94 protein-coding genes (2 of these 94 running past the window's edge) are annotated in these 115,343 nt (G+C 69.3%); 56 read left to right on the top strand and 38 right to left on the bottom strand.

Translation table 11 applies throughout. The annotated features are described in order from the left end of the window. A protein-coding gene (locus ACWDR4_RS15880) for an Orn/Lys/Arg family decarboxylase (RefSeq protein WP_450408853.1) crosses the window boundary here: on the bottom strand, nucleotides 1-378 show its 5' portion. The gene continues 2,034 nt to the left of window position 1, outside the view; the window shows 378 of its 2,412 coding nt (coding positions 1-378); its start codon is at nucleotides 376-378; its stop codon lies beyond the left edge, outside the window. Nucleotides 379-826: 448 nt separating this feature from the next. Between ACWDR4_RS15880 and ACWDR4_RS15875 the strand changes: the two genes are divergently transcribed. Both ACWDR4_RS15875 and ACWDR4_RS15870 read left to right on the top strand, forming a co-directional pair. Continuing rightward, nucleotides 827-1,495 (top strand): hypothetical protein, encoded by a 669-nt coding sequence (locus ACWDR4_RS15875; RefSeq protein ID WP_450408851.1) that lies wholly within the window; start codon nucleotides 827-829, stop codon nucleotides 1,493-1,495. Nucleotides 1,496-2,034: 539 nt separating this feature from the next. Beyond that, on the top strand, nucleotides 2,035-7,233 hold the full coding sequence (locus ACWDR4_RS15870) for an NACHT domain-containing protein (protein ID WP_450408850.1): 5,199 nt from the start codon (nucleotides 2,035-2,037) through the stop codon (nucleotides 7,231-7,233). Between the two features lie 148 nt (nucleotides 7,234-7,381). Here ACWDR4_RS15870 and ACWDR4_RS15865 read toward each other — a convergent pair whose 3' ends face one another. The 3 genes from ACWDR4_RS15865 to ACWDR4_RS15855 all read right to left on the bottom strand — a co-directional run bounded on the left by ACWDR4_RS15865 (nucleotide 7,382) and on the right by ACWDR4_RS15855 (nucleotide 10,524). Further along, a complete protein-coding gene (locus tag ACWDR4_RS15865) occupies nucleotides 7,382-8,596 on the bottom strand; it encodes an MFS transporter (RefSeq protein WP_450408848.1) in 1,215 nt (404 codons plus the stop codon). 7 nt (nucleotides 8,597-8,603) lie between these two features. Continuing rightward, a complete protein-coding gene (locus tag ACWDR4_RS15860) occupies nucleotides 8,604-9,068 on the bottom strand; it encodes an ArsI/CadI family heavy metal resistance metalloenzyme (protein WP_450408846.1) in 465 nt (154 codons plus the stop codon). A gap of 70 nt (nucleotides 9,069-9,138) precedes the next feature. Beyond that, nucleotides 9,139-10,524 (bottom strand): NAD(P)-binding domain-containing protein, encoded by a 1,386-nt coding sequence (locus tag ACWDR4_RS15855; protein WP_450408844.1) that lies wholly within the window; start codon nucleotides 10,522-10,524, stop codon nucleotides 9,139-9,141. A 166-nt stretch (nucleotides 10,525-10,690) separates the two neighbouring features. Here ACWDR4_RS15855 and ACWDR4_RS15850 point away from each other — a divergent pair, with 166 nt between their 5' ends. Both ACWDR4_RS15850 and ACWDR4_RS15845 read left to right on the top strand, forming a co-directional pair. Then, the gene (locus tag ACWDR4_RS15850; protein WP_450408842.1) at nucleotides 10,691-11,053 is read left to right on the top strand and encodes an ArsR/SmtB family transcription factor; all 363 of its coding nucleotides are present in this window, start codon (nucleotides 10,691-10,693) and stop codon (nucleotides 11,051-11,053) included. A gap of 121 nt (nucleotides 11,054-11,174) precedes the next feature. Continuing rightward, complete coding sequence (locus ACWDR4_RS15845; RefSeq protein WP_450408840.1) at nucleotides 11,175-11,567, top strand: ArsR/SmtB family transcription factor; 393 nt, start codon at nucleotides 11,175-11,177, stop codon at nucleotides 11,565-11,567. A 120-nt stretch (nucleotides 11,568-11,687) separates the two neighbouring features. Here the strand turns inward: ACWDR4_RS15845 and ACWDR4_RS15840 are convergent, their stop codons facing one another. The 9 genes from ACWDR4_RS15840 to ACWDR4_RS15800 form a co-directional block, all read right to left on the bottom strand. Then, nucleotides 11,688-12,377 (bottom strand): phosphate ABC transporter ATP-binding protein, encoded by a 690-nt coding sequence (locus ACWDR4_RS15840; protein ID WP_450408838.1) that lies wholly within the window; start codon nucleotides 12,375-12,377, stop codon nucleotides 11,688-11,690. Continuing rightward, complete coding sequence (gene pstC / locus ACWDR4_RS15835; RefSeq protein WP_450408837.1) at nucleotides 12,365-14,173, bottom strand: phosphate ABC transporter permease subunit PstC; 1,809 nt, start codon at nucleotides 14,171-14,173, stop codon at nucleotides 12,365-12,367. The genes ACWDR4_RS15840 and pstC overlap by 13 nt, the downstream gene beginning before the upstream one ends. Before the next feature lie 3 nt (nucleotides 14,174-14,176). Then, nucleotides 14,177-15,004, bottom strand: coding sequence for a phosphate ABC transporter substrate-binding protein (locus ACWDR4_RS15830; protein ID WP_450408866.1), 828 nt, complete (start codon nucleotides 15,002-15,004; stop codon nucleotides 14,177-14,179). Between the two features lie 133 nt (nucleotides 15,005-15,137). Next, nucleotides 15,138-15,347: a hypothetical protein gene (locus ACWDR4_RS15825; protein ID WP_450408835.1), complete on the bottom strand. Its 210-nt coding sequence runs from the start codon at nucleotides 15,345-15,347 to the stop codon at nucleotides 15,138-15,140. Nucleotides 15,348-15,538: 191 nt separating this feature from the next. Continuing rightward, complete coding sequence (locus tag ACWDR4_RS15820; protein WP_450408833.1) at nucleotides 15,539-15,943, bottom strand: hypothetical protein; 405 nt, start codon at nucleotides 15,941-15,943, stop codon at nucleotides 15,539-15,541. Beyond that, nucleotides 15,940-17,472, bottom strand: coding sequence for a 2,3-bisphosphoglycerate-independent phosphoglycerate mutase (gene gpmI, locus ACWDR4_RS15815; RefSeq protein ID WP_450408832.1), 1,533 nt, complete (start codon nucleotides 17,470-17,472; stop codon nucleotides 15,940-15,942). Before gpmI ends, ACWDR4_RS15820 begins: the two co-directional genes overlap by 4 nt. Further along, nucleotides 17,469-18,791 carry a 3-phosphoshikimate 1-carboxyvinyltransferase gene (aroA, locus tag ACWDR4_RS15810; RefSeq protein ID WP_450408831.1) on the bottom strand — a complete coding sequence of 441 codons (1,323 nt, stop codon included), beginning with the start codon at nucleotides 18,789-18,791 and terminating at the stop codon, nucleotides 17,469-17,471. Before aroA ends, gpmI begins: the two co-directional genes overlap by 4 nt. A gap of 44 nt (nucleotides 18,792-18,835) precedes the next feature. After that, nucleotides 18,836-21,346 (bottom strand): molybdopterin-containing oxidoreductase family protein, encoded by a 2,511-nt coding sequence (locus ACWDR4_RS15805; protein WP_450408829.1) that lies wholly within the window; start codon nucleotides 21,344-21,346, stop codon nucleotides 18,836-18,838. Between the two features lie 116 nt (nucleotides 21,347-21,462). Further along, nucleotides 21,463-22,182: a glutamine amidotransferase-related protein gene (locus ACWDR4_RS15800; RefSeq protein ID WP_450408827.1), complete on the bottom strand. Its 720-nt coding sequence runs from the start codon at nucleotides 22,180-22,182 to the stop codon at nucleotides 21,463-21,465. Nucleotides 22,183-22,980: 798 nt separating this feature from the next. Between ACWDR4_RS15800 and ACWDR4_RS15795 the strand changes: the two genes are divergently transcribed. Together ACWDR4_RS15795 and ACWDR4_RS15790 are read left to right on the top strand one after the other, a co-directional pair. After that, nucleotides 22,981-24,543, top strand: coding sequence for an MFS transporter (locus tag ACWDR4_RS15795; RefSeq protein ID WP_450408825.1), 1,563 nt, complete (start codon nucleotides 22,981-22,983; stop codon nucleotides 24,541-24,543). 6 nt (nucleotides 24,544-24,549) lie between these two features. Beyond that, nucleotides 24,550-25,053, top strand: a complete 504-nt coding sequence (locus ACWDR4_RS15790; protein ID WP_450408824.1) for an ArsR/SmtB family transcription factor — start codon at nucleotides 24,550-24,552, stop codon at nucleotides 25,051-25,053. A 69-nt stretch (nucleotides 25,054-25,122) separates the two neighbouring features. Here ACWDR4_RS15790 and aepY read toward each other — a convergent pair whose 3' ends face one another. The 4 genes from aepY to ACWDR4_RS15770 all read right to left on the bottom strand — a co-directional run bounded on the left by aepY (nucleotide 25,123) and on the right by ACWDR4_RS15770 (nucleotide 35,088). After that, a complete protein-coding gene (gene aepY / locus ACWDR4_RS15785; RefSeq protein ID WP_450408822.1) occupies nucleotides 25,123-26,229 on the bottom strand; it encodes a phosphonopyruvate decarboxylase in 1,107 nt (368 codons plus the stop codon). Then, the gene (locus ACWDR4_RS15780) at nucleotides 26,226-26,915 is read right to left on the bottom strand and encodes a DedA family protein (protein WP_450408821.1); all 690 of its coding nucleotides are present in this window, start codon (nucleotides 26,913-26,915) and stop codon (nucleotides 26,226-26,228) included. Before ACWDR4_RS15780 ends, aepY begins: the two co-directional genes overlap by 4 nt. An 80-nt stretch (nucleotides 26,916-26,995) precedes the next feature. Beyond that, nucleotides 26,996-28,033, bottom strand: coding sequence for a ketoacyl-ACP synthase III family protein (locus ACWDR4_RS15775; RefSeq protein ID WP_398407660.1), 1,038 nt, complete (start codon nucleotides 28,031-28,033; stop codon nucleotides 26,996-26,998). Between the two features lie 29 nt (nucleotides 28,034-28,062). Further along, complete coding sequence (locus ACWDR4_RS15770) at nucleotides 28,063-35,088, bottom strand: SDR family NAD(P)-dependent oxidoreductase (RefSeq protein ID WP_450408820.1); 7,026 nt, start codon at nucleotides 35,086-35,088, stop codon at nucleotides 28,063-28,065. Nucleotides 35,089-35,609: 521 nt separating this feature from the next. Here ACWDR4_RS15770 and ACWDR4_RS15765 point away from each other — a divergent pair. Beyond that, entirely contained in the window at nucleotides 35,610-35,795 is a 186-nt protein-coding gene (locus ACWDR4_RS15765; protein ID WP_450408818.1) for a hypothetical protein, read from the top strand. Nucleotides 35,796-35,840: 45 nt separating this feature from the next. After that, complete coding sequence (locus ACWDR4_RS15760; protein WP_450408817.1) at nucleotides 35,841-37,322, top strand: FAD-dependent oxidoreductase; 1,482 nt, start codon at nucleotides 35,841-35,843, stop codon at nucleotides 37,320-37,322. A gap of 62 nt (nucleotides 37,323-37,384) precedes the next feature. Here the strand turns inward: ACWDR4_RS15760 and ACWDR4_RS15755 are convergent, their stop codons facing one another. Next, complete coding sequence (locus ACWDR4_RS15755) at nucleotides 37,385-38,152, bottom strand: SDR family oxidoreductase (protein WP_450408815.1); 768 nt, start codon at nucleotides 38,150-38,152, stop codon at nucleotides 37,385-37,387. 85 nt (nucleotides 38,153-38,237) lie between these two features. Between ACWDR4_RS15755 and ACWDR4_RS15750 the strand changes: the two genes are divergently transcribed. Next, the gene (locus tag ACWDR4_RS15750) at nucleotides 38,238-38,609 is read left to right on the top strand and encodes an ArsR/SmtB family transcription factor (RefSeq protein ID WP_450408813.1); all 372 of its coding nucleotides are present in this window, start codon (nucleotides 38,238-38,240) and stop codon (nucleotides 38,607-38,609) included. A gap of 106 nt (nucleotides 38,610-38,715) precedes the next feature. Next, nucleotides 38,716-38,865: a hypothetical protein gene (locus ACWDR4_RS15745; RefSeq protein ID WP_450408811.1), complete on the top strand. Its 150-nt coding sequence runs from the start codon at nucleotides 38,716-38,718 to the stop codon at nucleotides 38,863-38,865. Between the two features lie 30 nt (nucleotides 38,866-38,895). Here the strand turns inward: ACWDR4_RS15745 and ACWDR4_RS15740 are convergent, their stop codons facing one another. From ACWDR4_RS15740 to ACWDR4_RS15720, 5 genes are all read right to left on the bottom strand, one after another. After that, complete coding sequence (locus ACWDR4_RS15740; RefSeq protein ID WP_450408809.1) at nucleotides 38,896-39,789, bottom strand: hypothetical protein; 894 nt, start codon at nucleotides 39,787-39,789, stop codon at nucleotides 38,896-38,898. Between the two features lie 477 nt (nucleotides 39,790-40,266). Continuing rightward, nucleotides 40,267-41,328: an ArsO family NAD(P)H-dependent flavin-containing monooxygenase gene (locus ACWDR4_RS15735; RefSeq protein WP_450408807.1), complete on the bottom strand. Its 1,062-nt coding sequence runs from the start codon at nucleotides 41,326-41,328 to the stop codon at nucleotides 40,267-40,269. Further along, nucleotides 41,328-41,579 carry a DUF2180 family protein gene (locus ACWDR4_RS15730; protein WP_450408806.1) on the bottom strand — a complete coding sequence of 84 codons (252 nt, stop codon included), beginning with the start codon at nucleotides 41,577-41,579 and terminating at the stop codon, nucleotides 41,328-41,330. The genes ACWDR4_RS15735 and ACWDR4_RS15730 overlap by 1 nt, the downstream gene beginning before the upstream one ends. After that, a complete protein-coding gene (gene arsB, locus ACWDR4_RS15725; RefSeq protein WP_450408804.1) occupies nucleotides 41,579-42,691 on the bottom strand; it encodes an ACR3 family arsenite efflux transporter in 1,113 nt (370 codons plus the stop codon). Before arsB ends, ACWDR4_RS15730 begins: the two co-directional genes overlap by 1 nt. After that, entirely contained in the window at nucleotides 42,688-42,996 is a 309-nt protein-coding gene (locus tag ACWDR4_RS15720; protein ID WP_450408803.1) for an ArsR/SmtB family transcription factor, read from the bottom strand. Before ACWDR4_RS15720 ends, arsB begins: the two co-directional genes overlap by 4 nt. Nucleotides 42,997-43,100: 104 nt before the next feature. On the opposite strand from ACWDR4_RS15720, the gene ACWDR4_RS15715 reads away from it, so the two are divergent. The 4 genes from ACWDR4_RS15715 to trxA are packed head-to-tail and all read left to right on the top strand — an operon-like array spanning nucleotide 43,101 to nucleotide 45,563. Then, the gene (locus ACWDR4_RS15715; protein ID WP_450408801.1) at nucleotides 43,101-43,736 is read left to right on the top strand and encodes an arsenate reductase ArsC; all 636 of its coding nucleotides are present in this window, start codon (nucleotides 43,101-43,103) and stop codon (nucleotides 43,734-43,736) included. Nucleotides 43,737-43,792: 56 nt separating this feature from the next. Beyond that, a complete protein-coding gene (locus ACWDR4_RS15710) occupies nucleotides 43,793-44,212 on the top strand; it encodes an arsenate reductase ArsC (protein ID WP_450408799.1) in 420 nt (139 codons plus the stop codon). 2 nt (nucleotides 44,213-44,214) lie between these two features. Next, entirely contained in the window at nucleotides 44,215-45,213 is a 999-nt protein-coding gene (gene trxB / locus ACWDR4_RS15705; RefSeq protein ID WP_450408797.1) for a thioredoxin-disulfide reductase, read from the top strand. 26 nt (nucleotides 45,214-45,239) lie between these two features. Beyond that, nucleotides 45,240-45,563 (top strand): thioredoxin, encoded by a 324-nt coding sequence (gene trxA / locus ACWDR4_RS15700; RefSeq protein ID WP_450408795.1) that lies wholly within the window; start codon nucleotides 45,240-45,242, stop codon nucleotides 45,561-45,563. Nucleotides 45,564-45,661: 98 nt separating this feature from the next. On the opposite strand, the gene ACWDR4_RS15695 is transcribed toward trxA, so the two are convergent. Next, nucleotides 45,662-46,204 (bottom strand): TetR/AcrR family transcriptional regulator, encoded by a 543-nt coding sequence (locus tag ACWDR4_RS15695; RefSeq protein WP_450408794.1) that lies wholly within the window; start codon nucleotides 46,202-46,204, stop codon nucleotides 45,662-45,664. 777 nt (nucleotides 46,205-46,981) lie between these two features. On the opposite strand from ACWDR4_RS15695, the gene ACWDR4_RS15690 reads away from it, so the two are divergent. From ACWDR4_RS15690 to ACWDR4_RS15680, 3 genes are read left to right on the top strand one after another with little or no spacing between them, the layout of a single operon-like run. After that, complete coding sequence (locus ACWDR4_RS15690; protein WP_450408793.1) at nucleotides 46,982-48,046, top strand: Rieske 2Fe-2S domain-containing protein; 1,065 nt, start codon at nucleotides 46,982-46,984, stop codon at nucleotides 48,044-48,046. Further along, nucleotides 48,043-48,213, top strand: coding sequence for a hypothetical protein (locus ACWDR4_RS15685; protein ID WP_450408792.1), 171 nt, complete (start codon nucleotides 48,043-48,045; stop codon nucleotides 48,211-48,213). Before ACWDR4_RS15690 ends, ACWDR4_RS15685 begins: the two co-directional genes overlap by 4 nt. After that, the gene (locus ACWDR4_RS15680) at nucleotides 48,210-49,145 is read left to right on the top strand and encodes a PDR/VanB family oxidoreductase (RefSeq protein WP_450408790.1); all 936 of its coding nucleotides are present in this window, start codon (nucleotides 48,210-48,212) and stop codon (nucleotides 49,143-49,145) included. The genes ACWDR4_RS15685 and ACWDR4_RS15680 overlap by 4 nt, the downstream gene beginning before the upstream one ends. Here the strand turns inward: ACWDR4_RS15680 and ACWDR4_RS15675 are convergent. Then, nucleotides 49,096-49,914 (bottom strand): IclR family transcriptional regulator domain-containing protein, encoded by an 819-nt coding sequence (locus ACWDR4_RS15675; RefSeq protein ID WP_450408788.1) that lies wholly within the window; start codon nucleotides 49,912-49,914, stop codon nucleotides 49,096-49,098. The two genes, ACWDR4_RS15680 and ACWDR4_RS15675, sit on opposite strands and share 50 nt — an antisense overlap. A 234-nt stretch (nucleotides 49,915-50,148) precedes the next feature. Between ACWDR4_RS15675 and ACWDR4_RS15670 the strand changes: the two genes are divergently transcribed. Genes ACWDR4_RS15670 through ACWDR4_RS15655 form a run of 4 tightly spaced genes read left to right on the top strand, consistent with a single transcriptional unit; the run spans nucleotide 50,149 to nucleotide 53,538 of the window. Continuing rightward, a complete protein-coding gene (locus tag ACWDR4_RS15670; RefSeq protein WP_450408786.1) occupies nucleotides 50,149-51,120 on the top strand; it encodes an ABC transporter substrate-binding protein in 972 nt (323 codons plus the stop codon). Continuing rightward, a complete protein-coding gene (locus ACWDR4_RS15665) occupies nucleotides 51,117-51,890 on the top strand; it encodes an ABC transporter permease (RefSeq protein WP_450408784.1) in 774 nt (257 codons plus the stop codon). Before ACWDR4_RS15670 ends, ACWDR4_RS15665 begins: the two co-directional genes overlap by 4 nt. Next, nucleotides 51,887-52,666 carry an ABC transporter permease gene (locus tag ACWDR4_RS15660; protein ID WP_450408782.1) on the top strand — a complete coding sequence of 260 codons (780 nt, stop codon included), beginning with the start codon at nucleotides 51,887-51,889 and terminating at the stop codon, nucleotides 52,664-52,666. The genes ACWDR4_RS15665 and ACWDR4_RS15660 overlap by 4 nt, the downstream gene beginning before the upstream one ends. A 41-nt stretch (nucleotides 52,667-52,707) precedes the next feature. Next, entirely contained in the window at nucleotides 52,708-53,538 is an 831-nt protein-coding gene (locus ACWDR4_RS15655; protein WP_450408780.1) for an ABC transporter ATP-binding protein, read from the top strand. A gap of 88 nt (nucleotides 53,539-53,626) precedes the next feature. On the opposite strand, the gene ACWDR4_RS15650 is transcribed toward ACWDR4_RS15655, so the two are convergent. After that, nucleotides 53,627-54,298, bottom strand: coding sequence for an MmyB family transcriptional regulator (locus ACWDR4_RS15650; RefSeq protein ID WP_450408778.1), 672 nt, complete (start codon nucleotides 54,296-54,298; stop codon nucleotides 53,627-53,629). Nucleotides 54,299-54,517: 219 nt separating this feature from the next. Here ACWDR4_RS15650 and ACWDR4_RS15645 point away from each other — a divergent pair, with 219 nt between their 5' ends. From ACWDR4_RS15645 to ACWDR4_RS15635, 3 genes are read left to right on the top strand one after another with little or no spacing between them, the layout of a single operon-like run. After that, nucleotides 54,518-55,174 carry a helix-turn-helix domain-containing protein gene (locus tag ACWDR4_RS15645; protein WP_450408776.1) on the top strand — a complete coding sequence of 219 codons (657 nt, stop codon included), beginning with the start codon at nucleotides 54,518-54,520 and terminating at the stop codon, nucleotides 55,172-55,174. A 32-nt stretch (nucleotides 55,175-55,206) separates the two neighbouring features. Continuing rightward, nucleotides 55,207-55,737, top strand: coding sequence for a toxin-antitoxin system, toxin component (locus tag ACWDR4_RS15640; protein WP_450408864.1), 531 nt, complete (start codon nucleotides 55,207-55,209; stop codon nucleotides 55,735-55,737). Between the two features lie 13 nt (nucleotides 55,738-55,750). After that, nucleotides 55,751-56,935: an MAB_1171c family putative transporter gene (locus ACWDR4_RS15635; protein ID WP_450408774.1), complete on the top strand. Its 1,185-nt coding sequence runs from the start codon at nucleotides 55,751-55,753 to the stop codon at nucleotides 56,933-56,935. Nucleotides 56,936-57,004: 69 nt separating this feature from the next. On the opposite strand, the gene ACWDR4_RS15630 is transcribed toward ACWDR4_RS15635, so the two are convergent. After that, on the bottom strand, nucleotides 57,005-58,015 hold the full coding sequence (locus ACWDR4_RS15630) for an alpha/beta fold hydrolase (protein ID WP_450408772.1): 1,011 nt from the start codon (nucleotides 58,013-58,015) through the stop codon (nucleotides 57,005-57,007). A 205-nt stretch (nucleotides 58,016-58,220) separates the two neighbouring features. Between ACWDR4_RS15630 and ACWDR4_RS15625 the strand changes: the two genes are divergently transcribed. After that, nucleotides 58,221-58,448: a hypothetical protein gene (locus ACWDR4_RS15625; RefSeq protein ID WP_450408770.1), complete on the top strand. Its 228-nt coding sequence runs from the start codon at nucleotides 58,221-58,223 to the stop codon at nucleotides 58,446-58,448. On the opposite strand, the gene ACWDR4_RS15620 is transcribed toward ACWDR4_RS15625, so the two are convergent. Continuing rightward, nucleotides 58,423-59,196: a 4'-phosphopantetheinyl transferase family protein gene (locus tag ACWDR4_RS15620; RefSeq protein WP_450408768.1), complete on the bottom strand. Its 774-nt coding sequence runs from the start codon at nucleotides 59,194-59,196 to the stop codon at nucleotides 58,423-58,425. The two genes, ACWDR4_RS15625 and ACWDR4_RS15620, sit on opposite strands and share 26 nt — an antisense overlap. After that, nucleotides 59,144-60,052: a metallophosphoesterase family protein gene (locus ACWDR4_RS15615; RefSeq protein ID WP_450408766.1), complete on the bottom strand. Its 909-nt coding sequence runs from the start codon at nucleotides 60,050-60,052 to the stop codon at nucleotides 59,144-59,146. Before ACWDR4_RS15615 ends, ACWDR4_RS15620 begins: the two co-directional genes overlap by 53 nt. 365 nt (nucleotides 60,053-60,417) lie before the next feature. On the opposite strand from ACWDR4_RS15615, the gene ACWDR4_RS15610 reads away from it, so the two are divergent. Both ACWDR4_RS15610 and ACWDR4_RS15605 read left to right on the top strand, forming a co-directional pair. Next, complete coding sequence (locus tag ACWDR4_RS15610; RefSeq protein ID WP_450408764.1) at nucleotides 60,418-61,581, top strand: ATP-grasp domain-containing protein; 1,164 nt, start codon at nucleotides 60,418-60,420, stop codon at nucleotides 61,579-61,581. Nucleotides 61,582-61,739: 158 nt separating this feature from the next. Continuing rightward, complete coding sequence (locus ACWDR4_RS15605) at nucleotides 61,740-63,440, top strand: carbohydrate binding domain-containing protein (protein ID WP_450408762.1); 1,701 nt, start codon at nucleotides 61,740-61,742, stop codon at nucleotides 63,438-63,440. Between the two features lie 211 nt (nucleotides 63,441-63,651). Here the strand turns inward: ACWDR4_RS15605 and ACWDR4_RS15600 are convergent, their stop codons facing one another. From ACWDR4_RS15600 to ACWDR4_RS15590, 3 genes are all read right to left on the bottom strand, one after another. After that, nucleotides 63,652-66,705 (bottom strand): alpha-mannosidase, encoded by a 3,054-nt coding sequence (locus ACWDR4_RS15600; RefSeq protein ID WP_450408760.1) that lies wholly within the window; start codon nucleotides 66,703-66,705, stop codon nucleotides 63,652-63,654. An 82-nt stretch (nucleotides 66,706-66,787) separates the two neighbouring features. Further along, nucleotides 66,788-68,125: a 6-phospho-beta-glucosidase gene (locus ACWDR4_RS15595; RefSeq protein ID WP_450408758.1), complete on the bottom strand. Its 1,338-nt coding sequence runs from the start codon at nucleotides 68,123-68,125 to the stop codon at nucleotides 66,788-66,790. After that, on the bottom strand, nucleotides 68,122-68,886 hold the full coding sequence (locus ACWDR4_RS15590) for a DeoR/GlpR family DNA-binding transcription regulator (protein WP_450408757.1): 765 nt from the start codon (nucleotides 68,884-68,886) through the stop codon (nucleotides 68,122-68,124). The genes ACWDR4_RS15595 and ACWDR4_RS15590 overlap by 4 nt, the downstream gene beginning before the upstream one ends. A 136-nt stretch (nucleotides 68,887-69,022) precedes the next feature. Here ACWDR4_RS15590 and ACWDR4_RS15585 point away from each other — a divergent pair, with 136 nt between their 5' ends. The 9 genes from ACWDR4_RS15585 to ACWDR4_RS15545 all read left to right on the top strand — a co-directional run bounded on the left by ACWDR4_RS15585 (nucleotide 69,023) and on the right by ACWDR4_RS15545 (nucleotide 81,616). Next, a complete protein-coding gene (locus ACWDR4_RS15585; RefSeq protein WP_450408755.1) occupies nucleotides 69,023-70,027 on the top strand; it encodes a carbohydrate kinase family protein in 1,005 nt (334 codons plus the stop codon). Between the two features lie 114 nt (nucleotides 70,028-70,141). Then, nucleotides 70,142-71,428, top strand: a complete 1,287-nt coding sequence (locus ACWDR4_RS15580) for an ABC transporter substrate-binding protein (protein WP_450408753.1) — start codon at nucleotides 70,142-70,144, stop codon at nucleotides 71,426-71,428. Beyond that, nucleotides 71,428-72,381, top strand: coding sequence for a carbohydrate ABC transporter permease (locus ACWDR4_RS15575; protein ID WP_450408751.1), 954 nt, complete (start codon nucleotides 71,428-71,430; stop codon nucleotides 72,379-72,381). The genes ACWDR4_RS15580 and ACWDR4_RS15575 overlap by 1 nt, the downstream gene beginning before the upstream one ends. A gap of 14 nt (nucleotides 72,382-72,395) precedes the next feature. Next, the gene (locus ACWDR4_RS15570) at nucleotides 72,396-73,235 is read left to right on the top strand and encodes a carbohydrate ABC transporter permease (RefSeq protein ID WP_450408749.1); all 840 of its coding nucleotides are present in this window, start codon (nucleotides 72,396-72,398) and stop codon (nucleotides 73,233-73,235) included. After that, nucleotides 73,232-76,156 carry a glycoside hydrolase family 2 TIM barrel-domain containing protein gene (locus tag ACWDR4_RS15565; protein ID WP_450408747.1) on the top strand — a complete coding sequence of 975 codons (2,925 nt, stop codon included), beginning with the start codon at nucleotides 73,232-73,234 and terminating at the stop codon, nucleotides 76,154-76,156. The genes ACWDR4_RS15570 and ACWDR4_RS15565 overlap by 4 nt, the downstream gene beginning before the upstream one ends. 49 nt (nucleotides 76,157-76,205) lie before the next feature. After that, nucleotides 76,206-78,068 carry a LamG-like jellyroll fold domain-containing protein gene (locus ACWDR4_RS15560; RefSeq protein ID WP_450408746.1) on the top strand — a complete coding sequence of 621 codons (1,863 nt, stop codon included), beginning with the start codon at nucleotides 76,206-76,208 and terminating at the stop codon, nucleotides 78,066-78,068. Between the two features lie 104 nt (nucleotides 78,069-78,172). Beyond that, nucleotides 78,173-79,846, top strand: coding sequence for a PHP domain-containing protein (locus ACWDR4_RS15555; RefSeq protein WP_450408744.1), 1,674 nt, complete (start codon nucleotides 78,173-78,175; stop codon nucleotides 79,844-79,846). A 4-nt stretch (nucleotides 79,847-79,850) separates the two neighbouring features. Beyond that, nucleotides 79,851-80,711 carry a hypothetical protein gene (locus ACWDR4_RS15550; protein ID WP_450408743.1) on the top strand — a complete coding sequence of 287 codons (861 nt, stop codon included), beginning with the start codon at nucleotides 79,851-79,853 and terminating at the stop codon, nucleotides 80,709-80,711. A 32-nt stretch (nucleotides 80,712-80,743) separates the two neighbouring features. Beyond that, nucleotides 80,744-81,616 (top strand): PaaX family transcriptional regulator, encoded by an 873-nt coding sequence (locus tag ACWDR4_RS15545; RefSeq protein WP_450408741.1) that lies wholly within the window; start codon nucleotides 80,744-80,746, stop codon nucleotides 81,614-81,616. Here ACWDR4_RS15545 and ACWDR4_RS15540 read toward each other — a convergent pair. From ACWDR4_RS15540 to ACWDR4_RS15525, 4 genes are all read right to left on the bottom strand, one after another. Next, nucleotides 81,607-82,062: a MaoC family dehydratase gene (locus ACWDR4_RS15540; protein WP_450408740.1), complete on the bottom strand. Its 456-nt coding sequence runs from the start codon at nucleotides 82,060-82,062 to the stop codon at nucleotides 81,607-81,609. The two genes, ACWDR4_RS15545 and ACWDR4_RS15540, sit on opposite strands and share 10 nt — an antisense overlap. A 115-nt stretch (nucleotides 82,063-82,177) precedes the next feature. Further along, complete coding sequence (gene menE, locus ACWDR4_RS15535; protein ID WP_450408738.1) at nucleotides 82,178-83,683, bottom strand: o-succinylbenzoate--CoA ligase; 1,506 nt, start codon at nucleotides 83,681-83,683, stop codon at nucleotides 82,178-82,180. 55 nt (nucleotides 83,684-83,738) lie between these two features. Further along, a complete protein-coding gene (locus ACWDR4_RS15530; protein ID WP_235473674.1) occupies nucleotides 83,739-84,623 on the bottom strand; it encodes an amidohydrolase family protein in 885 nt (294 codons plus the stop codon). Nucleotides 84,624-84,625: 2 nt separating this feature from the next. Beyond that, a complete protein-coding gene (locus tag ACWDR4_RS15525) occupies nucleotides 84,626-85,543 on the bottom strand; it encodes an SDR family NAD(P)-dependent oxidoreductase (RefSeq protein WP_450408737.1) in 918 nt (305 codons plus the stop codon). 206 nt (nucleotides 85,544-85,749) lie between these two features. Here ACWDR4_RS15525 and ACWDR4_RS15520 point away from each other — a divergent pair, with 206 nt between their 5' ends. The 12 genes from ACWDR4_RS15520 to ACWDR4_RS15465 all read left to right on the top strand — a co-directional run bounded on the left by ACWDR4_RS15520 (nucleotide 85,750) and on the right by ACWDR4_RS15465 (nucleotide 103,309). Next, nucleotides 85,750-86,175: a MarR family winged helix-turn-helix transcriptional regulator gene (locus ACWDR4_RS15520; protein ID WP_450408735.1), complete on the top strand. Its 426-nt coding sequence runs from the start codon at nucleotides 85,750-85,752 to the stop codon at nucleotides 86,173-86,175. A 125-nt stretch (nucleotides 86,176-86,300) separates the two neighbouring features. After that, on the top strand, nucleotides 86,301-87,668 hold the full coding sequence (locus tag ACWDR4_RS15515) for an MFS transporter (protein ID WP_450408733.1): 1,368 nt from the start codon (nucleotides 86,301-86,303) through the stop codon (nucleotides 87,666-87,668). Continuing rightward, nucleotides 87,665-89,059 (top strand): alpha/beta hydrolase family protein, encoded by a 1,395-nt coding sequence (locus tag ACWDR4_RS15510; protein ID WP_450408731.1) that lies wholly within the window; start codon nucleotides 87,665-87,667, stop codon nucleotides 89,057-89,059. Before ACWDR4_RS15515 ends, ACWDR4_RS15510 begins: the two co-directional genes overlap by 4 nt. Further along, nucleotides 89,056-89,808 (top strand): IclR family transcriptional regulator, encoded by a 753-nt coding sequence (locus tag ACWDR4_RS15505; protein ID WP_450408729.1) that lies wholly within the window; start codon nucleotides 89,056-89,058, stop codon nucleotides 89,806-89,808. The genes ACWDR4_RS15510 and ACWDR4_RS15505 overlap by 4 nt, the downstream gene beginning before the upstream one ends. Nucleotides 89,809-89,986: 178 nt before the next feature. After that, nucleotides 89,987-91,210, top strand: a complete 1,224-nt coding sequence (locus ACWDR4_RS15500; protein WP_450408728.1) for a sensor histidine kinase — start codon at nucleotides 89,987-89,989, stop codon at nucleotides 91,208-91,210. 4 nt (nucleotides 91,211-91,214) lie between these two features. Continuing rightward, nucleotides 91,215-91,883: a response regulator gene (locus ACWDR4_RS15495; protein ID WP_450408726.1), complete on the top strand. Its 669-nt coding sequence runs from the start codon at nucleotides 91,215-91,217 to the stop codon at nucleotides 91,881-91,883. A 63-nt stretch (nucleotides 91,884-91,946) separates the two neighbouring features. Beyond that, complete coding sequence (locus tag ACWDR4_RS15490; RefSeq protein WP_450408724.1) at nucleotides 91,947-97,040, top strand: wHTH domain-containing protein; 5,094 nt, start codon at nucleotides 91,947-91,949, stop codon at nucleotides 97,038-97,040. After that, nucleotides 97,037-97,372: a hypothetical protein gene (locus tag ACWDR4_RS15485; protein WP_450408722.1), complete on the top strand. Its 336-nt coding sequence runs from the start codon at nucleotides 97,037-97,039 to the stop codon at nucleotides 97,370-97,372. Before ACWDR4_RS15490 ends, ACWDR4_RS15485 begins: the two co-directional genes overlap by 4 nt. Beyond that, the gene (locus ACWDR4_RS15480; protein ID WP_450408720.1) at nucleotides 97,369-97,971 is read left to right on the top strand and encodes a hypothetical protein; all 603 of its coding nucleotides are present in this window, start codon (nucleotides 97,369-97,371) and stop codon (nucleotides 97,969-97,971) included. Before ACWDR4_RS15485 ends, ACWDR4_RS15480 begins: the two co-directional genes overlap by 4 nt. Before the next feature lie 252 nt (nucleotides 97,972-98,223). After that, nucleotides 98,224-100,326 (top strand): MMPL family transporter, encoded by a 2,103-nt coding sequence (locus ACWDR4_RS15475; RefSeq protein WP_450408719.1) that lies wholly within the window; start codon nucleotides 98,224-98,226, stop codon nucleotides 100,324-100,326. Between the two features lie 175 nt (nucleotides 100,327-100,501). Continuing rightward, nucleotides 100,502-101,749 carry a L,D-transpeptidase gene (locus ACWDR4_RS15470; protein WP_450408717.1) on the top strand — a complete coding sequence of 416 codons (1,248 nt, stop codon included), beginning with the start codon at nucleotides 100,502-100,504 and terminating at the stop codon, nucleotides 101,747-101,749. A gap of 168 nt (nucleotides 101,750-101,917) precedes the next feature. Next, nucleotides 101,918-103,309: a glycoside hydrolase family 16 protein gene (locus tag ACWDR4_RS15465; protein WP_450408715.1), complete on the top strand. Its 1,392-nt coding sequence runs from the start codon at nucleotides 101,918-101,920 to the stop codon at nucleotides 103,307-103,309. 60 nt (nucleotides 103,310-103,369) lie between these two features. On the opposite strand, the gene ACWDR4_RS15460 is transcribed toward ACWDR4_RS15465, so the two are convergent. Continuing rightward, nucleotides 103,370-104,272: a helix-turn-helix domain-containing protein gene (locus ACWDR4_RS15460; protein ID WP_450408714.1), complete on the bottom strand. Its 903-nt coding sequence runs from the start codon at nucleotides 104,270-104,272 to the stop codon at nucleotides 103,370-103,372. 156 nt (nucleotides 104,273-104,428) lie between these two features. Here ACWDR4_RS15460 and tkt point away from each other — a divergent pair, with 156 nt between their 5' ends. The 8 genes from tkt (at nucleotide 104,429) to ACWDR4_RS15420 (ending at nucleotide 114,952) form a co-directional block, all read left to right on the top strand. Next, on the top strand, nucleotides 104,429-106,522 hold the full coding sequence (gene tkt / locus ACWDR4_RS15455) for a transketolase (RefSeq protein WP_450408712.1): 2,094 nt from the start codon (nucleotides 104,429-104,431) through the stop codon (nucleotides 106,520-106,522). A gap of 19 nt (nucleotides 106,523-106,541) precedes the next feature. Continuing rightward, nucleotides 106,542-107,690, top strand: a complete 1,149-nt coding sequence (gene tal / locus ACWDR4_RS15450) for a transaldolase (protein WP_450408710.1) — start codon at nucleotides 106,542-106,544, stop codon at nucleotides 107,688-107,690. Next, the gene (gene zwf, locus ACWDR4_RS15445) at nucleotides 107,687-109,315 is read left to right on the top strand and encodes a glucose-6-phosphate dehydrogenase (protein WP_450408709.1); all 1,629 of its coding nucleotides are present in this window, start codon (nucleotides 107,687-107,689) and stop codon (nucleotides 109,313-109,315) included. The genes tal and zwf overlap by 4 nt, the downstream gene beginning before the upstream one ends. Next, nucleotides 109,312-110,247, top strand: a complete 936-nt coding sequence (gene opcA / locus ACWDR4_RS15440; RefSeq protein ID WP_450408707.1) for a glucose-6-phosphate dehydrogenase assembly protein OpcA — start codon at nucleotides 109,312-109,314, stop codon at nucleotides 110,245-110,247. Before zwf ends, opcA begins: the two co-directional genes overlap by 4 nt. Next, on the top strand, nucleotides 110,240-111,901 hold the full coding sequence (gene pgi, locus ACWDR4_RS15435) for a glucose-6-phosphate isomerase (RefSeq protein ID WP_450408705.1): 1,662 nt from the start codon (nucleotides 110,240-110,242) through the stop codon (nucleotides 111,899-111,901). The genes opcA and pgi overlap by 8 nt, the downstream gene beginning before the upstream one ends. Before the next feature lies 1 nt (nucleotide 111,902). Beyond that, nucleotides 111,903-112,781, top strand: a complete 879-nt coding sequence (gene gnd, locus ACWDR4_RS15430; protein WP_450408703.1) for a phosphogluconate dehydrogenase (NAD(+)-dependent, decarboxylating) — start codon at nucleotides 111,903-111,905, stop codon at nucleotides 112,779-112,781. Between the two features lie 6 nt (nucleotides 112,782-112,787). Next, a complete protein-coding gene (locus ACWDR4_RS15425) occupies nucleotides 112,788-113,387 on the top strand; it encodes a histidine phosphatase family protein (protein WP_450408701.1) in 600 nt (199 codons plus the stop codon). A 101-nt stretch (nucleotides 113,388-113,488) separates the two neighbouring features. Beyond that, a complete protein-coding gene (locus ACWDR4_RS15420) occupies nucleotides 113,489-114,952 on the top strand; it encodes a membrane-associated oxidoreductase (protein WP_450408700.1) in 1,464 nt (487 codons plus the stop codon). Nucleotides 114,953-114,971: 19 nt separating this feature from the next. Here ACWDR4_RS15420 and ACWDR4_RS15415 read toward each other — a convergent pair whose 3' ends face one another. Continuing rightward, a protein-coding gene (locus ACWDR4_RS15415) for a bifunctional sugar phosphate isomerase/epimerase/4-hydroxyphenylpyruvate dioxygenase family protein (protein ID WP_450408699.1) crosses the window boundary here: on the bottom strand, nucleotides 114,972-115,343 show its 3' portion. Its footprint extends 1,419 nt past the window's final position; 372 of the gene's 1,791 nt are visible here — the last part of the coding sequence; its start codon lies off the right edge, out of view; the stop codon is at nucleotides 114,972-114,974.

Raw genomic sequence — 115,343 nt, 5'->3', positions numbered from 1 at the left:
CAGGTACCGTACGCCCTCGTCGGCCATCACCAGGAAGACCGGCAGATCCCCGAAACGGCGGCCGATCCGGCGCAGTACAGCGCCACCGCCCGGGGTCCCGTCGAGGGTGCTGCCCGGCCGGACGAGTGTGCCTCCCGGGGCGGCGAGCGCGGCGCCCGGCCCGTCCCCGGCGGCCCTGGGAAGGTCCCAGGCCACCAGCGCCGCCGCGAGACCGGCCTCGGTGCGCAGCACCGCGTCCGCGTCCTCCGCCGTGACCGCCCACCGGACTTCGAAGCCGCCCGCCTCGATCGCGTCCCGGATCTTCCGTAACTGCTGGCGCACGGCACCCTCGCCCCGAGGGTGTTCCGGTACCGCGACCAGGATCCTGCTGTCGGCCATGCGTTTCCAGCCTCCACACTCCACGGCGGCGCCCCCGGCCGCCCGGCCAGTGTCCTGGCAGCGCACCGGGCAGAGCGGCGGCCGGGACGCAAACCACCGCTAGGGCGGAAACCACCGTCTTGAGGTTGACTTTCACCGCAACAGACCCTAATTGATCTTGATGCGCTCACCAGGCTCGCCGTGTGACTGCGACGTCCTTGCCCAGGCACTGAGGCTGGGGCGTTAAAGCGAGTGTCGCAGGCTCGAACCCCACCAGGACACAAGAAAAATGCCCCGCGCCGATCATGGTTCAGGGCCTTTTGCGGCGGCACAGGCGCCAGTATTATTCCCTCAGCAGCAGATGTTCTCTACCGTCAGATAAAGCGCCAATTATCCTGCAAGGCGAGCCCGGGGGGGCGTTATGGGGTCTGCCTTTCAATCAGTCCGGTTTTGGTGGCACGACACTCCTGTGCCGGTTCGCTGGGTTGTCTATGTCTGCCTTCCTCTCGGAACGCTTGTTGCTTGTGTAGGGGTATACGGCGACAGTCAGCAGTGGTGGGAGCACCGTAACTTCCTTACTAACCTGGTCTCCAGTGTCACTGGCCTACTCTTTGGCGCCCCTACGGCGCTGATCGTCCTCAGTAATCTTGGTGATGCTCAAACACAGGCGCGCGAGGAGAGGAAGTTCCGTGCTGTTGTCGGCCCTGAGGTGCTTCAGCTCGAAGCGCTGCTGGTCGGTCGATTTGATATGGGTTTGACTGAACTGAAGCATCAAGCCATCAGCATTCGGCGGGCACTCGACGAGGACCGGAATGCGGACTTTCAGCGGTACAACACGTTAATGGGATATGACGGCGGTGGCCAAGTATCGACCATTGGCCCGGATATCAATCTACGTCATCGGAAGTGGAAAGAAGAGATGGTGGCGCAATGGGAAGTTATTGATGGCGGCCTGCGAACACGGGCAGTAGCTATCGGGGTCGAGTGGCTGCCGTCTTTGTGGTCGATACGCGTCCGGGAGCATGTGAGGCGAATGCTGACCGGAGCATCGAGGGTGAGCGGGGTGCGAGCAGAACTCGAAGGACTGGAGTGGCTATGTGTTGTCACTCTTCGCCTGAAAGAGCTTCACGTAGTTTAAACTCGATCGTTCATGAGTCCCCATCAGCAAGCTGATGGGGACTCATGAACGATCGAGTTTAAGGGATTCCGTTCCTTTGCTTATTTCCCTTCTGGCAAAGGGTTGAAAGAGCGCCGCCTTTAATCGGACTGATTATCGAACCCTGGTGATCACTCGGGCAGACACTGCGAGTTCAACCTGAGTAGTGCCAGTACCCCTGTGACACCGTGCTCCTTCCCGTTCTGTCAAGGCGCTGAAGGACCAGGGTCGCGGCGTGTGTTTCCCTTTGGCGCTCCGAAATCGTGCCCGCCACGGAGGCCATGTGGATGGGCTCGTTGATCAAGTGGCGAGCCACCGGTAGCTCAGCGGGGAGGTAGGCCAACGGTTCCTATAGCGTTTGGCCCCGGGCCAGTTTCCGCGTCAGTTCAGGTGGTCGCCGGTCACTCTGCGGGCTCCGAAGTCCAGTGGATCATGGGCTTCGGGCAGTGTCCGCACCAGATCCGCGAGATCATAATCTGGCAACGGGAACCGAGGCCTGTAGCAGCGAGGGACGGACAGCGATGGCGACCAACGAGGCAGGTGTCGGAGACCGTACCGAAGCGCTTCTGTGGTCTGCCCCCACGGGTCCGCTGCCGGCGCCGCCTATCGACACCAGGGCGCAGGTGCTGCCCATCGGCGATCTGCACTGGCCCGACGCCGAGCGTCTGTTCCTCAGGCTGCTTCACACTGTGCGGCCGGTCCAGTACGCCAAGCTCTTCGGTGTCCCGGGCCAAGCCCAAGCCGGGATCGATGCCTACGCTCGGCTTCCGCTCGACCTGACTGAGGGCGAATCCGGTGGCCGGGACTACATCACCCTGCAATCCCGGCGCGTCAGGACGCTCACCGCGGCCAAGATTGAGAAGGCCGTCGACGACCTCCTGACAGGCGAATGGGCGGACAAGACGGCGATGTTCCACTTCGCCACCTCATTCGACCTGCAGGACACCAAGCTGGACACTGCGATCCGCAAGCAGTGCAAACGACTGGCCAAGCTCAAAATCACCTTCGTTCCGTGGGGTGTCCAGGAGGTCTCCAGTCTGCTCAAGGACCAGCCTCGCATTGTCGATGACTTCTTCGGCCGCCCCTGGGTGGAGCGCTTCTGCGGATCGGACGCAGCCCAACGCCTTGCGCACAACCTGCCTCACCAGGACATCAGAGAACTTCGCGCAGAGTTGCGCGACCTCTACCACGCCGTCTTCTCCGCCCAAGGCGGAGTCCACCCAGTCGAAAACGCGGAGCGAGACAGCGCCTTCGTCATCCTGGACGTCGATCCCAGCCGTCAACGGCCCGACCTCATCGACGCCGAGCAGCCCGAGCCGACCGTCGAAGAGCAACGTGTGGCAGCGAACCCCGCCAACGGCCATACCCACCTTTCCTCGCGGCTCAGCACCCATCGGCAATCGTTCAGATCCGCCCACCAATTGCTCAGACACAGCGACCAGACAGGACCAGCTACCGTCGGCACCGTGGCTGCCGACGAGTGGCTGGCCAGCGGCAAGTACCGGCTGCTCATCGGCCGTCCGGGAGCGGGCAAGTCCAGCCTGCTGCGATTCGTCGCAGCAGACCTTCTCTCGGCCCAGCCGCAGTCCCTCGCGCTGCAGAGACGACACGGCACCGACCTGCCCATCTGGCTGCCGTTCGGGTTCCTGTGCTGCCACCTCGAAGAATCGACGGAAAACTCGCTCGTCTCGGCCGCCGAAGCCTGGCTGAAATCGCAGAGCGCCGCCCATCTCTGGCCGCTGGTCGAGCGGGCGCTGCGGGACGATCGCCTGCTACTGCTCGTCGACGGCATCGACGAGTGGAGCGACGTCAGCACAGCCGAGCACGCCCTCGGAATCCTCGAAGCGTTCCTCGGCCGAACGACGGCCTCAGCCATCCTCTCCACACGCCCGTACGCGGTCGACCGGCTCAACTGGCGGCGTCCGTGGGCACGAGCTGAGATCACACCTCTGACAAACCAGCAGCGCCAGACGATCGCAGCCGGGGTCCTCGGGCCAGCCGCACAACCGGAAGACGCAGCAGCCTTCTCTCCCGTGTGGAGAGCTGGAGTCGAGGCGTTCCTCGACCAACTTGAGGTCATCCCGGAACTCGCCGAACTCTCCAGATCCCCCCTCTTCCTCACGCTGCTGGCCACGACGTGGCAGGGCGAGCCTCTCCCACGCCAACGGTTCAAGATCTACGCCCGGCTCGTCGAACTTCTCATCGAAAAGCATCCCCAGATGCGACAGCGCGCTTCACACGCGCGGGGAGCTGCGCTGCCGAGCACCGAGGTGACCACGCTGTTCGCCGCCGTGGCCTATCGCCTCCGTATCAAGGACCCCGCCGGCACTGTCACGAAGAATGAGATGCGCAGGCTCATCGTCGAGTCGATGACCGACGACGAAGTCCTCGGCTATCAGCTGCCCGACGCCCGCAGAATCGCCGATGCAGTCCTTGCCATGGCGGAAGACGAGTTCGGACTGATCGTTTCGCACGGCGCCGGCTCCTTCGGCTTCCTGCACCGCGTGGTACTCGACCACCTGGCCGGCCAATACCTGGCCACGCGCCCCGCCGAAGAGCAGATCGCGGTCGTACAGCGGTCCGTACAAGATCCTGCCTGGCGCGACGTCCTCCTGGCGCTGCTGACCGCGCAGGTCAGCTCTCACACAACGGAACCACTGCTGGCTGCGGCCCTCAACACGAGCGACCAACGATGGACGGACATCGACGGGTACGAGATGCTCGCCGAGGCGCTCGCCGCCGGCGTCAAACTCACCCCGAAAGCGCAGACCAGTTACATCAAACAGCTCGTCGAACGGGTAGAGGTCCATCCCTCTCTACGTCATCGCGCGAACCTCATCACCGCGCTCGCCGGCGCGCTCGCGAACCATGGGACACGCACGCGCCTGCTTCCGGTCATGAAGCGGTGGCTCACAGCGCCCCGTCCCGATCCTTCGCCGACCATGTGGGCGCTGCGTGATCTCGGCATCGACGACGCCAGTGCGGCCGAATACCTCCTCTGGGGCATTCGACACCCGGACGACCACGTGAAGGTCAACGCGGCAGCAGCCATCGCACACCGATTCAGCGGCCAGCGTCACGTGTTGGACCAGCTGCTGGCGTTCACCGAAACCGGACCGTCCTCGGCGACCCAGGCCGCTGCCCTCCTCGCCCTCGGCGACGGCTGGCCCGACGCGCCCGAGACCACACGGCTGGTCGACTGGGCGCGGCATCAGCCGTCCAAGCCGCTCCGGCTGGTGGCTCTGCACGCCCTGCAGCGCGGCACCACGTCAGGCGACGCCGCGCTGTACCGGCCAGAAGAGCGAGACTGGCTGCTGTCCCTGCTGTACAGAGAAGACCTTCGCTCGGGTCCGTGGCCTGCGGCGGACCTCGTCAAGATCGCAGCGACCGGGGATGCACAGGCCGCCGAGTTCGCGCTGACAACCTTGAAGACGAACGGACGCGATGGCGGCAACCGTGGCCTTGCGTGGTTTTTGGCTTGCAGCGCCTTCGCCGATGACAGCCGCTTCAAGGCCTGGGTGGCCGCACAGTTTTCCGCCCCGGAAGAGCGCGGGCTGATCTTGTACGACGTCGGAATGATTCCCCAGCAGTGGCGCGACGACCCGGGATTCGCTGAAGCTCTCCGCCCATACGTGGACACCGAATTGGGGAGTGTGACGCCTTACCGTGTAGCCAGTCTGGCTACTGCGCTTCCACCCGCCGACGCTCAGACCGTGCTGTTGCGTGGTCTGGACGCCCACCGGCCCTACTCCGCGGCCAGCACACTGGTCGAGCGCTACGGAGACGACGAGCAGGTTCGCACTGCCCTCACCACCAGGCTCCGGGGCGAATTCGATCAAGCGGCACCCATGGCCGGCGTAGCCATTGACGTGCTCGGTCCTCTGGAGGGCTTCGCCGTCCTGGTGTCCCTGCTGCGCCAGCCGGCCACAGATGACTGGTCCGAGGAGCACGTTGTCGTAGCCGAGGCAGTAGCCAAGGCCTGGAAGAAGTTCGAACACTCCGTCCAAGAGGAAGATGCGGAAGCTGAAGCCGCACGGGCGGTGCTTGCGAGCTACGATCCAGCCGAACTGGCAGCCGCGTGCACGGCAGTGAGCCCTCACCCCTTGATGTGGCACGTCCCTGCGGTCATCAATGCCTGGCCTGATCAGCCAGCCGTCCAGGAGTTCGCCGACAAGCTCATCCACGACACAAGACCCATCAGTTTGGGAATCGCGGACACCATTCCTGTCGCCATTCTCAGGGCCTACTGCAACAGGAGCGACACCCCGTCCCTCCAAATCCTCGACAAGACGCTCTTCTTGCTCAAGCACATCGATGCAGAACTGCGCGAAGTCCTGGTGTTCGAACTTGCGCGCAGCTCACTGTCCGCGGCCGAACTCATCGACGTCATGGCGGAATGGAAGAACGAGCCGGACAGCGAGGTTCGCCGCACGGCGTTCATCGGGCTCGTCCAAGTGATCAAGCGTCATCAGCAGGCTCACCATGACCTGGCGGGCTCCGACACGCTGACGTCCGAGATGGAATGGCTACGTGGTGAGATCAGGGACGAGCTGTGTGCCTACGGCCCCGAACTCGAAGAGCACCGCCAACTGGCATGGATCGGCATGCTGATGCTCGGTGACCCCTCGCTGATTGACGGCATCAGGGAAACCATTGGGCACCCAGGTGCACCCGGCGTCACCCTCGATCTTCTCTATGGCGGTGACGTGGATCAGATTCTCGTGGACCTCGTCGCCGAGAACTGGGAACAGTTGTGCACCCTCTTCGGCGAAAAAGTCTACGAACGGCTGAACGGAAAGTCCGAGAGCCGTCAGCGAACGGCATGTGAGCAACGGCGCCACGTCATGTCAATACTGGCAACCGTCGCTGCTCGCTACCCTGCCATCGCCGAGATGCTCCGCCACGAGGCGGACAACGACGGCACGCTACGCCGAGATGAGCGTTTCCTCCTCTGGGCCAAGGAGGAGAACAGGGGGGACGAAGGAGTCCTGCGCGCGGTCGTGAAGAATCTCGGCCGAACGGAGCACCAGCTACAGGGCCAAGTCCTCGACTCTCTACTGGACCGTGACAGCTGGAACGTGTCCGACGAGGTGTTCAAGGCCGCCCTTGCAGAAGAGGCGATCGTGACCCGTTCAGGACTCATTAATGCGGGTGATGAGCTAGCCGCCTACACCCAGCTGTTTCCGTCTGACAGCTTGTCCATCGCCGCCCTCCGAGACCTTGAAATGTGGTTCACAACAGATCCGGAGAGTCGCGACCCCCGTGAATGGGGCAGCAGCTTGGCCATCGCCTTCGGTGCAGCCCCGCCGCAGGACCTTCCAGTCCTTGCGATTCGCTCTCATACTCGATTTCGTTTGGGTATCTCTGACCTGTATCTACCCATGTTCACCAGACCACTGATGCGGCGGCTCCGTGTGGACGCGGACGCCATCGAGGCGTTCAAAGGCGCTCTCAGCAATCCTGCGGATATTCGTGAGGAGAGTCCCATAATGGCGGCTCCCTGGGATCGCATTGCTCACGCGCACCCGGAAGTACAACCGTTGCAGCGCAGATATCTTTTTTCCGTGATATTGCACCAGGCGGGCGCTTTGCCGCAGATAGACAGGGCAGCAACCACCCGTATCCTCGCATCCGCATCACCTGACACCGTGGTGCACAACCCGTTCACCAACCACGAGGGTCCACTTTGCCTCGCCGTGCTCGACCTCGCAGCGCGCTGATGACCGACTCCCGAGGGTGTTCCGCCGGTAAGTGGCTCTGCCTGGGAAAGTGAACGTCGACGGCTTCAAGGCTTGCGGACTCCCGGCCCGGTACCGGACAGGTCCGTGACTGTCACATACAGCGCCACAAAGCATCAGACCGTCACGCCTATGCGCTGGATGTAGCCCGCCCCGATGCGAGTGCCAGGACGGAGGCCAGTGCGGATCCGACGGCGAGAGTGAGGAACAGTACGCCGTACCCGCCCAGTTGTCCCGCCAGGGCTGCGCCGGCCCAGGGTGCGAGGGCTGCCGCGACAGTGGCCGGGGCGATGAGGAGTCCGGACAGGCGGCCGTAGTTGGTGGTTCCCCAGCGGTCGCTGACGGCGGTGGCCTGGAGCAGGGTGAGGTTGCCGCGTACGACTCCGGCGAGCACGGCGAGCAGGATCAGCAGCGGGATGGGGCCGGGTACGAGGGCGAGGGCCGTCGTGGTGGCTCCGCCTGCTGTGAACAGGACGGCGGTGCGGGTGGTGACGCTGGTGGTGCGGGTGAGGGTGGCGTAGAGGGTGCGGCCCAGGGTCTGGCCGGCTCCGCCGAGTCCCAGTGCCCAGGCGGCCGTTGAGGGTGTGGCACCGCGCTCGATCATCAGGGGGACCATGCCGAAGACGACGGCGTACATGGCGAAGCCGGAGCAGGTGAAGGCCAGTACGAGGAGCAGGAAGGGGCGGCTGCGGGCGATCGGGGTGCGGTTGGGGCCCGCTGTGGCCGGTGGCGCGGGCGGCCAGGGGGCGCGCAGGGCCAGGGCGTGCGCGGGGATGGTGACGGCGGCGAGGATGATCGCGAGCACGATGTAGGTGGTGCGCCAGCTGAGGTGGTCTGCGAGCAGGGCGGTGAAGGGGGCGAAGACGGTGCTGGCGAGTCCTCCGGCGAGGGTCACGATTGTCAGGGCGCGGACGCGGTCCGGCCCCCACCAGCGAGTGAGAGCCGCGAAGGCGGGCTGGTAGAACGTGGCGGCCATGGCGACACCGGCCAGGAGCCAGGCGGCGGCGAACACGTAGAAGTTCGGAGCTGTGGCGATGGCCAGCAGGGCGGTGACCGCGAGCAGCGAGCCGGTGGTCATGACGGTGCGGGGGCCTCGGCGGTCGAGGATGCGGCCGACGGGAATGCCGGCGAGGGCCGAGATCAGCAGGGCGGCGGAGAACGCTGCGGTCGTGGCGCCCGTTGACCATCCGGTGTCCGCGGTCAGGTGCGGGAGCAGGACGGGGAAGGCGTAGTAGACGATTCCCCAGCTGGTGATCTGGGTGGCGCAGAGGGCGGGCAGAGCGGCGCGGGGCCGCGAACGGTTTTCTGTGCCGCTCGCGGCCTCGTTGGTGTGGAGGTGGGTCATCGCCGGATCAGCAGCAGCCGCCGGCGGCTGCGATGGGTTCGCCTGCCTTGGTGTCGGCGGCGTCCGTGGCGCAGCAGCTGCTGCCTTGCTGCTTGGCGAGGGTGTCGGCGTCGGCCTTGACGACGTAGACCTCCCAGGGTTCCTGGCCGGGGCCGTGGACCCAGACCTTGTCCTGGAGGGCGTAGCAACAGGTGGTGTCGTTCTCCACGTCGGTGGCCAGGCCGGACTCGCCCAGGCGGGTGGTGGCGGCGTGGACGGCCTCGGTGGTCTCGACTTCGACGCCGAGGTGGTCCATGCGGGTGTCCTCGCCTGCGGTGCCTTCGATGAGGACGAGCTTGAGCGGGGGTTCGGTGATGGCGAAGTTGGCGTAGCCGTCGCGGAGTTTGGCGGGCTCGGTGCCGAAGAGCTTGCTGTAAAAGGCGATCGAGGCCTCAAGGTCGGGGACGCGCAGGGCGAGCTGGATGCGTGACACGGTGGTTCCTCCTGCCGCAGGAAGGGTGCGTGCCTGGCCGGGTTTGGTCGGGCACGGTGGTTCGTGCTGTTCAGCAGCCACCGGACGTCTCGGGCTTGCCGATCTGGAGGGTGGCTCCGGCGGACCCGATCTGGACCAGGGCGGGCGCGGGTGTGCAGCATCCGCCGCCGCTTTCCGCGGTGGTCGAGTCGTCGAAGAGTCCGGCGCCGCCGCACACGCCGGTCTCGGGCAGGGTCAGCTCCACCCGTCCGGCTGCCTCGTGGTCGCCAGCGAGGGCTGCGGTGATGGAGCGGACCTGCTCGTAGCCGGTCATGGCCAGGAAGGTGGGGGCGCGGCCGTAGGACTTCATGCCGACGAGGTAGACGTCCTGCTCCGGGTGGGAGAGCTCGTTCACGCCGTGCGGGTAGACCGTGCCGCAGGAGTGGACGTTGGGGTCGATGAGCGAGGCCAGCTCGCTCGGGGCCTGGAGGCGCTCGTCGAGGCCGAGACGGAGTTCGGAGAGGAAGGACAGGTCGGGGCGCAGGCCGGTCAGGACGATGACCTCGTCGACCGCGTCGAGGCGTCGTCCGTCTTCGCCGATCAGGACCAGGCGGTCGTCTCCATCCCGCTCGACTGCCTCGGTGCGGAAGCCCGTGACAGCGTCGGCGTGACCGTTGTCGACGGCGGCCTTCGCGGCCAGGCCGAGGGCGCCGCGGGCGGGGAGCTGGTCGGCTTCGCCGCCGCCGAAGGTGGAGCCGCTGATGCCCCGGCGCAGGATCCAGACCGCGTGCGTGCCCGGTTCCTCCTTGGTCAGGTCGGCCAGGGTCGCAAGGGCGGTGAAGGCGGAGGCTCCGGAGCCGATGACCGCGGTGCGCTTGCCGGCGTAACGGGCGCGTACGGCAGGGTCCTTGAGGTCGGGGACGCGGTAGGTGATGTGGTCGGATGCGGCCCTCTCCCCCAGTGCCGGCAGGCCGCTGGCGCCGGCCGGGCTCGGGGTGCTCCAGGTGCCCGAGGCGTCGATCACCGCGCGGGCGAAGAGGCGTTCCTCGCGGCCGTCGGCGGTGGTGAGGTGGACGACGAAGGGCTGGCTTTCGCGGTCGGCGTCGACGAGGCGGTCCCGGCCCGCACGGGAGACGCCGGTGACGGTGGCTCCGTAGCAAACACGGTCGCCGAGGGCGTCGGCGAGCGGCTGCAGGTAGACCTCGGCCCAGTCTGCACCGGTGGGGTACGCGGCGCCGTCGGGGCGGGTCCAGCCGGTCGGGGCGAGGAGTTTTTCGGCGGCGGGGTCGGTGACTTCGGCCCAGGTGGAGAACAGCCGGACGTGGGACCAGTCCCGCACTGCGCTGGCTGCGGCCGGGCCCGATTCGAGGACCAGGGGTGTCAGTTGCCGCTCGATCAGGTGGGCGGCTGCGGCCAGGCCGGTGGGGCCGGCTCCGATGACGACGACAGGCAGATCGCTGGTGGCGGGCGCGGTCACGGGACTCTCCTCGGTTTCGATGTCTATCGATGTGCTGTGGTCTCAGCATGCATCCGGATTCGACATGCGTCAACATAGAAGTTCATCGAATTAAAGACGCCCACCCGGGCACAGTCACCCCTCGTTCACCCTTGGCAAGTGATTAGATGAGTGTCAACATAGAAGCATGTCGAAGTTGGTTTCGGTCCCTGGCGTCCAGGACGCCACCACGTCACTGGCCTGCTGCCAGCCACTGGGACAGGAGGAGCTCTCCGCCACCGACGCGGAGAAGATCGCCGCCATGTTCAAGGCCCTGTCGGACCCCGTCCGCCTGCGGCTGTTCTCCCGGATCGCCGCCCAGCCCGGCGGTGAGGCCTGCGTCTGCGACATCCAGGACGTCGGCGTCTCGCAGCCCACGGTGAGTCATCACCTGCGCAAGCTCCGCGAAGCGGGTCTTCTGGTCTCCGACCGGCGGGCCAGCTGGGTGTACTACCGGGTGGCACCTGGAGTGCTGGCCGGCATGGCAGGCCTGTTGTCAGCAGCAGCATGAGCCGAGCCTGCCGCTGAGCGGACGGCGCACGCCGGTGAGCCGAGGGCTGAGCCGCCCCTGACCGTGCCGTGCCCGTTGCCCCGGGATTCCCAGCCGGACGACGCTGGGGTGAGGAGAAGAGATGCCCCATGAGGCCGCGGATCCAGCCGACGACGGCGAGTGTTTCCAGCTGAGCGCGGCGGATGCGGTGTGGTGGGCCAGCGTCTTCAAGACACTGGGCGATCCGGTGCGCCTGCAGCTACTCGTCCATCTGGCGGCGCTGCGGGGAGCCGAAGTCGCGGCGCACGACATCTGCGATGCCGGTGTGGCCCAGTCCACCGTGAGTCACCATCTCAAGCGGCTGCGGAGCATGGGCCTGGTGGAGAACCGACGGGAAGGGCGCATCGTCTACTACCGCATGGGAGCCGGGGTCCGTTCGGCTCTGATGCAGATTCTTCACCAGGGCGGCCAGGCAGATGCGCCCATGATCAGTCCGGTTCCGGGAGCGCAGGGCTCCGGCCCCCTGTCGCCGTGATGAGGCAACAGCGGTTCCGGGCCGGGCAGAGGCCGCGGGCCCTGAGCGCTGCCTGCTCAGGGCCCGCTGGTCAGCCCGGTGCGACCGCCCGCACGAAGGTGTGCTGTTGAGCTCTGGCGATCAGGAGACCGCGGCTGCCGGGGACACGGCCGCTGGTTGGTCCAGGTGGACCGTCGTGTCGCAGAGGCGCTCGACCTGCGCAGGGTCGTGGGAGACGAGAAGGACTGTCCGGCGACCGCGCAGCGCCGCGATCGACTGCTCGACCTTGTCCCGGCTCTGTTCGTCGAGAGCGCTGGTGGGCTCGTCCAGGAGCAGGCCCGCCGGTTCCAGGGCCAGCGCCCGCGCCAGGCACAGCCGCTGTCGCTGCCCCGCGGACAGGGTCTGAGCCGGTGAATCGAGCCTGTCGGAGACTTCCTTCCACAGCCCGGCCTCATGCAGAGCCTGTTCCGCCCGTTCCCGCAGGACGTCCTGCGAGGCGCGCAGGACGTGCCGCAGGCCGAAGAGGGCGTTGTCGAGGATGCTCCCTCCGAAGACGACCGGTGTCTGCGGTACGAGCACGATCTTGGCCCTGAGGTCGGCGTCTCCCCTGCCGGGCTCGATGGGCCGACCCAGGACGTGCAGGTGGCCGTCCCGCGTGAGCCCGGTCGGGAGCAGATCGACCAGGGCGCGCAGGACGGTCGACTTGCCGGCCCCTGACGGCCCGCACAGACCGGTGGTGGATCCGTGCTCAAGGCTGAAGGAGACCGGGCCGACCAAGGTCCTCTCGCGGCTGAGCACGCGCAGCTGCCGCACGGTGATTACGTTGTCCATCGCTCTCCTTCGAAGCGGTTGCGCAGCCAGACCGCCGCGCTGAGGAGTACTGCAGTGATCAGGACAAGGACCATGGCGCTTCCCCAGGCCTGGGTGACCGCCTGGGGGTCACCTGAGTCCTGGGAGAGCGTGAAGATGTGGGTCGGCAGCGCCTGCACCGGGGAATCCACGATGCCGCTCGGCAAAGTGGGAGCTCCGAAGAAGACAGTCGCGGTGAACAACAGAGGGGCTGTTTCGCCTGCCGCACGGGCCAGGCCCAGGAGCAGGCCGGTAAGGGTGGCGGGCCAGGCGTAGGGAACGACGACCGACCTGATGAGCTGTGCGCGCGTCAGCCCCAGGGACAGCGCGCTTTCCGTCAGTTCCGGCGGCATGCTCCTGACGCGGGCCGAGGTGGCCAGAGCGATCACGGGGATGACCACCGGAACGAGCACGATGGCTCCGGCCAGCCAGGATCTGCCCCATCCCATGGTGCTGGACAGGATGACGAATCCGGCCAGTCCCAGCAGGATGGTCGGCGCTCCGCCGAGAACGACCGTCAGGGTCTGGAGCAGACGCGCGGTGCGCTCGGAGACATGGACGCCGATCAGGATGCCTGCGCCGAAGCCGAGCGGCAGCGCGATGAGACCCGTTGTAACGATGAGCAGTGCGGTGCCGACGATCTGGTCGCGTACGCCCCCGCCCGCCGCGCCGGTGGCCGAGGTGAACCAGAAGGACGGGTTGAACGCGGTGCTTCCTCGCGTCACCAGGAGGCTGAGCATGCCGATGAGGAGAGCGCTGGGCAGCAGCAGGGCTCCCACGCGCAGTGCCATGGCGAGCCGGTCGCGCTGCACACGCATCCGGGGCGTGGCATGGTACCGGCGGGTTCGTTTGGCTTCCGTGCCGTGCCTCTGTCCCCGTGTGCCCCAGATCGTTGCCACAGCCACGAGTGCCAGGAGGGTGATGCCGAGTCCGCACAGAGCGGCGAAGTAGGGACCGGAGGTGCCGGCCAGGACGGGCTCGGGGCCGGCCAGCTTCGTCGTCAGCGTCTGGCCGGGGTGTACCAACGAGTCGAGGAATCCGCCGAAACTGGTGGGCAGTCGTCCGTCGGCTCTGCCCACAACCAGGAACACGGCAATGGCTTCGCCGAGCGCGCGGGCCAGGCCGAGCAGAACGGCTGACCTCATGCCGGACCGTGCGAGCGGCAGCACCGCAGAGCGGATGACTTCGCGGCGGGTCAGGCCGAGCGAGAAGGCGGCCTCGCGGTAGCGGTCGGGCACCGCGGACAGTGAATCGACACTCACCGCCACGATCGTGGGAGTGATCATGACTGCGAGGACGATCCCGGCGGCGAGAAGGCTGTCTCCGCCGGGTACGTCTGCGATCTGGGCGATGAAGGGGCGGACAACGATGATGCCGATGAGGCCGTAGACGATGGAGGGTACGGCGGCCAGCAGCTCCACGCACATGCGCAGTGGCCGGGCCACGCGCGTAGGGAGATACTCCGACAGCGCCAGAGCAGCTGCCCAGCTGACGGGTACGGCGAGGGCCAGGGCGAGGGCGCAGACGACGACCGTGCCGTAGATCATGGCCAAGCCGCCGTACACGGAGTTGACCGGACTCCAGGAGGCTTCGGTCAGCAGTGCCAGCCAGTCGACTGTGCCGCTGCTGACTCCCACGGCGAGATACCCGACGAGGACCAGGAGCAGGGCTGCCACGGAGAACACTCCGCCGTACACCCAGCTCCAGACCCACTTCGACGCGCGTGGCCGTATCTCTGCGTCAGGTGTCACAGGATCTCGCGCCAGTGTGGTGGTCATCGGCTACTTCCCGATTTCCTTGAGCGTCAGATAGCCGTGCTTGGTCATCAGCTCCTGGCCCTTGGCGGACAGGACGTAGTCGATGAACGTCTTGGCCGTTCCCACCGGCTTGCCGTCGGTGATGAGGAAAAGCGGCCGGGACATGGGGTACGTGCCGGAGGCGATGTTGTCGGGCGTCGGTGCGATGCCGTCCAGCGTCACCGCTGCCAGACCGTCGCGTCCTTCGATGAAGCTGGTGGACAGCGGGGCCACGGAACCGGCTGTCGACTCCAGCTTGTTGCGAGTTTCGAGGTTGCCGCCCACGATGGCGAAGTTGTCCGACTCCGGCGGCAGCGGGGCCTTCTTGTCTCCGTAGATGTACTTGTCGAGTACTTCACGGGTTCCGCGCCCGGGTTCCTTGTCGTAGACGAAGACTTCGAGGTCCGGGCCGCCGACTTCGGACCAGTTGGTGATCTTCCCTTCGAACAGGTCCCGTACCTGGGCTGCGGTGAGGTTCTTGACACCGGCGTCGGCGACTTCCTTGGTGATGATGATGCCGACGGCGTCTGCCCCGATCTGAGTGGGGAGGAAGTCGGTGTTGGGGCTGGCGGCTTTGTCCTCGTCCGCGAGGGGCTTCGAGCTCATCGCGATTTTGATCTGGCCTGCCGCGAGCTGGGAGATGCCGCCGGCAGAGCCGCCCTGGGTGGCGACGGTGATGTCGAGTCCGTCGGCCTTGAGGGCCTGGGCTGCGTCCGCGGCCACGGGGGCTACCGTGGTCGAACCGCTGACCTGCAGTGCACCTGAGGATCCGGCTCCGCCGTCGGCGCAGGCCGTGGCAAGGGACGTGAACATCAGGGCTGTTGAGGTGAGGTAGGCGAGGCGACGCTTCGTTCTGAACACCGATGGGGCCTTTCTGTCTTCGTGCGATACCGCGGCGTGGGTGAGGGCATGGGTGTGCGACATTCCGAGGTCCGTCCTCGGGCGGTCACTGAGGTGACGGCTGGAGGGGAACCAGGCTGACGAAGGTCTGCGGCGACAGGTGCACACCTTTGCCGTCCGCGCCGTTGCTGGTGTTCAGCTCGCTCGTGAAGAGGGAGAGGAGGCGGCCGGCCAGGCGGGGCAGGAGCGGGGGCAAGGACAGCGAAACGCTGGCAGCGGCGAAGGCCGGCACCAGGATGAGCGCGCGTATGTACATGTCAGATCCTTAGGGAATGGCGGTGCCCTGAAGGGAGTACGCGGGCAGCACAACCCCCGGGAGGGCGGCTGCCTGCGCAGGCTGCAGACGGATCTGGAGCGGTACAGAAGGGACGGCGCCGGACGCCGTCGATGGCTGCGGGGCCGTCGGCTCAAGGCCGTCCGGCGTCCGTGATGGCGGGGTGCTCCTCCTTAGCGGGTGAAGGTGATCCAGGCGTGGCCGAACGCGGCCAGGTGGACGTGCAGTCCGTCGCTCTCCTGCGTGGTGTGCAGGGAGCCCCGGAGAAAGTGGGGCTGCTGGCCCGCGGATTCGGGCAGCAGAGTGTCCAGGCTGGCCGAGACCGGGTCGTGGGAAGGGTTGTGCAGGCACAGCACCTGGCAGGAACGGTCGGACGATTCCCGAAGGAGGGCCCATACGCCGCCCGCGGGGATCGGCCGAACCGTCGAGTCGTCTGCGAAAGCGGACGCGATGGAGGCCGGCAGCGGACAGCCTGGCTGCTCGGCGGGGCCCTGCAGGGTGGCCTGCAGCGACGCGAGCAGTGCGGGGACCGCGTCATCGGTGCGGGCGCCGGCTGCGGTCGGGGCGAGGGGACTCACAGAAGTGGCCTTCCTGTCATGGCGGATCCGGGCTTGTGCCCCAGCAGGTGCAGGACCGTGGGGGCGACGTCGGCGAGCGTGGCCCGTTCGGGCAGTGCGGCCGCAGCATCCTCGTGTGCCGGCACCACGACGAGGGGCACGGGATGGGTGGTGTGCCCTCCGTAGGGGCGGGTGGTGCCGTCGGGCGCCAGCTTGGTCATCTTCTCGGCGTTGCCGTGGTCTCCCACGAGCAGTAGCCACCGGCCTGAGCGGGTGGCGGCGGTCATGATGCGTGCCACGGCAGCGTCGGTGTACTCGCACGCTTTCACTGTCGCCGTGTAGTCGCCGGTGTGGCCGACGACATCGATGTTGGCCAGGTTGGCGATGACGAGGTCGACGTCGGGGCGTGCCGCGGCCTCCAAGATGGCGTCCGTGACCTGATCGAGGTTCATCTCCGGGCGAGCCCTGTAGTCGGGGGCGACGGGGCCGGTGATGCGGATGTGTTCCTCGACGCTGCGCACCGTGCTGTCGCGTCCGTTGACGTAGTAGGTGACGTGCTCGAACTTCTCGGCCTCGGCGATGCGCACGCTACGCACACCTGCCGCGGTGAGTTCGTCCGCCAGGCCGCCCGAGGCGTCCGCGCGCTGGACCAGGGCGGGGATGTCGGTGCGGGTGTCGTACTGCGCCAGACTGAGGACCTGCACCGTGCGGCTGGTGGCGGCCAGATGCTCCGCCAGTCCGTCGGCGAACTGCTGGATGCGGTCGCTGCGGAAGTTGAACCACAGCAGGCCGTCGCCGTCGGCGATGCGCGCTTCTGGTGCGTCGCGCAGGATGCTCGGGGCCACCCACTCGTCGCCGCGGCCGGAGGCGGCCACGGCCTCGGCCGCGTCGTCCACCTCGGCGCCCACCGCGTCGGCCACCAGGCGGACAGCCTGGTCGGTCAGGTCGAGGTTGCCGGCCTTGTCCATGGCGTAGCCGCGACCGATGACGCTGGCGATCCGTCCGGTCCCGGCTGTCGCGGCCAGTGCGGTGACCTGCGTCAGGTAGGTTTCGGCGGTGCCGTCGGCCACGTCCCGGCCGTCGGTGATCGCGTGGATCCACACGCGGGGCACCCGGCGGGCGGCGGCTGCGGCGAGCAGCTCGCTCAGATGCCCGACGTGCGCGTGGATCTGCCCGTCGGAGATCAACCCGACCAGGTGCAGGGCGCCTCCACCGGCCGCGAGAGTGTCCAGGAGAGCGACGAGGCGGGTGTTCTCCCGCAGCTCGCCGGAGTCGATGTGCTGCTGGACGAGGAGACTGTCGTAGGGCAGAGGACGTCCCGCTCCGATGACCATGTGCCCGATCTCGGAGTTGCCGACGGTGCCCGGCAGCAGGCCGACAGCCTCGCCGGACGCGTCGGCCAGGGTGGAGAGGTGCCGGCTGGTCAGGTCGGCCAGGACGGGCGTTCGTGCAGCGGCGACGGCGTTGTCGGCGCCGGGCGGGGCGTGGCCCCAGCCGTCCAGCACCAACAGGATGCCCGGTCCGCCGGGCGCGGTGTCCGGCGTGCTCACTTGGTGCTCGCCAGGGTGGGGTGGAGGCTGTCGAGGGTCTGCCAGAAGGTGGGGAAGGACTTGGCGACGCAGCCGGGGTCCTTGATGACGACGCCTTCGGTGCGCAGGCCGCCGATGGCGAAGGTCATGGCGATGCGGTGGTCGTCGTAGGTGTCGATGGTCGCGCCGTGCGGGGTGCCGCCGGTGATGTACATGGCGTCGGGGAGCTCCTCGACGTCGATGCCCATCTTGCGCAGTTCGGTGGTGACGGCGGCGATGCGGTCGCACTCCTTGACGCGCAGCGAGGCGATGTTGGTGATGCGGGTGGTGCCTTCGGCGTAGGCGGCGGCGATGGCCAGGGAGGGGACGACGTCGGGCATGGCTTCCATGTCGATGTCGATGCCGCGCAGGGGGCCGCCGGTCAGGGTGATCTCGTCGTCGGTGATCTGGGTGTGACAGCCCATCCGTTCCAGGGCTTCGACGAGGTGGACGTCGCCCTGGTGGGATCCGGAGCCGATGCCGGGGATGACGACGCGGCTGCCCAGGATGGCGGCGGCGGCCAGGAAGTAGGACATGCCGGAGGCGTCGGGTTCGACGGTGACGTCGCCGCCGCGGGCCTGCTGGCCGGCCGGGACGGTGAAGCGGCGGTAGCCGTCGCGTTCGACGCTCACGCCCATTTCCTTCAGGGCGGCGAGCGTCATCTCGACGTACGGCTTGGAGATCAGCTCGTCGGCGATGGTGATCTCGGTGTCGGTGGCGGCGCGCAGCGCGTTGATGATCAGGCTGGAGGTGAACTGGCTGGAGACGGTGCCGTTGATGGTGGTGGCGCCGCCCTTGAAGGAGCCGCCCACGACGCGGATGGGCGGGCTGCCGTTGCCGCGCACGGCGGTGGCGTCCACGCCCAGCGGCGGCAGTGCCGCGAGCAGGTCGCCCATGGGGCGTTCCTGCATGCGGGTGTTGCCGGTGATGATCGTGGTGCCCTGGGCGTGGCCGGCCATGGAGATCAGAAAGCGCAGCGGGGTGCCGGCGCCGCCGACGAAGATGTCCTCCTTCGGGGCGCGCATGGGCTGTCCGGTGGGGGTGACGTGGATGCTGGCCGCTTCGTGGTCGATGGCGCAGGTGACGTGGCCGAACGTCTCGATGGCGCGGGCGAAGTAGAGGGTGTCGTCGGACAGCAGTGCGCCGTTGATGACGGTTTCGCGGCCCGACAGGGAGGCGATGGCCAGGTAGCGGTTGGTGTAGCTCTTGGAGCCCAGGACGCTGACGGTCTCGTCGAAGGCCGCCAGCGGCAGCACGGTGACCTCTTCAGCCTTCAGGCGCGGGTCGGGTGTTGCGTTCATACGGTCCTCCGTGGTGTCGAGCGGCTGGGGGGCCTTGGGGCTGGTCAGGCTTTGACGACGCGGCAGGCGAAGCACTTATAGGCCTGCTGGCCGGAGAGGTTGTCGTAGTACTGGTCGTCGGGCAGCGTGTTGGCCGGCTCGTAGCGCGGGTCGTCGAAGAGGTCGCCGACCTTCTGCGCGGGACCGAAGGTGTTGGGGACGAACACGGTGTCGGGCCGGATGCCGTCCCACAGCAGAGCAGTCCCTGTTACCGCGCCCCGCGGGCTCTCCACCCGGACGTCGTCGCCGTCGGCGATGCCCGCGCTGTGCGCCGTTGCCGGGTGAATCTGGATGAAGCGGATGCCGTTGAGCTGCTTGCCGGTGGGCGTCCAGTGGGTGATCTCGGCGAAGTGCACCACGCTGGGCCGGCCGGTCATGCCCATCAGCGGGAAGCGTCGGTGGACGTCACCGTTCCCGGCCACACCCAGGCGCACCGGGTGGGTGAGCGCCTGCGGGTTGATCGGGTTGGTGACGAGCTTCTTGCTGTAGGCCACGGTCGGGTGGGCGCCGGTGACCTCAGGGTGGGTGTAGAAGATCGGCAGCGCGGCATGTCCGGTCGCCGACAGGCTCTTCTCCAGCGCGGCGGTGGTGATTTCCACCTTCCCGCTGGGCGTCAGGAAGCGTTTGCCGCGATGCGCCGTGTCCAGGGACTCCGCGGCCTCGTACCAGCTGGGGTGGTCGAGGTAGAGGGTGCTGACCCCGGGATGCTCCGGGGTGGGGCACGGCCAGCGCAGCGGCTCGGTGCGCTCGCGCATGCGCTCGCGGGTCATGCCGCCCGCACCGGGGGTGTGCGTGACGAAGTCGTCCCACAGGTTCTTGTAGTCCATCCACCGCTCGGGGAAAGCGTCACGCCATTCCTTCGCGGGGCGGCGGGTGTCGAGTTCGGCGAGTGCGTGGGCGAGGCCGATCCAGATCTCCCAGTCCGGGCGGGACTGGCCGACGCGGTCGACGACTTGGTCCTGCCAGCGGATGGCGCGGTCGTCGCGGCGCATGTAGACGCCTTCCATCTCCAGTCCGCTGCAGACGGGCAGGATGATGTCGGCGTAGGCGGCCGGCTCCTCCATGAACAGGCCGGTGTAGACGTAGAAGTCGAGCTGTTCGAAGGCCTTGCGGACTTTGTTGGTGTTGGCGGAGGACACCAGCGGGTTGCCTTGGGTGATGACGGCGCGCAGCCGGTAGGGCTGGCCGGTGAGGATGGACTCGGCGAAGTAGTCCGGGCCGACCGGCAGGGCCTCGCGGCGTTCCGGTACGTCTGCCGCAAGCGGCGGCAGGTGCAGGTCGCCGGGCCAGGTGTTGTGCATGAAGTTGCAGCCGCCGCCGGGCCGGCCGATGTTGCCGGTGACCGCGGCGAGGAAGGTGGCCACCCGGTAGGTGTCGAACGCGCCGAGCTGGTGCGAGATGCCGGCGTTGCAGAAGATCGCGGCGGGTGTGGCGCCCGCGTACTCCTCGGCCATGGCCGTGATGGTGGCGGCCGGTACGCCGGTGACGTTCGCGGCCCAGGCGGGCGTGTACTGGTGCTTGGCCAGGTGGGCGCGCAGCTCGTCGAAGCCGGTCACCCAGCGGTCAATGAACGCCTGGTCGTACAGGCCCTCTTCGACGATGTGATGCAGCATGCCCAGCAGCAGGGCGAAGTCGGTGTGGGGTTTGGGCGACACCCACCGGTCCGCGGCGGCTCCGGTCGGGGTCAGTCGGGGGTCGACGACGGTGAGCGTGGCCTTGGTCTTCTTGCGTCCGCGCAGCAGGTAGTCGAAGGTCACCGGGTGGGTCTCGGCCTGGTTGGTGCCCAGGAACAGGTAGTGCCGGGCGGAGCCGAGGTCGTCCTTGCCGGTGGCGCCGTCGGTGCCGTAGCCGTTGGTGAAGTTGCCCAGGCCGAAGGTGGCCGCCAGGGCGTTGGCGCCGGCGTCGTTGCAGACCGGCCCGACGTCGGTGTTGTTGGGGCTGCCCAGCATGGCGAACAGGCGGGCCACCAGGGATCCGGTGCCGCGGGGCATGCGGCCGGTGGTGCGGTTGGCGATGGTGTGCACCTGGCCGGTGTCGCGCAGGTGCAGCAGCTTCCGGGCGATGGTCCGGTAGGCCTCGTCCCAGCTGATCGCCTCGAACCGGGAGTGCGCGGAGCCCTTCTTCCCGCCGACGCGACGCAGCGGCGTGGTGAGGCGGTCTTTGTTGTAGACCAGCTGCGGCATCATCTCGGCCTTGACGCACAGCTGGCCGGCCTGGACGGGGTCGCCGTCCTCGCCGCGGACGGCGAGGATCCGGTCGGCCTTGAGGTCGACGTTGAGGCGGCAGTTGGAGTTGCAGAACTGGCAGGCCGTCGCCACCGTCCGGTCCGGGGTCAGGGCCGCCGACTGGTCGGTGAAATCCGCCCCCGGCACGCTGCCGACGGCGTCGGGGCCGGCTGATTCCGCGGCGCTGGCTGCCACCAACGGCAGCAGGACCGGGGCGCCGAGGCCGGCGCTGCCGACGACGCTGCCCCGGACGAATCCTCTTCGGGAGATCCCGTGCTGGTCGTGCTTCATGCGCGTGAGCGGTCCTTCCACCTGGTGTGGGGACGAGGCAGGCATGGCGGTGCCCTCGGCCGTGCGCGCCGGGCGCACGGCCGTTGTCGCAGATGCAGTGTGTGAGCGGGGCTGCGTCAGCCGGCGTGGTGGGCCGACAGGCTGCTCGCCGAGGTCCGCACCGCCGTCAGGAACGTCTTCAGGATCAGGTGCTCCGCACCCGGGGCGGAGGACAGCTCAGGCTGGAAGAGACTGCCCATGAAGAACGGATGGCCGGTGATCTCCAGCGCCCGCGGCGCGCCGTCGCTGTCCCAGGCGCTGATCTGCAGGGCGCCCTGGCTGGCGGCGCCCATGAAGTCGTCGGTCAGTCCGTAGTCGCAGTGGAAGATCTCATCGACCTGGGTGGTGCCGTAGATCGAGGCGAGCAGCGAGTCCTCTTTGACCCTCAGGGGAGCCTTCTCCCCGCGGAAGGAACACGTCAGGGGGGTGACCAGCGGCATGAGCTTCTCCGGGTCCTCATCCACGCCCTCCGCTTCGGGAAGGTGCAGCACGTTCTGGGCGTGCTCGATGAGGGCGCTGAAGAATCCGCCGCAGGTGCCCAGGAACGGCAGGGCGTTCTCACGGGCATGACGGACAGCGATGTGCACCCCCTTCTGGTTGAAGTAGGGCGCGCCGGGGACCACCCATATACCGTCGAACCCGTCCAGCCGGGAGACGTCGTGGATGTCGACGGTCGGGACCCATTCCGTCGTCACGTCCCACTGCTCACGCATGGCGTCGATCTTGGGATGGGACGGCTCGTCGTGGTTGCCGCGGTCGCCCACCAGGGCAAGGCGAGGCTGAGCAGAGACTGACATCGTTTCCCCTTCAAGGATTACAGGTCAGGCGTGGACACCGTCGCCGCCAAGGACGGTTCCAGCCCCGTAATGCCGCAGCAGACAGTGCGCCGACCGCTCGGCCGCTGCGTTCTGGTGGGTGTGATGCAGTGTCAGGAACCGCGCGCCACACGCGGTCTGAGGGTTGGACGGGGCGTGCGCTGACGCCTACGGCAAGACGGGGCGCGTCGATGAGCCAACCGTCTGCCTGTCGGATCCATACACGTCTTCCAGCCCCCCTGGCACCAAGACGGGACCCTACTCAGCAGGCCCCCGTGCTGCTTCTCGCTCAATTTATCGATATCGGTCGAAGTATTCGAGACCCGCACTTCGGCCGACAGGCATTTTTCGCCAACTACGCCGCCCCCGCCCGCAGACCACTGCCATCGAACCCATTTCCGCAGGTCAAGCGTTCCCTGTGAGCCGCGACGCCCACAACCGGCCGCGTCCGCAGCCTGCGGCGCGCCGCCTCGACATACGAGACGAGCACAGGTCATCGCCGGTCTCGGCAGGTCACGACAGAAGGGGAAACCCGCAGGTAAAGGGTGAAGATCTTGAGGAGATGGCCGGATCGAGCATCCAATGTCGGCCGTTATCAACAGCGTTGACTGTTGATAACAGCCTCTGCTGGTTAGTGTGTGGGCGGCCGGGGACCGGATTTCCCCCTCCGCGGCGGGCAACAGGCCTTCGGCCAGCGTTATTGAGCGGCACTTGGGCGCGCGCGGTCCGCGCCGCCGCCTGCCGCCACACTCCATCTTGTGCGTCGTTGAGGAGATTCTCGTGAACCGCCCTGCCGGACACCCCCGCAGATGGCAGATCCTGGCCATTCTGTGCCTGAGCCTGGTCCTCATCGGGCTTGACACCCTCATCCTCAATCTGGCACTGCCCAGCATCCAGAAGGACCTGGATGCCACAAGCAGCCAGCTGCAGTGGACGGTCGACTCCTACGCGCTGGCCTTCGGCGGGCTGCTGCTGATGGCGGGAGGGCTGTCGGACCGCTTCGGCCGCAAGCGACTGCTGGCCATCGGGCTGGCCGCCTTCGCGGTGACCAGTCTCGGTGCCGCATTCGCCTCCAGCCCCGAACTGCTCATCACCTTCCGTGCCACGATGGGTATTTCGGCGGCGCTGATGATGCCCGCCACCCTGGCCATCATCAAGGACGTCTTCCCGCCCGAGGAGCAGGGCAAGGCGATCGGCATCTGGTCGGGCGCGGCAGCGGTCGGCGTACCGCTCGGCCCTGTCGTCAGCGGCCTGCTGCTGGAGCACTTCTGGTGGGGATCGATGTTCCTCATCAACGTGCCACTGGCGGCAATCGCCCTCATCGGCGGATTCAAGCTCATTCCCGAGTCCAAGGCCGAGGGCCACCCCGGGCTGGATCTCGTCGGCGCCCTGCTGTCGGTGGCCGGCCTGGTCGCCATCGTCTACGGCCTCGTGGAAGCCCCGCACAACGGGTGGGGCGACATCGTGACCCTCGGCTCGCTGTTCGCCGGCGTCGCGCTCATGGTCGGCTTCATCCTGTGGGAGCGGCACACCGAACACCCCATGCTGGAAGTCGGCCTCTTCCTCAACGCCCGCTACGGCGGCGGCACGCTGGCCATCGCCTGCACCTCCTTCGGCCTCTACAGCGGCCTGTACCTGCTCACCCAGTACCTGCAGTCGGTCCTCGAACTGGACCCGCTGGGCGCCGGTCTGCGGATGCTGGCGATCGGCACCATGATGGTCGGCGCTCCTCTGTCACCCAAGCTCGTCGAACGCACCGGCCTCAAGGCCACCGTGGTCATCGGCCTGGTCCTGTGCGCGGCCGGACTCGGCGTGCTCGCCGGGCTCCAGGTCGACGACGAGGCGCAGGCACTGTGGGGCCTTGCCGTGTTCGGCCTGGGCATGGGCATCGCGCTTCCCGCAGCCGTCGACGCCATCCTGGCCGTGTCCAACGCCCGCCAGGCCGGTGCGGGCTCCGCGGTCGCGGATGTGGGTATGCAGGTCGGTGGTGCGCTGGGCATCGCGGTCAGCGGCAGCGTCATCGCCACCCTCTACCGCAACGACCTTCCCCAGGTCGCGCAGGTACCCGGCGAGGCCGGGGATGCTGTGCGCGAGTCGCTGGCGGGCGCTTCCGCGGTTGCCCAACAGATGGGCGGGGCAGCCGGCGAGCGAGTGCTGTCCGCCGCGCAGGCCTCCTTCGTCCACGGCTTCAGCGGCACCCTGATGGTTGCTGTCGCCGTCGCGGTCGTCGGCGCGGTTGCCTCCGCATTCATCCTGCCCCGCGGGCAGACGGTGGAAAAGGACGGCGCCGTCGCCGCCGATCTGCCCACGCAGCCTGAGGCCGGCGCCCGGACCGGCTCGTAGTCGGGCATGGCCGCCATGCGTAGGATCGAACGCGCAGTGCACCCCGCCCCGATCGCCACCCACGTGGCGAGGACCGACCCGGGCGACGGGCATGAAGGTGACAAGGCGGTAGTGATGGCCCGGCCGACAAAGCTGAGGGTCGCGGTCAGCGATCCCGGCCAGTGGCTCAGTGAGCGGGAGCGGGCGCAGGTACTTGCTCCGAAACTGCGTGCGCTGGCCGATGAGACCCGCCTGACGCTGATCCTGTTGATCGCGCAACGCCCGCGCACCGTGAAGGAGTTGCAGGAAGCCACCGGACTGAGCCAGACCCTGGTCAGCCATCACCTGGCACCGCTGCGTGAACAGGAGCTGGTGGAGGCCGTCCCACAGGGCCGCAGCAACCAGTACGTGATGTGCTGTGCGGCGCTGGCCGAACCGCTGCGCATGTTCGCCAGTCTGGCGGCCATGGACCCGGAGACCGTGGCGGCCTGCCTGCAGCCCTCCGCCTCTGTGGCCGCTGCCGACGGCTGACGGCCCGTGCACATTCTGAGGCAGCCTGCCTCCGCCGATGGGCGGAGGCAGGCTGTTTTTTCATGCAGGTCAGCTGCCCTGCAGGTTCTGCTGGAACCGGTCACGGATGCCCTCGGGAGTGAGTGCGTTGGTGGCGCGCGGCGGGATGGCCCCGGTACGCGGCAGGGTGCGCACGCTGATCAGGTGCGGTCCCGAGGCCGCCTTGGCCGCCAACACCGCGTCGCGCAGGCCCTCTTCGCTGTCGCAGTCCACCGCGCTTCGGTAGCCGGCCGCGAGTGCCGCTGCGGGGAATGAGGTGCTGGCGGAGGTGGTGGACTGGCCGCCGGTGGACTCGTGGATCTGGTTGTCGAGCACCACGTGGATGAAGTTGGCGGGCGCCTCGTGTCCGATCATCGACAGGGCGCCGAGGTGCATCAGCGCGGCACCGTCACCGTCCAGGACGACGACGGTCCGCTCCGGGTGGGACAGGGCGACGCCCAGGCCGAGGGAGGAGGCGTGTCCCATGGAGCCCTGCATGTAGAAGTTGCCGGGCCGGTCGGCGACGGCGAAGACGTCACGGCCGGTGTAGCCGGTGGTGGCGATGACGGACGCGTCGGGGCAGATGTCGGTCACCACGCGGATAGCGGTGCTGCTGGACAGGCCCGTGGGTACGGCGGCCTCCTGCGCGGCCGCCTTGCCGATGGCACCGCGCTCCACCAGGACGAAGGGGGCCCGCAGGTCGGCCAGGTCTTTGTCCGCGGTGTCGAGTATCTCGGTGAACCGTTCGGTACCGTCCTGGGCGTGCAGCGTGTAGTGCGGGGTGTTGACGCTGTCGAGGAGGCGGTGGGTGGCCGGTCCCATGACGGCGTGCTGGGGTTCGTCGGTGGCCGGGTCGGGCCAGCCGCGGAGGCTGGCGAAGGTGAGGATGGGCAGCTGATAGGTCATCACCAGCGAGGTCAGCGGGTTGATGAGGTTGCCCAGGCCGGAGTTTTGCAGCATGACGTAGGCGCGCTGCCCGCCCAGGGCGGCTCCGGCCGCGACCGCCAGGGCGTTGCCCTCGTTGGGTGCGGGTACGTAGCGGCCCGGCTGGGTGCTGAGGTAGGCGATGGGCCCGCCGAAGTGGGAGCAGGGCACACCGCTGGCGGTGGTGAACCCGCGGTCGGCGAGGATGTCGCAGAACTCTTTGGCGGAGATCATGAACGGGGCAGCTCCGTTTCCGTGGCGGGTGTCGTGGAGGCAGGGGCTGTGGTGGTCGGGGTCTGGCGGCTGCGGCGGCGCATCTTGATGCCCTCGATGATGATCGGGATACCGGACACCAGGACGATGCCGATGACCATGCCTTCGATGTTGTCGCGGACGAAGGCGATCTGGCCGAGGTAGTAGCCGACCAGGGTGAGGCTGACGGACCACAGGACGGCACCGATGACGTTGAACAGGAAGAACGTCCGGTAGGTCATGCGGCCCACGCCGGCGGTGATGGGGATGAAGGTGCGGAACACGGGGATGAAGCGGGCCATTACGAGGGCCTTGGGGCCGTGCTTGAGCATGAAGCCCTGCGCGCGTTCGGCGTTTTCCTGCTTGAAGAAGCGGGAGTTGGGCCGCCTGAACAGTGCCGGGCCTACCTTGCGGCCGAAGGCGTAGCCGAACTGGTCGCCCAGGACGGCGGCGACGGCGATGGCGAGCATGAGCAGCCACAGCGGCTGGTGCAGGATCTGGTCGTTGGCGACCAGCAGGCCTGCGGTGAACAGCAGGGAGTCGCCGGGCAGGAAGAAGCAGACGATCAGGCCCGACTCCGCGAAGACGGTGGCCATGATGCCCAGCAGGCCGAAGGTGGAGATGAGTTGTTCGGCGTCGAGTAAGGGTGATGAGGCGAGGTTCAGCATGGCCGGGTGTCCCTGGATGGTGAGGCGGGAAAGGGAAGGGCCGGGAGCCGGTCCGTAGGGGACCGGCTCCCGGGTGCGGGCTACTGGGCCCAGTGGGGGCGGTGGTCGATGCGTACGACGGCGCAGGTGATGGAGACTCCGCCGCCATGGGCGACGATGAGGACGTGGTCGCCGGGCCCGACCTGGCTGGTGGCGACGAGGTGGTCGAGGCCGACGATCTGGTCGTTGACGGTCAGGTGGCCGAGGTTGCGGCCGAAGTCGAGCAGCCCCTGGTCGGGCGAGAGGCCCATGGGGTCGAGGATGACCTTCAGGTAGCTTTCCTGGCCGGTGAACACGTGGGCGACGCGCGTGACGTCGGCCGGTTCGAGTCCGGCTTCGGCCAGGGTGCGCAGGGCTATCTCGGTACGCAACTCGCCCTGGCGGCGCACGACTTCGGCGACGGTTTCTTCCAGTCCGCCGGTGGCGGCCAGGCGTTCCTTGAAGTCCATGCTGCGGCCCACCGTCAGGGACGGCGGGAAGAGCGGCTCGGCGCCCCTGTACTGGGCTTCGACCTCGGCGGTGGAGCCGGTGTTGATGGACAGCAGGCTGGCGAAGCCGTCGGTCTTGGACAGCAGGACGGCGCTGCCGGCGTCGCCGAGCACGCCGTTTTGGATGCCGAAGGCCCACCGGTTGAAGTTCGGGGTGCCGACGTTGTCGGCACCGGTGAGCAGGGCGGTGGTGCGCTCGGGGACGGCCTGGAGGTAGCAGGCGGCCAGTTCCAGCGAGCCGATCAGACCGCTGCAGGCCTGCCAGACGCGGAAGGAGGGCACGTCGCGGTCGGTGATGTGGCGCAGGATGTAGTGCTGCGGCGACCAGCCCTCGGGGCCCTGTTCGTGGCCGCAGGCGTGGATGTGCAGGTCGATGTCGTGCGGGTGCGCCTGGGAGCGTTCCATGGCCTGGCGGGCGGCGGCGACAGCCATGTCGGGTGCGGGCATGTCGTCGGCGACGGCGGCGCCGGTCCAGCCGTACCACTCGTAGTCGTCGGCGTCGTACAGGCCGAGTGCGACGGCTTTTTGTGCGTCGACGATGTCGGGGATGTAGGTGCCAAGGCCGGCGATGCGGATGTCGGTGGTCTTCACGGGTAGCTCGATCCTCGTTGGTCGCTCGGTCAGGCCGGGGCGTTGGCGGAGTTGAGTTCGGCGGTCAGGGCCTGCACGACCGTGGTGACCGTGCCGTCCTTCAGCAGCTGCACCATCGGCAACTTCACCCGGTACTCCCGCTCGATCCGGTTGCGCAGCTCCACCGCCATCAGCGAATCCATACCGAGCCGGTTCAACGGCCGACTCACATTGACCCGCTCCGGACGCAGCCCCATCACGACAGCCACCTGCTCCTTCACGAACGCCAGCACCTCTTCGCCGGCTGCGTTCGGCGGTGTGCCGTCGGCATCCGGCTGCTCGGGCTGGAGTTCGGGGTCTTGCGGTTCGACGGTCTTTCGCGCTCGGGGCTGAGCCACGGCAGGAGCGGGTGTGGCGGGAGCTGCTGGCGCGGGCGTGACATCGGGCTGCGCATTCGGGGTGCTGGTGGAGGTGAGTTCGGCGGTCAGGGCCTGCACGACCGTGGTGACCGTGCCGTCCTTCAGCAGCTGCACCATCGGCAACTTCACCCGGTACTCCCGCTCGATCCGGTTGCGCAGCTCCACCGCCATCAGCGAATCCATACCGAGCCGGTTCAACGGCCGACTCACATTGACCCGCTCCGGACGCAGCCCCATCACCACGGCCACCTGCTCCTTCACGAACGCCAGCACCTCGGTGCTCGGCGCACCGGACGCAGCCGACGGCGCGGGTGCGGCCGGCGGTGCGACCGGTGCCGGGGCGGCGGCTCGTGGTGTGGCCGTCGGGGCCGTGAGGGTGGGCGGCTCCTGGCTCAGGTCCGGTTCTTCGGCTGCGGCGGGAGCGGGTGCCACGCTGGCCGGGGCCAGGGTGGGCTGGGCCGGATGGCCGGGCGCGGTGAGGTGCTGCAGCAGGGGCGCGGTGGCGGCGGCCGGGTAGGCCTGCGCCCAGGCGGGCCAGTCGGCGCGCAGGACCGCGGTGTGCAGGCGGCCTTCGCTCAGGATGTCTCCGAGCACGGCGAGTCCTGCTTCGGGACTGAAGGAGGACATGCCCTGGGGCAACAGGGTCCGTTCTTCTTGCTGTTCCTTGCGGGCGACCATGCCGACGCTGTCCCAGAAGCCCCAGTTGATGACGGTCGCCGGTCGGCCCTGGGCGTGCCGGTGGTGGGCCAGGGCGTCGAGGAAGGCATTGCCGGCTGCGTAGCCGCCGAGCATGGGCGAGCTGAGGAGAGCTGATCCGGAGGAGAAGAGGACGAACGCGTCCACCTCTTGGTCGTGCAGGAGGCGGTGCAGATTCCAGGCTCCGGAGACCTTGGCGGCCAGGACCGTGTCGAGGTCGCCAGGGCTCATGTCGCTGAGCGGGGTGTAGTCGATGACGCCAGCCGCGTGGAAGACACCGCGCAGGGGCGGCAGACCCTGTCGGCGGCGGCCGGTCAGCAGTTGCCGCATGGCCTGGTGGTCGGCGACATCGACGGCCGCGTACTGGACACTGACGCCGCGTTCGGCGAGTTCCTCAAGGACGGCGAGGGCCGCAGCCTGAGGATGGTCGTCGGGCAGCCGCGTCCCGGCGGCGGCCAGCGGGCTGCGGCCGGTGAGCAGGAGGTGGCGTGCTCCTTGGTCGGCCAGCCACAGGGACAGCCGGCCGCCGATGCCGCCTGCTCCCCCGGTCACCAGATAGGTGCCCTCCCCCTGAATGGCGACGGCCGGGGTACGGGCCGGCTCCGGTTCTCCTGGGGCGGTGCTGTGGCTGAACGACAGGACGATCTTGCCGGTGTGGCGGGACTGAGCCATGAGCCGGAAAGCCTCGGCTGCGTTCTCGGCCGGGAACTCCGTGTGCGGCAGCGGCTGCAGATCGCCTCGGTCGACCAGCGAGGCCGCGGCTCGCAGGATGCGTCCGGCTCGCTCGGGCGCGTTCTGGATCATATGGACGACGTCGACGGCGTGGAAGGACAGGTTGCGGGCGAAGGGGCCCAGGGCCAGGGGGTTGTCGTCGAGGATGTCCCGCTTGCTCAGTTCGAGGTAGTGCCCGTAGGGCGCCATCAGGGAGAGATTGGCCGGGATGGCTTCTCCCGCCAGCGTGTTGAGGACGACGTCGAATCCGTCCTCTCCCCGGGCGGGACGGAAGGTGTCGGCGAAGTCCAGACTGCGGGAGTCGGCGACGCGGTCCACGCCGAGCCTGGCCAGCAGTTCCCGCTTGGCGTCGCTTCCGGCGGTGGCGTAGATCCGGGCGCCCTTCCAGCGGGCGACGTTCAGCGCGGCCAGCCCGGTGCCGCCCGTGGCGGAGTGGATGAGGATCTTGTCGCCGCGGTCGATTCGGGCGAGGTCGTGCAGTGCGTGGTACGCGGTGAGATAGGACGCGGGCAGGGTCGCGGCCTCGGCCGAGGTCAGTCGGGCCGGCTTGGGTGCGGTCAGGCAGGCACGCGTGATGGCTTCGTTGGCGAGGGCGCCTTCGGCGAAGGCGATGACCTCGTCGCCGACGGCGACGTCACTGACCTGGCTGCCGGTCTCGGTGACGGTGCCGGCGCACTCCCAGCCGAGCGTCGGCGGCTGGTCGTCCTGCCCCGGGTACATGCCCAGGCTCAGCAGCACATCGCGGTAGTTGACCCCGGCGTGGGCGACCTGGATACGGACGTCGTCGGGTCCGAGGTGGCGGTGCGGGGCGGCCTGGAGCTGGAGGTCGTCCAAAACGCCGGGGGCGGGCAGGGACAGGTTCTGCGGTGTGCCGGAGGCGGCTGGTGCGGGCCGCAGCCGGGCGGCAAAGCGCTGGCCGTCACGCAGCGCCGTCTGGTCTTCCGCGTCGGGCTGGAGCAGGAGGTTGGCCAGGGCGGGGATGCTGGCCGGGGAGCGGTCGAGGTCGACCAGCCGGGGGGTGAGGGCGGGTGATTCCGCGGCGAGGGTGCGGCCCAGGCCCCACAGCGGTGCCTGGAAGGGGTTGCGTACCGCGTCTCGGGGGCTGGTGGCCTGCGCGAGCTGGGTGATCAGCCAGAGCGGCGGGTGGCCGAGGGGATGCTTGTCCAGCGCCCGTATCAGGTGCAGGACGCTGTGCCCGGCCAGGAGTTGGGTGCGGCCCATCTCGGTGGCGGTGGCGTCGAGTCCAGCTTGGGCGTCCAGCGCCCACAGGTGGATGACGCCGCGGCAGGTGCCTTCGCGGGCGATGTCGGCCAGGGTGTCGTTGTAGTGGCCGGGGTTGGCGGGGTCGATGCGGTAGCGCTCCCCTGCGCCGGCCATGCGGCCCGCTGCGGCGGTGACGGCGACCACGCGCTCGCCGCGGCCGGTCAGTTCACGGATGAGGGCGCGGCCGGTGGGGCCGCTGTCGGTCAGGACGAGCCAGAAGCCGTTCAGCTGCTCGTCGCCGGCCGGGGCGCGGTGCGGGGCGGCTTCCCAGGTGAGGGAGTGCAGCCAGGATTCCTGCCCGCCGGTGGTTGCCGGCGCGCGCGGTGCGGTGGCGGTCACGGTGGTGTCCTCGCGGTGCGGTGTCAGCGGGGCGGGTGCGTGGCCGGCCAGGTACTGCAGGCGCAGGCCGCGCATCTGGGCCAGCAGCCGGCCGTCGTCGCCGCGGATGTCGATGTCGGCGCTGAAGGAGTCCTCGCGGGTGGCGGGCAGGAGGCGGGCGTGGCTGTACATGGAGGTGGTCGGCTTCTCGAAGAAGCGGACTTCGTCGATGCCGCCGAGGACGAAGACTCCTTCCTCACCGGGCACGGTCAACGGGCGGGCAGCGGCCATGGAGTGGCCGCTGGCGTCCAGCAGGGCCGGATGGAAATGGTGCTGCACCAGGGTGTCGAGGAGGGCGGTCGGGCAGGACAGGTGGGCGAGGACCTCGCCGTCGGTGCGCCACAGTTCGTCGACGCCCTGGAAGGCGCCGTTCCACTGGTTGCCGCGCTCGGCGTTCCAGGAGTAGAAGTCGGCGGCGTCCTGATGCTCGACGCACCGGGAGCGGATGGCCTCCAGCGAGACGGCGGGGGCTGCCGCCTCGGCGGCGAGGGGTCGGGCGGTGGCTTCGGTGTGCAGCAGCCACTCCGCAGCGTCGGTGTCGGCGTCCTGGCTGTAGATGGAGCAGTGCAGGCTGCCGTCGGCGTGCGTGGCGGTGACGCGTACCTGGGGCGGGGGTGCGGAATCGTCCAGGAACAGTGCCCGGTGGTAGCGGACGTCGGCCACCGACAGAGCGTCGTCGCCCAGCATGTTCCGGGCCGCTGCGGCGACGAGCTCCAGGTGGGCGGTGCCCGGCAGGATGATCGAGTCCTGGATACGGTGATCTTGCAGGTAGGCGTTGCGCTGAAGGTCCAGGGGGCCCTGCCAGATCCGGGTCGTTCCCTCGGTGGCGATCTCCGTGCCCAGCAGCGGGTGTGCCGGGGCAGGGGTGGCGGTTGCTGCGGGTACGGGAGTGGCGGTGGCCTCGGGGGCGGGACTGATCCAGTGCCGGGTGCGCTGCCACGGGTAGGACGGCAGGGGTACGAAACGGCCGGGTCCGGTCACGGCGTCGAAGTCGAGGGGCACGCCCGTGGTGTGCAGGGCTGCGGCGAAGGTGAGCAGGCAGGCGCGTTCGTCGTCCTGGCGGCGGAAACTTCCGACGGCCGTGACCTCCTGGCCGTCCGCGCGTCCGGTCTCACGGATGCCGTTGACCAGCAGGGGGTGGGGGCTGACTTCGATGAACACGGTGTCGCCGAGGGCGAGTTGGCCTCGGACGGCGCCGACGAAGTCGACGGGCTGGCGGATGTTGCGCACCCAGTAGTCGGCGTCCATGGCCGAGCCGTCGATGACGTCGTTGAGCAAGGTGGAGTGCAGCGGGATGCTGCCGGCCTTCGGGGTCAGGTGTGCCAGTTCCGCCAGCAGGTCCTCGCGCAGGGCGTCCATCTGCGGGCAGTGGGAGGCGAAGTCGACGTTGACCGGCCGGTTGGTGATCTCGCGGGCGTCCAGGTCGGCCAGCACCTTGGCGAGGGCGTCTCCGTCGCCGGACAGCAGGGTGGAGGTGGGGCTGTTGATCGCGGCCACCGCGACCTGGTCCTCGTATCCGGCCAGCGCGCGGGCGGCTTCCTCGGCGGGCAGCGCGACCCACGCCATGGTGCCGCGTCCGGCGAGCCGCTTGGCGAGACGGCTGCGGCGGCAGATGACGGAGGCGGCGTCCGCCAGGCTGAGGGATCCGGCGATGTAGGCGGCGGCGGACTCGCCCATGCTGTGGCCGATGACGACGTCGGGTTCCACGCCCCAGGAGCGCCACAGCTGGGCCAGCGCGATCTCCATGGCCCACAGGGTGGGCTGGATGACGTCCAGTTCCTTGAACCGCTCCTCATCGCCGGTGCGCAGCAGGTCGATGACCGACCATCCGGTCTCGGTCTGGATGGCCGTGTCGCACTCGCGCATGGCCTCGGCGAACACCGGCTCGGTGTCGAGGAGTTGGCGGCCCATGCCGACCCACTGGGAACCCTGCCCGGGAAAGACGAACGCGATCCTGGGAGGCGTGCTGGGGTCGGTGTAGTCGCTGAAGGACAGGCCTGGTTCGTCTTCTCCTTCGGCGAAGGCGCGCAGGACGGCCGCGGCTTCGGCGTGGTCGTCGACGGGGACGGCCAGGCGGGCATCGTGAAGAGTGCGGCGCAAGGCCGCGGAGTGGCAGATGTCGCGCAGGCTGTCGGTGGCCCCGGCACCGGTGAGGTGGTCGGCCATGCGGCGGGCGGTGTCGATGAGGGCTTCGGGGCTCAAGCCGGACAGGGTCAGCAGCTCGGTGCGTGCCGTCGGCGCCTCAGGCTGGGCTTCGGCCTGGGGGGCGGGGGCGGCTTCGAGGACCAGGTGAGCGTTGGTGCCGGAGAAGCCGAAGCTGCTGACGCCGGCCACGTTCGGCCGGCCGCGGTCGGGCAGCGCGGTGGCCTGGGTGGGGATGTGCAGGGGCAGTTCGTCCCAGGCCACGGCCGGGTTGGGGTTTTTCAGGTGCAGGTTGGGCGGCACCTGACCCTGTTCGAGGCACAGCACGGCCTTGATGAGTCCGGCGATGCCGGCTGCGGCCTCGGCGTGACCGATGTTGGTCTTGATGGAGCCGACCAGGCAGCGGTCGTCCTTCGCGCGGGGACCGATCACCTCGGCGAGGGCCTGCAGTTCCACGGGGTCGCCGACGCTGGTGCCGGTGCCGTGGGCCTCGATGTAGTCGACGTCGGCGGGGTCGATGCCGGCGTTGGCGTAGGCGCGTTCGAGGACGTCGCGCTGGCCCTCGACGGCGGGGGTGACAAGGTAGCCGCTGCTCTGGCCGTCGTTGCCGATGGCGGAGCCGCGCAGGACAGCGCGGATGCGGTCGCCGTCGGCGAGGGCCGCCTTCAGCGGCTTGAGGATGACGGCGCCGATTCCGTCGCTGCGCACGAAGCCGTCGCCCGAGGCGTCGCCGAATTTGCAGCGGCCGTCGCTCGCGAGCATGCCCGCGCCGGAGTAGACGACGCCCTCTTCCGGCAGCAGGACGATGTTCACGCCACCGGCGATGGCCAGCTGGCACTCCCCCAGGCGCAGCGCCTGGACGGCATTGTGTACGGCGACCAGGGCGGAGGAGCAGGCGGTGTCGACGGTGAAGCTGGGCCCGCGCAGGTCGAAGGCGTAGGAGAGACGGCCGGAGGTGATGGCGCGGGAGGCCGCACCCGTCATGGCGTACAGGTCGAGCCGGTCGCGCTGGTCGTACTGCAGGTGCCAGTAATCGCCGCCGAGTTGGCCGATGAACACGCCGGCGCCGGTGCCGGCCAGGCGGGCGGCGGGCTGGCCGGCGTCTTCCAGTGCCTCGTAGGCGGTTTCCAGCAGCAGCCGCTGCTGGGGGTCCATGCGGTCGGCCTCGCGGGGCGATATCCCGAAGAACTCGGTGTCGAAGGCGTCGATGTCGCGCAGCAGGCCGCCCCACCGGCTGACGGTGCGTCCGGGCGTGCGGGGCGCGGGGTCGTAGACGGCGTCGATGTCGTAGCGCTCGGGCGGGATTTCGGTGATGGCGTCGCGGCCCTCGATCAGCATGGTCCACAGCTCTTGCGGGCTGGTGGCGTCGGCGAACCTGCCGGCCATGCCGATGATGGCGATCGGTTCGCTCGCAACGGCTGCGGGAGGTGTGGGGTCGTGGGGCATGGGTGTCCTTCCGGGCATGGCGAAGCCGTTCACTGGTACGCAGCACGTGGGGACCCATTGCGTGCACGCGGCGAGCGGGCAGCAGTGCCGGCTCGGTGGCGGGCATGCACGCGGGTGGTGTTTCGAGGGTGAAGGGAGGATCGGCCCCGTCTCGAAGGACGGCGGCACGACGCATGGCGAGTGCGTCGTGCGGTTCACGGGCCGTGGCAGCTTGTCGGCAAAGCCGCCGTTCCCCCAACGTCGTCGCGGCACAGGGCTATTGCCCTCTGCCTAACGCCCCCGCTGTTTCGACATGTGTCGAGATTGGCTTGTGGAGGGGTACTTCGCAACGCGCATCAAAGTGACGCTCGTCACACAGCGTAGATCCCTGGCTTTAGGTTGACATTCATCGAATCAGGAAAGATCCTGGAGACTTGATTCGTCACTTGTCTATATAGGCGGTCGTGAAGTGTCCGCCGCCGCGGCGGCTGCGGCGAGCCACCGACCTGCCGCGCAGAGACCCCCGACAGGAGTCGATCCCTTTGAGTGAACAGACCACGCCGGCGGACATAGTCCGCCCCGAGATGGACAGCGCACCCAGCGCCTGCTGCGCCGCCATCGCCGACCTGCGCCTCAGAGCCGCACAGGCCGCAGCCCTGCGGGACCAGCAGACCACCCCCAGCACAGAGGGCATCGCACCCTCGTCCGCTCCCGTCGGCGGCGCCTGATGCCGCCGACCTTCTTACCCCCACCGTCTGAAAGGACACGACACCGTGGTTGACCACAGCCCCGAGCAGCTTCCTGTCGCCGTGATCGGAGCCGGCCCGATCGGCCTGGCAGCCGCCGCACACCTGGCCGAACGCGGCGTCCCCTTCACCGTCCTGGAAGCCGGCGATACACCGGCAGCGGCGGTACGGGCCTGGTCCCACGTGCATCTGTTCAGCCCCTGGGAGTACAACACCGATCCCGCCGCACGCCGGCTGCTGGCCGAAGCCGGGTGGCAGGAACCGGAAGCCTCGGAACTGCCCACCGGCGGAGACCTCGTCAAGCAGTACCTGCAGCCGCTGGCCGAACTGCCCGCTCTGGCCCCGCACATCCGCTACGGCGCCGCCGTCACCGCCCTCAGCCGCCTGGGCATCGACCGGCTGCGCACCGCCGGCCGCGAGGACGCCCCCTTCGTCGTCCGCTTCGGCGACGGCGAGGAACTGCTGGCCCGCGCCGTCATCGACGCCTCCGGCACCTGGCTCCAGCCCAACTACGTGGGCGCCAACGGACTGCCCGCGCACGGTGAGCGCGAAGCAGCCGCCTGGATCACCCACGGGCTGCCCGACGTGTTCGGCGCGGACCGCGATCAGCACGCCGGACGCCACACCGTCGTCGTCGGCGCCGGGCACTCGGCCGCCAACACGCTGCTGGCCCTGGCCGAGCTGGCCGACAGTGCACCCGGCACCACCATCACCTGGGCCATCCGCGGCGCCGACCCGGCCGCCTCGTTCGGCGGCGGCAGCGACGACGAGCTGCCCGCGCGCGGAGCCCTCGGCTCGGGACTGAAGATGCTGGTGGACACCGGCCGCGTCACCCTCGCGGCGAACTTCCGCACCCACAGCGTCCGCCACCTGGGCGACGACCCCGCCCACGACCAGGTCGAGCTGATCTCGCGCGGCCCGGACGGCAGCGAGCAGACCGTCACGGCCGACCGGATCGTCGCCGCCACCGGCTTCCGCCCGGACTTCAGCATCAGCGACGAACTGCGCCTGGAACTGGACCCGATCATGTCCGCGCCCCGGGCGCTGGCCTCGCTGATCGACCCCAACCAGCACTCCTGCGGCACCGTCACCCCGCACGGCTACCGCGAACTGGCCCATCCCGAGCCCGGCTACTTCGCCGTCGGCATGAAGAGCTACGGCCGCGCGCCCACCTTCCTCATGCTCACCGGCTACGAGCAGGTGCGTTCCATCGCCGCGGCCCTGGCAGGCGACCTTGAGGCCGCCCAGTCGGTGGAGTTGCAGCTGCCGGAGACGGGGGTGTGCTCGGTGACGGCCGGCGGCGAGAACCTCGCGCTGCGCCTGGGACTGAGCAAGGAGCAGCACGAGCAGCTGCTGCACGTCACCGCCAAGCACCTGGGAACCTCCTCCAGCGCCGCGGAGGCGGTCCTGTCGGCGGCCACCGAACTCGGCATCGACCACACCGCGGCACTGCAACTGGCGGCCTACGCCGCCGACCAGTTCGACGCGCCCGGCGCCACCGGCTGCTGACCACACACAAAGGGGCCGCCTCCTTACCTCGCGCGAGGTAAGGAGGCGGCCCCCTTGTTCCGTCAGGAGACGCGGTGCACCTTGTGCTGGGCGGCCTGAGCCCGCGGGCGCACTACCAGCAGGTCGACGTTGACGTGCGGCGGCCGGGTCACCGCCCAACTCACCACGTCGGCGATGTCGTCGGCGACCAGCGGGCCGGGAACGCCCGCATAGACGGCGTCGGCCTTCTCACTGCTGCCTCGGTAGCGGTTGAGGGAGAACTCCTCGGTCTGCACCATGCCCGGTGCGATCTCGATGACCCGCAGCGGCTGTCCGCTCGCCTCCAGACGAAGCGTCTGCGCCAGCACATGAGCCCCGTGCTTGGCCGCGCTGTACCCGCCCCCACCCTCGTAGCAGGTAAAGGAAGCGGTGGACGACAGCACGACGACCACACCGTCGCCGCTCGCCACCAGCAGCGGCATGAGCGACTGGGTCATGTGCAGCGCGCCGATCACGTTCACCTCGTACATGCGCTGCCAGTCGGCCGGATCGGCCTGGGCGATCTCTTCGGTCCCGTACGCGCCGCCCGCGATGTTGACCAGTACGTCGCAGGCCCCGAGTTGCCGGGCGAAGGCGGTCACGGCCTCGCGGTCGGTCACGTCCAGCGGGTACACCCGCGCCGTCCCGCCATCGGCGTTGACCTGCTTGGCGACCGCCTCCAGACGATCGGCCCGCCGCGCCGTGAGCACCACCGTGTAGCCCTGACGGGCGAGTTCCCTCGCGGTGGCCGCACCGATGCCGCTGCTCGCTCCGGTGATCACCGCTGTACGCGACTGAGTGGGTATTGCCATCAACCGGTCCCCCACAACCCCTACTTAGATGATTATCTAAACAGTCGATCTTGGCATCTCGGTAAACGAGTGTCAACATAGACACATGTCGAAGCTTCAGGAGACGGTGGCCGTGCTCCCGGCCCAGCCGTGCTGCCCTGCCCTCACTGAGCGCGAGCTGACGGTGGAAGAGGCCGAGCTCACTGCCGCCATGTTCAAGGCCCTGGGTGACCCGGTCCGGCTGCGCCTGTTCTCCAAGGTGGCCTCCCATCCGGACAACGAGGCGTGCGTGTGCGATATCGCCGATGTGGGCGTCTCGCAGCCGACGGTCTCCCACCACCTGAAGAAGCTCAAAGAAGCCGGACTGCTCACCTCCGAGCGGCGCGGGACGTGGGTCTACTACCGCGTCGAGCCGTCCGTGCTCGCCGCCATGGGCCACCTGCTGACACCCACACCCCACTCCGCCAAGGTGGCCTGACCCGTCACACCCCGCCACTCAGGCAAGACAGCCTGACCTTCGGCCACCATGAATGGTCCGCGAGATACCCGGTCGGGGAGGACCAGGCGGGGCCGTCGTCGGCGACATGCTCGCCGTCGCGCTACGGCGCCGCGACGCCAACGAGTCCGTCACCTCGATCGCACGGCTCCTCGGCGTCGGCCGCTCCACCCGTTACCGGACGCTGACCGCGTACGACGAAGCCTCCGCCACCACCGACACCCTCAGCACTCGATGACGCTCCGTCGAACGTCGCAGGGATAGATCATCAGGGACCCAACTCGGCCTGCGTCAGCTCCCACAGCCGGCTCGCGCTGACCAGGGCTGCATCAAACGTCTCCGTCCACCCACCAGTCGGCATCTGTTCGGCCTGGAGGAAGGATGACAGCCCCTCACTTCGAAGAACACCGATCACCGCCTGCTCGATCTTGTAGGCGGCTTCCCCAGTCTCGAAAGGCAGGGTGTCCACGACTGTCCAGCCCATGCCACAGAACCGGGCTACCCGGTCTTCGCGGGTTTTCAATCCAGTGATGCCAATCTTCACCGCGCCGTGCGAAAGGTGTTTCAGCACGTAGAGCCTTGCTGGAGCCCCCGGGTTCAGGCCGTACCTCGCGCAGTGCGAGCAGCACGCTCCACGGGTGCGCACGTTGTTGAGGTTGGGCCGAGAAATCTTTCCGCAGCGGTCACACAACGATTCCCACCGGGATCGAATGTTGGTGAACGGTTCCAGGGGCTTGAAGCCGGCCGCCTCCATGTCGCGCACGGCTTCTTCCGGATCCCCAGGTCCATAGCGCTTGCAAAACCGGCAGCCGCCGTCCCGACCGGTCACGTTGTCATAGCGCGGAGAAACCAGGTGATCAGCGGCCGTACACAGTGACAGCCAGGGCTTCCCCGTGCCAGGAAAGTCCAGCAGAGCGCGGAAGCCGTGTTCGAACATCACTGCTGCGGCTGCGGCGGGGTCGACCGGCGTGTTCGGCGCGCAGTGCCGGCAGGCACCCTGCCCGCTCTTCACGTTGTTGCGGTTCGGGTAGATGATCTTCTTGCACCTGTTGCACTGGCACTTCCAACGCGCACGGGCGTGGCCCGGATATGGCTCCTGAGGTTCTGCATCACCGTCCCGTCTCATGTCCGCTACTGCCACGTCGTTCGGGATGGACGCCATGCCCGGTCTCCCCTTCGCATGCATGGAAGTGTCCCGGGATGCTTGCATCCGCCTCTGACAATGAGTCGATGAAGGCAGGGAGACGGCACTCAAGCCACTGTCACATCGGGTGTCGTCAACCCTGGCACTCTGATTTTCGCCCGACAACAGTGCCGGCGCAGAGTTCCTGTCAGTAGCTGCTGGCGGCCGGGCAGCATCCGCAGGCTATGGAACACGTTGTCGTTGAAGCGGTCGATGATCGACGTGGACACGGCCGCGGCGATCGGCAAGCAAGGCGCCCGGCCAGCCGCCGCGATCGACGGCGGCATGCTCGCCGTCGCCCTCCGCTGCCCCGACACGAAGGAAGTCAGCCACCGACCGTCGCCCGGCACCTCGGCGTCGGCCGCTCCGCCCCCCCTACCGCCCCCTCGCCGCGCACATCGAAGCCAACGTCCGGTGGTCTCCGTGGAGGGCAGGCGACCTTGGTCCCATCGACTCTCAGCCGCGTAGGAGTTCGGCGATTTCTCTGGCAGCATCGCGAGCCGGGCGGCCGACGCCGATGAGGGTGGCGGAGGCGGGGCCGGTCCAGTCGCCGTAGCCGAGGAGGTGCAGGCGTGGTTCGGCGGTGGCGCGGGTGCCGGTGGTGGAGATGTGGCCGCGCACGCCTCGGAGTTGGAGCGGTGCCAGGTGGGAGAGCGCCGGGCGGAAGCCGGTGCACCAGATGACCGTGTCGGCCTCGGCACGGGAGCCGTCGGCCCATTCCACACCGCCGGGGACGAGCCGGGTGAACATCGGCGCGGTTTTCAGCAGCCCGCTGTCCCGGGCCGCTCGTACGGGTTTGACCGCGACAATGTCACCGAGTGAGGCGACACCACCGGTGTCCGAGTGCCCCTGGTCGAGGGCACGTCGGCGGGCGGTGGCCGCGTCGAACAGCGCCCGTCCGTCGATGTCGTCGGCCAGGTAGCGCGGCCGGCGTTGGGTGACCCAGGTCAGCTCGGTGTCGTACGCGAGGTCCGCCGCGATCTGGGCTCCGGAGTTGCCGCCCCCGACCACGATGACGCGCTGGCCTGCGAAGTCCTGCGGTGTGCGGTACTCGACGGTGTGCAGTTGCTCGCCGCCGAAGTCTCCCCGTCCGGGGACGGCGGGCAGGAAGGGCCGCCACCAGGTGCCGGTCGCGCTGATCACCGCCCGGGTCCGCCACGTTCCGGAGTCGGTCTCCACGCGCAGGAGTTCGCCGTCCCCGTACACGCCGGTGACCCGAACCGGTCGCTGGACGGGCAGGTCGTAGCGTTTCTCGTAGTCGCGCAGGTACGACACCACGTGCCCGGCATCCGGATACTCCTCGCCCTGCTGGGCGGGCATGAGCCGGCCCGGGAGAGAAGAAAAGCCCGCTGGGGAGAAGAGGTGGAGGGAGTCCCAGGTGTGCTGCCAGGCTCCGCCCGGCGTGGACTGGGCGTCGAGGATGACGAAGTCCAGGCCGAGGCGGCGCAGGTGGTAGGCAGCGGCGAGTCCGGACTGGCCGCCGCCGACGATCACCACCTGGGTGTGCTGGTCGCTCATCACGAGGTGGGGACGGCGTGGGCGGTCTGTGGGAAGCACGCCGCGTGGGCGCGGTGGGCTGTGGCGTGGGTGCTGCACAGCAGCCGGCGCACCGGTGGTTCGGTGGCCACCGGGCGGGAGATCGGCTTCGTGCAGGTCAGTAACTGTTCGGAGAGCTCGCGGTGGGCGGGGCAGACGGCGGCTCCGCACTGGGCGCAGACGCCGATGGCGGTGACCTGCGGCCCGATGCCGGAGCAGTTCAGACAGTGCATCAGTTCTCCTGCGACGCGGCCGTCAGCTGTCGGTCGGCGCCGAACTTCCGCCGCCAGGCCAGGGAGACGTAGACCAGTGCGACCAGGACCGGGACTTCGATGAGCGGGCCGACGACACCGGACAGTGCCTGGCCGGAAGTGACGCCGAAGGTGGCGATGGCGACCGCGATGGCCAGCTCGAAGTTGTTGCCGGCCGCGGTGAAAGCGAGGGTCGCCGTGCGGTCGTAGGCCAGGCCGATGGCCTTGCCGAGGGCGAAGGTGCCGAACCACATGACCGCGAAGTACACGAGCAGTGGCAGCGCGATGCGGGCGACGTCGAGTGGCTGGGAGGTGATCGTCTTGCCCTGCAGGGCGAAGAGGATGACGATCGTGAAGAGTAGGCCGTATAGGGCCCAGGGGCCGATCTTCGGGAGGAAGTTGGACTCGTACCTCTCCTGTCCCATCTTCTTCTCGCCGATGCGCCGGGTCAGGAACCCGGCCAGCAGCGGGACACCGAGGAAGATGACCACGTTCAGGGCGATCTTCCACATCGAGATGTCGAGGTGCTCACCGTCACCCAGGCCGAGCCAGCCGGGCAGCAGGTCGAGGTAGAACCAGCCGAGCAGGCCGAACGCCAGCACCTGGAAGACGGAGTTGAGGGCCACGAGTACGGCGGCGGCTTCGCGGTCGCCGCAGGCGAGGTCGTTCCAGATGATGACCATGGCGATGCAGCGGGCGAGGCCGACGATGATCAGGCCGGTGCGGTACTCGGGCAGGTCCGGCAGGAAGATCCAGGCCAGCGCGAACATGATCGCGGGGCCGAGGATCCAGTTGATGACCAGCGACGACACCATGAGCTTTTTGTCGCCGGTGACTGCGTCGAGTTTGTCGTAGCGGACCTTGGCCAGGACCGGATACATCATGATCAGCAGGCCGATGGCGATGGGCAGAGAGATGCCGCCGATCTCGACCTTGGCCAGGGTGTCGTTCAGGCCGGGGATGAGCCTGCCGAGGCCCAGGCCGACGGCCATGGCGGCGAGGATCCATACGGCGAGGAAGCGGTCGAGCGTCGACAGTTTCGCGACGACCGAGGAATCCTCGGTGGTGGTCGCGGGTGCTTCGATGGGGGTCACGGGCAGGCCCTCTTGTTGTCGGCGGCGGTGCGTGCGGACTCGGCCAGGTCGGCGAACCGGCCGGCGAGTTGGGCGATGACGTCGGGGCGCAGCTTGTAGTAGGTGTACCGGCCGCACGGCTCCGTCTCTACGACCCCGGCCTCGCGCAGGACTCTCAAATGGTTGGAGAGGTTGGTCTGCTTCGCACCGGTCTCCTCGATCAGGTGCGTGGAGCAGAGCGTCTCCCGGGCGAGCAGGGTGACGATCTGGAGGCGGAGCGGGTCGGAGAGAACCCGCATCAGATCAGTGTCGACTGACGTCAGCATGGACTGATACTCTCACATCACTCCGAGCTGATACCAGCCCGGCCTGATCCTTGGGGCCCGCATTCCCCGCACCTGTGTGGGCCCATACCCCGAAGGGGGTTCCTGTGACTGCTTCCCCATCGCCCGTCCTGCCCGACGACCGCCTTGCGTCCGGCATCGTCCGCCTCGCCCTGCGCTACCGGGGGCGCTTCTCGCCCGAGACTATCCAGCGTCTGGTCACCGACTCCTACGAGCGGCTCGCCGAGCATGCTCGCGTGCGCACCCACCTCATCGTCCTGGCGGAACACCTGGCCACCGAGCGGCTGGACGCTCTCGCCCATATCGAGGGTGCCCCGGGCAGCGGCGTCGCCCGTGTGCTGTTCGTGTGCAGCCACAACGCGGGACGCTCCCAGATGGCCGCCGCGCTCCTTGTCCAGCGTGCCGCAGGTCGCGTGGCCGTCTCCTCCGCGGGCACTCATCCGGCCTCCGAGGTCGAACCGACCGTCGCCCAGGTGCTGACCGAGGCCGGCCTGGACCTGGCCGAGGCGTTCCCCAAGCCGCTCACCGAGGAAGTGGTCCAGGCGGCCGACATCGTCATCACCATGGGCTGCGGGGACGCCTGCCCGGTCGTACCCGGCCGCCGCTACCTCGACTGGCCCATCACGGACCCCGAGGGCGCGCCGATCGCCGTCGTCCGCGGCATCCGCGACGAGATCGACGCCCACATCGCCGAACTGCTCGACTCCCTGCCGCGTACCTGACCGGCCAGGCCCCACACCCCAGTGCTCGCTTGATCCGCTTCGTGAAGGAAGAACCGATGTCCTCGACTCCGCTTGCCTCCGTGCTGTTCGTCTGTGTCCACAACGCAGGGCGTTCGCAGATGGCGGCCGGGTTCCTGAACCACCTCGCGGGCGACCGCATCGAGGTCCGTTCCGCGGGCTCGATCCCAGGCGACCAGGTCAACCCGGCCGCAGTCGAGGCCATGAAGGAACTCGGCGTCGACATCTCCGACGCCCAGCCGAAGATCCTCACCACCGAGGCCGTCCAGGCGTCCGACTACGTCATCACCATGGGCTGCGGCGACGCCTGCCCGATCTTCCCCGGCAAGAAGTACCTCGACTGGGCCCTCGAAGACCCGGCCGGCCAGGGCGTCGAGGCGGTCCGGCCCATCCGTGACGAGATCAAGACCCTCATCGAGGCCCTGATCGCCGAGATCGACGCGAAGCAGGAGGTCTGACGGTGACCGCCACCGACGCCATACGCGAGGTCATCGTCATCGGCTCCGGCCCCGCCGGATACACCGCCGCCCTCTACACCGCCCGCGCCGAACTCAAGCCGCTCGTCTTCGGCGGCGCCATCTTCGTCGGTGGCGCGCTGACCACGACCACCGAGGTCGAGAACTTCCCCGGCTTCCCCGAGGGCATCGACGGCCCGGTCCTCATGGAGAACATGCGGGCCCAAGCGGTCCGCTTCGGCGCCGAGATGATCGACGACGACATCATCGCGGTCGACCTCAGCGGGAATGTCAAGACCGTCACCGACACCGCGGGCACCGTCCACCGCGCCAAGGCCGTGATCGTCGCCACCGGCTCCGGCTACCGCAAACTCAGCCTGCCGCGCGAGGACGACCTCTCCGGCCGGGGCGTGTCCTGGTGCGCGACGTGCGACGGCTTCTTCTTCCGCGACCGCGACATCGTGGTCGTCGGAGGCGGTGACACCGCGATGGAAGAAGCCACCTTCCTCACCCGCTTCGCCCGCTCGGTGACCGTCGTGCACCGCCGCTCCGCCCTACGCGCCTCCCAGGTCATGCAGAACCGCGCCTTCTCCGACGACAAGATCTCCTTCGCCTTCGACAGCGAGATCGCGGAGATCAAGGAAGCGGACGGCAAGCTGGCAGGAGTCGTGCTGCGCGACGTCTTCACCGGCAAGACCCGCGACCTCGACGTGACCGGCCTGTTCATCGCGATCGGCCACGACCCGCGTACCGAACTCTTCAAGGGCCAGCTGGAATTGGACGACACCGGCTACCTGAAGGTGCAGTCCCCATCGACGCGTACGAACATCGGCGGTGTCTTCGGTGCGGGCGACGTCGTCGACCACACCTATCGCCAGGCCATCACCGCCGCCGCCTCCGGCTGCGCAGCCGCCCTGGACGCCGAGCGCTACCTCGCCGCCCTGGGCGACACCGACATCAGCGAAACCCACGCAGAGGGCGAGCCGGTCGCGGCCGCCGTCTGACTCCGCATCCTCAGGAGAAGCACCCCATGGCACTCAAGAACGTCACCGAGGACTCCTTCACCCAGGACGTCCTCCAGAGCGACAAGCCAGTCCTGGTCGACTTCTGGGCCGCCTGGTGCGGCCCATGCCGCCAGCTCGCTCCCTCGCTGGAGGCGATCGCCGCCGAGCACGGCGACAAGATCGAGATCGTCAAGCTCAACATCGACGAGAACCCGGCCATCGCGGCCAAGTACGGCGTGATGTCCATCCCGACGATGAACATCTACAACGACGGCGAGGTCGTCCAGACCATCGTTGGCGCCAGGCCAAAGGCCGCTCTGGAACGCGAACTCGCTGACCACCTCACCTGACCAGGTCGGAGGAAGCGGCTTCGACGAAGAGGTGCTGCCCGGACCTGCCAGAGGAGCCCAGACGGTGAAGAAGAACGGTTCGCCGCTGGGCAGCGCCGTCAGACCGGATCCGAGGCAATCAGACCGTCCAGGTACAGCTGGACGACACGCGGGGTCAATCGGTCGGTGGCCGACCAACTGACGCCCGGCAGCGGACGACTGAGCTGGGCGACGACCATGATGATCTCCTCCAGAGACACGTCCGCGCGCACCTGTCCCGCCTGCTGAGCACGGGTCAGCAACAGCTGCGCGGCACGCACCAGTCGATCCTTCTCCCGGGCCAGTTCCGGGCGCACCTGGGCGAGTCCGTCTGACAAGCAGCACAGGGCAGCAAGTCTCTCGCGGGCTACGGCCTGCACGAAATGGCTGAGCGCGACGAACGGATCGTCTTCCTGCACGGCGGCGTGCTCGGCCGCATCAGCGCCGTCCATGGCGATCCGCTGGATTACTTCTGCCAGGAGAGCCTCTCGCCCCGGGAAGTGTCGGTAGAGGGTGGCGTTGCCGATCCCTGCGCGGCGCGCGATTTCGTCCAAGGACGCCTCCGGTCCCTGCTCAACGAACATCTCCTGAGCCGCGGCGAGGATCCTGGCCCGGTTGCGCACGGCATCTGTCCGCGGCCCCCTGCAGCGTTGCGTTCCGCTGCCCCAACTGCCGGCCCGCATACCGTCTCCCCTCAGCATCCCGTGCTCCGAGCCTTAAATTGCTGTCCTCCCGTGCCCACGTAACCCGCTGCTCGGGAGAAGCCAAAAAAGCCATCTCACCCCACCCGAGACAGCGCCGCAGCCGTTCACCGGCTGGTGCGCCTTGGAGACAGCTCGTCGAGCCAGACCCATCGATCGTCCACTCGCCGTCGCAGCTCTGTTCGGTCCCGGTTCCCCAACGTCCAGCCCGAAACAAGTCGACATAGACGCACATCTAAACATCTCAGCACTCGCGGCCCCGGCCACACGGCAACCAGCGACCTGGTCCCACGAATGCGCCATCACCCTCCCAACCAGCAATAACAAGCGGGGTGACGTGCAGATTGGCGAATTCGACCCGGATTCGACCCGGAGGCTCCTTCTTACGGAAGCGGCCATATTCGACCTGCGCTGATGCCGCGTTCCGCCGATGTACTGACAGAGCCAAGCAACAAGACTTCACAAAGGCAAGAAAACGGCCATTCGAGCATAAATTTCCGACACTCAAACGACCAGCCCACCCTGGAGGTCATCACCTCAATCCGCCACCCCGTCGACTCCCGACGCACCGCCCACTCGCGAAATGCCGCCCTGAGCAGGCGATTTACCGCACCCCTTCCGTGAGACGGAAGATGCGTTGCGGCGCCGCAACGCCCTTGCGGATGATGTCGCCACCACGAGAGACGGGAAATCAACCTCATGCCCCACATGACCGCTTTCGCCAGGAACCAGTGGTACGTCGCCGCCTACAGCCACGAGGTGGGGCGGGAGTTGCTCGGACGGACGATTCTCGGGGAGCCGCTCGTCTTCTATCGCACCGAGGGCGAGGGGACGCCGATAGCCCTGCACGACCGCTGTGTGCACCGCCGGTACCCGCTCTCCGAGAGCGGACTCGACGGCGACCGGATCGTGTGCGGTTACCACGGCTTCACCTACGACACCACGGGTACGTGCGTGTACGTGCCGGGGCAGAAACGCGTGCCGCGCACCGCCCGCGTCGCCTCCTACCCGGTGGTCGAGCAGGACTCGCTGATCTGGGTGTGGATCGGCGACCCGGTGCTCGCGGACCCGGGGACCATCCCGCGGGCCCGGCACCTCGGCTCCCCCGGCTGGACCACCATCCAGGGCATGGAGCCGATCGACGCCGACTACGGGCTCCTGGTCGACAACCTCCTCGATCTCTCCCACGAGACCTATCTGCACGGCGGCTACATCGGCACCCCCGAGGTCGCCGAGACGCCGATCACCACCGAGGTCGACGAGGGGGCCGGCATCGTACGAGTGAGCCGGCACATGGCCGACGCCGAGTGCCCGCCGTTCTACGCCCGGTCGACCGGGATCGAGGGGCGGATCACGCGCTGGCAGGACATCGAGTACCACGCGCCGTGCCTGTATCTGCTGCACAGCCGGATCGCGCCGGTGGGCGTGGTGCCCGAGGCGGACGGCAGTGACCCGAACGGCTTCCACACCGAGATCACGTACGCGATCACGCCGTCGTCCGACGGCAAGGTGTACGACTTCTGGATGGTCTCGCGGGACTGGGCCACGGACGACGACGAGGTCACCGAGTTCCTGCGGAGCAACAACCACACGGTCGTCATGCAGGACGTCGTCGCGCTCAACCTCCTTCAGGAGACGCTCGGTTCGGAGCGCACCGGTTACCAGGAGCTGAGCATCAACATCGACACCGGTGGTCTCGCCGCCCGCCGGATCCTCGCCCGACTGGTCGAGGAGGGCGACAAGCCCGTGGAGAAGGTCCTGTGAGCAGCCCGACAGGCGAGGTCTACCGCATCGACTGGCTGCCGGGCACGGACATCCTGCACGGCACCTGTCACTGCGGCCGTGAACACAGCTCGCAGGACCCCATCGAGATGTGGGAGTGGATGCTCTCCCACCCCCAGGGACACCAGCCGCAAGGAAGCAGCTCATGAGCGTGTACGAAGCCGAACTCGTCGTCGAGCGGCGCGAGTCGGCCGCCGATGGCGTGCTCGCGCTCACCCTGCGGCATCCGCTGGGTGAAGAACTCCCGCCGTGGGAGCCGGGCGCCCATGTCGATGTCGTGCTCGGGCCCGGGCTGGAGCGGCAGTACTCGCTGTGCGGCGACCCGGCCGACCGGTCGGCGTGGCGGATCGCGGTGCTGCGCGAGCCGGACGGGCGCGGCGGATCGGCTTATGTGCACGGACAGTTGGGGCTCGGCGACAAGGTCCGGGTACGCGGACCCCGCAACCACTTCGCCCTCAAGCCGGCCCCCCGATACCGCTTCGTCGCGGGCGGTATCGGCATCACCCCGATCCTGCCGATGCTCGCCGCCGCCGAGGCCGCGGGCGCCGAGTGGACGCTGCTGTACGGCGGACGCACCCGCAACTCCATGGCGTTCACGGAGGAGTTGGGGCGGTACGGGGACAAGGTCACGTTCGCTCCGCAGGACGAGACCGGGCTGCTCGACCTCGACTCGGAGGTCGGGCAGCTGGCGGAAGGCACCCTGGTCTACTGCTGTGGTCCAGGGGCGCTCCTCGACGCGGTGGAGTCCGTCTGTCCGGGCGGTGCCCTGCACGTCGAGCGGTTCACGCCCAAGGCCCAACAGGGCGGTGCCGACAGCGAGTTCGAGGTCGTCCTGCAGCGCAGCGGTCGCACGCTGACCGTGCCCGTCGACGTGTCCGTCCTGGACACCGTGCGCGGGGCCGGAGTCGAGGTGCTCTACTCCTGCACCGAGGGGACCTGCGGCACCTGTGAGACGGACGTACTCGAAGGCACGCCTGACCACCGGGACTCGGTGCTCTCGGACGAGGAGCGGGAGGCGGGCGAGACGATGCTCATCTGTGTGTCCCGGTGCCGTGGTCCGCGGCTCGTCCTCGACCTGTAGCCATCGCCAGGTCGGCCTCGATCCGGGCGACGGTGGCCAGGAGATGGGGCAGCAGGTCCCGGCGTACCGACTCCACGGAGTTGCGGCCGGCGTGGACGGGGATGTTCACGCCGGCCACCACCTCGCCGTCCCGGTCGCGCACCGGGGCGGCGACCGAGCGCAGCCCCTCCTCCAGTTCCTGGTCGACGACGGCGTACCCCTGCCGCCGTACCCGCTGAAGTTCCGTCCGCAGTACGGCCGTTGAGGTGATCGTCCGGTCGGTCAGCGGGCGCAGGTCGGCGCGGGCGAGGCGGGCGTCCAGCTCCTCCTCGGGCAGATGCGCGAGGATCACCCGGCCCACCGACGTGACATGGGCCGGGAAGCGGGTGCCGACGGTGATGGCCGCGGTCATGATGCGACGGGTGGGGACCCTGGCCACGTACACGATGTCGTCGCCGTCCAGGACGCACAGCGAGGACGACTCCCGTACCTGCGCGACGAGTTGCTCCAGATGTGGTTCCGCGATCTGCGGCAGGGTGAAGGCGGCGAGGTAGGCGTAGCCGAGTTCCAGCACGCGCGGGGTGAGCCGGAAGAGCCGGCCGTCGCTGTGGACGTAGCCGAGGTCGGCGAGGGTGAGCAGGAAGCGGCGGGCGGCGGCGCGGGTCAGTTCGCAGGCGCGGGCGACCTCGCTGAGCGTCAGCGCCGGATGCTCGGCGTCGAAGGCGCGGATGACGGCCAGGCCACGTTCGAAGGAGCGGACGAAGTGCGGGGCACGGGCGGCAGCGGACATCGTAGCCTCCACAGGGACGTACGAGCGTGCGCTGTGCGCACGCTATGGGTGTGCGTCGTGTACGTCAACAACCAGGTACCGCACGGGCATTGACCCTGGCTGGCGCGGGGCTCTACGTTCCCGCTGAGACGTTCCGAGACGTTCTCCCTGAGCACGCCCGTGCTCTACGCGCACAACTCGCCACCATCTGGCACAACCTGTCGGAGCACCAGGATCGGTCCCACAGGAGGAGTCATGCGTCGTCTGTTCACCGGCCTCACGGCCGCCACGCTCCTGGTCACCGCGACGGCCTGTGGTTCGTCGGACGGTTCCGGCTCGTCGGGCGGCACCACGTCGTCCGGCGGCACCACCACGGTCAAGGTCGGCATCATCCCCATCGTCGACGTGGCACCCCTCTATCTCGGTCAGCAGAAGGGCTTCTTCAGCGAGCGCGGGCTCAAGCTGTCCCTCACCCTCGCACAGGGCGGCGCGGCGATCGTGCCGGGTGTCGTCAGCGGCCAGTTCCAGTTCGGCTTCAGCAACGTGACGTCGTTGATGATCGCCCAGTCCAACAACGTGCCGGTCGAGGCCGTCGTCAACGGCATCGCATCGACCGGTGTGGCGGGCAAGGACTTCAGCGCGATCACCGTGAAGAAGGACAGCCCGATCAAGTCGGCGAAGGACCTGGAGGGCAAGAAGGTCGCCGTCAACACCCTGAAGAACATCAACGAGACCGCGGTGCGTGAGTCGGTGCGCAAGGCGGGCGGCGACCCGGACAAGGTGGACTTCGTCGAGCTGGCCTTCGACCAGATGCCCGCCGCCCTCGACAGCGGGCAGATCGACGCCGCGCAGGTGGTCGAGCCGGCCCTGGCGACCGTCAAGAGCCAGGGCGGTGCCGAGATCGCCTGGCCGATGGTGGACGTCGCACCGAACTGCACCGTCGCGATGTACTTCACCTCGACGCAATACGCGCAGCAGAACCCGGAGTTGGTGAAGAAGTTCCAGGAGGCCACCGCCGAGTCCCTCGCCTACGCCGACGCCCACCCGGACGAGGCCCGCCAGATCGTCACGACGTACACCAAGATCCCGGCGGACGTGCTCGCGAAGGTGACCCTGCCGAAGTGGCCGGCCGAGGCGAACCGTGCCTCGATCGAGGCGCTGATGAAGCTCGGTGAGGAGGACGGGCTCTTCAAGCAGACCCCCGACCTGGACAAGCTGCTGCCGTGAGGGGGACGAACGCCGTACTCGGCGCGACCGGGCTCGCGGTCTTCCTCGCCCTGGGCGAGGCGGTACCGCGGCTCGGTCTCGTCAAGGAGGCGTACTTCCCGCCCGTCGCCCGGATCGCCGGCGCCCTCGGCGACGAGCTGTCCGACGACACCTTCTGGACAGCGCTCGGCGACACCCTCACCGGCTGGGCGCTGGGCCTCGCCGTCGCGGTGAGCGCCGGCATCGTCGTCGGGGTGCTCGTGTCGGTCGTGCCGTATCTGCGCGAGGCGACGGCCTCGACGATCGAGTTCCTGCGCCCGATCCCGTCGGTCGCGCTGATCCCGCTCGCCGTCCTCCTCTACGGCAGCGAACTGCGCTCGGTCCTCCTCCTCGTCGTCTACGCCTCCTTCTGGCAGGTGCTCGTCCAAGTCCTGTACGGCATCCAGGACTTGGACCCGGTCGCCGACGAGACGGCCCGCTCGTACGGCCTGGGCAGCTGGGCGCGTATCCGGTACGTGCTGTGGCCGACCGCCCTGCCGTACGTCATGACCGGGGTACGGCTGGCCGCGGCCGTCGCGCTGATCCTCACCGTGACCGCCGAACTCGTCATCGGGGCACCGGGGTTGGGCGCGCGCATCGCCATCGCGCAGAACTCGCAGGCGGTGCCCGAGATGTACGCGCTCATCGTGGTCACCGGGCTGCTCGGCCTTGTCATCAACGTGGGCGCCCGTACGGTGGAACGGCGGGCGCTGGCCTGGCACCAGTCGGTGCGCGGGGAGGTGGCGGTGTGACCCGGTTCCTGCTCCGGCTGGTCTTCCTGCTCGCCCTGCCCCTCGTCCTGCTCGGGCTCTGGTGGCTCGCCTCCGACGACAGCACCAACCCTTTCTGGCCACCGCTGCGGACGATCCTCACGACCTTCCCCGACGTCTGGACCGCCGAGCGGCTGCGCGCCGACGTGCTGCCCAGCATCCTGCGGCTGTCCGCCGGGTACGCTGTGGCGGCCGTCGTCGGCGTGGCCGTCGGCACGGTCATCGGCTCCTACCGGCGGGTGCGGGCCCTGTGCGAGCCGGTGCTGGAGTTCCTGCGCGCGATTCCGCCGCCCGTCCTCATCCCCGTCATCATGCTGTTCGCGGGCATCGACGACACCATGAAGATCACCGTGATCGCGAGCGGCTGCGTCTGGCCGATCCTCCTCAACACCGTCGAGGGGGTGCGCGCGGTCGACCCGGTGATGGCCGAGACGGCACGTTCGTACGGGATCACGGGCGCCGCCCGGCTGCGGAACGTGGTGCTGCGCTCGGCGAGCCCGCAGATCTTCGCGGGGCTGCGCCAAGCGCTGTCCATCGCCATCATCCTGATGGTCATCAGCGAGATGTTCGCCGCCAGCAACGGGCTCGGTTTCACCATCGTGCAGTTCCAACGCGGCTTCGCCATACCGGACATGTGGACCGGCATCCTCGTCCTGGGCCTGCTCGGCTTCGTCCTCTCCGTCGTGTTCCAGCTGGTCGAGCGGCGAGTGCTCGGCTGGTACCACGGTCTGCGCGCCTCGGCCCGGCGGTCGCCGTGAACCTCGTGCCGCACATCTGAGCGAACGTGAAAGGGCGGTCCATGGGCGCACTACTCGATGTATCCGGGCTGAACAAGGTCTACGAGGGTTCCGGGCGCCGGGTCGAGGCGGTGCGGGACCTCACCTTCGGCATCGAGGCGGGCGAACTCGTGTGTCTGGTGGGGCCGTCGGGGTGCGGCAAGACGACACTGCTGAAGTGCGTGGGCGGGCTCCTTGCACCGACTGCGGGCCAAGTGACGCTCGCGGGGCGGCCGGTGAGCGGTCCGCCACCCGGGATGGCGTTCGTCTTCCAGGAGTACGGCCGCAGCCTGTTCCCCTGGATGCGGGTCGGCGACAACGTGGAACTCCCGCTGAAACAGAAGGGCTTGTCCAAGGCCCGGCGCCGCGAACTGGTCGCGGACGCGCTGCGTTCGGTCGGGCTCGCGGACGCCGCAGGGGCGTATCCGTGGCAGCTGTCCGGCGGTATGCAGCAGCGGGTCGCGATCGCCCGGGCGCTCGCCTACGAGCCAGAAGTGCTGCTGATGGACGAGCCGTTCGCGGCGGTCGACGCCCAGACGCGCGCCGATCTGGAGGATCTCGTACGGGGGCTGTGGCGGGAGCGCGGGATCACGATCCTGTTCGTCACGCACGACATCGACGAGGCCGTGTACCTGGGTCAGCGGGTGCTCGTCCTGTCCGCGTCCCCGACCGTCGTCAGGGAGCAGCTGACGATCGATCTCCCGGACGAACGCGACCAGTTGCACACCCGGGTCGCCCCGCGCTTCGCCGAACTGCGCACGCATGTGTACGAGCAGATCCAGGCGGCCAAACGCGGAACCCCGGTACCCGGCCCGACGGACAGCGTCGAGGACAGGGCGGTGGACAAGAAGTGAGCCGGGGACGGTGGCGGGGGTGACAGGGCGGTGGCCCCGGTGCCGTCGGCGACCTGAACGCCGACGGTTCCGGGGCCAGGTCCCCGTGTCACGCCCCCGGGGCCGGCACCACACTCAGGTGGCTCGCCGAACGCCGCGGGCGGCGTGGTCCTCGCGAGGCGTCCGCCGGGCGCCGCGTCTCGCGGAGCACCAGCGTCAGCCTCGTATAACCCATGTCCTCAAGGGACTTGGAGGTCTCGCCCACGACCCGGCACTCGGTGGCGCCCCAGCGCGGGTCGGGGTGCAGCAGCGGGCGTACGGCGGCGTCGTGCTGGATCGCCTCCGCGCCGACCGCCCGGATCCAGTGCGGCAGGCCCTGCCGGTAGGCGGCCTCCATGATCGGGTCCTGGGCGATGTCCCGGCGGATGGACTGCAGGCCGCGGTCCTGGCTGTGCCGTTCCACGGCGGCGGCGAAGTGCGCGAGCATCGGCAGGCACCAGCTCGACTCGTGCTCGCCGAGGACCGTGCCCGCGTCCGGGTGGAAGAGGACGAAACGGAGGAAGTTGTCGCCGGGCATGGCCGTGGGATGCGGGCCGACGGCGCGGAAAAGTGTCTCGAACGCGGTGTTGGAGAGGACCACGTCCCAGCGGTGGTCGAGGACGACGGACGGAAAGGGCACGGCCTCCACGAGCGTGGCGTAGTCCCGCAGATACGCCTGGGCCTCGGGACTCTCGGGGACGGGCCGCGGCGCCGGCCGCTGCCCTCCTGCCTGAAATGCCATCGGGAGGTCACCCCTCTTGCCTATGCGGCCTTCACGCGGCGCCCTGATCCTGATGCCCCGGTACGAGCTGTGTCAACTATCGTGGCATTTCATGCCTGTTGACGGCTGAATCTGGCCACAGATGTGGCGAGAGCTGGATGTGAGTTCGAACAACCCGCTACTCTCTCCGGGCAGTTCGCGGCAACAGCGAAGACGAACGAAGACGTGGGAGACCTGTCGGTGACGGATGGCTACGAGGTTCCGGGCGCCACGGCGACGGTTCTGCTGTCCGCCGTAGTGGCCCGTGTCACCGCGCTCGCGGACCGGCTCGGCGTGCCGCACACCGAGGTCTTCAGGACGGCGCAGCTCTCCACCGCGTCCGGTGTGCCCGAGAGCGTCGTCAAGGCCCTGCTGAGCGGCCAGAGCGTCGGCGAACCCGATCTCCAGGCCCGTTTCCTGCAGCGGCTGGGCCTGCTGCGCCGCACCCGGCTCAAGCCGAACGGCCGCAAGTACACCCAGCAGGAGATCGCCGACGGCGCCGGAATGTCGCGCCAGCAGGCGGGCGCCCTCATCAACGGCGACCGGCGCCCCACGATGGAACACTGCGACGCCATCCAGCGCTTCTTCAGGGTGCACGCGGGATTCCTCACCGCGGAGGACCCCGAGGCACTCGCGGGCGCCCTCCAGCGCACCGAGCAGGAACTTCTCCAGCAGCTCGCCGACCGTGAGCGCGAGGCGGCTGCGGCAGCCTCCGATCCGCTGGAGCGGCTGCTGCAGGACCACGGCGTCCGCGGAATCGCCTGGCGGGCCGCACAGCTGCCCTCCGACCAGCATCGCGACAAGGTCGCCGAATGGCTGGACATGCTTCTGGAGAGCGTCAAGCGGCCGGAGTCGTGATCCGAGGGATGACTGTGAACATCGGCAAGGAAATGCGCCGCCTGTGCGGCGAGTTGGTGACCGAGCTGAGGCTTCCGGCACCGGCGGAACCCGCCGATCTCTACGCCGCGCTGTGCGATGCCATGAGCAGGCGTCGCGGCCGTCCCGTCCTGTTCCGCGCGGCGCCCTTCCCGCCCGGCACGGCCAGCGGGCTGTGGCTCGACATGGCTGACCAGGATCTCATCGTGGTCGAGGAACGCACCGCGCCCGACCACCAGTTGGTGATCCTGGGCCATGAGCTGTGGCACATGCAGGCCGGGCACTGCGGTCACCATGTCGAGGGCGCCGCGGTCGCCGCGCGGCTGCTCAGCGACACCGCGGACCTCCAGGCCACGGTCCGCAAGGTGGCCGCCCGCACCCGGTCCGACCTCGCGGACGAGCAGGACGCCGAGAGCTTCGGTCTGCTGCTGGCCAGCAAGTGCCGTACGTGGCTGGCCGGTTCGGCGCTGCGCAAGCCGGTCCAGCGGGATCAGCTCGCGGGCCGTATCGAGGCCTCCCTGGGCTATCGCGGGCCGCAGAGCTGAGGCGGCGCCCGGCGTGAACGACTCCAGCTACTACGTCCCGTCCGCCGCGATGGTGATCGTCCTCCTCCTCAAGGGCCGGGCGGTGCTGCGCGCCTGGCGGGACCCGCTGCTGCGCTCGGTGTACGCGCTACTCCTCCTCTCCGTCCTGGTGTTCCTCTTCGCGGCCCCGCCGACCATCTCCTGGGTCAACCGTGTCACCGCCGTCCCGAACATCTCGGCGCCGCTCGTGTACTGCCTGCTGAGCGCCTTCAGCGCCTCCTGTCTGGTGCTGATCATCAACTGGCGCGGCGGCCCGCCCGAGTCCACCCGCCGCGCCACGCGCCGCTGGATCGCCGGGTACGCGGTGGTGATCGTGGCGACAGCCGCCCTGTTCGCCCTGGGCAACGCCCCCGAACAGCGCCTGCGCGACTTCGACACGCACTACGCGAACACGCCGTACATCCGCGAAATGATCGTCCTCTACCTCGTAGCCCTGACGGTCGCGAACATAGCGATGAACATGATGTGCTGGCCGTGGGCGCTCCAGGTGCACGGCTGGCTGCGCGTCGGGCTGCTCGTCATCGTGGCCGGCTTCTTCTGCAACATCGCCTTCGCGGCGGCCAAGATGACGGCCGTGATCGCCCGCTGGAACGGCGAGAACCTCGACTACCTGAGCACGTACGTCGCCCCCGCGATGGCCGCCGCAGCGGAGGTCGTCACCGCGGCCGGCTTCTGCATCCCGCTGGCCTTCCAGCGCGTGGGCGACGTGTGGAGCACCTGGTCGACGTACCGCCGTCTGAGCCCCCTGTGGCGAGAACTGGCCCCGCTCGCGGACCACGGCGACCGCACGGTCCGCATCGCCTGGTGGTCCCCGGCCGAACTCCAGGTCACCCAACGCGAGTCCGACATCCACGACGGCATGCTCAGCCTCTACCCGTACTTCGACCCAACGGTCCGAACCCAGGCCTACGAGGCCGCCCGAGCCGCGGGCTCGACCCCCGAGGGCGCGAGAGCGGAGGGGGACGCGGCGATGGTGACGGCAGCCTTGCGGGCCCGAGCGGCGGACCCGGAGGGCAGGGTCATCACTGCGGCGGCAGCAGAGGACGGCAGACCGCCGACGGCAGCGGAGGGCCCACGTGACCTGGTGGCCATGTCCCACGCCCTGCGCCGGTCTCCGGTGGTTGCGGCGGTACGAGAGAGAACGGTGGCTTGGCAGTAAGGGACGCGTGCGCTTTTCAGGGGCGCGGGGAACTGCGCGACAAGCCACGACGGCGCCGCACCCGAGAAACTACGTCGCACTCCGCTCACTCATCTCACGCAAGCCCTGTTCCACCACCTGCCCGGGCCGCCCATCAACCAACAACTCCCGCCAGTGCTCCCGACTCCAGTCAGCCGGCGCACTCCCCCCGGTGAACTCCTCCACCAATTCCACAAACCGCGCCGGATCACTGTGGAACGGAAAATGCCCCGCCCCCTCGAAAATCTCCAGCCGACTACCGGGCATGGCCTCATGCGCCCCATACGCATGCCGCACCGGCACCACACTGTCCCGGTCCCCCCACAGCAGCATCGTCGGCATGCCCTCGGTGAGATAGCACCGGTCGAGCATGGTCACGACCTGCCCCCGCCAGTCGACCACCGCCCGCAGCGTACGGATGAAGGCGTTGCGCGCCGTCTCGTCGGGCAACGCATCGACCAACGTGAGCAACTCCGGCGCGTCCTGCCCGAGATCCGTGTCCAGCAGCTTCATCAGCCGTACGACAAGCCCCACTTGCAGCCGCATCCCCGGCAACCGCAGCGCGGACAACGCGAGATGGGCACCGGGCAGCGACACCGCCCGCAGGACGGGATTGACCTCGCGCCCCACACCCCCCGCGCTGACCAGGATGAGCCGCTCGGTGCGCTCGGGGAACTGGTAGGCGAACTGCATGGCCACCCCGCCCCCGAGCGAGTGTCCGACGAGCGTCGCGGACTCGATGCCGAGGGTGGTGAGCAGATCGCGCACGCCGTTGGCGTAGGCGGCCACCGAGTAGTCGGCGCGCGGCTTGTCGGAGGCGCCGTGGCCGAGCAGGTCGGGGGCGATCACGATGTGGCTGCGGGCGAGGTCGGGGATCAGCTCGGCCCAGGTCGCCGACGAGTCGCCGATGCCGTGGATCAGGACGAGCGCGGGGCCCGAGCCCGCCATCCGGAAGGCCCGGCGGTACCCGTGCACGACGCGGTACCGCAGTTCCAGTTCGTCGTCGCCCACCGGACGCAGCCGTACCGCGCGTGCCGGTCCGTGACGCGGGACGTCCGTCACGCCGCTCACCTCCCCGTTTCCTGTACGCCGTACTCCTTGCTGAAAACCCTTTCCCCTCAGCGTAGAACCCCATTCTCACAAGGCGTTTCGAGGAGGTTTCGCCTCCGCTAAGCGAGCGAACCGAGGCGTACGGGAACCGGATTGTCAGTGGCGGGCGGCAAGCTGGGAGATGCAGGAATGACGCCGACACGGGGAGAGCCGACCGATGCCGACAGCCGTACTGACCGACCGTGAGCGCACCGCCGTACAGGCCTACTTGAGGCTGCTGCACACCGTGCGCGCCGCCTTCGACATGCCGCCGGGCAGCCGCCGACCACCCGTGGTGCCGCCCGCCGTCCTCGCGGAGGCGGAGGCGGCCCTCGCGGAGGCGGGTCTCACGGGCAACGAGGAGAGGTTCTTCGAGCTGCTCAGGCAGGCTGGTGCGGCACGCTGACCGCCGTGCCCAGCAGCCCGCGCCGTACAGTCCAGCGGCCGTCGAAGTACCCGAGTTCGTGGCCGTCGACGACCGGTCCGGGCACCAGCAGACGGGCCCGGAAGGTGCCGTACGGGTGCGGGCCGGGCTCGGCCGTGAACGCGATGTCGGCCTCGCTGAAGTCCAGCCACTTGCCGGTGAGGGGGAACCACGCCTTGTAGACCGACTCCTTGGCGCTGAACAGCAGCCGGTCCCAGTGCACGGGGATTCCGTGCGCGCCCGGGCCGCCCTCCGCGAGCACCCGCAGGTGTTCCCGCTCCGTGGACAGGGCCACGGAGTCGAGGACGCCCTCGGGCAGCGGCTGGTGGGGTTCGGCGTCGATGCCGATCGAGGCCAGGTCGGTGGCGCGGACGAGTGCGGCGGCGCAGTAGCCCTCGCAGTGGGTCATGCTGCCGACCAGCCCGGCCGGCCACTGCGGGGCGCCCCGCTCACCGGGCAGCACGGGCTGCGGCGGCACGCCGAGCTTCTCCATGGCCCGGCGGGCACACGCGCGTACGAGGGTGAACTCGCGCACGCGCTTGGGCACCGCCCGGGTCACGAGCGCCTGCTCCTCCGGATACAGCGTCGCGCCCCCGAGCCCACCGGCCCCTGGCCCACCGGTGCCCGGCCCACCGATCCCGGGGCCACCGGCCACGTCCCCGCCGCCGAAAGCCTCGTCACCGTGCGCTTCGACGGCCACCACGGTGGCCGGAAGCAGCTCCTCGATCACCGGATCCGACCTCCATCGGCAGTATGCGGCGCAGCCTTCCCGGGTCTCCGGGGCGCTTCTGCCATTCGCGGGGGTAGCCCACCGACACTTCTTCGAAGCGGACGCCCTCGTGCCACGTGGTCCGAGGGATGTGCAGATGACCGTAGACCATGGTCGCGACGCGGAAACGGCGGTGCCAGTCGGCGGTCAGCGTGGTGCCGCACCACATGGCGAACTCGGGGTGCCACAGCACGTCCGTCGGATGCCGGTCCAGCGGATAGTGGTTGACGAGCACCGTCGGCAGGTCCTCGGGCAGCTCCGCGAGCCGCCGCTCGGTCTCCGCGACCCGGGCCCGGCACCAGGCCTCGCGGGTCGGATAGGGGTCGGGGTGCAGGACGTACTCGTCGGTGCAGACGATGCCGGTGCTCTCCGCGTACGCGAGGCCCTCCTCCTTGGTCGCGCAGCCCTGCGGCAGGAAGGAGTAGTCGTAGAGGAGGAAGAGCGGCGCGACGACCACGGGGCCGCCGGGGCCCTCCCACACGGGGTACGGGTCCTCGGGCGTCGTCACGCCCAGCTCACGGCAGAGGGCGACCAGGTGTTCGTAGCGGGCGACGCCACGCAGGGTGACCGGGTCCTTGGGGTGGGTCCACAGTTCGTGGTTGCCGGGTGCCCAGATCACCTTGCGGAACCGGCCGGCGAGGGTTTCGAGGACCCAGCGGATGTCGGCCACCTGCTCCGACACGTCGCCGGCGACCAGGAGCCAGTCGTCGTCCGACTCGGGGTGCATCTGTTCGACCAGGGCGCGGTTCTCGGGGTAGCCGATGTGCAGATCGCTGATCGCCAGCAGCTGTCCGGCACCGCCGGCCGTCGTCTCCACCCCAGCCCCTTCCGCATCCGAACTCCGCCCCCGCGGGCGCGCGTTCGGTCCACAAGAACACATCCCCGGCGACCGGACAAGTAGGGCTCTCCGCGCCCGGGAAGCCCCCTCCACGGAGATCCACGAGCGGCGCCGAAGATCACTACAGGGGGCCACTGCCGGTGCACAAGGCAACACACGGTGTACTGCTGTCAATTCCGTAACACGCACGTAGCAGTATCAAGGTCTGCGGAGCCTTATGATCGCCTCAACACTTCCGCCACAAATCCGGTTCGCACCCGGCGGCTTGTCGTGTTCCCAACTCTCCCCTGGCCGGGCTCGGCCTTTCTTCGCCGTGCCCGTGATCCTTGAAAGGTGGCCCCTGCATGGTCTCTCGCGTACGCGTCTGGCTCAACCGCACGTACGCGGAGAACGTGTTCTTCATTGAACAGCTGCGGAGAAATCCCAGCGACCGCGCGGTCGAGATCCACGCCACCCACGGGGACGCCGACTCCCCCGTCCTGGCCGCCGCCGACACCGCCGCGATGGAGCCCGAGGGCCTGTCCCCCGCCGCATACGTCGAATACGCGCTCGACCAGTGCGACCGCCGCGAGATCGACGTGTTCGTGCCGCGACTGCACCAGGACGCGATCGTCGAGCACCGCGCGGACTTCGAGGCCGTCGGCACCAAGCTGCTCGCGCCGACGCCCGAGGCGGTGGCCGTCTTCCAGGACAAGGCGACCGCGTACCAGGCCGTCGAGGCGGTCGGGGTGCCCGTGCCGCCGTGGTGGCGGGTGCGCACCGCCGACGAACTCCTCGCCGCCGTCGAGCAGTTGGAGGCCGACGGGCACAAGGCGTGCTTCAAGCCGGCGGCGGGCGCGGGCGGTGTGGGCTTCCGGGTGATCACCCGCACCCCCTTCTCGATGGCTCACCTCAACGGGTTCCCCAGCCCCTACGTCCAGTTGGACATGGTCCTCGACGTGCTGCGGAACTCCGAGGAGGGCGTCGACTGGCTGGTGATGCCCCGTCTGGAGCAGCCCGAGGTGTCCGTCGACTGCCTCACCGGCCCCGACTCGCGCATCCGGATGGCGATCGGCCGAACCAAGAACGGCCGGCGGCGCGGCTTCACCCTCGACGAGGCCTGGCTGGAGCCCGCGCGGCTCATCGCCGAGGGTTTCGGACTGCACCACCTGAGCAACATCCAGTTCCGCATGTACGGGGACCGCCCGGTCCTGATGGACGTCAACACCCGTCCGGCCGGCGGACTGCACCAGCTCCAGCTGTGCGGTATCAACGCCCCTTGGGCGGCAGTGCAGTTGGCGCTCGGCGAGGACCCGGGCGACCTGGTGCCGCCGTTCCTGGGCCAGGACTACGCGGTCGTCTCCGCGCCGCGTCCGGTGCGCACGGCGTCGGTACCGGCACACGCGGACGAGGTCCCGGCGCCCACGTCCATGCTGTCGGCCGTACCGGCACCGGTGGCCGTCGAGGAGCCGGTCGCGGAAGCGGCGGCCGAGACATCGGCGGGAGCGCCGGCGGCGGCCACCGCGTAAAGCCCCTCCCTCACCAGGCACACCCACATCCCCACATCGGTCTGGACCAATCGGCGCTCGACATCTTGACAGCCCGACTGGTCCAGACCAACTTTGTTGCGCACCCCCTTGCATATCCGTGCACTCCCGAACACCCCCATAGCTTCAGGGAGACCGCTGTGCGCTTCGTCAACCTCACGCATCCCGGAAGATCACTCCGGCACCGTCTGCTCGCTCTGCTCGGCGCCACAGCTCTGGCCCTGGCCGGGGCGATAGCCCTGCCAGGCACAGCCCAAGCGGCCAACATCCTCACCAACCCCGGCTTCGAGTCGGGCGCCCTCTCCCCCTGGTCCTGCACCGGCAACCTCGGCTCGGTGGTCTCCTCCCCCGTGCGCGGCGGCACCAAGTCCCTTGCGGGGGCGGCCAGTTCGAGCGACAACGCCAAGTGCGCCCAGACCGTCACCGTCCGCCCGAACACCGCCTACACCCTGAGTGCCTGGGTGCGCGGCTCGTACGTCTACCTGGGCGTCGACGGCGGCCCCTCGACCTGGACGACGTCCTCGTCGGCGTACGCGCAGCTGTCGGTCTCCTTCACCACGGGGGCCGCGCAGACCACGGCCACGGTCTACACCCACGGCTGGTACGGCCAGGGCACCTACTACGCCGACGACATCAGTCTGGACGGCCCGGGCGGTGGCGGCGGTACGGACACCCAGGCGCCGACCGCGCCCAGCACCCTGCGCTCCACGGCCAAGACCTCCTCGACGGTCTCCCTGGCCTGGAACGCGGCCTCGGACAACGTCGGCGTCACGGCGTACGACATCTACAGCGGCGCGAACCAGGTGCTGAGCGTCTCCGGCACGACGGCCACGGTGAGCGGACTCGCGGCGAGCACCGCGTACTCCTTCACGGTGAAAGCGCGGGACGCGGCGGGGAACGTCTCGGCGGCGTCCAACGCCGTGAGCGTCACGACGGACGCGGGCAGCGGCGGCGGGACCGGCTTCAAGCAGGCGGCGCCGTACCTCTACCTCGGCTGGGGCGACCCGCCGAGCGCGACCTCGGTGATGAGCGCGACGGGCGTCAAGTGGTTCACGATGGCGTTCATCCTGTCCTCCGGCGGCTGCAACCCCGCCTGGGACGGCACCCGCCCGCTGACCGGCGGCAACGACCAGACCGTCATCAACTCCATCCGCGCGGCGGGCGGTGACATCGTCCCGTCGATCGGCGGCTGGAGCGGCAACAAGCTCGGCCCGAACTGCTCGACACCGCAGGCACTCGCGGGCGCCTACCAGAAGGTGATCGACGCGTACGGGCTCAAGGCGATCGACGTCGACATCGAGAACACGGACGAGTTCGAGAGCGAGGTCGTACAGGACCGCATCCTGGGCGCCCTGAAGATCGTCAAGGCGAACAACCCGGGCCTGCGCACGATCCTGACCTTCGGTACGACGACCACCGGCCCGACCTACTGGGGCAACCGCCTGATCGAGCGCGCCTCCGCCCTCGGCGCCGACATCGACGTGTTCACGATCATGCCGTTCGACTTCGGCGGCGGCGCCGACATGTACGGCAACACCGTGAACGCGACGGAAGGGCTGAAGACGAAGCTGAGGTCGACGTTCGGCTGGGACGACGCCACGGCGTACGCCCACATCGGCATCTCCGGCATGAACGGCCTGTCCGACCAGCAGGAGCTGACGAGCCCGACGACCTGGACCCAGATCCGCGACTGGTCCAACTCCCACCACATCGCCCGCCTCGCCTACTGGTCGGTCAACCGCGACCGCCCATGCCCCGGCGGCGGAGTGGTCAGCAACTGCTCGGGCATCAGCCAGAACACCTGGCAGTTCACGTCGATCACGGCCGGTTTCACCGGCTGAGCCGCTGAAGAAAAAGTGACGGGTCGGGTCGCATTGAGAGCGGCGGACCGGGCCGCATTGACAGGGACGGGCGGGGCCGCCTTGAGAGGGGCGGCTCTGGCCGCGTTAACAGGGACGGGCGGGGCCGCAAACAACACGGCCCGCCCGTCCCACCTAAGGGGCGCGGGGAACTGCGCGACCAGCCCCCACCGACCCGCAGCCGAAGAACCGCCTAACCGGCGGAGCCGACAGCCAACCGGAACGTCTGCACCTCGAACGGCCGCAGCGTCACAGCCACCGTGTCACCCTCCACCGCAGCCTCGGAGAGGGGCCGCTCCAGCAGGTCGGTGATCTGGGCCCCCGCCAGCGGGAACCCCGTGCACAGCACACCCTCCGCACGACCACCGCGCGACTCGTAGAGACGCACGACAACATCGCCGGACGCGTCATCCGCGAGCTTCACCGCCTCGATCGTCACACCGTCACCGTCCACCCACACGACCGGCTCCGGGGCGCCCGCCGCGTCCGCCACGCGCAGCGGCAGGTTGAGCGAGTAGCCCTCGGCTACCGCGTCCTCGATGCTCGCGCCGGGCAGCAGCGAGTACGTGAAGCGGTGCTTGCCCTGGTCGGCCCCGGGGTCGGGGATACGCGGGGCGCGCACCAGCGACAGGCGGACCGTGGTCGTCGTACCGCCGTCCTCGCGGACCGTGCGGGAGACGTCGTGGCCGTACGTCGAGTCGTTGAGGACCGCGACGCCGTAGCCGGGCTCGGCCACGTGCACCCAGCGGTGGCCGGAGACCTCGAAGCGGGCCGACTCCCAGGTGGTGTTGGTGTGCGTGGGCCGCTGGACGTGACCGAACTGGATCTCCGCCGACGAGTGCGCCGCCCGGATGTCCACCGGGAAGGCCGCCTTCAGGATCTTCTCGGCCTCGTGCCAGTCGATCTCCGTCTCGAAGTCGATCCGGGGGCTGCCGGCCCGCACGGTGATCGTCTGGACGATCTTCGAGCCCTGGCCGAAGGCGCGCTCCACGCGGATGGCGCCGAGGAGCGAGTCCTCCTCGACCACGGTGACGGAGGTCGGGTCGAGCAGGTCCGTGTAGCGGTTCTTGTAGTGCTTGTCGATGTCCCAGGCGTCCCAGTAGTTCGGGAGGTCGGTGTGCAGGCGGAGCAGGTTGCCCTTGTCGGCCAGGACTTCGCGGTTCGCCTTCAGGTCGCGGACCGAGGACAGGGTGCCGTCCTCGGCCACCTCCACCCGTACCAGGCCGTTGTCGAGGACCCGGCCGGCCGTGACCGTCACCGGCTGCGGGGGCTCCGCGACGGCCAGCTGGGCGCTGCCGCTCGCCGGGACCTCCACGTACATGGGGACGCCCGTCGAGGTGCGGACCACCTCGGCCCGGTCGTACGGGCTCGTGTTGAACGCACGGGACTCGCCGCCGCCGAGCGCGGCCACCGCCTCGGCGGTCAGCGCCTCCAACTCCTCGGCCACGCGGGCGTATTCGGCCTCCGCCTCGCGGTGCACCCAGGCGATGGACGAGCCCGGCAGGATGTCGTGGAACTGGTGCAGCAGGACCGTCTTCCAGAGGCGGTCCAGGTGCTCGTACGGGTACGCGTAGCCCGGCGCGTGCAGTGCGGCCGTCGTCGCCCACAACTCGGCCTCGCGCAGCTTGTGTTCGCTGCGCCGGTTGCCCTGCTTGGTGCGCGCCTGGGAGGTGTACGTGGCGCGGTGCAGCTCCAGGTACAGCTCGCCGACCCACACCGGGGCGTCGGGGTACTCCTCCCGGGCCTTGGCGAAGAACTCGTCGGGGTGCTCGACCTCGACCGTCGCGGAACCCTCCAAGTCGGCGAGCCTGCGCGCCCGTTCCATGATCTCGCGGGTGGGACCGCCGCCGCCGTCGCCCCAGCCGAAGGGGGCCAGCGAACGGTTCGCGACGCCCTTCTCCTGGTAGTTGCGCGTCGCGCGGGCCATCTCCTCGCCGCTGAACCGGGCGTTGTAGGTGTCGACCGGCGGGAAGTGCGTGAAGATACGGGTGCCGTCGATGCCCTCCCACCAGAAGGTGTGGTGGGGGAACTTGTTGGTCTGGTTCCAGGAGATCTTCTGGGTGAGGAACCAGTCGTTGCCGGCCAGCTTGGCGAGCTGCGGGTAGGCCGCGGTGTAGCCGAAGGAGTCCGGCAGCCACACGCCCTTGGTCTCGACGCCGAAGTGCTCGATGAAGAACCGCTTGCCGTGGATCAGCTGGCGGGCCATGGCCTCGCCGCCGGGCAGGTTGCCGTCGGCCTCGACCCACATGCCGCCGACCGGCGCCCACTGGCCCTTCTTGACGGACTCCTGGATGCGCGCCCACACCTTGGGGTAGTTCTCGCGCACCCACTCGTACTGCTGGGCCTGCGAGCAGGCGAAGACGAAGTCCTCGTACTCGTCGGCCAGCGAGGTCACGTTGGAGAAGGTGCGGGACGTCTTGCGCTTCGTCTCGCGGATCGGCCACAGCCACGCCGAGTCGATGTGCGCATGCCCGACACCCGAGATCTTGTGGGCGCTGGCGTTGGCCGGCTTGGCCAGCGTCGGCGCCAGGGCCGCTCGTACCGCCGCCGCCGAACCGGCCACGTCGTCCAGGTCGAGGAGGTCGAGCGCGCGGTCCAGGGCGTGGGTGATCTCGTGCCGGCGCGGGTCGTGCTCGCCCAGCTCCAGCATCAGCTCGCGCAGCACCTGGATGTCGAGGTCGAGGTGGAAGACCTCCTCGTCCAGGATCGCGAGGTCGGCGCGCTGGAAGGTGTAGATCGGCTTGTCGCCGGCGGTGAGGATGTCACCCATGGGGGTGATCTTGGAGAAGTTGTCGGCCAGGATGTCCGGGTTCGACGCCGCCTCGACCAGGTAGTCGATCACCTCGCCGCCCGTGGCGGGGTTGGCGATCGGCACGTACTGGTTGAGCGGGTTGACCGCCTTCAGCGGGGTGCCGTCGGTGAGGTGGACCAGCGCCTCGGCCTGGTTGCCCGGCCAGTCGCCGATGAAGCCGAGGTCGATGACCGCCTCGACGCGCCGCCCGGCCCACTCGGCGGGCACCTGTCCGCGCATCCGGAACCAGGTCGTGCCCCAGGGCGGGCCCCAGAGGGTGTCCATGGCGAAGGGCGCGTAGGTCGCGGCCGACGCCTCCTCGAAGGAGACCGGCTCGCCCGGCGCCTGCCAGGCCTCGACCTCGAAGGGAACCGTGGCCGCGTAGATCGCCGCCTTGATCCGCTGGTCGTGGAGGCGCTGGACGCGCTCCTCGATCCGCCGGCGTTCGTCGTGCATGAGAAGTCTCCAGACCAGATACGAGCAGACCAGATGTGAGCAGATCTGAAACGAGCAGACCCGATACGAGTGGGGAAAGCGCTTACTTAAGGTACGCCAGACCAGGGTGGACCGCGGTGTATCCGTCGACCAGCCTGCGGGCCACGTTCACAGAGTCGACGAGCGGGTGCAGCGCGAACGCCTTGACCGCCGTCGCACGGGAGCCGGACTCGGCGGCGGCGAGCACCTCGCGTTCGACCGCCTTGACCGAGCAGACCAGGCCGGAGGCGTGGTCGGGCAGCGGGTCGACGGTGACGGGGTGGGCGCCGTTGGCGTCGACCAGGCAGGGCACCTCGATGACGGCCTCGGCGTCGAGCACCGAGAGCGTCTTCCGGTTGCGGACGTTGAGGATCAGGGTGGTGCGCTCGTCGCGGGCGATGGCCCGCATCAGGGCGAGGGCGACCTTCTCGTAGCCCCCGGACAGGTCGTCGGCGTCGCGTTCGCCTGCGCCCGCGGTCTCCCGGGCCTCGGCCATGTAGGTCGCCTCGCGCTCGGCGCGGGTGCGGTCCCAGGCGGTGAGGGCGGCGGCGTCGGGCCGTGTCATCTCGTCGTAGAAGCCGGCCTGCTGGTCGCGCAGGAAGGCGCCGCGGGTCTTCTCGGCCTCGCTGTAGGCGCGTACGGCCTCGCGGTTGAAGTAGTAGTAGTGCAGGTACTCGTTCGGGACGGCGCCCAGGGACTGGAGCCAGTCGGTGCCGAAGAGCTTGCCCTCCTCGAAGGAGCCGAGGAGGTCGGGGTCGGCGAGCAGGCGCGGGAGTTCGTCGCGGCCGTTGATCCGCAGGCCGCGCACCCAGCCGAGGTGGTTGAGGCCGACGTAGTCGATCCACGCCTCGCTGGGGTTGGCACCGAGCACGCGGGCGATCCGGCGGCCGAGGCCCACCGGGGAGTCGCAGATGCCGATGACGCGGTCGCCGAGGTGGCGGGACATGGCCTCGGTGACCAGTCCGGCCGGGTTGGTGAAGTTGATGACCCAGGCGTCGGGGGCGACCCGGGCCACGCGCCGCGCGATGTCCTCGGCCACCGGGACCGTGCGCAGGCCGTAGGCGATACCACCGGCGCCGACCGTCTCCTGGCCGAGGACGCCCTGGTCAAGGGCCACCTTCTCGTCGTTCGCCCTGCCCTCCAGGCCGCCGACGCGGATCGCGGAGAAGACGAAGTCGGCGCCGGTGAGCGCCTCGTCGAGGTCGGTCGTGGCGCTCACCTCGGGGGCGTCGGGCACCCCTGCCGCCTGCTCGGCCAGCACGCGGGTGACCGCCGAGAGGCGGCCCGCGTCCAGGTCGTGCAGGGTGACATGGGTCACCCGGCCCTCGGCGTGGTCGCCCAGGAGCGCCCCGTACACGAGCGGCACGCGGAATCCGCCACCGCCCAGAATCGTCAGCTTCAAGGTTGCACCTTTCCTGCCGTGATGACCTGCACCCCGGCCTCCTGCAAAGAGGACTGCGTCGCCGGGTCCACCGGCGCGTTCGTCACCACCATGTCCAGTTCGTCCGGGCCGCAGACCTTCGCCATCCCCGTCCCGGGGAACTTGGCGCGGTCGGCGAGGAGGACGACCCGGTCGGCGGCCTTGATCATGGCGCGCTTGACCGGTACCTCGACGACTGTGGTGTCCATCACCTGGCCGCCGGGGCGGACGCCGCTGGTGCCCAGGAAGAGCCAGTCGGCGTGCAGCTGGCGCAGGTTGTCCTCGGTGAGGAAGCCGACCAGGGAGCGGTACTCGCGCCGGACCATGCCGCCGAGGAGCACCAGTTCGATGCCCTCGTCGTCGACCAGCTCCTCGAAGACCACCAGGTTGCTGGTGATCACGGTGAGCCGGCGGCCGTGCAGCTGGCGGGCCAGCCGGTAGGCGGTGGTGCCGATGTCGAGCAGCACCGACTGGCCGTCCGCGACGAGCGAGGCGGCCCTGGCCGCTATCGCGTCCTTCTCGGCGACGCGCACCTCGGCGACCTCGGCGAAGGGCTGGTCGCCCTCCTCCACCACGGCGCCGCCGTGGACACGGGTGAGCAGGCCCTCCTCCTCCAGTCTGACCAGGTCACGCCGGATGGTGGCGGGGCTCACGCCCAGTTGCTCGGAGAGATCGGTCACGGCCGCGGGGCCGCCCGAGCGCAGGGCCCGCAGGATGAGTTGATGTCGTCGTTCTGCCAGCACGCGCTGAACAGTACTAGTCATCTTCAATCATTTCTATGCTCAGTTCTGCTCGACTCTTGCCAAATCTTCCGAAGGCGCGCACGATTCCGGTCATCAAACTCATCAAACTGACGAGTTTTGACGAGAGGATGCGCGCGTGGACGACGAACGGCCCGATGTGCTGCTGACCGGGCTGCTCTTCTTCGACCTCGTCCTCACCGGCCTGGGCAAGCCCCCGACGCCCGGCGAGGAGATCTGGACGTCGGGGATGGGCACCAGCCCCGGCGGGATCGCGAACCTCGCGGTGGCCGCCTCCCGCTTCGGTCTGAAGACCTCGCTGGCCACGGTCTTCGGCGACGACGCCTACGGCGCCCACTGCCGTGCCGTCCTCGCCGGCCAGGAGGGCGTCGACCTCTCGCTCTCGCGCACCGCGGACGACTGGCACACCCCCGTCACCGTCTCGCTCGCCTACGACGGCGACCGCGCCCTGATCACCCACGGGCAGCCGCCGCCGTACTCCCAGGACGCCCTGCTGGGCGACCCGCCCGAGGCGCGCACCGCGCTCGTGCACATCGAGGCCGAGCCCCACCGCTGGCTGGCCAAGGCGGCGGCGAACGGTACGCAGATCTACGCGGACGTCGGCTGGGACCCGACCCAGCAGTGGTCCTCCGACCTGCTCGACCAGCTCGCCCTGTGCCACGCCTTCCTCCCCAACGAGACCGAGGCGATGGCGTACACCCGCACCGACACCGCGGTCGCCGCGCTGGGCACGCTCAGCGAGCTGGTCCCGGTGGCCGTCGTCACCCGTGGCGGGGACGGCGCGCTCGCGGTCGACCAGACGACCGGCGAGTACGCGGAGGTCCCGGCGCTGCCCGTGGACGTCGTGGACTCGACAGGCGCCGGTGACGTGTTCGGCGCCAGTTTCGTCGCGGCCTCGCTCGGCGGCTGGCCGCTGGAGGAACGGCTGAAGTTCGCCGTACTGGCCGCCTCCCTGTCCGTACGGCAGCACGGCGGCGCGCTGGCCGCGCCCGGCTGGTACCACGTCCACCGCTGGTGGCACACGCTCGACGACCCCGGACTGCGGCGCGCCTACGGCTTCCTGGCCGACCGGCTGCCGGCCGACCCGGGCCCGCCGGTGCGGTTCGCACCCGTCACACCCTGAGACCCCCACAACATCCTGAGACCCCCACACACTGCCTTCCCCCCCCCGTAATTCCCCCCACTGACTCTTCCCCCTTACGCACGTACCGAACAGATCCGAAAGGCGGTGGGAGCTGTGCAGCTCTCACGAAGAGGCCTACTGCGCGCGGGCCTGGCCGGCACGGCCGCCACCGCGCTCGGCGGCCTGGCGAGCGGCTGCGCCGTTCCGACCGGCTCCACCGGGCGCAACATGGTCCTGTGGTACTGGAGCGGCGGTCTGAGCGACACCGTCGTCAAGAACGCCAAGGCCCGCTACGACAGCTCGGTCGACCTCCGGGCGATCCAGATCGGCGGCCAGTACCGCTCGAAGCTCATCACCACGATCACCGGTCAGGCCCATGTCCCCGACATCGCGGGGCTCAAGGGCGAGGACATGGCGGCCTACCTCCCGAACGCGGACCAGTTCATCGATCTGCGGACGCTGGGCGCGGAGAAGTACAAGAGCCAGTACCTGCCGTGGAAGTGGGACCAGGGCATCGCCGACGACGGCACGATGGTCGGCTTCCCGATCGACTGCGGGCCGGTCGCGCACTTCTACCAGTACGAGGTGTTCCGCAAGGCGGGCCTGCCGTACGAGCCCGCCGACGTGTCGAAGGAGCTGAGCACCTGGGAGGCGTTCTTCGCCGCGGGCGAGCAGCTCAAGAAGCGCATCCCGGGCACCCAGTTGCTCACGGACGTCAACTCCGTCTTCGAGAACGTCGTACAGCAGGGCTCGAAGCGGTACGTCGACAAGGACCGTCACTTCATCGGCGACCAGCAGCATGTGCGCGACGCCTGGGCGCTGGCCGTGGAGGCCAAGAAGCGCGGGATCGTCTCGGACCTGGTGAACGGCACCCCGGACCAACTGTCGGCCGTGCAGGACGGCAAGCTGCCCAGCCAACTGGGCGCCTCCTGGGCCAGCTTCGACATCAAGAACGGTGTCCCGAAGACCAAGGGCAGGTGGCGGATCGCCGACATGCCGGTGCGGCCCGCGAACAACGGCGGCTCGTTCCTGTCGATCACCAAGGCGTGCCGGGAACCGGAGAAGGCCTTCCAGATCATCACCTGGATCCTCAACGCGGCCAACCAGGCCCAGGGTTACGTCGACGCGGGCCTCTTCCCCTCCACGCCCGCCTCCTACGACCTCAAGCAACTCCGGGAAGCGGACCCCTTCTTCGGCGGCCAGGTCACCACCGACATCTTCGGGCCCGCCGCGCAGAAGATCGTGGTCGCCTACAACAGCCCGTACGACATCGCGCTCGGAACGCCCATCAAGGACGAGATCAAGAACGTCGGCGTCCTCGGCAAGGACCCGGAGAAAGCCTGGAGTGACGCCATGAGCAAGTGCCGTCGCATCGCGAAGCACCTGGGGGTGAGCTACTGATGGCGGTCATCGAGCAGTCCCCGCCCGCTGTGGCGCAGCGGCCCTCACCCACCGGGCCGAAGAAGGGGTGGCGCAAGTACTGGCACCTCTACGCCGCGATCTCGCCCTTCTATCTGATCTTCCTCGGCTTCGGCCTGTTCCCGGTCGGCTTCTCCCTCTATCTGTCGTTCCACCGCTGGGACGGCCTCGGCTCGATGGAGTGGGCCGGGCTCTCGCAGTACCAGTACCTGCTGAGCGACAGCGACTTCTGGAACTCGATCGGCAACACGATCATCATCTGGGCGCTGGCCACCCTCCCGATGATCTTCCTCGCGATGATCACGGCCGTGATGCTCAACTCGGCGGTCCGCTTCAAGAACCTCTACCGGTTCGCGTACTTCCTGCCGAACGTCACCTCGGTCGTCGCCATCGCGATCGTCTTCGGCTCGATCTTCTCCACCAACTTCGGCATGGTGAACGCCATCCTGAACGCGGTGGGGATCGACCAGATCGCCTGGCTGAACACGCCGTGGGGCATCAAGGTCACCATCGCGGCCCTGATGACCTGGCAGTGGACCGGCTACAACGCGATCATCTTCCTCGCCGGGCTCCAGACCGTCCCGAGCGAGCTGTACGAGGCGGCACGCATGGACGGCGCCGGGCCCGTCCAGACCTTCTTCAAGATCACGCTGCCGCTGCTGCGGCCCACCCTGCTGTTCGTGCTCGTCGTCTCGACGGTCACGGGCCTGCAGAGCTTCTCCGAACCACAGGTCCTGCTCCAGACCTCGTCCAACGACTCGACGTTCGCGGGCGGTCCGGGCCACTCGGGCCAGACGATGGTCCTCTACTTCTTCCAGCAGACCTTCGACAACAACGACTTCGGGTACGGAGCCGCGGTGGCGTGGGGCATCTTCCTCGTCGTCGTCCTCTTCTCGATCATCAACTGGCGCCTCGTGCAGCGCCGGGGCGACTAGGAAGGGCCCGCAAAATGGCATCCATCAAGGGGTCCCGCCGCAGAGGGCTCGCGCTGCACCTACCGCTGATCATCGGCACGCTGATCTCGGCCTTCCCGTTCTACTGGGCCGTGATCATGTCGACGCACAGCTCGTCGGAGATCTTCTCGTACCCGCCGAAGCTGCTGCCGGGCACGCACTTCCTGGAGAACGTCCGCAATCTCTTCGACGCCATCGACTTCTTCGGGTCGATGTGGAACTCGCTGCTGGTCGCGACGTCGGTGACCTTCCTGGTCCTGCTCTTCGACTCGCTCGCGGCGTTCGTCTTCGCCAAGTTCGAGTTCCCCGGCAAGGGGCTGCTGTTCGGGCTGCTCATGGTCATCTTCATGGTCCCGGCGCAGCTGTCGGTCATCCCGCAGTTCGTCGTCATGGCGAAGATCGGCTGGATCGGCTCGATGACCGCGCTGATCGTGCCGGCCGCCGCCAACGCCTTCGGCATCTTCTGGATGCGCCAGTACATGAAGACCGCCATCCACGACGAACTGCTCGACGCGTCCAAGCTCGACGGCGCGAACTTCCTGCGCCAGTACTGGCATGTGGCGCTGCCGGTGGTCCGCCCCGGGCTCGCCTTCCTCGGCATCTTCACCTTCATGGGCCAGTGGAACGACTTCGCCTGGCCCCTGATCTCCCTCACCAACCCCGACAACGTGACCCTCCAGGTCGCGCTGTCCCAGCTCAACGGCACCCACGGCACCACCGACTACGGCATCGTGATGACCGGCGCGCTCCTCGCCCTCGTCCCGCTGCTGATCGTGTTCGCCATCGGTGCCAAGCAGATCATCGGCGACCTCGCGAAGGGAGCGGTCCGCGGATGACAAGCGATCCGCTGCTGGCCCTGCGCCCCTGGGAGTCACCCGAGGTGACTTCCTGGGGGCGCCTGCCCATGAACGCCGTCGACCGGCGCGCCCAGGCTCTCTCCCTGGACGGCGACTGGCGTTTCCAGCTGCTCCCGACGCCGGACAGCCCGGTGGCCGAGGAGTGGTCCTCGACACAGGTGCCGGGCGCCTGGACCCTCCAGGACACCGACGACCTGCCCTGGTACACCAACGTCCAGATGCCGTGGGGCGACTTCCCGCCCACGTCGCCCGTCGCCAACCCGACGGGCGTGTACGAGCGTGAGTTCGACGTTCCGGCCGAGTGGGCGGGCCGGCGGATCGTGCTCCAGGTCGGCGCCGCCGAGAGCGTGCTGCTCGTGCACGTGGACGGGCGGCCGGTCGGCATCTCCAAGGACTCCCATCTGGCGGCCGAGTTCGACCTCTCCGACGTCGTCTGGCCGGGCCGCTCGGCGACCGTACGGCTGACGGTCGTCAAGTGGTCCGACGCCACCCACATCGAGGACCAGGACCAGTGGTGGCACGGCGGCATCACCCGCTCGGTGCTGCTGTACGCGACCGACCCGCTGCACCTCGCGGACATCACCGTGCGGGCGTCGGCCTCCGGTGAGCTGCGGGTGGACAGCCGGGTGCGGGACGCGGGCGGCGCGCTGCCCGAGGGCTGGTACGTCACCGGCGAGATCGACGGTCAACTCCTCGTCCAGGACCTCGACTTCGACCGCCTCAACGCCGAGGACGACCGGGTCTCCGCCTTCCTCGGCGAGCCCCGGCTGGGCGCCCAGGTGCCCGACGTACGCACCTGGACCGCCGAGACGCCCGAGCTGTACGGCCTGACCGTCCGGCTGCACCGCGCCGACGGAACGGTCGCCGACACCTCGTACCGGCGGATCGGTTTCCGGGACGTCGAGATCGTCGGACGGGACCTGCTGGTCAACGGCGAGCGGATCTACATCCGGGGCGTCAACCGGCACGACTTCCATCCGCTGACCGGGCGGACGGTGTCGTACGACGACATGCGCGCCGATCTCGTGCTGCTGAAGCGCTTCGGCTTCAACGCGATCCGCACCGCGCACTATCCGAACGACCCGACGCTGTACGACCTCGCGGACGAGCTGGGTTTCTACGTGGTCGACGAGGCGGACATCGAGTCGCACGACCACGCGCACGAGATCGCCGACGACCCGCGCTATCTGGGCGCCTTCGTGGACCGCGTCTCGCGGATGGTCCTGCGGGACAAGAACCACCCGTCGATCATCATCTGGTCGCTCGGCAACGAGTCCGACTACGGCGCCAACCACGACGCGGCGGCGGGCTGGCTTCGCCGCCACGACCCGACCCGACCGCTCCAGTACGAGGGCGCCGCGAAGACGGGCTGGGCCGATGCGACGGTCGCCTCCGACATCGCCTGTCCGATGTACGCGCCGCTGGAGGACTGCGTCGCGCACGCCCTGTCCGGTGAGCAGACCAAGCCGCTCATCCAGTGCGAGTACTCGCACGCCATGGGCAACAGCAACGGCACGCTCGCCGACCACTGGGCGGCCATCGAGTCAACGCCGGGACTTCAGGGCGGGTTCATCTGGGAGTTCTGGGACCACGGCATTCTCCAGTGCGTGAACAGCGGCAGACCTCTCGGACGCGCGGGCGCCGGGCTCTATGACAACGGTGTCGCCGCCCCCGGCCTGCGCTGGGCGTACGGCGGCGACTTCGGCGAGACGATCCACGACGGCGCGTTCATCGCCGACGGTGTCGTCTTCCCCGACCGCACGCCCAAGCCCGTCATGTTCGAGCACCGGGAGATCGCGGCTCCGGTGCGTCTGGAGGCGTTCCGGCACGAGGGGCTCGTGGTCGCCAACCACCAGTGCTTCCGGGGCCTGGACTGGCTCGCGGCCACCTGGGAACTGACCCTCGCGGACGGCCGTACGCTGACCGCGCCCGCCGAACTGCCGGATCTGCGCCCGGGCGAGACGGCGACCGTGCCGCTGCCCTTCGAGCTGCCGGCGGACGGCGGCGAGGCCTGGCTGACCCTGCGGGTGACGACGGCCGAAGACGAGCCGTGGGCGCCGCGCGGTACGGAGATCTGCGTGCCCCAGCTGCTGCTGCGGGCCGCGCCGGACGTGTCGGAGGCGGCGGTGACGGGACCGCCCGTCAAGGTCGACACGGACGGACTCCTGGTCCACCCGCTGCTGGTCTCCGCGCCCGCGCTGTCCCTGTGGCGGGCCCCGACCGACAACGACGAGCTGGGCGGCATGGCGGCCCGCTGGCAGGACTGGGGCCTCGACTCCCTCGTACGCAAGGCCGTGGACGTACGGCGCGACGGCGGGCGCGTGACCGTGCTCGCCGAGTACGCCGGGAACGCGGGCGTCATCCGCCACGAGCAGGCGTTCACTCCGGTCCAGGGCGGCATCCGCGTCGAGGAGACCGTCGAACTGCCGGACGCCTACGCCGATGTGGCCCGGGTCGGTTCCGTGTTCGAGACGGTGTCCGGCCTCGATCTGCTGGAGTGGTACGGGCAGGGCCCCTGGGAGTCCTACCCGGACCGCGCCGCCGGGGCGCCCGTCGGGCATCACTCGGCCCCCGTGGACTCCCTGTTCACCCCTTATCTGCGACCGCAGGAGAGCGGCGGACGGCACGGTGTACGACAGTTCAGGCTGTCGGCGCCGGACGCCACCGGTCTCTCGGTCGTGCTGGACCGGCCGCGCCAGGTCTCCGTGACCCGGTTCCGCGCCGAGGATCTGGCCACCGCCACGCACCACGACCAGCTGAAGCCACGGCACGGCTGTGTGGTGCACATCGACGCGGCGCACAGGGGGCTCGGCACGGCGTCGTGCGGCCCCGACACCTTCCCCTCCTATCTCGTACAGCCGGGCACCCACCGCTGGGCCTGGACTCTTCGCACGCTCTGACCCCCCACACCACTCCCCTCGACTCACGGAACCACTTACGGAGTTAGTTGTGTGCACCTCGCACGAGTCCGGGCACGAGCCTGCCCTGGAAGCGCCTCAGGCGGGCGCCGGCCGGCGTACTTTCCTGCGGGCGACCGCGCTGATCGGGGCGGCGGCGACCACGTCCGTCGCCCTGCCGACGGCCGCCGAGGCCCTGACGGAGAAAGCGTCCTCTTCGTCGTCGCGGCCCGACACGGAGAGCCGTCGGTTCACGCTCGCCGTGATGCCCGACACGCAGTACCTCTTCGACGGACCGAGCATCGACAAGGCGCCCGTCGAGGCGTCGCTGCGGTATCTGCTGGAGCACGGGCGGGACGAGAACATCGTGTTCCTGTCTCACCTGGGCGACCTCACCCAGAACGGCGCCGCGCCGGAGTTCGCCGCGATCGGCGAGGCGTTCCGGCTCCTCGACCGGAGGGGCGTCGGCTACAGCGTCCTCGCGGGCAACCACGACGTGAAGTCCTCCACCACCGACCAGCGGGGCGCCAGCCCGTACCTCGACGTGTTCGGGCCTGAGCGGTTCAACGGGAAGAAGACCTTCGGCGGGGCCTCGGCCGACGGCTACAACACCTTCCACGTGTTCCGGGCGGCCGGGCGGGAGTGGCTGGTCCTCGCGCTGGACTGGCGGCTGTCGGACCAGGGCTACGCGTGGGCGAAGGACGTCCTGGCGAAGCACCCGGCCCTGCCCGTCATCCTCACGACGCATGAACTGGTCGTCGAGGACGACTCCCTGTCGGACTACGGGCAGGAGCTGTGGGACAAGCTGGTCGCCGACCACGACCAGATCTTCCTCACCCTCAACGGGCACTACTGGCCCGCCGGACGGGCAACGCGCAAGAACGCGGCGGGACATGACGTCGAACTGCATCTGACGAACTATCAGAACCGGTACTTCGGCGGCGCCGCGATGATCCGCCTCTACCGTTTCGACCTCGACCGGAACACGATCGACGTGGAGACGGTCTCCCCGTGGATCCTGGGCCGGGCCGCGAAGGGGCTCAACGAGCTGGAGCGGCAGGAGATCGAACTCAGCGGCGACGCCGACCGGTTCTCCGTCGACATCGACTTCGCGGAGCGCTTCGCCGGGTTCGCCCCGGTGCCCGCGCGTCCGGCCCGCCCGGCGTCGAAGATCGTCATCCCGGGCACGGTGGCCTACTGGCGCTTCGACGGACAGACCGACGGGGCCGCCCTCACCGGCACGGTCCGCGACCGGTCCGGCCGCGGCAACGACCTCGCCCTGGTGACGGTCGGGGGCGCCACCCTGAACTGGTCCAGCGACCACCACCCGGACCAGCCCGGCCACGGCAGCCTGGATTTCAACGGCTTCAAGTCGCCGCTGAAGGGCGCCTATCTGCGGACGGTCGACGGCGCGCCCCTCAACTCGGCGACGTTCAAGGCCGGTTACACCATCGAGGCGTTCTACCGGCTGCCCGCCGACTGGGACCCCTCGCACCACGCCTGGGCCGGAGTGGTCAGCCGTACGGGCACGGGCGGCGCCGCGGGCAAGACGGGCGACGACCCGGACGAGCCCCTGGCCACCCTCTCCCTCTCCAACGACCGCGAGCCGCAGTGGGCCATGCGGCCCCTCAACCAGCAGGGCATCGCCACCAACTGGGGCCAGGAGACCCCGCTGGAGACCTGGTGGCACCTCGCGGTCGTCAACGACGGCAGGCACACCACGCTGTACGTCCAGGGCTGCCCGGTCGTCCGCAACCCGACGGCGACCTCCATCGGCATCACCTCGGTCGGGCTCCCCTGGCTGCTCGGCGGCTACGAGTACGCGGGGAAGATCGACCAGATCCTGCACGCCCGCCTCGGTGACGTACGGATCGTCGAACGAGCCCTGCCCGTCAGCTCGTTCATGAACCACTGAGCCACTGCATCACTGAATCACCGACCCACCCCGTCGGGCTCCGCCAAGCCTCCTGGACTCCACGCCTCTCCAGATCCCACCAGATCCCAAGGGACCCACAGACCATGACAGAGCAGCAGCTGCCTGCCTGGGCCGACCCCGCCGTCTCCCCCGCCGGTCTTGACGCCCAGGGCGTCTCCCGGCGTCAACTCCTGCACCGGGCGGGCCTGTTCGGCGCCGCCTTCGCCGCCGGTTCACTGGCGACGCCCGCCGCCGCCTCCTCCGGCCCGCGCCGGCTCGGCGGCAGCGATCCGCGCCTCGCCTATCTCGTCGGCGACCATCACATCCACTCCGTGTACAGCCACGACGCCAAGTACACGTTCTCCCAACTGGCCGCCGCCGGTGAGAAGTTCGGCCTCGACTGGATGGTGTTCACCGAGCACTCCAACTTCGGGCACGCCGAGTTCGGGGCGCCGCTGGAGCACGCCGAGATCCTCAAGGCGCGGGAGGAGAACCCGCGTCAGCTGATCTTCCAGGGCCTGGAGTGGTACATCCCGGGCGCCGAGCACTGCACGGTCTTCTCCCCGCCCGGCAAGCACGAGGTCGACCTGCTCACGAAGTTCGAGAGCGCCTACGACGGCAAGCTCCTCGGCTACACCGAGGGCTCGGCGGGCGCCGCCGACACCGCCCGCAACGAGGCGCACGCCGTCAAGGCGATCAAGTGGCTGGCCGAGCAGCGCCGTACCGGATACGTCGACGACGTGCTGGTCCTCGCCAACCACCCGATGCGCCTGGGCATCGACTCCCCGCACGAGATGCGCAACTGGCGGGACGCGGCGCCCGAGATCGTGATCGGCATGGAGGGCGCGCCCGGCGCCCAGGGTGCGGCCATCCCCGGCTGGCGCGGGACGACCTCGATCCGTGGCGAGTACGAGAACAAGCCGACGGCGCAGTCCTGGCAGGGCTATCCGGCGGACGGGTATCTGACGTACGGCGGTTTCGACTGGGCGACCGCGACGGTCGGCGGGCTGTGGGACTCGATGCTGGCCGAAGGCAGCCTGTTCTCGATCACCACGAACTCCGACGCGCACCGGATCGTCTTCGACACCTGGAAGAACGGCGACTGGCCGGCCGGGCAGAACTTCGACAACACCGGCAAGCTGCCCGACCCGGTGAACACCGACACCCCGCAGCCCGGCAGCGACTTCTGGCCCGGCCAGTTCAGCCGCACCCACGTGGGCGTCACGGGCTACGGCTACCGCGCGGTGATGGCCGGTATGCGCGCGGGCCGGGTCTGGCTCGACCACGGCCACCTGCTGGACGGGCTCGACGTACGGCTGACCCGGGACTGCGAGTTCGGCCGAGGTGTCACGCTGGGCGGCCGGCTCCGGGTCCGCAGGGGCGAGAAGCTCACGCTGAACATCACGGTGACCTCCGCCTCCCGTCTCAACCCCCAGGGAATCCTCCCCGAGTTGGCGCACGTGGACGTGATCCGGGGCGCGGTGCGCGGCCCGGCCGCCGACCGGGACGCCTGGCAGGCGCCGGACACGAAGGTCGTCAAGTCGAAGGACGTGTCGGGGCGCAAGGGGACGTACACCCTGCGCGTGCCGCTGACCGCCGGCGACGAGTCGTTCTACGTCCGGCTGCGGGGCAGCGACGGCAACCGGCACGGCGCCGGTTACCTCGGTGCCTCGGTCGACCCGCACGGCCCGATCCCGCACGAGCCCGGAAACGGTGACCCGTGGGCCGATACGTGGTTCTATTCCAACCCGGTGTTCGTCGACGTCGTAGGCGGCTGATCTGATGAAGCGTCAACTCCTGTCCCTGGCAGCGTTATTAGGTCTCTCGGGGGCGTTCGCGCTCGGCGGCGGTGGCATGGCGTCCGCCGCCGACGCGCAGTGGACGGAGACGGGGTCGGCCCAGGTCGACACCCTGGGCAGCGGTCAGGGGCTGGCGTCCCGTGCGGACGGCACGCTCCTGTACCGCGGCCTCACCTCCATCCCGCTGGATCTGCGTATCGCCGGCTGGGGCCACATCGGTGACCCGGACATCGGATACGGGTACGTGTTCGACGCCTACCAGGGCTCGGACACGGCCACGTCCAAGATGTTCGCGGTCACCACCCCGGCCGGGCAGAGATACGAGTACGTGCACGCACTGAACTCGGGCGAGAAGCTGAACAACTCCTTCGCCAGCGTCTCGCCCGACGGCCAGTGGCTGGTCTCGGGCGAGTGGGGCGACCAGGGCCGCCTCCAGGTGTTCCCGGCCCCGCTCCTCAACGCGTCCACCCCCGCCACGGGCGGCGCGCTGGCGGAGGCCGGGCAGATCACCCTGGACAAGACCGTGCGGGACATCCAGGGCTGCGACTTCGTCACCGCGACCCGGCTGATCTGCGCCTCGGACGACGACTCGGGCACCCTGTTCCCGGAGATCCGCCCACTGCTCCAGGTCGACCTGGAGCGCGCGGTGGACGGCAAGCCGGTCACGGGCCACGTCACGAGCCTGTTCGCCCTCCCCCAGCGCAGCAGTTGCACGGGGACGGCGTACGAGGCGGAGGGCGTCGACTACGACGTGAACAGCGGCACCCTGCGCGCCGAGGTGATCCCGCCCGGCATCTGCGTGCTGGCGACCACCGTCTACTCGTACCAGCAGGTCACGGGCTGACGTACTGATCGCCGGGGCGTACCGTTGGCCGCGTGACCACCGAAGAGTCGCTGCGGCCGCAGTCCCTGATGCTGACGTTCCTGGGCGATCAGGTGCTCGGGCGTGACGTCTGCGTGTACTCGGGCAGCGTCATCGACGTCTTCGCCCGGGCGGGCGTCGGCGAGCAGGCGACCCGCTCGACGCTGACCCGGATGGTGAGCCGGGGTCTGCTGCGCCGCCAGCGCGAGGGGCGCCGGATGTACTTCGGGCTGACCGGGCGTTCGGCGGACGTGCTGGGCGACGGCGAGCGGCGCATCTGGCACACCGGTGCGGTCAACCGGCAGTGGGACGGCACCTGGACGCTGCTCGGCTTCTCCCTCCCGGAGTCCTGGCAGCGTCAACGCCACGATCTGCGCTCGCAGTTGACGTGGAGCGGCTTCGGCCCACTGTTCAACGGCCTGTGGATCGCGCCGGGCGAGGTCGACGTCGCCGCCCTGGTGGCCGAACTCGGCCTGTCCGCCCACGTGAAGGTGTTCCGGGCGCACGCCGACTCGGGCATGGACATCGGCGCGATGATCGAGGAGACCTGGGAACTGTCCGAACTGGCCGCGCGGTACGAGGTGTTCGTACGGCGGTGGCAGCCCTGGGAGACCGAGCTGCCGGCGGCGGACGACGCCCTCTCCCTGCGTCTCGTCCTCCAGGCCGAGTGGCTCGGGATCGTCCGCCGCGATCCCCGCCTCCCGGTGAAGCACCTCCCGGACGGCTGGCCGGCGGAACCGGCCGAGAAGACGTTCCGGACGGTGTACGAACGGCTCACACCGCTCGCCCAGGACGCCTCGGAACGCCTTCTCGACCTGGTGCCCGTACGCAAGGGCGAGGGCGAGGGTGAGAACGGGGACGGGGACGGGGACTCGGATCAGGCGTAGAACCGGGACAGGCTCTGCAGCACCGCCGCCGGCTTCGGGGCGCCCTCGATCTCGATCGTGCCGTCGACGGTTATCTGCACCCCGCCCGCCACGTCCTCGACGTCGGCCAGCCTGCCGACCAGACGGATCTTCGAGCCGACCTTCACCGGCGAGGGGAAACGCACCTTGTTGAGGCCGTAGTTGACCTTCGTCGTCACGCCCTGGACGTCCAGCAGCTCGGTGAAGAGCGGGATGAAGAGGGAGAGGGTCAGATAACCGTGGGCGATCGGGGCGCCGAAGGGGCCCTCGGCGGCCTTCTCCGGGTCCACGTGGATCCACTGGTGGTCGCCGGTGGCGTCGGCGAAGGTGTTGATGCGCTCCTGCGTGACCTCGATCCACTCACTGGTGCCGAGGTCGCTGCCTGCGAGCTTCTTGAGTTCGTCGATGCCGTTGACGGTGATGCTCATGTCGCGTTCCTTAAATGGGAGTTGATGCTGCGGTGGAAGCGCCGTGTTTAGCCTGCGGGTCAGTGGGGGCTGGTCGCGCAGTTCCCCGCGCCCCTTGCAGGGCCGCCAGGACCGTCTACGAACCCGCGCCGAAGGCCTTCCGCACCCGGGACTTGAGGAGCTTTCCGGAGGCGGTGCGCGGGAGTTCGTCCGCGAGGACGACCGACTTCGGGATCTTGTACTTGGCGAGCCGCCCGGACAGCGAGGCCAGCACCTCGTCCGCGTCCAGGACCGCGCCCTCGCGGAGCACGACCACCGCGCGCGGCACCTCACCCCACTTCTCGTCGGCGACGCCGATGACCGCGCACTCGACGATGTCGGGGTGGGCCAGGAGCAGGTCCTCGATCTCGGCGGGGTAGATGTTCTCCCCGCCCGAGATGATCATGTCCTTGATGCGGTCGACGATGAAGACGTACCCGTCCTCGTCGATCCGGGCGGCGTCCCCGCTGCGGAACCAGCCGTCCGTGAAGGAGGCGGCCGTCTCCTCCGGCAGCCCCCAGTAGCCCGGCATGACGTGCGGCCCCCGGACCACGATCTCGCCGGTCTCGCCGACCTCCGCGAGGGCCAGGTCCGGCCGTACCACCCGCACATCGCTGAAGAAGTGCGGTACGCCCGCCGAGCCGGCCTTGCTGATCGCGTGCTCGGCGTCCAGGAACAGGGTCCCGGGCGAGGCCTCGGTCATGCCGTAGCCCTGGAGGAAGGTGAGCCCGCGCTCCTGGAACCTGGCGATGAGCGGGGTCGGCACCGGCGAGCCGCCGCAGGAGAGCATGCGCAGCGAGGACAGGTCGGCGTCGGCCCAGCGCGGATGTCTGGCGAGGTGGTCGAACATGGTCGGCACCCCGAACATGAAGGTGATCCGGTGCCGTTCGATCAGGTCGAAGGTGTCCTCGGGGACGAAGGACTCGACCAGGACGCACAGCCCGCCCTTGAGCAGCACGGGCAGGGTGAGCATGTTCAGCCCGGCCGTGTGGAACAACGGGGCGGAGACCAGGGCGCGTTCGTCGGTGATGACGTCCTGGTCGACGAGGACGTTGACGGCGTTCCAGGTCAGGTTGCCGTGCGTGAGCATGGCGCCCTTGGGCCGGCCCGTCGTGCCCGAGGTGTACATGATGATGCAGGTGTCGTCGGCGGTGACGGGCGCGTCGATCGGCTCGACGGAGGCACCGGCGAGCGCGGCCTCGTACTCGGCGCCGACCTCGACATACGTACGCACGTCCGAGTTGCCCGGCAGTCCGGCGACGAGACCGGCGTGCGAGGGGCCGTAGACAAGGGCCTTGGCGCCGGAATCGGCGAGCTGGTAGGCGATCTCCGGGCCGGCCAGGCGGGTGTTGAGCGGTACGAAGACCGCGCCGAGCGTGCCCGCCGCGAACAGTGTCTCCAGGTAGGAGGGGTGGTTCGGGCCGAGATAGGCGATCCGGTCACCTCGGCGCACACCCCGGTCGCGCAGGGCGTGTGCGAGGCGGGTGGTGCGCTCGTACAGCTGTGCGTAGCTGATCGTGGTGTCGCCGTGGATCAGGGCGGTGCGTTGGGGGGTCTTGCGGGCCCGGCGGGCGGGCCAAGACCCCAGTCCCTCGTTGCGCATCGTTGCGCCCCTCTGCGAGTAACGGGTGACGAGATACGGCGTGCGGGTTACGGGGTCAGGGCTTCGTCAGTCCGAGCAGCCGGGCCGCGTTCTCCTTGAGGATCTTCGGCCTGACCTCGTCCTTGATCGGCAGCTTCTCGAAGTCGGCGAGCCAGCGGTCCGGGGTGAGCACCGGGTAGTCCGAGCCGAAGAGGACCTTGTCCTTGAGCAGCGTGTTGGCGTACTGCACCAGCTGCGGCGGGAAGTACTTCGGCGACCAGCCGGAGAGGTCGATGTGCACGCCGGGCTTGTGCGTGGCGACGGCGAGCGCCTCGTCCTGCCAGGGGAACGACGGATGCGCCAGGATGATCTTCATCTCCGGGAAGTCCGCGGATACGTCGTCCACGTGCAGCGGGTTCGAGTACTTGAGTCTGATCCCGCCGCCGCCGGGCACCCCGGCGCCGATGCCCGTCTGGCCGGTGTGGAAGAGGGCGATCGTGCCGGTCTCCTCGATCACCTCGTACAGCTCGTACGCGACCGAGCGGTCGTTGGGGAAGAAGCCCTGGATGCTGGGGTGGAACTTGAAGCCCCTGACCCCGTACTCCTCGACCAGCCGCCGGGCCTGCTTGACGCCCGCCCGGCCCCGGAAGGGGTCGATGGAGGCGAAGGGGATCAGCACGTCCGGGTTGGCCGCGGCGGCCTCCGCGACCTCCTCGTTCGGGACGGGCTCGGTGCCGGTCGCGGACTCGGCGTCGACGGTGAAGATGACGGCGGCCATCTTCCGCTCGCGGTAGTACGCGGCGGTCTCCTCCAGGGTCGGCTTCCGCTTGCCCTCGACCTTGAAGTAGGCCGACGAGGCGTCGTGGAGGTCGTCGTCCAGGGACGAGGTGCCCTTGGAGGAGATCTCGGCGTGGGTGTGGACGTCGATCGCGACGAGTTCCTCGACGTTGAGGTTCGCCATGGTTACGCCTCCGGGAACTTGGGGGCGGGGATGCCCACCGACTGGAGTTCGGCGCCGACCGAGGTGGGCCAGGCGTCGGCCAGGGCCTCCGGGGTCCAGCCGCCGTCGGCGTACGCGGCCCTGATCTCCTGCGGATGCGACCAGAGTGCCACCTTGTCGCCGCCGATGCCGATGGCCTGGCCGGTGATGCCCCTGGCGGCCTCGGAGGCGAGGAAGGGGACGAGGGCGGCGCAGTCCTCGGGGGTGCCGAAGCCCTCGCCCTTGCGGAGGAAGGCCGGGAACGGCTCGCCGTTCTTCAGCGCCTCGATGTAGGGGGCGAAGGCGGGGATCGTCTCGGTCATGGCGGTGGCGGCCACCGGCACGATCGCATTGACGGTGATGTTCGCCCGGCCCAGCTCCATCGACCAGGTACGGGCGAAGGCGGCGATGCCCGCCTTGGCGGCGGCGTAGTTCGTCTGGCCGAAGTTGCCGCGCTGGCCGGCCGGGGAGCCGACCAGGATCAGCGTGCCGCCCTCGCCCTGCTCGCGCATGCGTACGGCGGCGGCGCGGGCGCAGGTGAAGGTGCCCTTGAGGTGGGTGGTGATCACCGCGTCGAAGTCGTCGTCGGTCATCTTCCACAGCACCTTGTCACGCAGGATGCCCGCGTTGGTGACCAGGATGTCGAGGCGCCCGAACTCCTCGACCGCGCGGTTCACGAGCCGCTCGGCGGCCTCGGTCGTACCGACCGGGACCACCTCGGCGACGGCGGTGCCGCCGGCCGCGGTGATGGACTTCACGGCCTGCTCGGCCACGGTCTCGTCGATGTCGTTGACGACCACGGAGGCGCCGGCGGCGGCGAGAGCGTGCGCGTAGGCAAGGCCGAGGCCACGGCCACTGCCGGTGACGACGGCGACCTTGCCGGTCAGATCGATGCTGGGCACGAGGTGGTCCCTTCACATGGGGTGCGGCTTCACAGGGGGTGCGGCTTCGAGATCGAAGTTAGGAGCAATAATTGTCAACGTCAATAGTTGTTGATGACATACGGGTACGTCATGCTGGAATCTGCAGGACAGACCGACCCAGGGAGCCCGCCATCACACGCCAGGACGTCACAGACCCGAACCCGATCGACGCGGACGAGCCGTGGATGCGCGGGCTGCACGCCGACACGGGCTATCTGCTGTACCGCCTGGGGCTGCGCTCGGGGCAGTTGTTCAACACGTTCCTCCAGGAGTCGGGGCTGCGGCTGCGCCACTACGCGGTGCTGCGCTTCCTCGCCGGTTCCGAGGGCGCGCTCCAGCGCGAGCTGAGCGCGCGGCTCGGCTACGACCCGAGCGCGATCGTCGGCCTGGTCGACGACCTGGAGAAGCAGGGCTTCGCCGAACGCCGCCCCTCCCCCGACGACCGCCGCAGCCGCATCGTCGTCCTGACCGAGGACGGCCGCGCCTTCCTCCGGGACACCGACGAGGCCGGCCAGCGCGTGACCAACGACCTGCTGGGCCCGCTCGACCAGGCCGAACGGGCGTCCCTGCACACCCTGCTCCAGCGGATCGCGGAGGACGGGCTGGGCTGAGGCGAGTCAACTGATGTTGTGCAAGTTATTGACTGCCGTCTTCGTGATGCCTAACTTCACCGGAGCACCGGTACGGTCTCCCCACCGGTGACGTCCCCCACGGCATCGGCATCAGGGAGCTTCCCGTGCAGCCATCCCGCTCGTCCCCCGGCTCCACCCCCCAACCTCCGCCGGACACAAGGGAGTTGCGCCGCGTCGCACTCTCCGGACTGCTCGGCACGACCGTCGAGTTCTACGACTTCCTCGTGTACGGCACGGTCGCCGCGCTCGTCTTCGGCGAGCTGTTCTTCCCGCAGGCCGACCCCGCCGTCGGCACCATCGCCGCGTTCGGCACGTTCGCCGCGGGCTATGTCGCCCGGCCGCTCGGCGGCATCGTCTTCGGCCACTTCGGCGACCGGCTCGGCCGCAAGTCGATGATGCTGCTGACGATGACCCTGATGGGCTGTGGCAGCTTCCTCATCGGACTGCTGCCGACGTACGACGCGATCGGCGTCTGGGCCCCGGTCCTGCTGGTCGCCCTCCGCGTCGTCCAGGGCCTCGCGATCGGCGGCGAGTGGGGCGGCGCGACCCTGATGGTCGTCGAGCACGCCGAACACACCCAGGGTTCCCGGCGGGGCCTGTGGTCCAGTTCCACCCAGCTCGGCGCCCCGCTCGGCTCCGTGCTCTCCGCCGGAGTGGTCACCCTCGTCGCCACGCTCCCCGACGACCAGTTCCGCTCCTGGGGCTGGCGCGTACCGTTCCTGCTCAGCTTCGTCCTGCTCGGCGTCGGCCTGTTCGTGCGGCTGCGGGTCGCGGAGAGCCCGCTGTTCGCCGAGGGCAGGCGGGAGCCGGCGGCCAAGCCACCGATCTTCGAGGTGCTGCGCCGCCCGAAGCCCGTGCTGCTCGCCTGCTGCGTCGGCATCGGTGCCTTCACCGCCCAGTCACTGCTGACCGGCTTCATGATCTCCTACGCCACCGGCAACGGTTACAGCCGGTCACAGGTCCTCACCGCCGTGACCATCGCCTCCTGCGTGGCGCTGGTCGTCCTGCCCACCGCCGCCGCGCTCACCGACCGCGTCGGCCGCCGCCCGGTGGTCCTCGCCGGCGCCCTCGCCTCGGCCGCACTCGCCTTCCCCGTCCTCGCACTGGTCGACTCCGGCTCACCCGGACTGCTGATCCTCGCGCTCGTCCTCGGCCACGGCATCGCCCAGTCCACGATGTACGGGCCGCTGGGCGCCCTGTTCTCCGAGATGTTCGGCACCGAGGTCCGCTACACCGGTGCCTCGCTCGGTTATCAGGCGGCGACGCTGGTCGGCGCCGGGTTCTCGCCGCTGATCGCGAGCAGCCTGCTCGCCTCGAACGGCGGCGGCAGTACGCCCGTCTCACTGCTGCTGTGCGGGGGCGCGGTGATCACCGCGGTCAGCGTCTGGCGGATGCGCGAGACGAACACCGACACGCTCGGCTCCCCCGCCCTCCCCCAGGAAACCCCCACTCCCGAAGGGATCCGCCCGTGAACTCCCGTGTACTCGTCCTCCTCGCCGCGGCGTTACTCGCCACACCCCTGGTCTCCGCCCAGGCCGCCACGACGACCGCCACCGAGCGCGTGGAGGGCCAACTGCCCTCCGGTGCCGCCTACTTGCTGGAGAAGCCAGCCGCCTGGAACGGGACGGTGCTCCTGTTCAGCCGCGGCTACCGCCCCGCCGGTTCCCCCAACCCGGCCCAGGACGCCCCGAGTTCGGCCGTACAGCAGGAGCTGCTCGACGCCGGGTACGCACTCATCGGGTCGTCGTACGCGACGACCGGGTGGGCTGTCACCGACGCCGTGCCGGACCAGCTGGCCACGCTGGACCTGTTCACCGCGCGGTTCGGCGAGGCCGAACGAACACTCGCCTGGGGCCAGTCGTACGGCGGCTTCGTCACGACGGCCCTGGCCGAGAGGCACGCCGACCGCTTCGACGGCTCGCTGTCGATCTGCGGTCTGGTGCAGGGCGGGGTCGCCAACTGGAACAGCACCCTCGACCCGGTCTTCGCACTGCGGACGCTCCTCGCCCCGGACTCGGGCATCCAGCTCACCGGGTTCGCCGACCAGACGGCGGCCGGCTCGGCCGCGCGCGCACTCACCTGGGAGGTCGCCAAGGCGCAGTGGACGCCGGCGGGCCGGGCCCGGATCGCACTCGCCGCCGCCCTGCACAACATCCCCGGCTACAACGACGCCTCGCAGCCCGTCCCCGGCCCCGCCGACTGGAACGCCCAGCAGGCCAACCAGTACGCGGCGGTCATCGGCCTGATCCTGAACCCCGCGTTCAGCTGGCGCCAGGAGGCGGAATCCCGGGCCGGCGGCAACCCTTCCTGGAACACGGGCGTCGACTACACCCTGATGCTGCACCGGTCCTCGGTATACAAGGAGGTGACCGAGCTGTACAAGGAGGCGGGACTCTCGTTGCGCGACGACCTCAAGGCGCTGAACAAGGCACCCCGGATCAGTGCGGACGCCAAGGCGACGGCATGGATGAGCCGCACCAGCGCGTTCACCGGCCGCCTCGCCGATCCCCAGCTGAACATCCACACCACCGGCGACGCGCTGATCCCCGTACAGGCGGAGAGCGCCTACCGGCGGGCGGCGACCGCGGGCGGCTCGGGCGCGCTGCTGAGCCAGGCCTACGTCGACGGCCCCGGGCACTGCACGTTCACCACCGGCGAGACCCTAGCCGCCGTACACGCCCTGGAGGACCGCCTGGACACGGGCCGCTGGAACACGTCGGCCGCAGCCCTCAACTCCCGCGCGGAGCAAGCAGATCCAACGACAGACGGGCGTTACGTCACCTACCGCCCGGCGGAGTACCCCCGCCCGTACGACGTGGCCCGCACCCACACCTCCACGCCTCCGGGAGCTGCCCGCCCATGACCACCCGCTCCGCGCCCGACCGGCTGCTGTCCGTGCTCAGCGCCTTCGACCACGAGCACTCCGCGCTGTCCCTCACGGACATCAGCCGGCGGGCCGGGCTGACCCTCACCACCACCCACCGCCTTGTGGGCGCCCTCACCGACTGGGGCGCCCTGGAGCGGGACGAGGCCGGCGTCTACCACGTCGGCCTCCGCCTGTGGGAGGTCGCGGCACTCGCCCCACGCGGGCTGGCACTGCGGCAGATCGCGCTGCCGTACCTGGAGGACCTGTACGAAGCGACGCACGAGAACGTGCAGTTGGCGGTACGGGACGGCGGCGAGGTCGTCTACATCGAGTGGCTGTCGGGCCGTTCGGCGGTCGGCGTGCACATCCGCGTCGGTGCCCGCTGGCCACTGCACGCCACGGGCGTCGGCCTCGTCCTGCTCGCACACAGCGACCCGGAGTTCCAACAGGCCTACCGCGAGCGCCCGTTGACCGCCTTCACCCCCCACACGATCACCGACCCGGCCAGCCTCCGCCGCACCCTGGCCGAAGTCCGCCGCACAGGCGTAGCGGTGAGCAGCCGCCAGATCACGGACGACGCTCTGTCGGTGGCAGCACCGGTACGCGGGCAGGCGGGCGGAGTGGTGGCGGCGGTATCGATCGTGGTACCCCAAGCAGACGCCCAGGTACCGGTGTTGGTACCGGCAGTGAGGTTGGCGGCGCGGGGAATCTCGCGGGCACTGGGCTGGCGCCCGGACAGGACCTGAGAGTCTTGGGGAAGTCCAGCGCGCCCTAGAGGGGCGCGAGGAACTGCGCGACAAGCCCCCACCGCCCCGCAGACAGAACACAAGGCTTCCCGCGAAGCGATATCCCCCGTACCGGCGAGGACGAGCCCGCGCACACCTCGCGATACTTGGACGGCCCCTTGCCCCGAAGGAGCCGCACATGCCCCCACCCACCTGGCCCTCAACAGCCCTCGCCCGCCTACGAACAGCGAACCCCTACGCCGTCGACGCCGCCCTCGCCGCACTGGTCCTCTTCGCCGCCTCCCTCCAGTGGATGTTCCCCGACGAGGGCGACGACCAACTGACCTGGCAGGGCTGGCTCCTGGCCGCCGCCACGGCACTCCCGCTGGTCTGGCGGCGCCGAGCCCCCTTCCTGTGCGCCTGCGCGGTCTCGGTGGCCACCCCGGCGATGGCCGTCTACCACGCGCCACCGCCCGACGTGGAGTACGCCGGCCTCGTGGTCCTGTTCACCATGGCCTCCCAGGCCCCGCCCTGGCAGCGCCGCACCATGCTCGCGGGCTGGGTGACCGGCGGCATCCTGGTCATGCAGCACAAGGAGAACGCTCTTCCCTTCGAGTACGCCTTCCATCTGACCAGCCTGGGCTGCGCGTACGGCCTCGGGGTGCTGACCCGCGTACAACGCGCCTACACAACCGCCGTGGAGGACCACGCCCGCCGACTGGAGCGGGAGAGAGCGGCCGACACCGCTCGCGCTCTGGCCCAGGAACGGGCCAGGATCGCCCGCGACATGCACGACATCCTCGCCCACGCGGTGAGCCTCATGGTCGTACAGGCGGAGGCCGGACCGGTCGTCGTACGCAGTGATCCGGAACGCGCGGAGGCAGCCTTCGACGCGATCGCCGGGGCCGGCCGGGACGCGATGCGGCAACTGCGGCTCATCCTCGGGGTGTTGAAGGAGGAAGAGGACGAGAAGAAGAGAACCCGGAACGGGAACGGACGCCACCTCCCACAACCGGGCATCGCCTCCCTGACCGCACTGGTCGAGCAGGTACGGGACTCCACGGGCCTGCGCGCCGAGTTGCACACGACAGGCACCCCCCGCCCCCTCCACCCGGACACGGAAGTGGCCGCCTACCGCGTGGTCCAGGAAGCCCTGACCAACACCGTGAAACACGCGTACGCTGCGAGCGCGCGGGTTGAACTCGACTGGGGGGAGGACGAGTTGAAGCTGACGGTGACGGACGACGGGCGGGGCCCGGAGCAGGACGCGCGCGGGGGCGGAGGCGGCCACGGTCTGATCGGCATCCGGGAGCGGGCCGCCGCCTGCGGAGGCAGCGCGACCGCGGGCCCCGGCCCGGGCAGCGGCTTCCGTGTCGTCGTCCACCTGCCGACCGCCGCGGACCGGCAGACGGCCCTGGGGTGACGCGATGAGCATCCGGGTGGTCGTCGCCGACGACCAGGAACTCGTCCGCAGCGGCTTCAGCATGATCCTGGAGGCGCAGCAGGACATCGAGGTGGTCGCGGAGGCCGGGGACGGCGCCGAGGCCGTCGCCGCGGTCGTCCGGCACTCCCCCGACGTCGTCCTGCTCGACATCCGGATGCCCGGCATGGACGGCCTGGAAGCGGCGCGCCGGGTGTGCGCGCAGTCCACCTGCAAGGTCGTCATGCTGACCACCTTCGACCTGGACGAGTACGTCTACGAGGCCCTGTACGCGGGTGCCAGCGGCTTCCTCCTGAAGGACGTACGCCGCGACGACCTGGTCCACGCGGTACGGGTGGTGGCGGCCGGCGACTCGCTGCTGGCCCCCACGGTGACGCGCCGTCTGGTCGCGGACATCGTCCGCAGCCGCCGCGAGCAGGCCGCCGCCGAGCCGACTCCGCAGCGCCTGGAGGTTCTCACCGGCCGCGAGGAGGAGACGCTGCGGCTCCTGGCGCGCGGCCTGTCCAACGCGGAGATCGCCACGACCCTGTTCGTGAGCGAACACACCGTCAAGACGCACGTGAGCAACGTGCTGAGCAAACTGGGGCTCAGGGACCGGGTGCAGGCGGTGATCTGCGCGTACGAGACGGGGTTGGTGACACCGGGGGCACCCTGACGGCCATTCACTTATCCATGTAAACCGGTACTGGGCAGCCCGAAGTCGCGCTAACGTCCCCGCGTGACGATCAGACGATCCGCTCTTCTCATCGGGGTGGGCGACACCCCGCGTGCCGCGTCGAGGTTCGGTCCCCTGGCGGAGCCGGTGGCGTGCGATCTCGGAGCGATGGGTACGCAGCTCGCCGCGTCGGGATACTCCGTCCACACCCTCGGCCAGGGCGACGGCGGGCAGGTGGAGCGCAACGACATCACGACCGCGCTGGAACGGGCGGCGCGGGAGGAGTGCGAGCTGCTGCTCGTGTACTTCACGGGGCACGGGGTGCATGTCGGCGGCACCGACTATCTGGTTCCGGGTGACGCCCTCGCCCCCGAGCGGGGCCAGAACTGGTCGAAGGCCCAGCTCGACTCGCTCCTGCCCGTCGACATGACGTCCTACCTGGCCGGGTGCAGGGCGGAGTCGGTCGTCTACGTCGTGGACGCGTGCCGTGACAGCGCGCCCGCCGACGACTCGGCGGGCTTCGGCGCCGCCACCGTCCGTCCCCCGTCGAAGCGGCTGGCGCTGCTGGTCGGCTGCGCTCGCGGGGAGCGCTGCCACTTCGACGCCACCGGAAGCTACTTCACCCGCGCGCTCGCCGAGGCCCTGGACCCGTACGCCCCTCAGCGCACCCTCGAGGCGGTGTTCCGTCAGGCCAAGGAGCGCACCACCGACTACGCACGCCGGGCCGGTGCGCAGCACCCCCAGGTGAGCTTCGCACCCGGGGACGAGCCCGGCTCGGCCTTCCCCGAGCTGTGCGAGGGCACGGAGATCCCGCTGCGCTGGCGCGAGGACGTGGAGAAGGCCCCGTTGTGGATCTCCGGGCCGGGTGTGGAGGGCCCGGACTCACCGATGCGGGAGCGCATCGCCGAGTTCGCGCGCGAATGCGCCGTCTCCGTCCTCAAGGACCGGCGCCGCTTCGACGACCCGTGGAACGACCCGGGGCTGCCGACCCGGACGGTACGCCGGGTGATGCCGGAACTGCTGCACGGCGGCGCCGACCGTTCCCCGGTGGAGACCGGTCTGCTGGTGGCGCTGCCCTTCCTGCGGGAGGCCATGTGGGCCCGCAAACTCAGCAGGCTGTCCGAGGCGGATCCGTTCGACCTCGATCCGGTACGCCATGACGAGAACCGCTCCAAGATGCGCAACGAGCTTCAGTACGTGCACGAGAGCCACCCTCAGCTGCTGCGCAAGGCCCGCGGTCACGGCCGGCGGGGCGAGACCGAGGCCCACCGGGCGCTGGCCGCGTGGCTGGCCCATCGCTGGGTGGCCGAGCAGCTCGTCGACACGCCCGACTCCGGCGGGCTGGAGCTGATCGGCCGGCTGGCCCGGGCCCTGCTCGGACCGGGACAGGACCATCAGGAGCAACTCGACGAGGTCCGCTGGCTGTTGGCGAAGAGCATCCGGTTCCTCGCCGACGACCCCGTCGACCTGTCCTCGTACAACCGCTACCTGGCGGACGCGCCCACGGCCCTCACGACCGCCGAGGAGCGGTGCCCGGTACGGCTGTGGAGCGTGCTGGGGCTGGTCCGGCTCGCCGGTCTTCTCGCCGCCGACATCCGGCAGTTCCCCGACGTCCTGCCCGATCACATGGGTGTGGCGGACCCGGTCCGGCCGGCCGATGTCGTGCGCACGCTGCACGATCAGCTGGAGTGGGCCAACGAGGGCAACGACCTCCACCTGAAGATGCTGTGCCCGCACCCGGCGCTCCATGAGGGTCTCACCGACCTCGCGCTGCGCGCGGACACCGTCCTGCGCGCCCTGCACACCGCCCGGGAACAGCAGCGCGGCGACTTCCCCGACCGGCTGCCGGGCCGGGTCACCACCCGCGATCTGCTGCCCGCGCGGCGCCCGCAGTCGGAGGAACGCGTCTACTCCGCCCCGCTGTTGCGCTTCGCGCTGGCCCAGGACGAGATCCGCGAACTCCTGATGGGCCATCAGCTGTACGGCGACCGGTCCCTGGCCGTACGGGAGTTGTACCAGAACGCCGCCGACGCCTGCCGCTACCGCGAACTCAGGTGGGAGTACCTCAAGCGCAAGGGTGGCGCCCCCTCCAAGTGGACCGCGGAGATCCGGATCACCCAGGGCCGTGAACCGTCTGTGGACGGCCGCCCGGGCCGCGCCTACATCGAGTGCCGCGACAACGGCGTCGGCATGGGCCGGGCCCAGTTGGAGCAGACGTTCAGCCGGGCCGGCCGCCGCTTCTCCCAGACCCGCGCGTTCCGCCAGGAACAGGCCCGCTGGCTGGAGGAGGACCCCGAACTCCAGCTCTACCCGTACAGCCGGTTCGGCATCGGCGTACTCAGCTACTTCATGATCGCCGACGAGGTCACCCTGGTGACGCGCGAGGTGGACGCCGAGGGTTCGACCGCCCAACAGGCCCTGATCGTCGACATCTCGAGCAGCAGCGGTCTGTTCCGGATCCGGCGGTACGAGGACAAGGACGGGGGCGATCCGATACGGGACGGGGGGACTCTGGTCCGGCTGATGCTGAGCGAGCCGGAGGGGGACGACGAGGAGTTGGTGTCGGCGCTGGATGTACTGAGGCACCAAGTACGGCTGAACGAGCATGAGTTGGTGCTCCGCGAGGAGGTCGGCGAACCCGTGGTGTGGCCGGCGGGAGAGCTGCGGCACCCCGCGCCCCGGGACGAGCCTGGATCCGTCCCGCCGCTCGACGCCCGGGGCCATGTGTGGTGGGTGCCCGACAAGGGCATGGTGCTCGCCGACGGCATCGTCACCTCGCAGGAGCCCTTCGGGTACGTCATCAATCTGACCGGTCCCCAGGCCCCGCAGCTCAGCGTCAACCGCAACAGCCTGCTGAGCTGGGACCGGGACTGGGCCATCGAGGAAATACGCCGGGCCGTGGCCGACCTGGCCGGGTGGGAAGGACTGGACCTCCAGTGGCTGTGGAGCCTGGAGGAGGACAAGGACTCAGTGGCCAGGACCGTGGCCGCCGAGCTGGCCGGAACAGGGCTCACACTGCCGGTGCGGCGGATCTCCATCCATCATCAGCCGGACGTCGATCTCGACTCCGTCGGCTGGTTCCCGGACGACGGCAATCTCCTTCCGCCGGAGCCCGGAACCTCGCACCCTGGCGTCACCGAACTCACCGAGTCGTGGCGCCTGGCCGTCCTGCGCGACCAGGGCATCCGGGTCGACGACGACGACGTGGGCGACACGGTCGTGCTCCCCGAGGACGTCAGCGGACACCCCGTTCCTCGACCGGGCGACAACAAGCTCCTCGACAACGCGAGCAGCGAAATCAGGGAACTGGCCGACTACACCCGCCTCTACGGCCGGACCATCGCCGAGGCCGTGCGTGACCTGCGTCGTTTCGCGATCCTCGGCCCCCGTCTGCGGATCCCCGCAGTCGCGGCGGACGACACGCACACCCTGGACTTCGTTCCCGAGTCCGTCGACCTGGACCTGCTCACCTGGATGCGCGACTGGTCGGTGCCCGGCCGGGCACAGTGGCAGCCCGCTGCGGGGGCGTTGTTCTCCATATCGGCCCGCACCGGCCTGAGCATCGGCCATCTGTTGGAACGCTGCCTCCAGTACGCGTCGCTCGGCCTGACCGCGCCCGACGTCCCGGCCGCCGACATCACCGCCCATGTCGCGACCGCCAGGGAAGCCGAGTTGCTGGCCGGCTGGACGAGGACCGAGCGCTCTTACAGCACCAGCGGCCTGCCGATACACGTCCTGCCGGTCCACATCGCCCGGCTGGCGGAGAGGCTCGGGCTCACCAGCGCCGAGGTGCTGGCACAGCTTCGCCCCTGGGAGTTCCTCGGCTATCGGCTCCCCTCGGAGGACCAGTTGCTGTCGGCCGCCCCCAGCTCGGACCAGTGGGACATGTTCAGACAGTTCTGGGACCCGTCCGAAGACCGGCGCGCCCCTACCCTCCAGGCCCTGCTGGCAGAGGCGGCGCACCGCGAGATCACAGTGGACGCCCTCCTGGAGTCCGTCGGGGATCTCGCCGTCCAGGCCGGAATGCGGCTGCCCGATCTGAGCCCGCGGTCGGCCGAATCCCGCCCGCTGGAGGAGAGCGATCTGAAACTGCTCACGATCGACGGGCACTTCAGCAGACCGCTGCCCACCCAGTCGATCCCCATAGACGCCCTGGCTCTGTGCTATGCCCCCGGGGGCAAGATGCCCGGTCTCGGCGCGGACCTGGACTACGAACCGTGGGACGCCTTCGTGGCCCGTCTGCGGCGGCTGGAAGCGCTCGGTATGAGCGTCCCCGACGACCTCGAACCCCTCCGCCACTGGCTGGACCTCTCCCCTCGCGACCGTATCGCCCTCCTCATCAGCAGCCTCGATCCCGGTGTCCCCTGGACCGCGGCCACTCTGGTCTGTGCGGCGGGCGAACTGGGGGAGTCGCTGGGTGACTCCCTGAGGCGGCTGACCGCTCACGGGCCCAAGCTCCACAAGGAGGCCCCAGTCCTTCCCTCCACGGCCCTCACTCTCACGCCCGGCGAGGGCGGATCCGCTCTGCTGACGAAACTGAGCGGCATCAACACCGGCGAGCCCTTCCGGACAGTCTGGAACGACATCACCCCGTTCAGCCTCGCCGAATACAGCCACGAGGCCAAACTCACCATCGACGAGGCACTCGACCACCTCGGCCCGTACCGCGCCCTCGGCGCCCTGATCCCCGAACTCACCGACGAACAACGCGTCACGGTGACCGGACTCGAACCCGACCGGCACGACCTCCTCGTCCTGTCCGCGAACATGGCTCTCAAGGAGCCGCGCGACTCCTCCCCCATCAGACCCCTGGAGCTGGTGGCCATCGCCGCCCGCCTCGGCCGGACCGTCCAGAGGGTGCACGAGCGCCTGCGCCGCTACGAACCCCTCGGCGTCGTCCTCGACGTCCCCGACACCCCGGACACCCTCCCCCTCTGGCAGGACCTCGTCCTCCTCAGCGAAGGCCTCAACGGCCGGGAACCCGCCCTGCAAGGCACCGTCTCCGCAGCCCAGGTCGCATCACTGGCCCGCGAACTGGACACCGACAGCGCCTGGGTGACAGAGCGTCTGCGCGTCTACGCGGCCATGTTCCAGCTGGACGTCGCCGGGACCGAAGCCGCCGACACCTCGAACGCACCCCAGGAGCAAGCGACTTGAGCACCCCCTCCCACCAGCAGAACCTGCAATACGCACAGGTCGACGTCGGGCAGGTCGACGACGTCTTCCAGGTGACCGCCGACACCGCCGGGATCACCGTCACCGGCGTCTGCCCCCGCTGCGACGGCGGCACCTCCACCACGTTCCCGCTGGGGATCGCGGGCACGAAGGGCCTGTTTCCCTGGTCCAAGGGCAAGGTGCCGTCCCTCGCCGAACAGGTCGCCCTCAAGGCAACCGAGACGTTCTTCTGCGAATGCGGCTTCGCGCACTCCGGGCAGCCGGAGAACACCCTCTTCGAAGGCTGCGGCGCCCAGTGGAAGTTCAAGCCATGAGCGCCGGTGTCGACCGTCGTTGGGCCGAGCTGGCCCGGGAACTCCAGTTCAGTCAGCTCGACCAGTTGCGCAAGCAGGCGGAGGGCTGGCGCAACGGGCTGATCGGGCTCACCGCGCTCGTCACGGTCCTCGCCGTGCTCAAGGGCCGCGACGACCTGTCCAAGCTGCCCTCGCCCTGGCAGACCGTCGCGATCCTGCTGCTCGGCTCGGCCTTCCTGCTCCTCGTGGCGGGTTCACTGGTCGCCGTGCGCGCCTCCTTCGGGAAGCCCGGCGAAGTGCTCCATCTCGGCGGGCAGTCGCTGCGGAAATGGACCCTCACCGAGATCCGGCGGGTACGCCAGGCGTTGTACCTGAGCATGACCGCCTTCACCCTCGGCATGGCCCTCGTGGCCGCCGCCCTGGGCGTCTCCTGGACCCAGACCGAGGACCCCGCCGCCGACCTCGTCAAAGTCGCCACCACCACAGGGGACTTCTGCGGACAGCTCGTCTCCTACGCCCCCTCGAACGTCACCCTCCTCCCCACCACCGGCGACACCACCAAGCCCCTCGTCCTGCGCACCGCCGACGTCCGGAAGATCACCCCGGCGACCGCCTGCTGACCCCTCCCCGACGCCCGGCACAACACTCCCGGTCCCCGACGCCCGGCACACACTCCCGGACGACCGAGCCCGCCCCGCCCCTCCCCCGCACGACCCATACCGCCCCGCCCCTCCCCCGTACGACCCATACCGCCCCGCCCCTCCCCCGTACGGGCGAGTCCCGGAAACCCCTCCCCCCGGCGATCCGCCCGGCCCCCGCCCGGCAGCAGCCTGGTCGGTGACCCGATGTCCACCGATCCCGTGGGAGGGACCGTGCTCGCCACAGTCACCCGGGCGACAACTCGCCGCCCGCTCACCGTCATTGCTGTCTGGGTGCTCTTCCTGCTGCTGGGGTTCGGTCTCGGGACCGGCGTCTTCGGCAAGCTGTCCGACGATGTCCCGGACGTCCCGGGGACCGAGTCCGAGGTGGCCGCCGCATATCTCGACGGCGTGTCCCCGACCGGGGAGACCCTCACCGGTGTCGTCGCCGGGCTCGCCGTGTCCGACCCCGGGCTGCGCGCGCAAGTAGAGCGGGCCGTCACCGAGTTGCGTGCCGTCGACGGCGTCGCCGCCGTGCCCGACCCGTACGTCACCGAGGGTCTCGTCGCCGAGGACGGCCGGGCCGTGATCATCCCCGTCACCCTGAGGAGCGGGCTCGACGACGATGCCGAGGACGCCGTCATCGACTCGGCCGTCGACCGGATCGAGGCGATCGACGCGCCCGAAGTGCACGTCAGCGGCGGCCCGTTGCTGGGCGAGCAGCTCGGCGGGCAGGCACAAGAGGACGTCAAGAAGGCCGAGTTGATCTCCTTGCCGGTCGTCATGGTGCTGCTGTTCTTCATCTTCGGCGGGCTGCGTGCCGCCGCGCTGCCGCTGCTGGTGGCCGTCAGCGGTATCGCGGGCGCCTTCCTGGCGCTGTTCCTCTTCAGCCAGGTCACGGACATCTCCGTGCACGCGATCCAGGTGACGACCATGCTGGGGCTCGGACTCGCCGTGGACTACGCCCTGTTGATGGTGGTCCGGTTCAGGGAGGAGCGCCGGCACACCGACGACGTCGTCGAGGCCGTGCACCGAACCGTCACGCGCGCCGGCCGGACCGTGCTGTTCTCCGGGCTCACCGTCGCCGTCTGTCTGACCGGGCTGCTGATCTTCCCGAGCACCTTCCTGCGCAGCATGGGTCTGGCCGTGGCCGCCGTGGTCGTCGTCGACATGCTCGCCGCGCTCACCCTGCTGCCCGCGCTGCTCACCCGGTTCGGCGCGAGGATCGCCCCGGCCAAGGTGCGGCCCGACGGGGAGGAGGGCAGGGTCTTCGCCCGGCTCGCCACCTTCGCCGCGCGCCGTCCGGTCGCCGTGCTCGTGGCGGTCGTACCCGTGCTGCTCGTTCTCGCGCTGCCGGTGACCGGGATGAAGATCAACCTCGGGGACGCGACCCAGCTGCCCACCAGCAGCGAGGCACGGCAGTTGCAGGACACCGTGCGGGCGCACTTCCCGCCCGGTGTCGGGGTCACGCCCATCACCGTCGTCCTGAAGCCGGGCACCGACCCCGCGACCGCCGACCGGATCAGCGCCCTCTCGCCGACGACCCAGGCCCGTACGCTGCCCGGCGGGACGACCCTGCTCGAACTCCAGCCGAGCGGCAGCGTCGACGGGAAGGCCGCGACCGATCTCGTCCAGCGGATCAGGGACGTACGCGGTGCCGAACCCGTCCAGGTCACCGGCCCCGCCGCCCAGCTGGTCGACTTCCGGGAGATGCTCACCGACCGGGGGCCCTGGGCGGCCGTCACCGTCCTGATCGGCATCTTCGCGCTGCTGTTCGCCTTCACCGGGTCGGTGCTGATCCCGCTGCGGACCATCGCCACGACCCTGCTCAGTCTCGGCGCCGCGCTCGGTGTGGTCGTCTGGGTGTTCCAGGACGGGCATCTGGCCGGTCTCCTCGGCTCCGAAGAGCTGGGCTCGCTCAGCCTGACCGCGCCGCCACTGATCATCGCGATCGCGTTCGGTCTGGCCATGGACTACGAGCTGTTCATCCTGGCCCGGATGCGCGAGGCCCGCGCACAGAGCGGTGACGACCTTGCGGCCGTGGTGACCGGGCTGCGCCGCTCCGGCCGCGTCGTCACCTGCGCCGCGCTGCTGCTCGCCGTCGTCTTCGGCGCCTTCATGACGGGCGGCTTCGCGCCCATCCTGCAGATCGGGCTCGGGCTGACGCTGGCCGTGCTCATCGACGCGACGATCGTACGGATGCTGCTGGTCCCGGCGACCATGGCGCTGCTGGGACGCCGGGCCTGGTGGGCGCCGCCGCCGCTGCGCCGCGTGCACGACCGGTTCGGACTGCGCGAGGAGGCGCCGGCACGGGAGCGGGTGACGGCCGACGCCTGAGCGCGGGGTGCGGGGCGGTCCCTGAAGGCCTGAAAGGGCCTGAGGAGGCCGCCCCCTTGGCGTCCTTACCTGAATCTCAGACGGCGAGCCCCCGTTTCAAAGAACAAACCCATACAGAAAGCGCACCATGCACGCGCAGCATCGATCACTCCTGGTCGTTTCAGAAAGGCGTGCCGTGGGCGTTCCGCACATACCGAACCCGTCCGAGCCGAGCGGGCAGGGGTCGGCCAACTGGTCCCGGCGCGGGATACTCGCCGCGCTCGGGGCCGTACCGGCCGCCGCCGTGCTCACCGGTTGCAGCAGCTCCGCCGACGCCTCGGCCGCGACGAAGGCGAGCGCGAGCGCCTCCGCGAAGGCCGTCAGGAAGGCCGTCGTCACCGTCACCCCGGCCGACGGCACCCAGCACGCCGACTTCGCCGCCCCCGTCGAGGTCACCGTCACCGACGGCACCCTCGCCTCCGTCACGGTCACCGGCGGCGACGGCAGCGCACTGGCCGGGGCCCTCGACACGGCCCGTACGAAGTGGACGTCCACCGGGAACCCGTACTCCGGGACGACGTACAAGGTGTCGGCGCAGGTCACCGACGCCGCCACGCACACCGCGACCTTCACCACCGCCTCGCCGTCCGCGACCTTCGTCGGGTACTTCACGCCGGAGGCCGGCTCCACCTCCGGTGTCGGTATGCCGGTGTCGATCAACTTCACGGAGGCGGTCACCGACCGGGCCGCCGTCCAGAAGGCGATCACGGTGACCGCCGAACCGGCCGTCGAGGTGGTCGGGCACTGGTTCAGCGACACCCGGCTCGACTTCCGGCCGGAGACCTACTGGGCCGCCGGTACGAAGATCACGCTCGGGCTGCGGCTCAAGGACGTCGAGGGCGCGGACGGGGTCTACGGCACCCAGTCCAAGGACGTCACCTTCCACATCGGCCGCGAGCAGATCAGTACGGTCGACCTGGCCGCGAAGACCATGACCGTACGGCGGGACGGCGCGACCACGGCGACCTACCCAGTCTCCGGCGGCGACGCCGAGCACACCACCTGGTCCGGGATCATGGTGATCAGCGAGCGGTTCAAGCAGACGCGGATGGAGTCGTCGACGGTCGGGCTCGGCGACGAGTACGACATCTCCGACGTCCCGCACGCCCAGCGCCTGACCACCTCCGGCACCTTCGTGCACGGCAACTACTGGGCGTCGACCTCGGTGTTCGGCAGCACCAACACCAGTCACGGCTGCGTCGGCCTGCACGACGCGAAGGGCGCGAACGACACCTCCGTGCCGGGCTACAAGTTCTACGACAGTTCCATGCTCGGGGACGTGGTGATCGTCAAGAACTCGGGCGAGGTGACGGTGGACCCGGCCAACGGACTCAACGGCTGGAACCTGTCCTGGGCGGACTGGCAGGCGGGCAGCGCGGTTTAACACGTATGCGGTGTTCATGACGTGAACTTCCGTACCCGGAAAGGACTTTCCCTGCTTTAAGTCTTGACGGCCCCGGTACCGGAGAGCACATTGGGCCCACTTTGAGAGCGCTCTCAAGCATTCTCGAAGACACCCGCGCTCACTTCTCCGTACCCGAGAGGCACCCCCATGAGTGAAACCTCCGGCATACCCAGACGGCGACGGGCCCTCGTCGCCGTCCTCAGCACCCTCGGTCTGGCCGCCGCCGTGGCGACGGCGGCCACCCTCCCCGCCGACGCCTCCGCACCCACACCCCCCACCGGCTGGACGCAGGTCTTCGTCGACGACTTCAACGGCACCGCCGGGACCGGCGTCTCCACCACCAACTGGCAGTACTCGACCGGGACTTCGTACCCCGGCGGGCCCGCCAACTGGGGCACCGGCGAGATCGAGACGATGACGAACAGCACGAACAACGTCTCGCTCGACGGCAGCGGAAACCTCCGGATCACCCCGATCCGCGACTCCGTCGGCAACTGGACCTCGGGCCGTATCGAGACCAACCGCACCGACTTCCAGCCCCCGGCGGGCGGCAGGTTGCGTGTCGAGGCCCGTCTCCAGGTACCGAACGTCACCGGCGCGTCCGCGCTCGGCTACTGGCCCGCGTTCTGGATGCTCGGGGCGCCCTACCGGGGCAACTACCAGAACTGGCCGAGCGTCGGCGAGATCGACATCATGGAGAACACCCAGGGTCTCAACACCATCTGGGGCACCCTGCACTGCGGTACGAGCCCGGGCGGCCCCTGCAACGAGACGACCGGCCTCGGCAGTACGACCACCTGCTCCGGCACGACCTGCCAGGCCGGCTTCCACACGTACAGCATGGAGTGGGACCGCTCGGTGACCCCGGAGGCGATCCGCTTCTACGTCGACGGCACCAACTACCACACGGTGACCGCGAATCAGGTCGACGCGACGACCTGGTCCAACGCCACGAACCACGGCTTCTTCATCATCCTGAACGTGGCGATGGGCGGCGCCTTCCCGGCGGCGTTCGGCGGCGGCCCCGACGCCAACACGGTCTCCGGGCGCCCGATGGTCGTCGACTACGTCCAGGTGCTCCAGTCGACCACCGGCGGCGGTACGACCACTCCCCCGCCGACCGGTTCACGGGACGCGTACAGCGCCATCCAGGCCGAGTCGTACAACAGCCAGTCGGGCACCCTCACGGAGACCACCACCGACACCGGCGGCGGCCAGAACATCGGCTCGCTCGCCAACGGCGACTGGGCGCTCTACCAGGGCGTCAACTTCGGCTCCACGGCGGCCACCCAGTTCGTCGCCAGAGTCGCGAGCGGCGCGAACTCGGGCGTGAGCGGACTGGTCGAGGTGCGTCTCGACAGCCGTACGAACACCCCGATCGGCAGCTTCTCGATCGGCAACACGGGTGGCTGGCAGAGCTGGCGGACGGTACCGGCGAACATGAGCTCCGTCACCGGCACCCATGACGTCTATCTGACCTTCACCAGCGGCCAGGCGCAGGACTTCGTGAACGTGAACTGGTTCAACTTCGGTCACTGATACGGGTATCGCGTTGCCGGAGGGGCGGGCCACCAGGTCCGCCCCTCCTCTGTCGTCCGCTCAGCGCAGCTCCGCGCGGAACGCCACCGGCGTGGTCCCCGTGTGGAGTTGGAAGAACTTGGAGAAGTTCGCCGCGTCGGGAAATCCGACGGCCGCACCCACCCGACCGATCGGCAGGGACGTGTGGGCCAGCAGCCGCTTGGCCTCCAGGACCACGCGCTTGTCGATGAACCCCTTGGGCGTCTCACCGGTCGCGGCGCGCACCGCGCGCACGAGGGTGCGGCGGGAGTAACCGAGGGCGTCGGCGTACGCGCTGACGCTGTGATTGGTGGCGAAGCCCTTCTCCACCGCGTCCCTGAACAGGGTGAACGTGGTGTCCGTCCGGCCGCGCGCCGCCTCCGCCGAACTCGTCGCGAGATGGGACAGCCGCAGCAGGAACGCGGTGAGCAAGTGGCGCAGTACCGAGGTGTGCACGCCTATCGGGAGGGTCGCCGTGTCCTCGTACTCGCGGCCCAGTTGCGCCAAGGCCGCTTGCAGACCAGCGAGTTGGGGAGCGTCCGGGCGCAGCAGCGGGGGCAGGTCGTAGCTGTAGAGGCCGGTCGCCTCGACCGTCGCGCGGGGCAGGAAGCCGGGTTGCATGGTGAGGACGGTGCCGTGGTACCCGCTGGTGCGGGAGAAGCGGTGGACCTGACCGGGGCGGATCCAGAGCACATCGCCCGCTGTCGCCTCGTACTCGGCGAAGTCGATCATGTGGGTGACCGGGCCGTCGTCGAACAGCATGACGATATGGAAGTCGATGCGGTGGACGCGCTCCAGCGGGGCGTCGTCCTCGTGCCAGGTGCGGTCGGGTGACATCGGGCCGGCCTGCATGCCCACGCCCAGGACGCTCAGGCCGACCGGGAAGGGAAACGTCCTGATGCCGTCGCCGTCTCGGACGGTGTCTTGGATGGTTCTGTCCGCCATGTCCTTCTCTTGCCGGCTCGGCCCCGCTGCCCGTGTCCCACTTTCACCAAAGGGTGACACACAGGCACCTGGCCCCGTAAAAGTCAGACTTTTAAGTTTGAACACGCCCGAGCAGTTCGTAGCAGTTCGTTCGCCCCTATCGAGGAATTCTTGAAGATGAGTACGCAGACATCCGACAGCCTCCAGTGGACCGATCTCGACCGGCGTGCCGTCGACACGGCCCGTGTCCTCGCAGCTGACGCCGTGCAGAAGGTCGGCAACGGGCACCCCGGCACGGCGATGAGCCTGGCTCCCGCCGCGTACACGATCTTTCAGAAGGTGATGCGACACGACCCCGCGGATCCCGAGTGGACGGGCCGCGACCGCTTCGTCCTCTCCCCCGGGCACACCTCGCTGACCCTCTACACCCAGCTGTTCCTGTCCGGGTACGAGCTGGAGCTGGACGACCTCAAGGCGTTCCGGACGCACGGCTCGAAGACACCGGGTCACCCGGAGTACGGCCACACGGCCGGCGTGGAGACGACGACCGGCCCGCTCGGCCAGGGCGTCGCCAACGCGGTCGGCATGGCGATGGCCGCCCGCTACGAGCGCGGCCTCTTCGACCCCGAGGCACCCGAGGGCACCTCGCCCTTCGACCACACGGTCTGGGCGATCGTCTCCGACGGCGACCTGGAGGAGGGCATCTCCGCCGAGGCCTCCTCGCTGGCCGGCCACCAGAAGCTCGGCAACCTGGTCTTCGTCTACGACGACAACCACATCTCCATCGAGGGCGACACGGCGACGGCGTTCTCCGAGGACGTGCTCAAGCGGTACGAGGCGTACGGCTGGCACACCCAGCGCATCGAGCCCTCCGCTGACGGTGATATCGACGTGAGTGCGCTGTACACGGCGCTCAAGGAGGCGCAGGCCGAGACCGCGCGCCCCTCGATCATCGCGATGCGCACGATCATCGCCTGGCCCGCCCCCAACGCCCAGAACACCGAGGCCTCCCACGGTTCGGCGCTCGGTGCCGAGGAGATCGCGGCCACCAAGCGCGTCCTCGGCTTCGACCCGGAGCAGAGCTTCGAGGTCGCCGACGAGGTCCTCGCCCACGCCCGCCAGTCCCTCGACCGGGGCGCCGAGGCACACGCCGCCTGGGACAAGCGGCTCGCTGAGTGGCGCGGTGCCAACCCCGGGCGGGCCCAGCTGTTCGACCGGGTCGTCGCAGGTCAGCTGCCCGAGGGCTGGGAGGACGCGCTGCCGGTGTTCGAGGAGGGCACGTCCGTCGCGACCCGCGCGGCCTCCGGCAAGGTGCTCCAGGCGCTTGGCCCGGTGCTGCCCGAGCTGTGGGGCGGCTCGGCCGACCTGGCCGGCTCGAACAACACGACCATCGACAAGACGTCCTCGTTCCTCCCCGCGGGCAACCCGCTGCCGGAGGCCGACCCGTACGGCCGTACCGTCCACTTCGGTATCCGTGAGCACTCGATGGCCGCCGAGATGAACGGCATCGCCCTGCACGGCAACACCCGTATCTACGGCGGCACCTTCCTGGTCTTCTCCGATTACATGCGGAATGCCGTACGGCTGTCGGCGCTGATGCAGCTGCCCGTGACCTACGTCTGGACGCACGACTCCATCGGCCTCGGCGAGGACGGCCCGACGCACCAGCCGGTCGAACACCTGGCCTCCCTGCGCGCGATCCCGGGTCTGAACATCGTGCGCCCGGCCGACGCCAACGAGACGTCCGTCGCCTGGGCCGAGATCCTCAAGCGGCACGCCACGAACCCGGCCCCGCACGGCCTCGCGCTCACCCGGCAGGGTGTACCGACGTACGCCAGGAACGAGGATGCCGCGAAGGGCGGTTACATCCTCCGCGAGGCCTCCACCGGCACTCCGGACGTCGTCCTGATCGCCACCGGCTCCGAGGTCCAGCTCGCCGTCGCCGCCCGCGAGGCGCTGGAAGCCGAGGGTGTGGGTACGCGTGTGGTGTCGATGCCGTCCGTGGAGTGGTTCGAGGAGCAGCCGCGCGAGTACCGCGAGAGCGTCCTTCCGCCGTCCGTGAAGGCACGCGTGGCGGTCGAGGCGGGCATCGGTCTGACCTGGTACCGCTACGTCGGTGACCACGGACGCATCGTCTCCCTCGAACACTTCGGCGCCTCCGCCGACGCCAAGACCCTGTTCGCCGAATACGGCTTCACCGCCGAGAACGTGGCCCAGGCCGCGCGGGCTGTGCTCGATTCAACTACAGGACTTTCCGCCGCCCGCGGTTGATCCGATCGCCAGAAGGAAGATGATCATAGTGACCACCGAAACAACCACCACCGCGGGAACACTCAAGCGCCTCTCCGACGAGGGCGTCTCGATCTGGCTGGACGACCTGTCCCGCAAGCGCATCACCTCCGGCAACCTGGCCGACCTCATCGACACCCACCACGTGGTCGGCGTGACCACCAACCCGTCGATCTTCCAGGCCGCCATCGGCTCCGGCGAGGGGTACGAGGAGCAGCTCGCCGACCTCGCCGTTCGCGGCGTCACGGTCGACGAGGCCGTACGGATGATGACGACCGCCGACGTCCGCGCCGCCGCCGACATCCTGCGCCCGGTGTACGACGCCACGGGCGGCCGGGACGGCCGCGTCTCGATCGAGGTCGACCCGCGGCTCGCCCATGAGACGGCGGCGACGACCGCCGAGGCCAAGCAGCTGGCCTGGCTGGTCGACCGGCCCAACGTGATGATCAAGATCCCGGCGACGAAGGCCGGTCTCCCGGCGATCACCGAAGTCATCGGCCTCGGGATCAGCGTCAACGTCACGCTGATCTTCTCCCTGGAGCGCTACCGCGAGGTCATGGCCGCCTATCTGGCCGGCCTGGAGAAGGCGCAGGCCAAGGGCCTCGACCTGGCGAACATCCACTCCGTCGCCTCCTTCTTCGTCTCCCGCGTCGACTCCGAGATCGACAAGCGCCTGACGGTCCTCGGCACGGACGAGGCGCTCGCCCTCAAGGGCAGGGCGGCGCTGGCCAACGCGCGGCTCGCGTACGAGGCGTACGAGGAGGTCTTCGGCGGTGACCGGTGGACCGCCCTGGGTGGCGCCCGCGCCAACAAGCAGCGTCCGCTGTGGGCCTCGACCGGCGTCAAGGACCCCGCGTACAAGGACACGCTGTACGTCGACGAGCTGGTCGCGCCCGGCACCGTCAACACGATGCCGGAAGCCACTCTCAACGCCACCGCCGACCACGGTGACATCCACGGCGACGCGGTGAGCGGCGGTTACGCCCAGGCCCGTGCCGATCTCGCGGCCGTCGAGGGGCTCGGGATCTCGTACGACGAGGTCGTGAAGCTGCTGGAGGACGAGGGCGTCGCGAAGTTCGCGGTCGCCTGGGACGACCTGCTGGACGCCGTCACGAAGTCGCTGAACAGCAAGGGAGTTGACGGGGAATGAGCAGGAAACCGACTCCGCCGACGGCCACCGCCGAGGCACCCGAAGCGACCGAGGCGCCTGTCACCGACGCCCCGTTGTTGGACGTGGACCTGGACCTGGATGCCGACTGGGACAACCCGCTGCGCGATCCCGGCGACCGCCGGCTCCCCAAGATCGCGGGTCCGTCCGGGCTGGTCATCTTCGGGGTGACCGGTGACCTGTCCCGCAAGAAGCTCATGCCGGCCGTCTACGACCTGGCCAACCGGGGGCTGCTCCCGCCCGGCTTCTCGCTCGTCGGGTTCGCCCGCCGGGACTGGGAGGACGAGGACTTCGCGCAGATCGTCCACGACTCGGTGCGCGACCACGCCCGTACGGAGTTCCGCGAGGAGGTCTGGCAGCAGCTCGCCGAGGGCATGCGGTTCATCCCCGGCGACTTCGACGACGACCAGGCGTTCAAGCAGCTGCGCTCGGCCGTCGAGGAGCTGGACGCGTCCCGGGGTACGAGCGGCAACTACGCCTTCTATCTCTCCGTACCGCCCAAGTTCTTCCCCAAGGTCGTCCAGCAGCTGAAGAAGCACGGGCTGGCGAAGGCGCCGGAGGGTTCCTGGCGGCGCGCGGTGATCGAGAAGCCGTTCGGGCACAACCTGAAGAGCGCCCGCGCGCTGAACAAGGTGCTGCACGACGTGTTCGACCCGGAGCAGGTCTTCCGGATCGACCACTACCTCGGCAAGGAGACCGTCCAGAACATCCTGGCGCTCCGCTTCGCCAACCAGATGTACGAGCCCATCTGGAACCGGTCGTACGTCGACCACGTACAGATCACGATGGCCGAGGACATCGGCATCGGCGGCCGGGCCGGGTACTACGACGGCATCGGGTCGGCGCGTGACGTGATCCAGAACCACCTGCTCCAGCTGATGGCCCTCACCGCCATGGAGGAGCCGATCGCCTTCGACGTCGACTCGCTGCTGACCGAGAAGCTCAAGGTCCTGAAGTCGGTGAAGCTGCCGGAGCACCTGGGCGAGCACACCGTGCGCGGGCAGTACGCGGCGGGCTGGCAGGGCGGCGAGCAGGTCAGCGGCTACCTCGAAGAGGACGGCATCAACCCGAAGTCCAGTACGGACACGTACGCGGCCGTCAAGCTGGAGGTCGACAACCGCCGCTGGGCGGGCGTCCCCTTCTATCTGCGGACCGGCAAGCGGCTCGGGCGGCGCGTCACGGAGATCGCGGTCGTCTTCCAGCGCGCCCCGCACTCCCCGTTCGACTCGACGGCCACCGAGGAACTCGGCGCGAACGCGATCGTGATCCGCGTCCAGCCCGACGAGGGCATGACCGTGCGCTTCGGTTCCAAGGTCCCGGGTACCTCGATGGAGATCCGGGACGTCACGATGGACTTCGCCTACGGCGAGTCCTTCACGGAGTCCAGCCCGGAGGCGTACGAACGGCTCATCCTGGACGTCCTGCTCGGCGACGCCAATTTGTTCCCCCGTCACCAGGAAGTGGAAGAGTCCTGGAAGATCCTCGACCCGATCGAGGAGTACTGGGGCACGCACGGCAGGCCCGCGCAGTACGCCTCGGGCAGTTGGGGCCCGGAGGAAGCCGACGAGATGCTCGCACGAGACGGACGGAGCTGGCGCAGGCCATGAAAATCGACCTCACCGACACCACGGCAAGCAAGATCAACAAAGCACTGGTGAAGGGGCGACGCGCCATCGGCACCCCTGCCGTGGGCATGGTCCTGACGATGGTGATCGTCACGGACGAGGAGAACGCCTACGACTCGATCAAGGCGGCGGAGGATGCCTCGCACGAGCATCCCGCCCGCACCCTGGTCGTCATCAAGCGGCACGCCCGCAGCCCGCGCGACCGCACCAAGTCCCACCTCGACGCGGAGGTACGGGTGGGCGCCGACGCCGGCACCGGCGAGACGGTCATCCTGCGGACGTACGGCGAGGTGTCCGACCACGCCGACTCCGTCGTCCTGCCGCTGCTGCTGCCGGACGCGCCCGTCGTCGTCTGGTGGCCGGTGGACGCCCCCGAGGTGCCCGCCAAGGACCCGCTGGGCGCGCTGGCCCAGCGCCGGATCACCGACATGTACGCGGTCGAGAAGCCGCTGATCGCGCTGGAGGCCCGGGTGCGTTCGTACGCGCCCGGCGACACCGACCTGGCGTGGACGCGGCTCACCCCGTGGCGCTCGATGCTGGCGGCGGCCCTCGACCAGGCCCGTACGAAGATCATCTCGGCGGCCGTCGAGAGCGAGGCCGAGAACCCGAGCGCCGAACTGCTGGCCCGCTGGCTCGGTGCCCGGCTGTCGGTGAAGGTGGACCGCGTCGTCACCGCGGGCCCGGTCGTCACGGCCGTCCGCCTCGGCACCGACAAGGGCGAGATCGTCATCGACCGCCCCGAGGGCCCGCTCGCCACGCTCACCCTGCCGGGTCAGCCCTCCCGCACCCTCGCGCTGAAGGTGCGCCCCACCTCCGAACTGATCGCCGAGGAACTGCGCCGCCTCGACGCCGACGAGATGTACGCCGTCGCACTGCGGGGCGACGGCACCAAGGAGACCGCCAAAAATGTCTGACTCCCCCAGGCTCAGTCGGCGCCCCGAGTGGACCGTGCTGGAAGACCACCAGGCCGGTGCGCTCAACCGGCCGCGGCTGCGTGAGCTGTTCGCCGCCGATCCCGGGCGCGCGGAGCGGTACGTCGTGCGGGTGGGCGACCTGCACATCGACTACTCCAAGCACCTGATCACCGACGAGACCCTCGCCCTCCTCCAGGAACTCGCCGCCGTCACCGATGTGTTCGGGCTGCGGGACGCCATGTTCCGGGGCGAGCGGATCAACATCACCGAGGACCGCGCGGTCCTGCACACCGCACTGCGGGCACCGCGCGACGCGGTCGTCGAGGTCGACGGCGAGAACGTCGTCCCGGCCGTGCACGCGGTCCTGGACAGGATGGCCGACTTCGCGGACCGGGTCCGCTCGGGTGCGTGGACCGGGCACACCGGCAAGCGCATCAAGAACGTCGTCAACATCGGCATCGGCGGCTCGGACCTCGGTCCCGCGATGGCGTACGAGGCTCTGCGGGCCTTCACGGCACGGGAGTTGACGTTCCGGTTCGTGTCGAACGTCGACGGCGCCGACCTCCACGAGGCGGTGCGGGACCTGGACCCGGCCGAGACCCTCTTCATCGTCGCGTCGAAGACGTTCACGACGATCGAGACGATCACCAACGCCACCTCGGCCCGCTCCTGGCTCCTCGCGGGCCTCGGCGGCGAGGAGAAGGCGGTCGCGAAGCACTTCGTGGCGCTGTCGACGAACTCCGGCAAGGTCGCCGACTTCGGCATCGACACGGCGAACATGTTCGAGTTCTGGGACTGGGTCGGCGGACGCTACTCCTACGACTCGGCGATCGGCCTGTCGTTGATGATCGCCATCGGCCCGGACCGGTTCCGGGAGATGCTGGACGGCTTCGCGCTGGTCGACGACCACTTCCGCACAGCTCCGGCGGAGGCCAATGCGCCTTTGCTGCTGGGCCTGTTGGGCATCTGGTACGGCAACTTCCTCGGCGCCCAGTCGCACGCCGTACTGCCCTACTCGCACTACCTCTCCAAGTTCACGGCGTACCTGCAGCAGCTGGACATGGAGTCCAACGGCAAGTCGGTCGACCGTGACGGGCTGCCGGTGGAGTGGGAGACCGGGCCGGTGGTCTGGGGCACGCCCGGCACCAACGGGCAGCACGCCTACTACCAGTTGATCCACCAGGGCACGAAGCTGATCCCGGCGGACTTCATCGGCTTCGCCGAGCCGGTCGCCGAGCTGAGCGACGAACTCAAGGGCCAGCACGACCTGTTGATGGCCAACTTCTTCGCCCAGACCCAGGCGCTGGCCTTCGGCAAGACACCGGAAGAGGTACGGGCGGAAGGGGTCCCGGAGGAACTGGTCGCCCACAAGACGTTCCAGGGCAACCATCCGACGACCACGATCCTCGCGCGCGAGCTGACCCCGTCCGTGCTCGGCCAGTTGATCGCGCTCTACGAGCACAAGGTGTTCGTCCAGGGTGCCGTCTGGAACATCGACTCCTTCGACCAGTGGGGCGTCGAGCTGGGCAAGGTCCTCGCCAAGCGGATCGAACCCGCGCTCACCACCGGGGCCGACGTCCCCGGCCTCGACCCCTCCACCACCGCCCTCGTGGCCACGTACCGCACTCTTCGTCACGCTCAGGAAGTGAACTGACATGCAGATTGGTCTGATCGGTCTCGGCAAGATGGGCGGCAACATGCGCGAGCGCATCCGCCGTGCCGGCCACACCGTCATCGGCTACGACCGCAACCCCGAGGTCTCCGACGTGGCGAGCCTCGCCGAGCTGGTCGAGAAGCTCGAAGGGCCGCGCGTGGTCTGGGTGATGGTCCCGGCCGGTGCCGCCACGCAGTCGGTCGTCGACGAACTCGGCGGTCTGCTGGAGTCCGGTGACGTCGTCGTGGACGGCGGCAACTCCCGCTGGACGGACGACGAGAAGCACGCCGAGGAACTGGCGACCAAGGGCATCGGCTTCGTCGACGCCGGTGTCTCCGGCGGTGTGTGGGGTCTCCAGAACGGCTACGCCCTGATGGTCGGCGGCGACAAGGAGGACGTCGAGCGGCTCCACCCGATCTTCGAGGCGCTGAAGCCGGAGGGCCCGTACGGCTATGTCCACGCGGGCAAGGTGGGCGCCGGGCACTTCTCGAAGATGGTCCACAACGGCATCGAGTACGCCATGATGCAGGCGTACGCCGAGGGCTGGGAGCTGCTGGAGAAGGTCGACTCCGTCACCGATGTGCGCGAGGTCTTCCGGTCCTGGCAGGACGGGACGGTCATCCGGTCCTGGCTGCTCGACCTGGCCGTCAACGCCCTTGACGAGGACGAGCACTTGGAGCGGCTGCGTGGGTTCGCGCAGGACTCCGGTGAGGGCCGGTGGACGGTCGAGGCGGCCGTCGACAACTCCGTGCCGCTGCCCGCGATCACGGCGTCACTGTTCGCGCGGTTCGCGTCGCGGCAGGACGACTCCCCGCAGATGAAGATGATCGCGGCACTGCGCAACCAGTTCGGCGGCCACGCCGTCGAGTCCAAGAAGTAGGAAGCCGTGGGTGACCTCCTCCTGGTCCGCCACGGCGAGACGGAGTGGAGCGCGTCGGGCCAGCACACCAGCTGGACCGACCTGCCCCTCACCCGGCACGGCGAGGAACAGGCCAAGTCCCTCGCTCCGCTCCTCGCCGGACGGACCTTCGCACGCGTCCTGACCAGCCCCCTCGTCCGCGCGGTCCGCACCGCCGAACTCGCGGGACTGACCGGGGCGTTGACCGACCCCGACATGCACGAGTGGGACTACGGCGGGTACGAGGGTGTGACGACCGCCGAGATCCATCGCACCCGGCCCGACTGGTACCTGTTCACGGACGGCGTCACGCCCGGCCCGGACGGGCACCCCGGCGAGTCGCCCGACGAGGTGGGCCGGCGCGCGGACCGCGTCCTGACCCACATCAAGGACGCGCTCGAAGAGGGTGACGTGGTCCTGGTGGCGCACGGGCACTTCCTGCGTGTGCTGACGGCCCGTCACCTCGGGCTGCCGGCCGCCGACGGACGGCTGTTCCAGCTCGCCACGGGCACGGTCAGCAGGCTCTCCACGGAGCACGACCGTCCGGTGGTCGCGGAGTGGAACTCCCGGCAGAGCACGGCGAGTTGATCCGACAGTCCGGTCCGGCGGGCTGAAGTGACGATCGGGCCCGGGGCGTTGCCCCCGGGCCCGATTGACATGTGCGTCGGGGGCGCGTCAGAGTCGCCCCGGTGGAGATCAACGAGCTGACGACGGCCGAAGCACGGGTGTGGCAGGCCTTCCGCACGGGTGAGCCCGTGGACTTCCGTGAGCCGGGCAGCGATGACGCGGCCGACGGCGCGGACTGGGGACCGGAGCGGACCGTACGCGCCTCGGTGCTGCGGGTCCTGCTGCTCAGCACCCGGCAGGAGGACGGCGAGATCCCCCGGCTCAGGCTCTCGGGCGCCCGCATCACCGGGCATCTGAACCTGATGTACGCGATCGTCGACCACCCGCTGCACCTCCGGTACTGCCACTTCGACGAGTCGCCCGACCTCTACGGCACCCGGCTGCGCCAGCTGAATCTGCGCGGCTCGGTGCTCCCGGCCGTCAATCTCGCCAGTACGCGCATCGACGGTCCGCTGCGGATGACGGACTGCCGGGTGCGGGGGCCGGTGCGGCTGGCCGGTGCGGAGATAGCGGGCGCGCTCTTCATGGACGGCGCCGAACTCACCACGTCCGACCCGTCCGTGCCGGTGCTCCAGCTCCATCAGGCGGTGCTCGGCGACGGTTTCGCAGCGCCGGGACTGCGGGTGCGGGGCGAGATGCTCCTCAACGGTGCCACGGTGGGCGGGTCGATCTCGCTGGACGGCGCCGAACTGAGCAACCCCGGCGGCCATGTCCTGCGCGCACAGTCCATCGAGGTGCGGGCCGACGTACGGGCACGGACCCTGCGTACCGAGGGCGGCATCGATCTGCGCGGCTCCCGTATCGCGGGGTGTCTCGACTTCACGCGGGCGCGGCTGTCGAACCCCGGCGGTATGGCTCTGCGGGCCAGCAGTTGCACCATCGGTGAGTTGTGGCTGTACCGGTGCGAGCCGATAGAGGGCAGGCTGCATCTGCGCCGCTCCCGGATCGAGGTCCTGGGCTTCGAATCGGAGGTCGCCCCGGGCGAGGTGCTCTTCAACAACCTCACCTACACGACGCTCACCCCGCACGAGCCCGCCGAGCGTCGCCTGCCCCTGCTGGAACGCGACGGCGACGGCTATGTCCCGTACGCCTACGAGCAGTTGGCCGCCGCCTACCGGCATGTCGGCGACGAGGGCGCGGCCCGCCGGGTCCAGCTCGCCAAGCTGCGCCGGCACCGGGCCACCCTGCCCTGGCTCGGCCGGGTGTGGGGCCACCTCCAGGACCTCACCGTCGGCTACGGCTTCCGCCCGCTGCGCGCCGCCGTCTGGCTGCTGTCACTGCTGGCGGCCGGCTCGATCGCGTACGCCGCACACCACCCGAGCCCGCTCAAGGCGTCCGAGGCCCCGGAGTTCAACCCGGTCTTCTACACCCTCGACCTGCTCCTCCCGGTGATCTCCTTCGGCCAGGAGGGGTCCTTCGCACCCGTGGACGGGTACCAGTACCTGTCCTACGTCCTCATCCTGACCGGTTGGATCCTGGCGACGACCGTCATCACCGGCGTGAGCAGGAGCGTCACCCGGCAGTAGAGGCGCAGGGCAACTCCCTTTAGCGCACCGGGCGTTGCGCGTGCTGGGCGGCGAGGCGCACCGGGGCGTTCTGGGCGCCGTAGCCCTGGTAGCCACCGTCCCGTTGGACCAGTTCGAAGAAGACGCGGCCCACGGTCTGGGTGTAGCAGTGCCTGAACTCGCCCTGGGCGTCACGGTCGTAGAGGATGCCGAGTTCGCGGTAGGTCGCCAACTCGCCCTCGGTGAACTCGTATCGGGCCGCGAGGTCGTCGTAGTAGTTCGCGGGCATCGGCAGCAGTCGGCCGCCGGCCTCGCGGAAGCGCCGGGCGGCGGCGACCACGTCGGCGGTGGCCAGCGCGATGTGCTGGGCGCGGGTCTCGGCCTCGGTGGGCGCGGGGCCGACGGCGAGCGC

The sequence above is a fragment of the Streptomyces sp. NPDC000878 genome (assembly GCF_053599695.1).
This window is presented reverse-complemented; position numbering and strand designations above follow the sequence as displayed.

Coding starts and splice junctions, on each gene's coding strand:
- ACWDR4_RS15495 (WP_450408726.1), top strand. CDS start 91,215: ATGAGCATCCGGGTGGTCGTCGCCGACGACCAGGAACTCGTCCGCAGC.
- ACWDR4_RS15480 (WP_450408720.1), top strand. CDS start 97,369: ATGAGCGCCGGTGTCGACCGTCGTTGGGCCGAGCTGGCCCGGGAACTC.
- ACWDR4_RS15575 (WP_450408751.1), top strand. CDS start 71,428: ATGGCGGTCATCGAGCAGTCCCCGCCCGCTGTGGCGCAGCGGCCCTCA.
- ACWDR4_RS15800 (WP_450408827.1), bottom strand. CDS start 22,182: ATGTCAGTCTCTGCTCAGCCTCGCCTTGCCCTGGTGGGCGACCGCGGC.
- opcA (WP_450408707.1), top strand. CDS start 109,312: ATGAAAATCGACCTCACCGACACCACGGCAAGCAAGATCAACAAAGCA.
- ACWDR4_RS15770 (WP_450408820.1), bottom strand. CDS start 35,088: ATGCCCCACGACCCCACACCTCCCGCAGCCGTTGCGAGCGAACCGATC.
- pstC (WP_450408837.1), bottom strand. CDS start 14,173: ATGACCACCACACTGGCGCGAGATCCTGTGACACCTGACGCAGAGATA.
- ACWDR4_RS15600 (WP_450408760.1), bottom strand. CDS start 66,705: ATGCACGACGAACGCCGGCGGATCGAGGAGCGCGTCCAGCGCCTCCAC.
- ACWDR4_RS15640 (WP_450408864.1), top strand. CDS start 55,207: ATGCGCCGCCTGTGCGGCGAGTTGGTGACCGAGCTGAGGCTTCCGGCA.
- zwf (WP_450408709.1), top strand. CDS start 107,687: ATGAGCAGGAAACCGACTCCGCCGACGGCCACCGCCGAGGCACCCGAA.
- ACWDR4_RS15720 (WP_450408803.1), bottom strand. CDS start 42,996: ATGCTGACGTCAGTCGACACTGATCTGATGCGGGTTCTCTCCGACCCG.
- ACWDR4_RS15790 (WP_450408824.1), top strand. CDS start 24,550: ATGGCCGCCATGCGTAGGATCGAACGCGCAGTGCACCCCGCCCCGATC.
- ACWDR4_RS15555 (WP_450408744.1), top strand. CDS start 78,173: ATGACAGAGCAGCAGCTGCCTGCCTGGGCCGACCCCGCCGTCTCCCCC.
- ACWDR4_RS15740 (WP_450408809.1), bottom strand. CDS start 39,789: ATGGCGTCCATCCCGAACGACGTGGCAGTAGCGGACATGAGACGGGAC.
- ACWDR4_RS15750 (WP_450408813.1), top strand. CDS start 38,238: ATGTCGAAGCTTCAGGAGACGGTGGCCGTGCTCCCGGCCCAGCCGTGC.
- ACWDR4_RS15755 (WP_450408815.1), bottom strand. CDS start 38,152: ATGGCAATACCCACTCAGTCGCGTACAGCGGTGATCACCGGAGCGAGC.
- ACWDR4_RS15830 (WP_450408866.1), bottom strand. CDS start 15,004: ATGTTCACGTCCCTTGCCACGGCCTGCGCCGACGGCGGAGCCGGATCC.
- ACWDR4_RS15650 (WP_450408778.1), bottom strand. CDS start 54,298: ATGGCATTTCAGGCAGGAGGGCAGCGGCCGGCGCCGCGGCCCGTCCCC.
- ACWDR4_RS15520 (WP_450408735.1), top strand. CDS start 85,750: ATGCGCGGGCTGCACGCCGACACGGGCTATCTGCTGTACCGCCTGGGG.
- ACWDR4_RS15865 (WP_450408848.1), bottom strand. CDS start 8,596: ATGACCCACCTCCACACCAACGAGGCCGCGAGCGGCACAGAAAACCGT.
- ACWDR4_RS15670 (WP_450408786.1), top strand. CDS start 50,149: ATGCGTCGTCTGTTCACCGGCCTCACGGCCGCCACGCTCCTGGTCACC.
- ACWDR4_RS15780 (WP_450408821.1), bottom strand. CDS start 26,915: ATGCTGAACCTCGCCTCATCACCCTTACTCGACGCCGAACAACTCATC.
- ACWDR4_RS15690 (WP_450408793.1), top strand. CDS start 46,982: ATGCCCCACATGACCGCTTTCGCCAGGAACCAGTGGTACGTCGCCGCC.
- ACWDR4_RS15680 (WP_450408790.1), top strand. CDS start 48,210: ATGAGCGTGTACGAAGCCGAACTCGTCGTCGAGCGGCGCGAGTCGGCC.
- ACWDR4_RS15840 (WP_450408838.1), bottom strand. CDS start 12,377: ATGGACAACGTAATCACCGTGCGGCAGCTGCGCGTGCTCAGCCGCGAG.
- ACWDR4_RS15655 (WP_450408780.1), top strand. CDS start 52,708: ATGGGCGCACTACTCGATGTATCCGGGCTGAACAAGGTCTACGAGGGT.
- tal (WP_450408710.1), top strand. CDS start 106,542: ATGATCATAGTGACCACCGAAACAACCACCACCGCGGGAACACTCAAG.
- gnd (WP_450408703.1), top strand. CDS start 111,903: ATGCAGATTGGTCTGATCGGTCTCGGCAAGATGGGCGGCAACATGCGC.
- ACWDR4_RS15565 (WP_450408747.1), top strand. CDS start 73,232: ATGACAAGCGATCCGCTGCTGGCCCTGCGCCCCTGGGAGTCACCCGAG.
- ACWDR4_RS15610 (WP_450408764.1), top strand. CDS start 60,418: ATGGTCTCTCGCGTACGCGTCTGGCTCAACCGCACGTACGCGGAGAAC.
- aepY (WP_450408822.1), bottom strand. CDS start 26,229: ATGATCTCCGCCAAAGAGTTCTGCGACATCCTCGCCGACCGCGGGTTC.
- ACWDR4_RS15550 (WP_450408743.1), top strand. CDS start 79,851: ATGAAGCGTCAACTCCTGTCCCTGGCAGCGTTATTAGGTCTCTCGGGG.
- menE (WP_450408738.1), bottom strand. CDS start 83,683: ATGCGCAACGAGGGACTGGGGTCTTGGCCCGCCCGCCGGGCCCGCAAG.
- ACWDR4_RS15745 (WP_450408811.1), top strand. CDS start 38,716: ATGCTCGCCGTCGCGCTACGGCGCCGCGACGCCAACGAGTCCGTCACC.
- pgi (WP_450408705.1), top strand. CDS start 110,240: ATGTCTGACTCCCCCAGGCTCAGTCGGCGCCCCGAGTGGACCGTGCTG.
- ACWDR4_RS15825 (WP_450408835.1), bottom strand. CDS start 15,347: ATGTACATACGCGCGCTCATCCTGGTGCCGGCCTTCGCCGCTGCCAGC.
- ACWDR4_RS15805 (WP_450408829.1), bottom strand. CDS start 21,346: ATGAAGCACGACCAGCACGGGATCTCCCGAAGAGGATTCGTCCGGGGC.
- ACWDR4_RS15675 (WP_450408788.1), bottom strand. CDS start 49,914: ATGTCCGCTGCCGCCCGTGCCCCGCACTTCGTCCGCTCCTTCGAACGT.
- ACWDR4_RS15870 (WP_450408850.1), top strand. CDS start 2,035: ATGGCGACCAACGAGGCAGGTGTCGGAGACCGTACCGAAGCGCTTCTG.
- ACWDR4_RS15850 (WP_450408842.1), top strand. CDS start 10,691: ATGTCGAAGTTGGTTTCGGTCCCTGGCGTCCAGGACGCCACCACGTCA.
- ACWDR4_RS15845 (WP_450408840.1), top strand. CDS start 11,175: ATGCCCCATGAGGCCGCGGATCCAGCCGACGACGGCGAGTGTTTCCAG.
- ACWDR4_RS15530 (WP_235473674.1), bottom strand. CDS start 84,623: ATGGCGAACCTCAACGTCGAGGAACTCGTCGCGATCGACGTCCACACC.
- ACWDR4_RS15735 (WP_450408807.1), bottom strand. CDS start 41,328: ATGAGCGACCAGCACACCCAGGTGGTGATCGTCGGCGGCGGCCAGTCC.
- ACWDR4_RS15570 (WP_450408749.1), top strand. CDS start 72,396: ATGGCATCCATCAAGGGGTCCCGCCGCAGAGGGCTCGCGCTGCACCTA.
- ACWDR4_RS15460 (WP_450408714.1), bottom strand. CDS start 104,272: ATGGCGGACAGAACCATCCAAGACACCGTCCGAGACGGCGACGGCATC.
- tkt (WP_450408712.1), top strand. CDS start 104,429: ATGAGTACGCAGACATCCGACAGCCTCCAGTGGACCGATCTCGACCGG.
- ACWDR4_RS15500 (WP_450408728.1), top strand. CDS start 89,987: ATGCCCCCACCCACCTGGCCCTCAACAGCCCTCGCCCGCCTACGAACA.
- ACWDR4_RS15710 (WP_450408799.1), top strand. CDS start 43,793: ATGTCCTCGACTCCGCTTGCCTCCGTGCTGTTCGTCTGTGTCCACAAC.
- ACWDR4_RS15730 (WP_450408806.1), bottom strand. CDS start 41,579: ATGCACTGTCTGAACTGCTCCGGCATCGGGCCGCAGGTCACCGCCATC.
- ACWDR4_RS15465 (WP_450408715.1), top strand. CDS start 101,918: ATGAGTGAAACCTCCGGCATACCCAGACGGCGACGGGCCCTCGTCGCC.
- ACWDR4_RS15625 (WP_450408770.1), top strand. CDS start 58,221: ATGCCGACAGCCGTACTGACCGACCGTGAGCGCACCGCCGTACAGGCC.
- ACWDR4_RS15505 (WP_450408729.1), top strand. CDS start 89,056: ATGACCACCCGCTCCGCGCCCGACCGGCTGCTGTCCGTGCTCAGCGCC.
- trxA (WP_450408795.1), top strand. CDS start 45,240: ATGGCACTCAAGAACGTCACCGAGGACTCCTTCACCCAGGACGTCCTC.
- ACWDR4_RS15540 (WP_450408740.1), bottom strand. CDS start 82,062: ATGAGCATCACCGTCAACGGCATCGACGAACTCAAGAAGCTCGCAGGC.
- aroA (WP_450408831.1), bottom strand. CDS start 18,791: ATGAACGCAACACCCGACCCGCGCCTGAAGGCTGAAGAGGTCACCGTG.